The organism is Rhodanobacter glycinis (assembly GCF_900114325.1).
Lineage (GTDB): Bacteria > Pseudomonadota > Gammaproteobacteria > Xanthomonadales > Rhodanobacteraceae > Rhodanobacter_A > Rhodanobacter_A glycinis.
This window is the reverse complement of the sequence record NZ_FOSR01000006.1, coordinates 115,344-226,196: the sequence shown is the minus strand read 5'-3', so window position 1 is coordinate 226,196 and position 110,853 is coordinate 115,344. Positions and strand designations below refer to the sequence as shown.

The 110,853-nt window shown below is 65.8% G+C and carries 97 protein-coding genes (1 of these 97 cut by a window edge); 55 read left to right on the top strand and 42 right to left on the bottom strand.

Annotation, left to right across the window (positions count from 1 at the left end):
* Positions 1–499 precede the first annotated feature (499 nt).
* Entirely contained in the window at positions 500–2,362 is a 1,863-nt protein-coding gene (locus BMY90_RS08905; RefSeq protein ID WP_092703342.1) for a DEAD/DEAH box helicase, read from the bottom strand.
* Between the two features lie 245 nt (positions 2,363–2,607).
* Between BMY90_RS08905 and fghA the strand changes: the two genes are divergently transcribed.
* Together fghA and BMY90_RS08895 are read left to right on the top strand one after the other, a co-directional pair.
* Positions 2,608–3,456, top strand: coding sequence for an S-formylglutathione hydrolase (gene fghA, locus BMY90_RS08900; protein WP_092703372.1), 849 nt, complete (start codon positions 2,608–2,610; stop codon positions 3,454–3,456).
* Positions 3,453–4,007, top strand: a complete 555-nt coding sequence (locus tag BMY90_RS08895) for a GNAT family N-acetyltransferase (protein ID WP_092703340.1) — start codon at positions 3,453–3,455, stop codon at positions 4,005–4,007. Before fghA ends, BMY90_RS08895 begins: the two co-directional genes overlap by 4 nt.
* Positions 4,008–4,106: 99 nt before the next feature.
* Here the strand turns inward: BMY90_RS08895 and BMY90_RS08890 are convergent, their stop codons facing one another.
* The gene (locus BMY90_RS08890) at positions 4,107–5,432 is read right to left on the bottom strand and encodes a DEAD/DEAH box helicase (RefSeq protein ID WP_092703338.1); all 1,326 of its coding nucleotides are present in this window, start codon (positions 5,430–5,432) and stop codon (positions 4,107–4,109) included.
* 153 nt (positions 5,433–5,585) lie between these two features.
* Entirely contained in the window at positions 5,586–6,284 is a 699-nt protein-coding gene (locus BMY90_RS08885; RefSeq protein ID WP_175481542.1) for a class I SAM-dependent methyltransferase, read from the bottom strand.
* Between the two features lie 110 nt (positions 6,285–6,394).
* Here BMY90_RS08885 and BMY90_RS08880 point away from each other — a divergent pair, with 110 nt between their 5' ends.
* Positions 6,395–7,627 carry an MFS transporter gene (locus tag BMY90_RS08880; protein WP_008208767.1) on the top strand — a complete coding sequence of 411 codons (1,233 nt, stop codon included), beginning with the start codon at positions 6,395–6,397 and terminating at the stop codon, positions 7,625–7,627.
* A 37-nt stretch (positions 7,628–7,664) separates the two neighbouring features.
* Positions 7,665–8,150, top strand: a complete 486-nt coding sequence (locus tag BMY90_RS08875) for an FKBP-type peptidyl-prolyl cis-trans isomerase (protein WP_008208766.1) — start codon at positions 7,665–7,667, stop codon at positions 8,148–8,150.
* A gap of 222 nt (positions 8,151–8,372) precedes the next feature.
* Here BMY90_RS08875 and BMY90_RS08870 read toward each other — a convergent pair whose 3' ends face one another.
* From BMY90_RS08870 to BMY90_RS08850, 5 genes are all read right to left on the bottom strand, one after another.
* On the bottom strand, positions 8,373–8,948 hold the full coding sequence (locus BMY90_RS08870; protein ID WP_092703336.1) for a C40 family peptidase: 576 nt from the start codon (positions 8,946–8,948) through the stop codon (positions 8,373–8,375).
* Positions 8,949–9,004: 56 nt separating this feature from the next.
* Positions 9,005–10,261, bottom strand: a complete 1,257-nt coding sequence (locus tag BMY90_RS08865; RefSeq protein WP_008208761.1) for a M56 family metallopeptidase — start codon at positions 10,259–10,261, stop codon at positions 9,005–9,007.
* Between the two features lies 1 nt (position 10,262).
* On the bottom strand, positions 10,263–10,649 hold the full coding sequence (locus BMY90_RS08860; RefSeq protein WP_008208759.1) for a BlaI/MecI/CopY family transcriptional regulator: 387 nt from the start codon (positions 10,647–10,649) through the stop codon (positions 10,263–10,265).
* A 79-nt stretch (positions 10,650–10,728) separates the two neighbouring features.
* Entirely contained in the window at positions 10,729–11,937 is a 1,209-nt protein-coding gene (locus tag BMY90_RS08855; RefSeq protein ID WP_245734995.1) for a hypothetical protein, read from the bottom strand.
* A 165-nt stretch (positions 11,938–12,102) separates the two neighbouring features.
* Positions 12,103–13,326, bottom strand: coding sequence for a hypothetical protein (locus tag BMY90_RS08850; protein ID WP_245734994.1), 1,224 nt, complete (start codon positions 13,324–13,326; stop codon positions 12,103–12,105).
* Between the two features lie 260 nt (positions 13,327–13,586).
* Here BMY90_RS08850 and BMY90_RS08845 point away from each other — a divergent pair, with 260 nt between their 5' ends.
* The 4 genes from BMY90_RS08845 to BMY90_RS17040 all read left to right on the top strand — a co-directional run bounded on the left by BMY90_RS08845 (position 13,587) and on the right by BMY90_RS17040 (position 17,442).
* The gene (locus tag BMY90_RS08845; protein ID WP_092703330.1) at positions 13,587–14,846 is read left to right on the top strand and encodes an NAD(P)/FAD-dependent oxidoreductase; all 1,260 of its coding nucleotides are present in this window, start codon (positions 13,587–13,589) and stop codon (positions 14,844–14,846) included.
* 64 nt (positions 14,847–14,910) lie between these two features.
* Entirely contained in the window at positions 14,911–16,257 is a 1,347-nt protein-coding gene (gene gorA, locus BMY90_RS08840) for a glutathione-disulfide reductase (protein ID WP_092703328.1), read from the top strand.
* A gap of 25 nt (positions 16,258–16,282) precedes the next feature.
* Complete coding sequence (hutG, locus tag BMY90_RS08835; protein WP_092703326.1) at positions 16,283–17,065, top strand: N-formylglutamate deformylase; 783 nt, start codon at positions 16,283–16,285, stop codon at positions 17,063–17,065.
* 86 nt (positions 17,066–17,151) lie between these two features.
* On the top strand, positions 17,152–17,442 hold the full coding sequence (locus BMY90_RS17040; RefSeq protein WP_008208744.1) for a hypothetical protein: 291 nt from the start codon (positions 17,152–17,154) through the stop codon (positions 17,440–17,442).
* 75 nt (positions 17,443–17,517) lie between these two features.
* Here BMY90_RS17040 and BMY90_RS08830 read toward each other — a convergent pair whose 3' ends face one another.
* Both BMY90_RS08830 and BMY90_RS08825 read right to left on the bottom strand, forming a co-directional pair.
* The gene (locus tag BMY90_RS08830; protein WP_008208742.1) at positions 17,518–17,952 is read right to left on the bottom strand and encodes a RidA family protein; all 435 of its coding nucleotides are present in this window, start codon (positions 17,950–17,952) and stop codon (positions 17,518–17,520) included.
* A gap of 74 nt (positions 17,953–18,026) precedes the next feature.
* Positions 18,027–18,935, bottom strand: a complete 909-nt coding sequence (locus BMY90_RS08825; protein ID WP_008208740.1) for a LysR substrate-binding domain-containing protein — start codon at positions 18,933–18,935, stop codon at positions 18,027–18,029.
* A 94-nt stretch (positions 18,936–19,029) separates the two neighbouring features.
* Here BMY90_RS08825 and BMY90_RS08820 point away from each other — a divergent pair, with 94 nt between their 5' ends.
* Positions 19,030–20,598 carry an NADH-quinone oxidoreductase subunit L gene (locus tag BMY90_RS08820; protein WP_092703324.1) on the top strand — a complete coding sequence of 523 codons (1,569 nt, stop codon included), beginning with the start codon at positions 19,030–19,032 and terminating at the stop codon, positions 20,596–20,598.
* A gap of 7 nt (positions 20,599–20,605) precedes the next feature.
* Positions 20,606–23,080: a YbcC family protein gene (locus tag BMY90_RS08815; RefSeq protein WP_245734993.1), complete on the top strand. Its 2,475-nt coding sequence runs from the start codon at positions 20,606–20,608 to the stop codon at positions 23,078–23,080.
* A 38-nt stretch (positions 23,081–23,118) separates the two neighbouring features.
* On the opposite strand, the gene BMY90_RS08810 is transcribed toward BMY90_RS08815, so the two are convergent.
* The 5 genes from BMY90_RS08810 to asnS form a co-directional block, all read right to left on the bottom strand.
* Positions 23,119–24,576, bottom strand: a complete 1,458-nt coding sequence (locus tag BMY90_RS08810) for an aldehyde dehydrogenase (RefSeq protein ID WP_092703322.1) — start codon at positions 24,574–24,576, stop codon at positions 23,119–23,121.
* Positions 24,577–24,675: 99 nt separating this feature from the next.
* A complete protein-coding gene (locus BMY90_RS08805) occupies positions 24,676–25,467 on the bottom strand; it encodes an SDR family NAD(P)-dependent oxidoreductase (RefSeq protein WP_092703320.1) in 792 nt (263 codons plus the stop codon).
* 67 nt (positions 25,468–25,534) lie between these two features.
* The gene (locus BMY90_RS08800) at positions 25,535–25,852 is read right to left on the bottom strand and encodes a hypothetical protein (RefSeq protein ID WP_008213238.1); all 318 of its coding nucleotides are present in this window, start codon (positions 25,850–25,852) and stop codon (positions 25,535–25,537) included.
* Positions 25,849–26,640 carry a MalM family protein gene (locus BMY90_RS08795; RefSeq protein WP_092703318.1) on the bottom strand — a complete coding sequence of 264 codons (792 nt, stop codon included), beginning with the start codon at positions 26,638–26,640 and terminating at the stop codon, positions 25,849–25,851. The genes BMY90_RS08800 and BMY90_RS08795 overlap by 4 nt, the downstream gene beginning before the upstream one ends.
* 8 nt (positions 26,641–26,648) lie before the next feature.
* The gene (asnS, locus tag BMY90_RS08790; protein WP_092703316.1) at positions 26,649–28,064 is read right to left on the bottom strand and encodes an asparagine--tRNA ligase; all 1,416 of its coding nucleotides are present in this window, start codon (positions 28,062–28,064) and stop codon (positions 26,649–26,651) included.
* A 134-nt stretch (positions 28,065–28,198) separates the two neighbouring features.
* Between asnS and BMY90_RS08785 the strand changes: the two genes are divergently transcribed.
* The 7 genes from BMY90_RS08785 (at position 28,199) to radA (ending at position 34,608) form a co-directional block, all read left to right on the top strand.
* Complete coding sequence (locus BMY90_RS08785; protein WP_008213234.1) at positions 28,199–28,525, top strand: HesB/IscA family protein; 327 nt, start codon at positions 28,199–28,201, stop codon at positions 28,523–28,525.
* Between the two features lie 214 nt (positions 28,526–28,739).
* Positions 28,740–29,183 (top strand): 30S ribosomal protein S6, encoded by a 444-nt coding sequence (rpsF, locus tag BMY90_RS08780; RefSeq protein WP_008213233.1) that lies wholly within the window; start codon positions 28,740–28,742, stop codon positions 29,181–29,183.
* Between the two features lie 14 nt (positions 29,184–29,197).
* Complete coding sequence (rpsR, locus tag BMY90_RS08775; protein ID WP_008213232.1) at positions 29,198–29,428, top strand: 30S ribosomal protein S18; 231 nt, start codon at positions 29,198–29,200, stop codon at positions 29,426–29,428.
* Positions 29,429–29,640: 212 nt separating this feature from the next.
* Complete coding sequence (rplI, locus tag BMY90_RS08770; RefSeq protein ID WP_008213230.1) at positions 29,641–30,090, top strand: 50S ribosomal protein L9; 450 nt, start codon at positions 29,641–29,643, stop codon at positions 30,088–30,090.
* Between the two features lie 200 nt (positions 30,091–30,290).
* The gene (locus tag BMY90_RS08765; protein WP_008213229.1) at positions 30,291–31,688 is read left to right on the top strand and encodes a replicative DNA helicase; all 1,398 of its coding nucleotides are present in this window, start codon (positions 30,291–30,293) and stop codon (positions 31,686–31,688) included.
* A 364-nt stretch (positions 31,689–32,052) separates the two neighbouring features.
* Positions 32,053–33,141 carry an alanine racemase gene (gene alr / locus BMY90_RS08760; protein WP_092703314.1) on the top strand — a complete coding sequence of 363 codons (1,089 nt, stop codon included), beginning with the start codon at positions 32,053–32,055 and terminating at the stop codon, positions 33,139–33,141.
* Positions 33,142–33,225: 84 nt separating this feature from the next.
* Positions 33,226–34,608 carry a DNA repair protein RadA gene (gene radA / locus BMY90_RS08755; protein ID WP_008213227.1) on the top strand — a complete coding sequence of 461 codons (1,383 nt, stop codon included), beginning with the start codon at positions 33,226–33,228 and terminating at the stop codon, positions 34,606–34,608.
* Here the strand turns inward: radA and BMY90_RS08750 are convergent.
* On the bottom strand, positions 34,605–34,805 hold the full coding sequence (locus BMY90_RS08750) for a DUF1737 domain-containing protein (RefSeq protein ID WP_092703312.1): 201 nt from the start codon (positions 34,803–34,805) through the stop codon (positions 34,605–34,607). The two genes, radA and BMY90_RS08750, sit on opposite strands and share 4 nt — an antisense overlap.
* Positions 34,806–34,840: 35 nt before the next feature.
* Positions 34,841–35,638, bottom strand: coding sequence for a cytochrome C assembly family protein (locus BMY90_RS08745; RefSeq protein ID WP_092703310.1), 798 nt, complete (start codon positions 35,636–35,638; stop codon positions 34,841–34,843).
* A 120-nt stretch (positions 35,639–35,758) separates the two neighbouring features.
* On the opposite strand from BMY90_RS08745, the gene BMY90_RS08740 reads away from it, so the two are divergent.
* From BMY90_RS08740 to rplS, 8 genes are all read left to right on the top strand, one after another.
* Positions 35,759–36,046 (top strand): autorepressor SdpR family transcription factor, encoded by a 288-nt coding sequence (locus tag BMY90_RS08740; protein ID WP_092703366.1) that lies wholly within the window; start codon positions 35,759–35,761, stop codon positions 36,044–36,046.
* Positions 36,043–36,708, top strand: a complete 666-nt coding sequence (locus BMY90_RS08735) for an SdpI family protein (RefSeq protein ID WP_092703308.1) — start codon at positions 36,043–36,045, stop codon at positions 36,706–36,708. Before BMY90_RS08740 ends, BMY90_RS08735 begins: the two co-directional genes overlap by 4 nt.
* Positions 36,705–38,042 carry an alpha/beta hydrolase family protein gene (locus BMY90_RS08730; protein ID WP_092703306.1) on the top strand — a complete coding sequence of 446 codons (1,338 nt, stop codon included), beginning with the start codon at positions 36,705–36,707 and terminating at the stop codon, positions 38,040–38,042. The genes BMY90_RS08735 and BMY90_RS08730 overlap by 4 nt, the downstream gene beginning before the upstream one ends.
* Before the next feature lie 125 nt (positions 38,043–38,167).
* The gene (gene ffh, locus BMY90_RS08725; protein WP_092703304.1) at positions 38,168–39,553 is read left to right on the top strand and encodes a signal recognition particle protein; all 1,386 of its coding nucleotides are present in this window, start codon (positions 38,168–38,170) and stop codon (positions 39,551–39,553) included.
* 284 nt (positions 39,554–39,837) lie between these two features.
* Positions 39,838–40,095, top strand: coding sequence for a 30S ribosomal protein S16 (gene rpsP / locus BMY90_RS08720; RefSeq protein WP_008214775.1), 258 nt, complete (start codon positions 39,838–39,840; stop codon positions 40,093–40,095).
* A 10-nt stretch (positions 40,096–40,105) separates the two neighbouring features.
* Positions 40,106–40,627, top strand: a complete 522-nt coding sequence (gene rimM, locus BMY90_RS08715) for a ribosome maturation factor RimM (protein ID WP_175481540.1) — start codon at positions 40,106–40,108, stop codon at positions 40,625–40,627.
* A 20-nt stretch (positions 40,628–40,647) separates the two neighbouring features.
* A complete protein-coding gene (trmD, locus tag BMY90_RS08710) occupies positions 40,648–41,427 on the top strand; it encodes a tRNA (guanosine(37)-N1)-methyltransferase TrmD (RefSeq protein ID WP_092703300.1) in 780 nt (259 codons plus the stop codon).
* Between the two features lie 12 nt (positions 41,428–41,439).
* Positions 41,440–41,841, top strand: a complete 402-nt coding sequence (gene rplS, locus BMY90_RS08705; RefSeq protein ID WP_008214779.1) for a 50S ribosomal protein L19 — start codon at positions 41,440–41,442, stop codon at positions 41,839–41,841.
* A gap of 257 nt (positions 41,842–42,098) precedes the next feature.
* Here rplS and BMY90_RS08700 read toward each other — a convergent pair whose 3' ends face one another.
* Both BMY90_RS08700 and epmB read right to left on the bottom strand, forming a co-directional pair.
* Complete coding sequence (locus BMY90_RS08700; protein ID WP_092703298.1) at positions 42,099–44,150, bottom strand: EAL domain-containing response regulator; 2,052 nt, start codon at positions 44,148–44,150, stop codon at positions 42,099–42,101.
* 154 nt (positions 44,151–44,304) lie between these two features.
* Positions 44,305–45,315 (bottom strand): EF-P beta-lysylation protein EpmB, encoded by a 1,011-nt coding sequence (gene epmB, locus BMY90_RS08695; RefSeq protein WP_092703296.1) that lies wholly within the window; start codon positions 45,313–45,315, stop codon positions 44,305–44,307.
* Positions 45,316–45,403: 88 nt separating this feature from the next.
* Here epmB and efp point away from each other — a divergent pair, with 88 nt between their 5' ends.
* The 7 genes from efp (at position 45,404) to folE2 (ending at position 51,228) form a co-directional block, all read left to right on the top strand.
* Positions 45,404–45,973, top strand: coding sequence for an elongation factor P (gene efp, locus BMY90_RS08690; RefSeq protein WP_008207630.1), 570 nt, complete (start codon positions 45,404–45,406; stop codon positions 45,971–45,973).
* 215 nt (positions 45,974–46,188) lie between these two features.
* On the top strand, positions 46,189–47,520 hold the full coding sequence (locus tag BMY90_RS08685) for a TRZ/ATZ family hydrolase (RefSeq protein ID WP_008207629.1): 1,332 nt from the start codon (positions 46,189–46,191) through the stop codon (positions 47,518–47,520).
* A gap of 73 nt (positions 47,521–47,593) precedes the next feature.
* Complete coding sequence (locus BMY90_RS08680; protein WP_092703294.1) at positions 47,594–47,848, top strand: YciI family protein; 255 nt, start codon at positions 47,594–47,596, stop codon at positions 47,846–47,848.
* Positions 47,849–47,942: 94 nt separating this feature from the next.
* The gene (ubiG, locus tag BMY90_RS08675; protein ID WP_037097910.1) at positions 47,943–48,647 is read left to right on the top strand and encodes a bifunctional 2-polyprenyl-6-hydroxyphenol methylase/3-demethylubiquinol 3-O-methyltransferase UbiG; all 705 of its coding nucleotides are present in this window, start codon (positions 47,943–47,945) and stop codon (positions 48,645–48,647) included.
* The gene (locus BMY90_RS08670; RefSeq protein ID WP_008207626.1) at positions 48,644–49,318 is read left to right on the top strand and encodes an HAD-IA family hydrolase; all 675 of its coding nucleotides are present in this window, start codon (positions 48,644–48,646) and stop codon (positions 49,316–49,318) included. The genes ubiG and BMY90_RS08670 overlap by 4 nt, the downstream gene beginning before the upstream one ends.
* Positions 49,315–50,169, top strand: coding sequence for a squalene/phytoene synthase family protein (locus BMY90_RS08665; protein WP_092703292.1), 855 nt, complete (start codon positions 49,315–49,317; stop codon positions 50,167–50,169). The genes BMY90_RS08670 and BMY90_RS08665 overlap by 4 nt, the downstream gene beginning before the upstream one ends.
* A gap of 117 nt (positions 50,170–50,286) precedes the next feature.
* Positions 50,287–51,228 (top strand): GTP cyclohydrolase FolE2, encoded by a 942-nt coding sequence (folE2, locus tag BMY90_RS08660; protein ID WP_008207624.1) that lies wholly within the window; start codon positions 50,287–50,289, stop codon positions 51,226–51,228.
* Between the two features lie 15 nt (positions 51,229–51,243).
* On the opposite strand, the gene yidD is transcribed toward folE2, so the two are convergent.
* Entirely contained in the window at positions 51,244–51,507 is a 264-nt protein-coding gene (gene yidD / locus BMY90_RS08655) for a membrane protein insertion efficiency factor YidD (RefSeq protein ID WP_008207623.1), read from the bottom strand.
* 124 nt (positions 51,508–51,631) lie between these two features.
* Here yidD and dksA point away from each other — a divergent pair, with 124 nt between their 5' ends.
* Positions 51,632–52,741 carry an RNA polymerase-binding protein DksA gene (gene dksA / locus BMY90_RS17410; protein WP_245734992.1) on the top strand — a complete coding sequence of 370 codons (1,110 nt, stop codon included), beginning with the start codon at positions 51,632–51,634 and terminating at the stop codon, positions 52,739–52,741.
* 142 nt (positions 52,742–52,883) lie between these two features.
* Here the strand turns inward: dksA and BMY90_RS08645 are convergent, their stop codons facing one another.
* A complete protein-coding gene (locus tag BMY90_RS08645; protein WP_008207621.1) occupies positions 52,884–53,321 on the bottom strand; it encodes a SufE family protein in 438 nt (145 codons plus the stop codon).
* A 119-nt stretch (positions 53,322–53,440) separates the two neighbouring features.
* Positions 53,441–54,814, bottom strand: coding sequence for a cysteine--tRNA ligase (gene cysS / locus BMY90_RS08640; protein WP_092703290.1), 1,374 nt, complete (start codon positions 54,812–54,814; stop codon positions 53,441–53,443).
* A 192-nt stretch (positions 54,815–55,006) separates the two neighbouring features.
* Between cysS and BMY90_RS08635 the strand changes: the two genes are divergently transcribed.
* The 14 genes from BMY90_RS08635 to BMY90_RS08570 all read left to right on the top strand — a co-directional run bounded on the left by BMY90_RS08635 (position 55,007) and on the right by BMY90_RS08570 (position 69,640).
* Positions 55,007–55,540, top strand: coding sequence for a glycine zipper 2TM domain-containing protein (locus BMY90_RS08635; RefSeq protein WP_008207619.1), 534 nt, complete (start codon positions 55,007–55,009; stop codon positions 55,538–55,540).
* 360 nt (positions 55,541–55,900) lie between these two features.
* A complete protein-coding gene (locus BMY90_RS08630; RefSeq protein ID WP_092703364.1) occupies positions 55,901–56,908 on the top strand; it encodes an N-acetylornithine carbamoyltransferase in 1,008 nt (335 codons plus the stop codon).
* A gap of 10 nt (positions 56,909–56,918) precedes the next feature.
* A complete protein-coding gene (locus tag BMY90_RS08625; RefSeq protein ID WP_092703288.1) occupies positions 56,919–57,542 on the top strand; it encodes an FMN-binding negative transcriptional regulator in 624 nt (207 codons plus the stop codon).
* On the top strand, positions 57,539–58,012 hold the full coding sequence (locus BMY90_RS08620; protein WP_092703286.1) for an OsmC family protein: 474 nt from the start codon (positions 57,539–57,541) through the stop codon (positions 58,010–58,012). The genes BMY90_RS08625 and BMY90_RS08620 overlap by 4 nt, the downstream gene beginning before the upstream one ends.
* Positions 58,013–58,044: 32 nt before the next feature.
* The gene (locus BMY90_RS08615) at positions 58,045–59,235 is read left to right on the top strand and encodes an argininosuccinate synthase (protein ID WP_092703284.1); all 1,191 of its coding nucleotides are present in this window, start codon (positions 58,045–58,047) and stop codon (positions 59,233–59,235) included.
* Complete coding sequence (locus BMY90_RS08610; RefSeq protein WP_092703282.1) at positions 59,235–60,356, top strand: acetylornithine deacetylase; 1,122 nt, start codon at positions 59,235–59,237, stop codon at positions 60,354–60,356. The genes BMY90_RS08615 and BMY90_RS08610 overlap by 1 nt, the downstream gene beginning before the upstream one ends.
* A gap of 112 nt (positions 60,357–60,468) precedes the next feature.
* Positions 60,469–61,785, top strand: a complete 1,317-nt coding sequence (locus BMY90_RS08605; RefSeq protein WP_092703280.1) for an acetylglutamate kinase — start codon at positions 60,469–60,471, stop codon at positions 61,783–61,785.
* Positions 61,786–61,787: 2 nt separating this feature from the next.
* Positions 61,788–62,390, top strand: a complete 603-nt coding sequence (locus BMY90_RS08600) for a GNAT family N-acetyltransferase (protein ID WP_092703278.1) — start codon at positions 61,788–61,790, stop codon at positions 62,388–62,390.
* A complete protein-coding gene (argC, locus tag BMY90_RS08595; protein ID WP_092703276.1) occupies positions 62,387–63,358 on the top strand; it encodes an N-acetyl-gamma-glutamyl-phosphate reductase in 972 nt (323 codons plus the stop codon). The genes BMY90_RS08600 and argC overlap by 4 nt, the downstream gene beginning before the upstream one ends.
* Before the next feature lie 85 nt (positions 63,359–63,443).
* Positions 63,444–64,748, top strand: a complete 1,305-nt coding sequence (gene argH, locus BMY90_RS08590; protein ID WP_092703274.1) for an argininosuccinate lyase — start codon at positions 63,444–63,446, stop codon at positions 64,746–64,748.
* Between the two features lie 17 nt (positions 64,749–64,765).
* The gene (locus tag BMY90_RS08585; protein WP_175481539.1) at positions 64,766–65,908 is read left to right on the top strand and encodes an acyltransferase family protein; all 1,143 of its coding nucleotides are present in this window, start codon (positions 64,766–64,768) and stop codon (positions 65,906–65,908) included.
* Complete coding sequence (gene proB, locus BMY90_RS08580; protein ID WP_092703270.1) at positions 65,905–67,062, top strand: glutamate 5-kinase; 1,158 nt, start codon at positions 65,905–65,907, stop codon at positions 67,060–67,062. The genes BMY90_RS08585 and proB (BMY90_RS08580) overlap by 4 nt, the downstream gene beginning before the upstream one ends.
* Positions 67,063–67,205: 143 nt before the next feature.
* Complete coding sequence (proB, locus tag BMY90_RS08575; RefSeq protein WP_037100026.1) at positions 67,206–68,369, top strand: glutamate 5-kinase; 1,164 nt, start codon at positions 67,206–67,208, stop codon at positions 68,367–68,369.
* Positions 68,366–69,640 (top strand): glutamate-5-semialdehyde dehydrogenase, encoded by a 1,275-nt coding sequence (locus tag BMY90_RS08570; protein WP_092703268.1) that lies wholly within the window; start codon positions 68,366–68,368, stop codon positions 69,638–69,640. Before proB (BMY90_RS08575) ends, BMY90_RS08570 begins: the two co-directional genes overlap by 4 nt.
* Before the next feature lie 32 nt (positions 69,641–69,672).
* On the opposite strand, the gene BMY90_RS08565 is transcribed toward BMY90_RS08570, so the two are convergent.
* The 15 genes from BMY90_RS08565 to BMY90_RS08495 form a co-directional block, all read right to left on the bottom strand.
* The gene (locus BMY90_RS08565) at positions 69,673–71,844 is read right to left on the bottom strand and encodes an LTA synthase family protein (protein WP_092703266.1); all 2,172 of its coding nucleotides are present in this window, start codon (positions 71,842–71,844) and stop codon (positions 69,673–69,675) included.
* Between the two features lie 219 nt (positions 71,845–72,063).
* Positions 72,064–73,347 carry a kynureninase gene (kynU, locus tag BMY90_RS08560; protein WP_008211935.1) on the bottom strand — a complete coding sequence of 428 codons (1,284 nt, stop codon included), beginning with the start codon at positions 73,345–73,347 and terminating at the stop codon, positions 72,064–72,066.
* A gap of 250 nt (positions 73,348–73,597) precedes the next feature.
* On the bottom strand, positions 73,598–74,125 hold the full coding sequence (locus BMY90_RS08555) for a hypothetical protein (protein ID WP_092703264.1): 528 nt from the start codon (positions 74,123–74,125) through the stop codon (positions 73,598–73,600).
* Positions 74,122–75,156, bottom strand: a complete 1,035-nt coding sequence (locus tag BMY90_RS08550; protein WP_092703262.1) for an amidohydrolase family protein — start codon at positions 75,154–75,156, stop codon at positions 74,122–74,124. Before BMY90_RS08550 ends, BMY90_RS08555 begins: the two co-directional genes overlap by 4 nt.
* 139 nt (positions 75,157–75,295) lie before the next feature.
* The gene (locus BMY90_RS08545; protein WP_092703260.1) at positions 75,296–81,253 is read right to left on the bottom strand and encodes an autotransporter domain-containing protein; all 5,958 of its coding nucleotides are present in this window, start codon (positions 81,251–81,253) and stop codon (positions 75,296–75,298) included.
* Between the two features lie 342 nt (positions 81,254–81,595).
* Positions 81,596–82,540 carry an AraC family transcriptional regulator gene (locus BMY90_RS08540; RefSeq protein WP_092703258.1) on the bottom strand — a complete coding sequence of 315 codons (945 nt, stop codon included), beginning with the start codon at positions 82,538–82,540 and terminating at the stop codon, positions 81,596–81,598.
* A 228-nt stretch (positions 82,541–82,768) separates the two neighbouring features.
* Positions 82,769–84,883 (bottom strand): FUSC family protein, encoded by a 2,115-nt coding sequence (locus tag BMY90_RS08535; protein ID WP_092703362.1) that lies wholly within the window; start codon positions 84,881–84,883, stop codon positions 82,769–82,771.
* A gap of 182 nt (positions 84,884–85,065) precedes the next feature.
* The gene (gene efpL, locus BMY90_RS08530; protein WP_008215758.1) at positions 85,066–85,629 is read right to left on the bottom strand and encodes an elongation factor P-like protein EfpL; all 564 of its coding nucleotides are present in this window, start codon (positions 85,627–85,629) and stop codon (positions 85,066–85,068) included.
* A gap of 155 nt (positions 85,630–85,784) precedes the next feature.
* The gene (locus BMY90_RS08525; RefSeq protein WP_092703256.1) at positions 85,785–86,552 is read right to left on the bottom strand and encodes an SDR family NAD(P)-dependent oxidoreductase; all 768 of its coding nucleotides are present in this window, start codon (positions 86,550–86,552) and stop codon (positions 85,785–85,787) included.
* Positions 86,553–86,586: 34 nt separating this feature from the next.
* The gene (locus BMY90_RS08520) at positions 86,587–87,165 is read right to left on the bottom strand and encodes a GNAT family N-acetyltransferase (RefSeq protein WP_092703360.1); all 579 of its coding nucleotides are present in this window, start codon (positions 87,163–87,165) and stop codon (positions 86,587–86,589) included.
* An 11-nt stretch (positions 87,166–87,176) separates the two neighbouring features.
* Positions 87,177–87,665, bottom strand: a complete 489-nt coding sequence (locus tag BMY90_RS08515; RefSeq protein ID WP_092703254.1) for a GNAT family N-acetyltransferase — start codon at positions 87,663–87,665, stop codon at positions 87,177–87,179.
* Between the two features lie 136 nt (positions 87,666–87,801).
* Positions 87,802–88,701 (bottom strand): hydroxymethylglutaryl-CoA lyase, encoded by a 900-nt coding sequence (locus BMY90_RS08510; protein ID WP_092703252.1) that lies wholly within the window; start codon positions 88,699–88,701, stop codon positions 87,802–87,804.
* Between the two features lie 146 nt (positions 88,702–88,847).
* The gene (locus BMY90_RS08505) at positions 88,848–90,836 is read right to left on the bottom strand and encodes an acetyl/propionyl/methylcrotonyl-CoA carboxylase subunit alpha (protein WP_092703250.1); all 1,989 of its coding nucleotides are present in this window, start codon (positions 90,834–90,836) and stop codon (positions 88,848–88,850) included.
* Between the two features lie 97 nt (positions 90,837–90,933).
* Complete coding sequence (locus BMY90_RS08500; protein ID WP_245734991.1) at positions 90,934–91,446, bottom strand: cupin domain-containing protein; 513 nt, start codon at positions 91,444–91,446, stop codon at positions 90,934–90,936.
* A 71-nt stretch (positions 91,447–91,517) separates the two neighbouring features.
* Positions 91,518–92,309 carry an enoyl-CoA hydratase/isomerase family protein gene (locus BMY90_RS08495; RefSeq protein ID WP_092703246.1) on the bottom strand — a complete coding sequence of 264 codons (792 nt, stop codon included), beginning with the start codon at positions 92,307–92,309 and terminating at the stop codon, positions 91,518–91,520.
* Between the two features lie 121 nt (positions 92,310–92,430).
* Between BMY90_RS08495 and BMY90_RS08490 the strand changes: the two genes are divergently transcribed.
* From BMY90_RS08490 to BMY90_RS08480, 3 genes are read left to right on the top strand one after another with little or no spacing between them, the layout of a single operon-like run.
* The gene (locus BMY90_RS08490; RefSeq protein WP_008212175.1) at positions 92,431–92,676 is read left to right on the top strand and encodes a FeoA family protein; all 246 of its coding nucleotides are present in this window, start codon (positions 92,431–92,433) and stop codon (positions 92,674–92,676) included.
* Entirely contained in the window at positions 92,673–94,508 is a 1,836-nt protein-coding gene (gene feoB, locus BMY90_RS08485) for a ferrous iron transporter B (RefSeq protein WP_092703244.1), read from the top strand. The genes BMY90_RS08490 and feoB overlap by 4 nt, the downstream gene beginning before the upstream one ends.
* Complete coding sequence (locus tag BMY90_RS08480) at positions 94,505–94,816, top strand: DUF6587 family protein (RefSeq protein WP_092703242.1); 312 nt, start codon at positions 94,505–94,507, stop codon at positions 94,814–94,816. The genes feoB and BMY90_RS08480 overlap by 4 nt, the downstream gene beginning before the upstream one ends.
* A 233-nt stretch (positions 94,817–95,049) precedes the next feature.
* Here the strand turns inward: BMY90_RS08480 and BMY90_RS08475 are convergent, their stop codons facing one another.
* The gene (locus tag BMY90_RS08475; protein WP_245734990.1) at positions 95,050–95,700 is read right to left on the bottom strand and encodes a TetR/AcrR family transcriptional regulator; all 651 of its coding nucleotides are present in this window, start codon (positions 95,698–95,700) and stop codon (positions 95,050–95,052) included.
* Between the two features lie 46 nt (positions 95,701–95,746).
* On the opposite strand from BMY90_RS08475, the gene BMY90_RS08470 reads away from it, so the two are divergent.
* The gene (locus tag BMY90_RS08470; RefSeq protein WP_092703238.1) at positions 95,747–96,952 is read left to right on the top strand and encodes an FAD-dependent oxidoreductase; all 1,206 of its coding nucleotides are present in this window, start codon (positions 95,747–95,749) and stop codon (positions 96,950–96,952) included.
* On the opposite strand, the gene BMY90_RS08465 is transcribed toward BMY90_RS08470, so the two are convergent.
* A complete protein-coding gene (locus BMY90_RS08465) occupies positions 96,953–98,560 on the bottom strand; it encodes a carboxyl transferase domain-containing protein (RefSeq protein ID WP_092703236.1) in 1,608 nt (535 codons plus the stop codon). It lies immediately after the preceding gene.
* 29 nt (positions 98,561–98,589) lie between these two features.
* On the opposite strand from BMY90_RS08465, the gene BMY90_RS17220 reads away from it, so the two are divergent.
* Positions 98,590–98,736, top strand: a complete 147-nt coding sequence (locus BMY90_RS17220; RefSeq protein ID WP_175481538.1) for a hypothetical protein — start codon at positions 98,590–98,592, stop codon at positions 98,734–98,736.
* On the opposite strand, the gene BMY90_RS08460 is transcribed toward BMY90_RS17220, so the two are convergent.
* Entirely contained in the window at positions 98,730–99,143 is a 414-nt protein-coding gene (locus BMY90_RS08460) for a hypothetical protein (protein ID WP_092703234.1), read from the bottom strand. The genes BMY90_RS17220 and BMY90_RS08460 overlap by 7 nt on opposite strands.
* Positions 99,144–99,459: 316 nt before the next feature.
* A complete protein-coding gene (locus tag BMY90_RS08455) occupies positions 99,460–100,644 on the bottom strand; it encodes an acetyl-CoA C-acyltransferase (RefSeq protein WP_092703232.1) in 1,185 nt (394 codons plus the stop codon).
* A gap of 378 nt (positions 100,645–101,022) precedes the next feature.
* Here BMY90_RS08455 and BMY90_RS08450 point away from each other — a divergent pair, with 378 nt between their 5' ends.
* The 3 genes from BMY90_RS08450 to BMY90_RS08440 all read left to right on the top strand — a co-directional run bounded on the left by BMY90_RS08450 (position 101,023) and on the right by BMY90_RS08440 (position 109,273).
* On the top strand, positions 101,023–103,875 hold the full coding sequence (locus tag BMY90_RS08450) for an autotransporter serine protease (RefSeq protein ID WP_092703230.1): 2,853 nt from the start codon (positions 101,023–101,025) through the stop codon (positions 103,873–103,875).
* 302 nt (positions 103,876–104,177) lie between these two features.
* The gene (locus BMY90_RS08445; RefSeq protein ID WP_092703228.1) at positions 104,178–107,156 is read left to right on the top strand and encodes a hypothetical protein; all 2,979 of its coding nucleotides are present in this window, start codon (positions 104,178–104,180) and stop codon (positions 107,154–107,156) included.
* Between the two features lie 11 nt (positions 107,157–107,167).
* Positions 107,168–109,273: an RHS repeat domain-containing protein gene (locus BMY90_RS08440; protein WP_175481537.1), complete on the top strand. Its 2,106-nt coding sequence runs from the start codon at positions 107,168–107,170 to the stop codon at positions 109,271–109,273.
* 611 nt (positions 109,274–109,884) lie between these two features.
* Here the strand turns inward: BMY90_RS08440 and BMY90_RS08435 are convergent.
* Positions 109,885–110,853 carry the 3' portion of an isovaleryl-CoA dehydrogenase gene (locus tag BMY90_RS08435; RefSeq protein ID WP_092703224.1) on the bottom strand. The gene runs 189 nt beyond the window's last position, so only the last 969 of its 1,158 coding nucleotides appear in the window; the start codon falls outside the window, past its right edge — the gene reads right to left on this strand; the stop codon is at positions 109,885–109,887.

The following is a 110,853-nucleotide window of genomic DNA, read 5'->3' as shown; positions in this document are numbered from 1 at the left end:
GGCTTTTCGCACCCACGTCAATGCCCGCCGCGTTCGGATGGGCCAACTCAAACCCACGCTTGCCTGTCGCCATGGTCATCTCCAACATAGGTCATCGAAGCGTCGGGCGGGCAAGGGGACGTCGATATACTCACTCTCTTCATCGGGATGTGGCGTGAACCACTCACCAGTGTCGTCGTCGTAACCCAGGACCATGCTAATCAACGGGCAACCACGCACCATTGTGTCGTCGGTCTTGGCCCGCTCGGCGCTCCTTCAGCCTAGAGCGGCGGGCCTCAATGCTCCGAATCCCATGTTTCTTCCGCACGGATGGCCGCGCGCCGGCCTGGAAAGCTAATCAGGTGGCTTGAACAAGTGTGGTCGCCACTGGATCCCGGCCTTCGCCGGGATGACGAGCACGGGCGTGGCGTCTCGACTCCGCCCGCTGCGCGGGTTGCGCCCAACGCGAACGGTTGAGCGCAAGGTAACCCCTGGCGAGGGTCATTCGTTTACGGTCTGCCTATTTGCGTCGTGGCGGCTTGCCGCCACCGCTGTCGCGGGCATGCGGTTTGCGTGCGCCGGGCTTGAACCCGCCGGGCTTGCGGAAGCCGCCCGGCGCGCGCGCTGGCGCGCTGGTCCCCTCGTCGGTGTCCTTGCCGTCCCACGGGTGGATGCGCAACTGCTGGCGCGCCACCCAGACCTTCTTCAGGTGCTCGAACACTTCCGCGGGCATGCCTTCGGGCAGGTCGACCAGGCTGTAGTCGCCGCGGATGCTGAGGCGACCGATGAACTGGCTGTCGAGCCCGGCTTCGTTGGCGATGGCGCCGACGATGTTGCCCGGCTTCACGCCGTGATCGTGACCGACTTCGATGCGGTAGGTGGTCTTGCCTGCCTCGGTCGCGTGGGGGCGGTGCACATGCTCGTGCGCGGACGGACGCTCGCGCTGGGGCGGACGATCATGCGAGGGGCGCTTGTTGTCGTCACGCTGGCGCGGCGGACGGCTGTTGCCATCATTCGTGCGCGGTGCGTATTCGCGCGGCGGCGGCGCCGTGAGCAGCAGCGGGCGATCGCCCTGGGAGATGCGTGCCAGCGCGGCGGCGATCTCGATTGCCGGCACGTTGTGCTCCTGCTCGTACTGCTCGATCAGCTGCTGGAAAAACGCCAGGTCGCCGACCGCCAGCGTGTCGCTGATGTTCTGCTTGAAGCGGCTGATGCGCACGTTGTTCACTGCTTCGACGGTGGGCAGTTTCATCTCTTCGATGCGCTGGCGGGTGGCGCGTTCGATGGCGTGCAGCATGCCTTTCTCGCGCGGCGTGACGAACAGGATCGCTTCGCCGCTGCGGCCCGCACGGCCGGTACGGCCGATGCGGTGCACGTAGCTTTCGGTGTCGTACGGAATGTCGTAGTTCAGCACGTGGCTGATGCGCTCCACGTCGAGGCCGCGCGCGGCCACGTCGGTGGCGACGAGGATGTCGAGCTTGCCGTCCTTGAGCTGCTGGATCACCCGTTCGCGCTGCGGCTGGGCGATGTCGCCGTTGATCGCGGCAGCGGCCAGACCGCGCGCGGACAGCTTTTCGGCCAGTTCCTCGGTGGCTTGCTTGGTGCGCGCGAAGATGATCATCGCGTCGAACGGTTCGGCCTCCAGGATGCGCGTCATCGCGTCGAGCTTGTGCAGCCCGCTGACGAACCAGTAGCGCTGGCGGATGTTGGCGGCCGTGGTGGTGGCGGCCTTGATGGTGATCTCGACCGGGTCCTTCAGGTGTTTCTGCGCGATCTTGCGGATCACCGTCGGCATGGTGGCGGAGAACAGGGCCACCTGGCGCTCGGGCGGCGTCGCCTGCAGCACCTTCTCGACGTCGTCGATGAAGCCCATGCGCAGCATCTCGTCGGCCTCGTCGAGCACCAGGTACTTCAGCTCGGAGAGATCCAGCGTGCCCTTGTCCAGGTGATCGATCACCCGGCCCGGCGTACCCACCACGACCTGCACGCCACGGCGCAGCGCATGCAGCTGCGGGCCATAGCTCTGGCCACCGTAGATCGGCAGCACCTGCAACCCCGGCATGTGCGCGGCGTAACGCTGGAATGCCTCGGCTACCTGGATGGCCAGTTCGCGCGTGGGCGCCAGCACCAGCGCCTGCGGCTTGCCGGGCTTGAGGTCGATGCGTGACAGGATCGGTAGCGCGAACGCGGCGGTCTTGCCGGTGCCGGTCTGCGCCTGGCCCAGCACGTCGCGGCCTTCCAGCAGCGGCGGGATGGTGGCGGCCTGGATCGGCGATGGGGATTCGTAGCCGACGTCGGTCAGTGCGCGCATTACCTCCGGGGAAAGGGCAAGCGCGCCAAAGCCGGCGGAGGCCGGGGCGGAGTCGGAGGAAGGGGCAGACATGGGGGAACCTCGGCTGGCATGCGCGAGGGCATGCGAAAGAATGGTCACTATTGTAGCAGCCTGCGAGGACTTGCTCTCGCGCGGCCGGGCCATGGCGGCTCGTCATGCAAAAAACGCTTGCCGGGACGTCTGGACGTCCACCCGTGTCGAGGCGGGCTGGCGTGGGTCGCCGTTGGCGGGTCGCCGGCCAGCCGGTGGCGCGGGTCGGTCCACTATCATGGAACCTCCCCACGGCGAGGATGAGCATGAGCGCGATCGAGACGATCTCCGAACAACGCTGCTTTGGCGGTGTGCAGGGTTTCTACCGGCATGCATCGACGGCGTGCGGCGGCCCGATGCGCTTCGCGTTGTATCTGCCGCCACAGGCCGCACAGGGGCCGTGTCCGTTGCTGTATTTCCTGGCCGGACTCACCTGCACCGAGGAAACCGCCACGTTGAAGGCCGGCATGCAGCGACTGGCCGCCGAGCTGGGCATGGCACTGGTGATGCCCGACACCAGCCCGCGCGATACCGGTTTCGATGGTGCCACCGGCGACTGGGAATTCGGCGAGGGCGCGGGTTTCTACCTCGATGCGACGCAGGCGCCGTGGTCGACGCGTTTTCGCATGGAAAGCTACGTGGTGGACGAATTGCCCGCGTTGCTGGCGGAACACTTTCCGGTGGATGTGACGCGCAGCGGGCTGTGCGGTCACTCGATGGGAGGCCATGGCGCGCTGACCCTGGCGTTGAAACATCCGCAGTGCTATCGCTCGGTGTCGGCCTTCGCCCCGATCATGGCGCCCACGCAGGTACCGTGGGGGCGCAAGGCATTCCCGCGTTATCTCGGTGACGATGCGTCGACCTGGGCCGGGCACGATGCCTGCGAGCTGGTGCGGCAACACACCTTTCCCGGCACGATCCTGATCGACCAGGGCGAAGCCGATCCGTTCCTGCACACCCAGTTGCGGCCCGATTTGTTCGAACAGGCTTGTGCCGCGGCCGGGCAATCGCTGCAGTTGCGTCGTCACGCCGGCTATGACCATAGCTACTGGTTCATCGCCAGTTTCATCGAGGACCATGTGCGCCATCACGCTGATGCACTGGGACTCGCATGATCGTCTTGCCGGAACTCGAAACACCGCGTACCCGCATACGCCTGATGGCGGGCCCGGATACGCAAGCCCTGTTGCGCTATCGCAGTGAAAACCGCGAGCACCTGGCGCCATGGGAGCCGCTGCGAGACGCGACGTATTACACGCCGGAACATTGCGCCCGCACGATTGCCGACGGGCGCGAAGCGGCACGGCTCGATCGCGGTTATCCGCTGGCCGTGTTCGACACGGGCGAGACGGAGATCCTCGCCACGATCACCTTCGCCAACGTGATGCGCGGCCCGTTCCAGGCTTGCCTGCTCGGCTATGGCGCGGCGGCTCGGACGCAAGGGCAGGGACTGATGTACGAAGCCCTGCAAGCCGCGCTGGGCTGGGCCTTCGGCGAACTGGATTTGCACCGCGTGATGGCGAACCACTTGCCGATCAACGAACGCAGCGCACGCCTGCTGGCGCGGCTGGGCTTCGAGCGCGAGGGTTATGCGAAAAGCTATCTGCGCATCGCCGGCACGTGGCAGGATCACGTGCTGACGGCGAAAACGCGTCCCGGCGACTGAGGCGCAACACGTCCGCCAAGTGGAGCCAGGCTCGCTGCGATGCGCGTCAGCTGTGCGGGAACCCTGCCACGACATCGTCGTGGCAGGGCGACAGGATCGTCAGGCCTTGGCGGCGGGGCGGCCGCCCGGGCGGCGGCGCTTGCGGTTGCCGGCGGCGTGCGGGTTGTTGCCGTTCGACGGGCCACGGCCATGCGGACGCTGCGCCGACGCGCCATTGCCATTCTGTCGCAGCGGACGCGGCTGGCGCTGACCCTGCTTGGGACGCGGCGCACCGGCGTCGAGGCGCAGCGGCGTTGACGGTTCGAAACCGGGCACCTCGGTGATCGCGATGTCCTGGTCGAGCAGCTTGCGGATGTCGCGCAGCAGACCCGACTCGTCGTGGCTGACCAGCGACAGCGCCAGTCCCTCGGAGCCGGCGCGACCGGTGCGGCCGATGCGGTGCACGTAGTCTTCGGCCACCATCGGCAGGTCGTGGTTGATCACCACCGGCAACTGGTCGATGTCGATGCCGCGGGCGGCGATATCAGTGGCCACCAGCACGGTGACGCGGCCGCTCTTGAAGTCGCTGAGCGCGCGGGTACGTGCGTTCTGGCTCTTGTTGCCGTGGATCGCGGCGGCGCGCAGGCCGGACACCTCCAGGAACTTCACCAGCTTGTCGGCACCGTGCTTGGTGCGGCTGAACACCAGCGTCTGGCGGCGGCTGTCCTGGCTCAGCACGTGCAGCAGCAGGTCGCGCTTGCGCGAGGCATCCACCGGATGCACGTGGTGGGTGATCAGCTGCGTGACGGTATTCGGCGGGTTCACCGAGACTTCGCGCGGCTGGCGCATGAACTGCATCGCCAGCGCCTTGATCGGTGCGGCGAAGGTGGCCGAGAACAGCAGCGTCTGGCGCTGCTTCGGCACGGCCGTGAGGATGCGCTTGAGCGCGGGCAGGAAGCCCATGTCGAGCATGCGGTCGGCTTCGTCCAGCACCAGCACGTCGACGCCGGAGAGCTCGATGTTGCGCTGCTGCATGTGGTCGATCAGGCGGCCCGGGGTGGCGATCACCACGTCCACGCCGCGGCGCAAGGCGTTGATCTGCGGACCCATGCCGACGCCGCCGAAGATCACCGCGCTGCGCACGTGCAGGTACTTGGCATAGGCGCGCAGGTTGTCGTCGATCTGCGCGGCCAGCTCACGGGTCGGGGTGAGGATCAGCACGCGCGGGCGGCGCGGCGTGGCGGCGGGGGCATCGATCAGTCGCTGCAGCAGCGGCAGGGCGAACGCGGCGGTCTTGCCGGTGCCGGTCTGCGCGGCGGCCAGCAGGTCGTGGCCGGCCAGCACCTCGGGAATGGCGGCTGCCTGGATCGGGGTGGGTTCGGCGTAGCCCTGTTCGGCGAGCGCACGCAACAACGTGGGCACGAGGCCCAGTGATTCGAAAGACATGAATGACTCCTGTGCAACCCGGAGCGTTCATGCAGAACCGTGTTGCGGTGTTTGGGGGAAATGGGGCGACGCGAGTCGCAACGGTTGGGGAACCGCCGGCAGAGTATAGCGGAAACCGGGGCACGCCATCTGCCGGCCTCGCCAGGCGGCGGTTCAGTGGGGGCGACGGGCCACGATCAGGTAGCTGTTGAACGGGGTATGCCCCCGCAAGGGCCGGGTCTGTACCAGCAATCCGGCGCCTTCAAGCTCCGTGCGGATCTCGTCGGCCGAGGGGTAATGCTGCGGCGCCACACGCATCCAGCCGGTGGCATGCAGGAAGAATTCCTCGAGGCGGGTGGCGTGGTAGCGCCAGTTCGGTTCGCGCAACACGTTGCGGATGACCAGCCGGCCACCCGGGGCCAGGTGCCGGGCCGCCAGCGCCAGCACGGCTGCCTGCTGATTGGCGCGCAGGTAATGCAGCACGTCCAGCAGCGCGACATGGCCGTGGAAGTCGGGCAGTTCGGCGGCATCGGTGCAGCGCCATTGCAGGCCGTTGCCCAGCGCAGCGGCCGCGTGGCGGGCCGAGGCGATCTTGCGTTCGTCGTGGTCGATGCCGAGATAACCATGCAGGGCGCCATGGGCGTGCAGGTACTGGCCCAGCAGGCCCATGCCGCAGCCGATGTCCAGCAGGGGCAGCGGCTCGGCGCCGGCAAGCACGCCGGCCATCGCGGCATAGACCGGGTCGCCAGCCAGCTTGCCGCGGACGTAGCCTCGCCGGCCGTGCGTGTCGTAACGGCTGGCGATGGCGTGCCGGATGGTGCGATCGGACTGCGGCCGCGGGTTGCCGCCGGGTTGCGTCGTTGACGGAGCCATGCCCCGATGGTGGCCGCAAACCATGCGTCGACGCAAATGCTTGCGCTTCGATGCAGCGGCGGTGCGGGCGCATGCTAGCCTGCGCGCAGACCCTCTTCCGGAGCCGTGGCATGACGTTCCTGGCACCCTTGCGTGAGCTGAGCCACGAGCAGCGGCACACCGTGCTGGCCAGTTTCCTCGGCTGGACGCTGGATGCGTTCGACTACTTCCTGCTCACCTTCGTGGTGCTCGGTGTGGCGCACGAATTCCACGCCAGCAAGGAAGCGGTGACCTACGGCCTGTTCCTGACCCTGGCGGCGCGACCGATCGGTGCGCTGATCTTCGGTCGGTTGGCGGATCGCTTCGGACGTCGGCCGATCCTGATGCTGGACGTGATCCTGTTTTCGGTGTTCGAGCTGGCTACCGCGTTCTCGCCGTCGCTGACGGTGTTGCTGGTGCTGCGCTTTCTGTTCGGCATCGGCATGGGCGGCGAATGGGGCATCGGCGCTTCGCTGGCGATGGAGTCGATTCCGGCGAAGTCGCGTGGACTGGTGTCCGGCCTGCTGCAGAGCGGTTACCCCTGCGGGTTTTTCCTGGCGGCGCTGGCGAACTGGCTGCTGATCGACCATATCGGCTGGCGCGGCTTGTTCGTGGTGGGTGCGCTGCCGGCCCTGCTGGTGCTGTACATCCGCCGCAAGGTGCCGGAGTCGCCGGCATGGCAGGCGAACCGCGAGGCACATCGGCGCGTGAACGTGCTCGACGCCATGCGCGGGCACTGGAAGCTGGCCATCTACCTGATGCTGTTGATGACCGCATTCAACATGTTCAGCCACGGCTCGCAGGACATGTATCACACCTTCGAGGAAGTGAACCTGCACCTGGACACGAGCTCCGGCACGGCCTTCCTGCTGGTGGCGCTGCTCAACCTGGGCGCGCTGGTGGGCGGCCTGTGTTTCGGCGCATGGTCAGAGCGGGTGGGGCGGCGCAAGGCGATGATCGTGGCGGCGCTGCTGGCGATCCCGGTGATCCCGCTGTGGATGTACGGTGGCTCGCTGGTGTTGCTCGCCGCGGGCGCGTTCCTGATCCAGGTGATGGTGCAGGGCGCCTGGGGCGTGGTGCCGACCCATCTCAACGAATTGTCGCCGGACGAGGTGCGCGGCACCTTGCCGGGCTTTGCCTACCAGGTGGGCAACCTGCTGGCGGCGGGGACGGCCACCGCGCAGACCTGGATCGCCGATCACCACGGCGGCGACTTCGCCTTTGCCATGTCGGCGTGGATCGCCGTGGTGGCCATCGTGCTGGCGCTGTTGCTGTGGCTGGGGCCGGAAGCGCGCGGCATAGGCTTCGGCCGGGCCGCGTCCTGATAGAATCCGCGTTTTGCACCCATCCGAGAGACAGGCAATGAAGGCTGGCAAGGACAAAGTCGTCGCACTCCACTACACGCTCACCGTCGATGGCGAGAAGGTCGAGAGCTCGCATGACCGTGATGAACCGTTGTGGATCCTGCTCGGCCACGGCCAGCTGATCCCGGGCCTGGAAAAGGCGCTGGAAGAGCATGAAGCCGGCGACAACCTGCAGGTCGAGATCGCGCCGGCCGACGGCTACGGCGAGCGCCAGGACGGCCAGATCCAGCGCGTGCCGAAGAAGTACTTCCAGGATGCCAAGCACCTCAAGCCGGGCATGACCACCGTGCTGGCGCTGAAGGAAGGCGGCCACCGCGCGGTGACCGTGCACAAGGTCGGCATGAGTGCGGTCGACGTGGATCTCAACCATCCGATGGCCGGCAAGACGCTGAATTTCGACGTGGCCATCCAGGAAGTCCGGGATGGCACCGAAGAGGAAATCAAGCACGGCCACGCCCATGCACCGGGTGCCGAAGCCCACTGAAAAGTGCGCTTTCCACGGTAAAAGCAAAACGGCGCCCCATGGGCGCCGTTTTCCGTTAGCCCCTTCTCTCCGTCGGGGAGTACGCGGAGAGGCGCCATGGATGGCGCCAGACTTGAGGAGCGAGGAAGGTTGGGATGAGGGGCGGGTGCTTGCGAAGGCCTGAATCAGGCGTGTTTGTCGCAAGCGCGCCTCTCTCCGACGGTGAGAGGGAGAAAGCCTCGATCAATCCAGCAGCCGCTTCCCATAGGCGAAGTGGTCGCGCCAGTACGGCCCATCGATGTCGTCCAGGCGCACGGTGCCGCCGCTGTTCGGGGCATGCACGAAACGCCCCTTGCCCACGTAGACGCCGACGTGGCTGATGCTGCCGCCGATGTCGAAAAACACCAGGTCGCCGCTCATCAGATTGCGCATGCTTTTCACTTTGCGGCCATCCGTGCGGGCCATGTCGCGCGAGCTGTGCGGCAGCACGATGTCGGCGCCGTGGCGGTAGATGTAGTCCACCAGCCCACTGCAGTCGAAGCCACTTTCCGGCGTGTTGCCGCCCCAGTGGTAAGGCGTGCCGACCAGCGCCAGCGCCCGGAACAGTACGTCGTTGGCGGTGGCGACCTCACCTGTCGGCGCGCGGGCCGGCTCGTTGGCCAGCGCGGAATCCGAGGGCTTGAAGGTACGTTCGTGCCGGTGCGGACTGCTGGCGCAGGCGGCTAGCAGCAGAATCAGGGCCAGTAGCGTGGCCAGTCGCAGCCGCGTTGCTGCGTGCGGCGGCAGGACAGACAAACTGAGGGCACTGGCAAACCGCATGGGACAACCTCGGGTGAGACGTGCCGAGGTTATCAAGTCAACAAATTACATGCAAATCAAGATGATTGGTTCACTTTCGAAGAATTTTTCTCAACTTGCTTTGCCGGCGTTGCGCTGGGCTCGTCGAGGCTGAAGTCAATCGGTATCCGGGCATAGCCCTCGACTGCCTTGCCGTTCTTCATGCGTGGCTGGAAGTGCCACTGTTTCACCGCATCGCTGGCCGAGGTGATCAGATCGGTGGACGTGGTGGTGCTGCGCTTGGCGTCGTAGCTGATGCTGCCCACGCTGCCATCGGCGTGGATCAGCGCCCGAAGGACGACGGTGCCCTGTTCCTTGTTGTGCAGCGCGTCGACCGGGTACCTCGGACGGAATTGTGCGTTGTAGCTCATGGCCTGGGTGGCCGGTACGTCGGCCTGTTTGGATGTGGCGGCCTGGGCGAGCGAGATGCTGCCCGCCACCACCAGGGCGAGACACCCGTAACCGAGTCGACGGCGCGTGGCACTGCAATGATTTCGACGGATCATGGTGAGTCGCTCCTTCAGTTGGGGCTCGATGAGCCAGGGAATCAGGGCGGGTTGGGCGGCCACGCCGGCGCTGCGCAAAAGGGTGCGGGCGTACGGGGCATCGTCCCTGGGCGAGGCGCGCAGCACGTGTTCGTCACAGGCCAGCTCCTGGTCGAGACGGAAGCGCGGCAGTGACAGCCAGGCCAACGGATGGAACCACAGCAGCACGGCCACCAGTTCCGCCAGCAGGCTCCACAGCGGATCGCCCCGATGGACGTGGCCAAGTTCGTGGCGTAGCACGAGCTGGCGTTCGGCCATGTCGAAGCGCTCGTGGAAATCCTCCGGCAGCAGAACGTGTGCGCGCGGCGCCCACAGCACAGCCGGGCCGGATGGATGCAGGCGCAGCCGGCGGGCATCGCGTTCGGACAAGTCCGCGGGCAGATGGCGGCGCATGTCGGGCGGCAGGGGCCGGGTGTCGCGACACAGCCGCAGGTAGTGCACGATCAGGCGGAGCCCTCCGGCAGCAGCGCCCAGCAGCCACAAGGCGAGCAGCACGTTGTGCCAGGGGTGGTCGCCAGCGGTCGTCGTGATAACGGGTTGCGTGAACGCCAGCACATGGATCGGCGGCAAAATCGCCCAGCCGTGCGGCGATGCCGGCAGCCAAGGCATTGCCGCCAGCGCGATCGGCAGGCACCACAGCGTGAACGCGGGGCCGGCACCGAACAGGCGACGCGCGGGTTTGCGCAAGAGCAGCACGATGCCAAGTCCCACGGTGACGAACAGCAGCATGCGCAACAGTGCGGTATCCATGTCAGTGCTCCTTGCGTTCGATCGCATCGAGCAACTTGCGCAGCTCGTCGACGTCTTTCGCGCTCAGTTTCTCGTGCCGGCTGAAGTGCGCCAGCAGCGGTGCCACCCGGCCGCCGAACACGCGATCGAGCAGGTTGCGGCTTTCCTGCGATTGCCATTGCTCGCGGCTCAGTACCGGCGAGTAGAGATAGCGCCGGCCGTCCTTTTCCGCGCTCACCGCGCCCTTGCCGAGCAGGCGGTTGAGCAGGGTGCGGATGGTTTTCTCGTGCCAGTCGCTGTCCGCCTGCACGGCGGCGACGATCTGCTCGGAGGCCAGTGGCGATTCGCGCCATAGCGGCTCCATGACAAGGCTTTCGGCTTCGCTGATGGGGATCGGGGATGGCAGCATGGGTGGCGGTCCAATGAATTACACGCGTAGTCTCGACTTCAGATTACGTCAGTAATTCATCGACTGCAAGCAGCGCGCGTCAGTGCTCGTCCACCAACAAGGTGCGGCTGCCGAGCGTCTGGCCTTTTGCATCGACGGCGCGCACCCGATAGCGGCCGGGATACAGATACAGCATGTTCTGTTCGTCGTCGTGCAGGAAGGTGTAGCGATCGGCCGCGGTGGCTGTGTCGGGTTCGTCGGCGTAATGCGCCTCGACGATGCACGGAATGTGCGCGTGGCAGAGGTCGGTGTTGACCAGGCGTGGTTGACGCTTGCCGTCGAGCGAGAGCCAGTGTGGGCGAGAGTCGGTGCCGGCGGATGGCAGGATCACGCTGATGTCGTGCCGCGCCGGGTCCGAGCTCCAGAGCGCTCCGGACTGCCTGTTGCGCAAGACGGTGGGTTGCAAGGGATGGAAGCGTTCGACCAGCACGCCATAGGCGCCAGGGTCCGGCTTGCCGGGGGCGATATCGCGGAACTGGGTCTGGTTGATACTCAGCGGCTCGACGCCGGCCAGTCGGGCAAGTTGCACGGCCATCGGCTGTACGTTGTCACCGAGGTTGCCGGGGGCCTTGTCGATATGCGCGTAGCCGGCATGCACCAGCAATTTCGCGCGCGGATCTTTTGCGAATACCTGCCGGTAGATATTGCGGGCCTGCCCCGCTTCGCGTCCGGATGCGGTGGGCGCATCCGAGTCATAGGGGACGAGGATGTAGCCGATTCGAATGGCCTGGCGCACGATTTCGCCGTAGACGGGCTCGTGCAGGTATTCGCTGCCACTGCCGTTGATGGCGTAGCCGCGTTTCATCAGCCCCGGGTCGGTCGACCCCAGTGCCTCGATGGCCAGGTAGCGGAAGCCTTCGGCGTACAACTTTGGCAGCAGTAGCAGGGTGAGTTCGCGCGTGTGCGCATCGTGGTGCGCCTCGTTGATCATCACGATGCGATGACGATTGGCCTGCGCGGCGATCGCCGCGACGGCATTCTCCGCGCGCCAGTCAACCGGTGTCGGCAGTGGAATCTTCGGCGGCGGCACGATGCGGTTGTCGAACGGAAACGCGGTGATGGCGCCGTCGTACAGGCCAAGCTGGTCTTCCACCGAGGCGAGCAGTTGTCGGGCGGTGGTGTTCTCCCCGGTCGACGTGATCGTCAGCAGGTACTGGTAGCGCGCAAGGTCGTTCGGCAGTGGTTTCAGTTCGGCAAGCAGGTCGCGAGGCCGCGTGGTTGCGCTGGAAGCACGGCTTTGGGCAGGCACGCGGGCGGCTTGGCAAAGCATGAGTATGCCCAGCAGCAGAAGTGCCGCAGATCGCGTCGACATGCAGGAGTGCCCCAAGGTGAATGGCAGCCAGCGTGCAGTACGGATCGGCACGGGGCAAGACTTTCTCGCGCGAATCGTGAGGTTTGTCCGCATGCCGCAAGCTCACCGGCTCGTCGGAAGTGATTCCGTGCGTGGCCCGGTGACCGTGATGGTTTGCTGGCTCAGTGTCTTGCCACCAAGGCCTTTGACGGTCAATCGATAATGCCCGGGCCGCAGATACAGGTCGCTTGCGGTATCCGGGCGCACGAACGCATAGCGGTCGGCTGCGATGGCATCGGCCGGTTCGTCGGCATACGTCGCTTCGACGACACAGGGCAGGCGCATCCGGCATAACGATGAGTCGATGGCGACGTGGCGGCGCGTGCCTTCCAATGACAGCCAGGCCGGGCGCTGCATCCAGTCCATGGTGGTGAGCGAGCCAAGTGTCAGGCGCGACGCATCCGTCACGTTCTTGACGGCCTCGCCGTTGAGCATGCGATCGTTGCCAAAGGACCGGACGGTTACCGTCGGCGGAAGGATGACGTTGGCATCGTAGAGTGCGGGACTCGCACTCCACACCTTTCCGTCGCTGCGGTTGACCAGTACCGAAGCGGTCTCCGGGCGGAAGCGACCAATCAGTTGCCGGTAATCGCCCGAGTGGTTCTTGCCGGTCTCCAGGAACTGGGTCTGGTCGATGGACAACGGATCGAACCCGGTCAACGCCTGCAGCTGCGCGGCCATCGGCAGGACGTTGCCGAGTCGCCCCTTGGCCTTGTCGATATGGGCGTAGCCGGCAAGGACGAACAGACGGGCGTGGGCATCCCTGGCAAAGACTTCCCGGTAAAGGTTCTCGGCCTGCCCGATGTCGCGGGCTTGTGTCGACACATGGCCCTCGACGTCGTAGGGCACGACGGTGAAGCCCAACCGGATGGCTTCTCGCACGATCTCGCCATAGACCGGCTCCTGCAGGTACTCGGTACCGCTGGCCGCGGTCGGATAGCCGCGCTTTTCGAGGCCGGGATCCGTGTCAACCAGCGCTTCGGCGGCAAAGTAATCGAAGCCCAGTGCGCGCAAACGCGGCAACAGTTCCAGGGCAAGCACGCGGGTATGCGCGTCGTGGTGCGCCTCGTTGATCATCACGATGCGTCGATCGGCGGCGAGCCGGCTGATGACGTCGACGGCACTGGCTGCACGCCATTGCGAGGCCTGGGGCAGAACCAGCTCCGCCGGTGGCGTCATTTTGAGCGGAAAGCCGAGTATGGCCTGGTTGTAGAGGCCGAGTTCGCACTCGGCAGAGGACAGCAGTTGCATGGCCACGATGCGATCGGGCTTGGCAAGATCCGGCATCGTTTTCTGCAGATAGTCGTAGCGCGCCAGGGCGCCGGGTAGGCGATGCAGGGTCTTGAAGAGCCGGATCTGGGCCCTGTCGAAGGATTGCGCTGCGGCCGTGCATGGCGCCAGCAACGGGATCAGGCAAAGTGCGATGACGGCTCTGTTCCACATGCGGGGAGCTCATGCGTCCGGGGCAACATGATCGTGCGCCCGACCCGTGCCCCGTGCAAGTGTCCGCAACGAACGCGAGGCGTGCTCTCGCATACAATGACCGGATGGACCATTCCCATAGCGATGTACTGATTCTCGGCGGTGGCGTGGTCGGGTTGTCGTGTGCGTTGTACCTGCTGAAGGCCGGCGTCGGCGTGCGCGTGCTGGAGCAGGGCACGCCTGGCTGCGGCAGCTCGCATGGCAACTGCGGCACGATCACGCCCAGCCATGCGGCGCCCCTGGCGATGCCCGGCACGTTCGGGCTGGCGTTGCGTTCGATGCTGCGCGCCGATGCGCCGCTTTATCTCAACCCGCGCTTCGATGGCGCGCGCTTGCGCTGGCTGCTCGGCTTCGCGCGGCATTGCAACTGGAGCGATTTCCATCGCGCCGCGGCCGCGCGTTCGGCCATCCTGCAGCGTTCCAGACAGGTGCTCGGCGAGCTGATCCGTGCCGAAGGTATCGAGTGCGAATTCGTGGAAGGCGGCGAGTTGTATGTCTATCGCACCGCGAAGTTGCAGGCAGCCGACGAGCGTCATCATGCCGACGTGCTCGATCGGCTCGGCGTCGACGTGCAGCGGCTGGGCGGTGCCGAGGTGGAGGCGATGGAGCCGGCGCTGAAGCCGGGCGTCGTTGGCGGGCTGTTTCATCCGGACGATGCGCGCCTGCGTCCGGATCGCTACGTTGCCGAGCTGGCGCAACGCGTGCGTGATCTGGGCGGCGCCATCGTCAGTGGCGCAAAGATCGATCGGCTCGACACGAATGCACGCCGCCTCACCCACGTGCGCAGCACGCGTGGCGTGTTCAGCGGCGAACGCGTGGTAATGGCGCTGGGTGCGTGGTCGCCGTTGCTCGCTCGTCAGCTTGGCCTGCGCTTGCCGATGCAGCCGGGCAAGGGCTATTCGATCACCTACACGCGACCCGCGCAGGCGCCACGCTTTGCCCTGGTATTGCGTGAGGAAGCCGTCTGCGTCACCACCTGGGACAGCGGTTACCGGCTGGGCAGCACAATGGAGTTCTCCGGCTATGCCGAAGGACTCAATCGCACCCGCCTGGATGCATTGCGTCGTGGTGCGGCCCACGGCCTGCACGAGCCGGAAGGCCCGGAGTTGCTGGAGGAATGGTGGGGCTGGCGGCCGATGAGCGTGGATGAAGTGCCGATCATCGGCCCCAGTACGCGCTGGTCGAACCTGCACCTGGCCACCGCGCACGGCATGCTTGGCGTGAGCATGTCGGCGGCGACCGGCGAACTGGTCGCCGCGCAGATCGCCGGCGGCGCGCCGGCGATCGATCCGGCGCCTTACGCGCCCGCGCGCTTCGGCTTGTAAAGCAGGGCTTGACGTCGGTTTTCACCGAGTTGGTTATGCTCCGTGCTTTGCGCGGAGAACGACGATGAGCCACGCTTTCGACCTGATCGTGCTGGGTGCCGGCTCCGCCGGCCTGACCGTGGCGCGGCGTTCGGCGAAGCTGGGCGCACGGGTCGCCCTGTTCGATCCCGACGCGCTGGGCGGCACCTGCGTCAATCGTGGCTGCGTGCCGAAGAAGGCGATGTGGTTTGCCGCGCAATGGGCGCAGGCGCAGCGGTTGGCTGCCGATATCGGCTTCGCGGTGACGCCGGCGCCGCTGGACTGGGCGCGCTTTCGTCGCCAGCGCGATGACTACATCGCCGGTATCCGCCAGCGCTATACGCAACGGCTGGACGAAGAGGGCATCCATGTGCAGCCTTCGGCGGCGCGCTTCGTCGCGGCGAACACGCTGCTCGACGCTGACGGAGCACGCTACAGCGCGCCGCAGATCGTTATCGCCACCGGCGCTCGCCCGCGCCGACTGGATATCCCCGGATTCGAACTGGGCATGGTGTCCGACGACATCTTCATACTCGAAGCCGCGCCGCGACACATCGCCGTGGTGGGTGGTGGCTACGTGGCGACCGAGTTCGCCTGCGTGATGCATGGCCTGGGTTGCCAGGTGGACCTGCTGGTGCGTGGTGGCCTGCTGTCGAGTTTCGATGATGCGCTGGTCGAGGCGCTGGCGACCCAGATGCAGGCTCGCGGCATGCGCATCGTGCGCGATGTCGAGGTGGTCGCGGCGCAGGGCACTCCCGGCGACATTCGCTTGCGCGATGCCAGCGGTGCCAGCCATGGCCCGTATGACGCGGTGCTGTGGGCGGTGGGGCGTACGCCGAATACCGACGGACTCGGCCTCGATGCCGTGGAGGTCGCGCTCGATACCAAGGGTCATGTGCAGACGGACGCATTCCAGAACACCAGCGTGCCCGGCATCACCGCGATTGGCGACGTCACCGGTCGCCATGCGCTGACCCCGGTGGCGGTGGCTGCCGGTCATGCATTGGCGCAGCGCCTGTTCGGCGGCGAGCCGCAGGCGCATTTCGATTACGAGGCGATTCCCAGCGTGGTGTTCGCCGAACCGCCGCTGGGGGGCGTGGGTTTGACCGAGCGTGAGGCGCGTGAGCGCCACGGCGACGCGGTACGTATCCACGCGGGCAGCTATACGCCACTGCAGTTGATGGTGGCGGGCCACCACGAGCAGAGCATGGTGAAGCTGGTTTGCGTGGGCGAGGACGAACGCGTGCTCGGCATCCATGCACTTGGGCCTGGCTCGGAAGAACTGTTGCAGGGTTTCGCGGTGGCCTTGCGGATGGGCTTGCATCGACGTGACCTGAAGGCCTCGGTGGCGATCCATCCGACCGCAGCGGAAGAAGTGGTGTTGCTGCGCTGAGCAGGGGGCGCCAAACTGCACGGCCATGGATATCTTCACGCTCGAACGCGGCACGGCGCCGCTGCTGATCAGCCTGCCGCACGACGGCAGCCATATTCCCGACGCCATCGCTGCGCGCATGCAGCCGGCGGCGCGACGCTCGCCGGATACCGATTGGCATGTCGGCAAGCTCTACGAGCCGTTGGCCCGGGAGTTGGGTGCCAGCGTCTTGCGGCCGCAGGCTTCGCGTTACGTGGTCGACCTCAATCGACCGGCCGACGGCCATGCGCTGTATCCGGGGCGGCGCGAGACCGGGCTGGTCTCCACCATCGGATTCGATGGCCAGCCTTTGTATCTCGAAGGTCAGGAGCCGGGCGCCGACGAGATCGCGCAGCGCGTGTCCGACTGGTGGCAGCCTTACCACCGCGCGCTGGCCGAAGAGGTCGAGCGGCTACGCGTGCAGCATGGTCATGTGGTGCTGTGGGAAGGTCATTCCATCCGCAGTCATGTGCCGATGCTGTTCGAAGGCCGCTTGCCGGACTTCAATCTGGGCACCGCCGACGGCAGCAGTTGTGGCGCCGACCTGCAATGGCGACTCACCAACGTGCTGGAATCGCAGGAGGACTACGATTTCGTGGTCAACGGCCGCTTCAAGGGCGGCTTCATCACCCGGCGTTTCGGCCAGCCCGGCGAAGGCGTGCAGGCGATCCAGCTGGAGTTGTCCCAGCATCGCTACATGGACGAGGACAGCTTTGCCTGGGACGGGGCGAAGGCGGCGCCGGTGCAGGCGCTGATCGGCCAATTGCTGCGGGCCTGCCTGGGCGGGTGAGCCGGCCCGCCAGGGTGTGGGGAAGGGGACTTGCCGTCCCGGATTTTCGTTCAGTCACGGTATGCCAAGACGGATGCATTGTTGGCATGTCGCGCCGCCCGAGGCAGCCGGGTTCCGGCCGGGTCCGCGGCATCAATCTTCCGAGGCTCACGATCATGATTCGTAAACTTGCGATCGCTACCCTGCTGGTTGCGGGCGTGGCTCTTTCCGGTTCCGTGTTTGCCCAGTCGGCAGCCGCCGCTCCGCAGGCTGCGACCCATTCCATGACGGCCACCAAGACGACCGCCAAGCATCATCACGCCAAGAAGCACCACAAGCACCACCACAAGGCCCACGCGAAGAAGGCCGCCACGACGGCCGCCGCCGGCGGGAAGTAATCCGCCAGCAGGCCCGGGTCGCGTTTTCGCGACCTGTCGGAAAGCCCCGACCGGCATGGCCGCGTCGGGGCTTTTTCATGCGTGGGCGTTTATCACCGCCACGCACTTCAACTCGATTGCGATTGGCGTGGGCAACGCGGTGATGCCCAGCGTGGTGCGGCAGGCATCCACGCCGGCAAAGTGTTCCGCATAGAGCCGGTTGTAGGTGGTGAAATCGCGCTGCATGTCGGTGAGGAACACGGTGACGTCGACCAGGTCCTGCCAACGCGTGCCGCTGGCTTCCAGCACCGCGCGCACGTTGGCGAACACCTGCCGGCATTGGGCTTCGATGTCGTGACCGACCAGGGTGCCGAGCGGGTTGTATACGTTGCCGACTACCTCATCGGTACCCGGTACGCGCGGACCGACGCCGGAGAGGAACAGCAGGTTGCCGACCCGCCGGGCGTGCGGGTAGGCACCCACCGGTGCGGGTGCGGTATCGGTGCGGATGGGGCTATCGGGATCATGCATGGCTCGGTGCTCCTGGTCAGTGGGAAGGATGGCATGGCTGCGCAGTCGTGTTGCTCACCATGCCGTGAGGACATTCATGCGTTTGTGCGCATTTCCGCTGGGACGGCAGCCTCCAGGATCAGGTCGAGAGCGGCCGGGTGCTGGCTCGGCTGCGTGGTGATGGCGTAGAAGCGCTCGCGCAGCAGATCGGATTGTCCCACGCGTGTGAGTGCGCCCGATTCCAGCTCGTCCTGCACCACCACGGCGGGCAGGATCGTCAGCCAGCCACTGTCACGCGCCACCAGTCGCAGCATGGTCATGTCGTCGATTTCCGCACGCAACTGCGGGTTGACGTTGGCCGAGGAGCACAAGGCGTCGAACTCGGCGCGCAGCGCATGGCGCGCGCCGGGCAGCGCCACCGGCTGGCCGTCCAGGTCCTCGGGAATGCGCAGCTTGCGCCTGCCCCAGATGGCGGTCTGGCCCACCACCGAAATCTCCTGGCTGCCGAGGAATTTCGAGTGCAGGGGCTGGTCGGGCGACGACGATACGGGAGAGTTGGCCAAGACCAGGTCGAGCTTGTGCTGCAGCAGGCGCTGGACCAGTTCGTCCAGCGTGCCCGATTCGATGGTCAGCACCACCGTCGGGTCGCGCATCATTGGCCGGAACAGGTTTTCCTGGTAGTTGCGGCTCATGGTGGACACACCGCCGATGCGCACTCGCGCCATGCCTTCGTAATGGCCGTCCAGCCAGCCCAGCATCTCCTCGCCCAGGCCGAAGATGTTTTCCGCGTAGCGATACACCTGTCGCCCGGTGGCGGTCAGCAGCATCTGCCGGCCCCGGCGTTCGAACAGGGGATGGCCGAGGCGTTCCTCCAGGTGCTGGATTTGCGTGGAAAGCGTCGACTGGGAGACGTGCAGCGCGCGGGCGGCCTGCGTCAGGCGGCCCTCGGTCGTGACTTTCCAGAAGGCAAACAGGTGGCGGAAGTTGAGTTGCTGTAAGTCCATTGTTCTATTTTTCAGAACGAAAAGTCGTATTAAATATATTTTACACAAACTTTGTTTTCCCGGATCATGGCGCCTGTTTTGCTCCGGGAGGGACATGGACTTGCTGCTTGCCATCAATCATGCGGTCGCCTTGCTGCCGGCCCTGCTGATGCTCGGTGCCGCCTGGACGCCGCGCGTCTTTCGTACCTCGACAATCGCGCGCTGGCAGGGTTTCAACCGCTTGGCCGTGCTGGCGCTGGTGTTTGCGGCGATCTCGCTGGGCCTGGAGCTGATCGTTGCCCGGATGCCCGGTCACCCTGCTTTCGGCGGCGGGCATGCCTGGTTTGCGCCCAATCTGTTCGGCTGCTGGGTGAGCCTGCTGGTGCAGTTTCTGGGCACCGTGATCGGCGTGTACTCGATGCGCCATTTGCGAGGCGAACACCGCCAGGGCACCTACATCGCATCCTTGGCCGTGGTGCTGGCCAGCGTGCATTTCCTGCTGCTGGCCAACCACTGGGTGACCCTGATTGGCGCGTGGATGGCGATCGGTTTCGGCATGCAGCGGCTGCTCACGTTCTATCCCGAGCGCGGCTTCGCGCAGCTGGCCGCGCACAAGAAGCGCATTGCCGACCGGTTGGCCGACCTGCTGCTGATCGTGGCGGCAGTACTGGCCTGGCGCACCGTGGGCAGTGGTTCGCTGAGCGTGCTGATGGCGCAGGTGGCTGCCGGGGTGCGCGCGCCGGAGCTCAGCGCCAGCGCCACCTTGCTGGCGCTGGCGGTGATCCTGCGCACGGCCTTGTTGCCGGTACACGGCTGGCTGATCCAGGTGATGGAGGCGCCGACACCGGTGTCGGCTCTGCTGCATGCCGGCGTGGTCAACCTGGGTGGCTACGTGCTGGTGTTCTTCGCGCCGCTGCTGGGCGTGTCCGACGTCGCGCACTGGTGCCTGGTGGTGATCGGCCTGGTCAGCACGGTGCTGGGCGGGACGGTGATGATCACCCGGGTCAGCCTGAAGGTGCACCTGGCCTGGTCGACCTTGAGCCAGATGGGTTTCATGTTGATGGAATGCGGGCTGGGTCTGTATCAGCTGGCCGCGCTGCATCTGCTGGGGCACTCGCTGTACAAGGCACATTCGTTCCTGGCGGCATCGTCGGCGGTACGCAACACGCGCATCCTGCGGTTGCACGAAGACGGCCACAACGGGCGCCTGAGCCTGCTGTGGGCACCGCTGTTGGGGTACGCCGTGGTCTGGTGCGGGCAGCATCTGCTTGCCGACCTGGCTTGGCCGTGGTGGTGGAGCGCGATCCTGGCGCTGGCATGGGGGCCGTTGCTGTGGTTGCCGGGGCGTCAGCGGGGATGGCACGCCTTGACCGGCCTGGCGATGGTGGTGGGCTTCACTGTGGCGGCCTTCGTGGTGGAGTACCTGCCGCTGGGCGCGGGTTTCGCGCCGTTCGCGGCCGCCGGGCCGCTGGCGTTCGCCGGCATGGCCTTCATGTATGCCGGCTTCGTGGCGCTGCAGTGGTGGCCGCAGGGCTTCGTCGGCTTGCGCCAGTGGATCTACGCGGGCTTCTATCTGGACGAGTTGTACACCGTGCTGGTGCTGCGCTTGTGGCCGCAACACGAGGCGGGGTCGGCGGGCAGCCGGTTTCCCACCACGCAGTCCGTGCCGGCAAGGGATGAGTGAGATGAGCATGAGCGAGACAGTGCCGGAGGTGGCCGGTTCCGGCGTGGATGCCGAGGTGGTGCGCATGGCGTGCCAGCAGGCGGTACGGAGCATCGCCCCAAGCTGGCCGCTGGATGGTGCGGTGGCGATAAACCCGCACTGGCATCGCATTCACATGCCGGTGCGCCAGGTGGCGGCGCGGCTGGTGTTGCTGGGCGGCATCAACGTGCTGCCGCAGCAGGCCTACCTGCGTGATTGCTGGAACCAGGGCCGGATCACCCGTGCGGATCTGGAAGTTGCGCGGGCGCAATCGGCGATCGATGACCTGCCCGACGCGCAGGCATTGGTGGCGGCGTTGTACGAACCGCCGGTGACGGCGATGCCGCTGGTGGTCGACGAGCTGGACGATGGTGCCGGCGGCACGCGTCACCTGCCGTGGCGCGGCGAGATCATGTTCCAGCTCAGCCAGGTGTGCGCCGCGTATTTCGACAAGGACCAGTCGCACTGGCTGCCGCGTGCGCAGCACGGCTTGTACCGGTTCTGGACCGACACGCTGCGGCACGAGAAGGGTCTGGGCATGGTCATGGGCCTGCCCGGCTTGCGCGCCGTCCTGCGCGGCCTGCCGGATTCCGCCGAGGCCGCGATGCACTGGGCACTGGCTCGCTTGCAGCTGCCCGAGGCAGCGCTGGAGCCGTATTTCGAGGCGCTGTTGCTGTCGATCAACGGCTGGGCCTCGTGGTGTGCCTGGTTGAAGCACCAGGCCGAAGGACGCGGCGCGACGGATCGGCATCTGGACGAATTGCTGGCCATGCGCCTGGTGTGGGAAGCCTTGCTGCTTGAATGTCACCCGCGCCGGGTGAACCAGGCCGCGGCCCGCCTGCGCATGGCCTGGGAGGTATTCCCCCAGCGCCTGGCAACGGTCATCCATCGTGCGCGTGTGGACGAGCTGTGGCAGATGGCGCTGGAGCAGGGCTTCCAGCGCGAACTGGCGGACAAGTTGACCACGCCGGCTGGCGATGCGGTGGCGATCGCGACGACGGATGTACAGATGGTGTTCTGCATCGACATCCGCAGCGAGCCCATGCGCCGCGCGCTGGAGGCGCTGGATAGCGGCATCCAGACGCGTGCCTTCGCCGGCTTCTTCGGCTTGCCGATGAGCTATCGCCCGCTGGGCGCACAGGCGAGCCGGCCGCAGCTGCCGGGCCTGGCATTTCCCGAAGTGGAGGTGGAGGACCAGATCCTGCCTGCCCCCGGCGCGTCGCCGGAAGCGGCGCCGGGGCGTCGGCAGCGTCTCCGGCGACTGGCTGCCCACGGCCAGTGGCAGAACACCACCCGCTGGCCCAGCACAACGTTTTCCTATGTCGAGGCGGTGGGCTTCGGCTATCTGCGGCGCCTGTGGCAGTGGCTGCGGCCACCGACCACGCCGCGCCACAACGACGACCATTACGGTCTGCCACACGCCTACCGTGCGCTCGCGCGGCCGCGCTTGGTGGGCGTGCCACTGGACCGTCAGGTGGCACTGGCGGCCGGTGCCCTGCGCGTCATGGGCATCGACCGTCAGTTGGCCCCGCTGGTGGTGCTTGCGGGTCATGCCAGCCAGAGCTGCAACAACGCACATGCCTCGACCCTGGACTGCGGCGCCTGCGGCGGTCAGTCCGGCGAGGCCAACGTGCGCGCGCTGGCGGCCTTGCTGAACGATCCGGAAGTGCGCGCGGGGCTGGCGCGTGAGGAAGGCATCGATGTGCCCGAATCTACCTGGTTCGTGGCGGCGCTGCACAACACCACCACCGACGAGATCACCGGCTTCGAGCTGGATCTGTTGCCGGCGTCGAAACAGGCGCGCTGGCAGCAGCTGCAGCAGACGCTGGCGGCAGCCGGCGACCGTGTGCGCCGCGAACGCGCGCCGACCCTGTGGATGAGCGCGGATGGCGACGTCACGGAGGTGCTGGAGCGCTTCCGCCGGCGTGCCAATGATGGCTCGGAAACCCGGCCAGAGTGGGGGCTGACTACCAACGCCGGTTTCATCATCGGGCCGCGCGCACTGACCCGGCATGCGCTTTTCACGCGCTGTTACCTGCATGACTACGACGCGCAGGCGGACGCGGATTTTGCGGTGCTGGAAAAGCTGATGCTCGGGCCGCTGGTGGTGACCCATTGGCTGGGCTGGCAGTACCACGCCTCCACCACCGACCCGCTGCATTACGGTGCCGGCAACAAGGTGCTGCACAACGTGATCGGGGGACGCATCGGTGTATTCGAGGGCAATGGCGGCGACCTGCGCATCGGTATCCCGCGCCAGTCATTGTCCGATGGTCGCAGCTGGCGCCACGAGCCGCTGCGCCAGACCACGGTGATCGCCGCGCCGCGCCATGCCATCGACGCGATCATCGCCCGCCACGAGGTGTTGCAGCGGATCATCGACAATGGCTGGATGATCCTGTGGCAGTACGAGAACGGTCGGCTGATGCGCCGTGCGGCCAGCGGTTGGAAGGTGCTGGGCTGATCGTCGCGAACCGGCGGCAACACGTTGCCGGCACTCGCTTACCAGGCGATGCAGACGTTTTTCGGCTCGGTGAAGAAGCGCAGCGCTTCGCTACCGCCCTCGCGCCCGACGCCGGAATGTTTGCTGCCGCCGAAGGGCGTGCGCAGGTCGCGCAGCATCCAGCAGTTGATCCACACGATGCCGAAATCCAGCTGGGCGCCAAGCCGATGCGCGCGGGACAGGTCGCGCGTCCACAGCGACGCGGCCAGCCCGTAGCCGGTGCCGTTGGCGATGGCCAGGGCTTCGGCTTCATCCTCGAACGGAATCAGGCTTACCACCGGGCCGAAGATTTCCTGCTGGTTGGTGACGGCGTCGTTCGACAGGCCCTCGATCACCGTGGGCGCCACGAACCAGCCCTGCGCGCAGCGCCCGGGAACCTGCACCGGCTCGCCGCCGAGCACGATCCGGCCACCCTCGGCGCGCGCCTGTTCGATGCAGGCCATCACCTTGTCGAAATGCGGTTTGGACACCAGCGCGCCGAGATCGCTGGTGGCGTCGTTCGGATCACCGACGCGCAAGGCGCGTACACGTTCGAGGTAACGCGTGCGGAAGTCGTCGTAGATCGAACGTTGCACCAGCAGGCGTGAGCCGCACAGGCAGATCTCGCCCTGGTTGGCGAAACCCGAGCGCACGATGGTGTCGAGATGGGTGTCCGAAAGATCGGCGTCGGCGAACACGATGGCGGGGTTCTTGCCGCCCAGTTCCAGCGAAACCTTCTTGAACTGCGGTGCAGCCACGGCCGCAATGCGCGCACCGGTGGCGGTGCTGCCGGTGAACGAAACCGCCTTCACGCCGGTGTGCTCGACGATCGCCTGGCCCACCGTGGGGCCGCGACCCTGCACGATGTTCAGCACGCCGGGCGGCAGGCCGGCCTCGATGCTCAATTCGGCGAGCAGGGCGCAGGTGCAGGGCGTGATTTCCGAGGGCTTGGCCACCACCGTGTTGCCGCTGGCCAGGGCCGGCGCGATTTTCCAGGTGAACAGGTACAGCGGCAGGTTCCACGGACTGATGCAGCCCACCACGCCCAACGGCTGGCGCAAGGTGACGTTGATGGCCCCCTGGCCTGGGGTACCGGTGTCCGTGGCGTGCGATTCGCTGCTCCAGCCCATCACGGCGGCGGCGAAATAGCGCAAGTTGCTCACCGCGCGTGGAATATCCACGCTGCGGGCGAGTTTTACCGGCTTGCCGTTGTCGCGCGATTCCAGCGCGGCGAATTCGTCCAGCCGCGCCTCGACCAGGTCGGCCAGCCGCTGCAGCAGGCGGGCACGTTGTTCGATCGGCGTGGCGGCCCAGCCTGGCGCGGCACGGCGAGCGGCCTGCACGGCAGCGTCGACGTCGGCAGCATCGCCATCGGGGCAGTGGGCGAACACCGCGCCTGTGGCGGGTTCGAAGACGTCGAGGTAGCGGTCGTTGGCTGGCGCCTGCAGGCGACCGTCGATCAGGTTGGCAAGGCGCATGGGCATCCGCGCAAGCTTACGACTTGCTCGCGGCGATTGCACCGGACGTGGGCGTATGCGGCTGTTTGCCAGCCTGGTTGTCGTGACGCCCGAAGGTACTCAGCTCAGTGCGCGGGTTCGTCCGCCATCCACCGCAATGCTGACGCCGTTGACGTAGGCGGCTGCCGGCGTGCACAGGAAGGCGATCACTGCAGCCACTTCCTCTGCCTCGCCGAAGCGGCGGGCGGGGACGGTGGCCAGCATGTCGCGTGTGACGGCGTCCTCGTCGCGCCCGCTGGCCTTGATCCGGGTGGCGAGGATGTCGTCCAGCCGTGCGGTGCGGGTGTAGCCGGGCAACACGTTGTTGACGGTGATGCCGTCGGCGGCCAGCTCGCCGGACAGGGTCTTGGCCCAGCCGGCCACGGCGGCACGCACGGTATTGGAGACGCCCAGTCCGGCGATCGGTTCCTTCACCGAGGTGGAAATCACGTTGACGATGCGCCCGTAAGCGGCTTCGCGCATGCCTGGCAGCAGCGCCTGCACCAGCGTCTGCCCGGCCAGCAGGTGTTGGCGGAAAGCGGTCTCGAAGGCGGCGGCATCGGCCATGTGTGCGGGGCCACCAGGCGGGCCGCCGGTGTTGTTCACCAGGATCTGCACGGGCGCGTCGGCGACGAGTGCGGCAGCGGCGTCGCGCAGCGCCGCGGTGTCGTGCATGTCCACGCTGCGCCAGTCGTGATGCTGGTCGGCATGCGTGCGCGGCAGTTGGTCGGCCAGTGCCTGCAGCGCTTCGGCGGAACGGGCCAGCAAGGTGACGCTGGCGCCAAGCCCGGCCAGTTCCAGCGCGCTGGCGCGGCCGATGCCTTGCGAGGCGCCGCAGACCAGCGCGTGACGTCCACTCAGATCCAGTTGCATGGTGATGTCCTTGGCATGGGGTGCGACGGCATGGAGGCGGCGGCGTGCGGCACGGCGAAACGGGCTCTCAGCCGCGCAGCACCCATTGCAGTCCCAGCGCGATAAGCCAGCAGGCCCAGGCCAGCCACTGGCTGTATCGCCACACGCGCCACCAGCGGGTGACGATGGGGTCGGCAAGAGCGGGGATGGCGGGCGAGCGCAGCACATGCTGCATCCGCATCCACAGTCGCATGCCGCGCGCGCTGCCGCTGTCGTCGATGATCTGCCAGTGCTGCGGATGATCCTCGCGGATGCGTCGCGCCACGCGAAACGGTGCAACGTAGTGCAGTACCAGGCAGACGAGTCCGGCCAGCAGCAGGGCGATGTAAACGATGAAATGGCTCAACTGCCGCTCCCGCTCCAGTGCACCGGCAGCGCCGTGCGCAAGGTATGCAGCACGCCCTGGCCTTGCGGGGGCTTGCCGCAGACGCCGTGATCCACGGCCTGGGCGTAAGTCTTGGTCATCAGTCCGATCCAGACCGTGCCGTTGGGCCCGTGCGGCACCTTGAAGCTGCCGTTGGAGACCATGTTGTTGGGGGTGTCCACGGAGAACGCGGCCGGCGACTGTTCCCAGTAGGTGTTGCTGGATTGCTGCTGGGCGGAGCTGTAGAGCACCAGGTAACGCGCCTTCGGGTTGGATACGGTGACGCTGCCGAAGGCGCCACTGCTGGCGCTGCTCCAGCCCATGTACTCGCACAGGTTGACGTCATGCGTGTCGATCGGCTGGAAGGCATCGTCCAGCAGCACGACGGTGGGCGCGAACAGGTAGCTGTCCTTCAGCCAGCTGCCGTGGAGCTCGGACTTCAGCCCGACCCGGTAGGGCAGCTTGACGTCGGGCGGCAGGCTGAAGGCCAGGAAATAGCTGCGCGTGCCGTTGAGATCGGCCACCAGGCTGCCGCTGCCCAGCTTGAACTTCTTCGGGCGCCACGGCAGCAGGGTCTGGTAGGAGAAATCGGCAAAGCTGCTGCAACAGGGCGTGGCATCCTTCAATGCCTGTTGCGCCTTGGCGATGGTGACGCCGGTACTCTGCGCCGGGCGCAGGTTCGGGGGCAGCAGCGCCTTGGCACTGTGGCACGCGCCCAGCACGGTGCAGGCGGCAACGAGGATGGCGATGGCAAACGGTCGATAACGCATCAGGATCGTCAGAATTCAGCGGTCCCTGCCGCACGTGGATAGGGGATGGCGTCGCGGATGTTGGACAGGCCGCACACGTAGACCAACAGGCGCTCGAAGCCGAGACCGAAGCCGGCATGCGGTACGGTGCCGTAGCGGCGCAGGTCACGATACCAGCCATAGGTCGCAGTATCGAGGCCGAACTGGGCCATGCGGCGGTCGAGATAGTCCAGCCGTTCCTCGCGCTGCGCGCCGCCGATGATCTCGCCGATGCCCGGTGCCAGCACGTCCATTGCCGCCACGGTTTTGCCGTCGTCGTTCAGGCGCATGTAGAACGCCTTGATCGCCTCGGGGTAATTCATCACGACCACGGGACGGCCGATATGTTTCTCGGCGAGGTAGCGTTCGTGCTCGGTCTGAAGATCGATGCCCCAGGCCACCGGATACTCGAACTTTTCGCCCGACTTCTTCAGGATCTCGATCGCGTCGGTGTAGTCGATGCGCTCGAACGGCTTGGTGATGAACGCCTCCATCCGGCTGATCGCGTCGCTCTGCACGCGCTCGGCGAAGAACGCCATGTCGTCCGCGCGCTCGTCCAGCACCGCCTTGAAGATCGCCTTGAGGAAACCTTCGGCGCAATCGGCATTCGCTGTGAGGTCGGCGAACGCGATCTCCGGCTCCACCATCCAGAACTCGGCCAGATGGCGTGCGGTGTTGGAATTCTCGGCGCGGAAAGAGGGGCCGAACGTGTACACCTTGCTCATCGCCAGGCAGTACGCCTCGACGTTGAGCTGGCCGGACACGGTGAGGAACGCTTCGCGGCCGAAGAAATCCTTGCGGAAGTCGATCTTGCCGTCCGGCGTGCGCGGCAGGTTGGCCAGGTCCAGCGTGGACAACCGGAACATCTCGCCGGCGCCCTCGGCGTCGGAAGTGGTGATGATCGGCGTGTTGATCCAGAAGAAGCCCTGTTCGGTGAGATGGCGATGGATCGCCGTCATCATGGTGTGGCGCACGCGGGTCACCGCGCCGAACAGGTTGGTGCGCGGGCGCAGGTGGGCGACCTCGCGCAGGAACTCCATCGAGTGCTGCTTGGGCTGGATCGGGTAGGTTTCCGGATCGTCGACCAGACCGGTGACCTCGACGCTGTCGGCCTGGATCTCGAACGCCTGGCCCTTGCCCTGCGACGGCACCAGGGTGCCGGTGACGATCACGCCCGCACCGGCGGTGAGGTGCTTCACTTCGCTTTCGTAATTGGCCAGGGTGGCCGGTGCCACCGCCTGGATCGGATCGAAGCAGGAGCCGTCGGTGACATTGACGAAAGACAGCCCGGCCTTGGAGTCGCGCCGGGTGCGAACCCAGCCGCGCACGGTGACCTTGCTGCCGGCTTCCATTTGGCCGGAGAGCGCGTGCTTGACGCTGCATACCGTCGGGCTGACCGCCGTCATGAATTGAAACTCCTGATTGGGCGCCGCATATCGACGCGTGTGGGCAAACCGGCATGATAATGTAGTACACGTCGGACCCGCGACCTTTCGCCCGATTTTGTCCGGCTTGTTCCGTTCGTTCCACCGAGTTGCCCATGACCATCACGATCACCCCTGCCGCCAACCAGCGCATGCGCCAGTTCCTCGACCAGTCTCCTGCTGCCGCGGGCATTCGCTTCGGCGTGAAGCGCACCGGCTGCTCGGGTTTCGGTTATGTGGTGGATCTGGCCGAGGCCGTCGGTGCGGAGGACCAACTGGTCGAAGTCGATGGCGTGCCGGTAGTGGTGGACAGCAAGAGCCTGCCACTGGTCGACGGCACGGTGATCGATTTCCAGCGTCAGGGCCTCAACGCCAGCTTCGTGTTCCACAACCCCAACGCCACCGGGGCGTGCGGCTGCGGGGAAAGCTTCACCGTGAGCTGAGCCGGGCAGGGCGCCGACCCGTGGCGCCATCGGAGGAGTCCGCACTCTTCGGGTTCCCGTTCGCCCGCGCGCCGAGACTTGCGCTCAAGTCACTGTCACGCTTACACTTCCGCTTCTGTCCGCGCTGCAAAGGGCCGACAGGACACTTGCCTCACCGCACCTGCGGGAGGCTGCGAGGCCGTTTTTGGCCGCATCCACAAGGAGTTCCTCCAAGATGACCCTGCGTCATTACGAAGTCGTGTTTCTGGTCCACCCTGACCAGAGCGAGCAGGTCCCGGCGATGATCGAGCGCTACAAGGCGCTGATCGAGACCGACGGCGGCAAGATCCACCGTCTGGAAGATTGGGGCCGCCGTCAGCTGGCTTACCCGATCGTCAACCTGGCCAAGGCACATTACGTGCTGCTCAACATCGAAGTCAGCCAGAGTGCGCTGAACGAGCTGGAGTCGGGTTTCCGCTTCAACGACGCCGTGCTGCGCCACTTGGTGATCCGTCGCGACGAGGCCGATCTCGAGCCGTCCTTCATCCTGAAGTCGAAGGAAAAGGACGATGCCAAGACCTCGCGTCGCCGTGACGACGACAGCGATGGTGACGAGCGCCCGGCCCGCCGCGAGCGCAACGACAGCGATAGCGACAACGATCGCGACAGCGACGACTGATCAGGAGCCACGACATGTCCAAGTTCTTCCGCCGCCGCAAGTTCTGCCGCTTCACTGCCGAGAAGGTGAAGGAGATCGATTACAAGGATCTCAACACCCTGCGTCAGTACATCACCGAAAACGGCAAGATCGTGCCGAGCCGCATCACCGGCACCAAGGCGCGTTACCAGCGTCAGCTGGCCACGGCCATCAAGCGCGCGCGCTTCCTGTCGCTGTTGCCGTACACCGACAACCACGACGTCTGATCCCGGAACCCTTCTCCCCGCCGGGGAGAAGGTGCCCGCAGGGCGGATGAGGGGGGGGGCTCGCGACAGCGTTGATTCGAAGCGTGCTTCGATCGATGCCAGCGCAAATCCGCCCCTCGCTCCATCCGCCCTCTGATGGGAAACACCAGCAACATTCGGACAACCGTCCACGGCTGCGCCGGCCATTCCGGTGCTAACGAAAAGGAATCATCATGGAACTCATTCTTCTCGAGAAGGTGCGCAACCTCGGCAACCTCGGCGACAAGGTCGTCGTGAAGCCGGGTTACGGCCGCAACTACCTGCTGCCCCAGGGCAAGGCCGTGCGTGTGAACGCCGAGAACCTGGCCGCGTTCGAGCAGCGCCGCGCCGAGTACGAGGCAAAGGCCGACAAGCAGTTGTCGGATGCCCAGTCGCGCATGGCCAAGCTGGCCGACGTGTCGGTGACCATCGAAGCGCACGCCAGTGCCGAGGGCAAGCTGTACGGCTCGGTCGGTCCGCGCGATATCGCCGAGGCGCTGCAGGCCGTCGGTCATGACGTCAACAAGGGTGAAGTGATCCAGGGCGAAGGCCCGATCCGTCACACTGGCGAGTTCGACGTGGTGATCAGCCTCCACGCCGACGTCGAGACCAAGGTCAAGGTGATCGTGGTCGGCGAGAAGTAAGCCGCCGCGATACCGTACCCGGGACGGGCGCCTCAGGGCGCCCGTCTGCTTTTGGGCGCGGCCGGGGTTTTATCCCCAGCAACACACAGCTTATCCACAGAGTTGTTGTCTCGCCCCGTGCGACGTCGCCGCGTATGCTCACAGGCAGCACCGGCCAGCGCGTCCGCGGGGCGTGTGCACGCCCTTCGCGAGGTAGATCCATGTCCTTTGTTCCCGAGCGCCATTCCGAGCGGGCCCCGTCGTTCGAGTCGCTGCGCGTGCCGCCGCACTCGATCGATGCCGAGCAGGCCGTGCTCGGTGGCCTGATGCTGGCGCCCGATGCGCTGGACAAGGTGGCCGATCGCCTCGGCGAGGGCGATTTCTACCGCAAGGACCATCGCCTGATCTGGCGGGCCATCACCGAGCTGGCGAACAAGGGCATGCCGTGCGATGCGGTGACCCTGGGCGACTGGTTCGATGCCAACGGCCTGGCCGAGATGGTTGGTGGCGCCAGCTATCTGGTCGAGCTGGCCAATGCCACGCCCAGTGCGGCGAACATTGCCGCCTATGCCGAGATCGTGCGCGAGAAGTCGGTGCTGCGGCAGCTGATCGACGCCGGCACCTCGATCACCGAGGACGGTTATCGCCCGGAAGGCAAGAGCGTGCAGGAGGTGATGGAAAGCGCCGAGCAGCGCGTGTTCCACATCGCCGAATCCGGCGCGCGCGGCAAGAAGGATTCGGTCTCGATGCGCGAGGCGGTGAAGGATGCCTTCCGCCTGCTGCACGAGCGTTACCAGAACCGGGGCCAGCTCACCGGCGTCTCCAGCGGCTTCACCGACCTGGACGAACTGACCTCGGGCCTGCAGCCGTCCGACCTGATCATCGTCGCGGCGCGTCCGTCGATGGGCAAGACCGCGTTCTCGGTGAACATCGCCGAGGCGGTGGCCTTGCGCGCGAAGAAGGCGGTGGCGGTGTTCTCGATGGAAATGTCCGCCTCGCAGCTGGCTTTCCGCCTGATCTCCTCGGTCGGCCGCATCCACCAGCAGCACCTGCGCAATGGCGACCTGGCCGAGGAAGACTGGCCGCGCGTCACCAACGCCATCGCACTGTTGTCCGAGGCGAAGATCTACATCGACGATACCCCCGGCCTGTCGCCGGTGGAGTTGCGTTCGCGCGCGCGCCGCCTGCATCGCGAACACGGCGGGCTGGGCCTGATCGTGATCGACTACCTGCAGCTGATGCAGGTGCCCGGAAGCAAGGAGAATCGCGCCACCGAAATTTCAGAAATTTCGCGTTCACTGAAGGGGCTCGCCAAGGAACTGAACGTGCCCGTGATCGCCCTTTCGCAGTTGAACCGCTCGCTGGAACAGCGCGCCGACAAGCGTCCGATGATGTCCGACCTGCGCGAATCCGGCGCCATCGAGCAGGACGCCGACGTGATCATGTTCATCTACCGCGACGACTACTACAACAAGGAATCGCCGGACAAGGGACTGGCCGAGATCATCATCGGCAAGCAGCGTAACGGCCCCACCGACACGGTGAAGCTCACCTTCCTCGGCCACTACACCAAGTTCGAGAACTACGCGCCGGATTCCTTCGTGGGGGCGTTTGATTGAGAACCGCGGTGCAGAGCGTGTCGTTTGCAGCGTCGTCGAGCCGGTGTTTCGGCAATGGCCGATCACGTATCCGGCGTTTTCCATGCGCGCTTGGCCAGGCCGTGCTTCAAGCCTTGCAGCGGCGTCATCCCAGCGAACGCTGGGATCCAGTGACTTTAGTTCCAGGAATGCGCAAGGCGCTGGATTCCAGCGTTCGCTGGAATGACGAGCTTTCGGAGCCTGTAAAAAATTCATCCGTTCGCCGCAATGGCCGTTCAAGCCCGTTGGTAGGAGCCCGCTCGCGGGCGATGCTGTTATCCGGGATTCGAGAGAGCATCGCCCGCGAGCGGGCTCCTACGCGACCACTTCGGATCTTTCGCCGTCCATGAGCCGCACCACGGTCGCCACCATCCATCTCGGCGCCTTGCGCCATAACCTGGCGCGAATCAAGGCGCTGGCCGCGCCGGCGAAAGTGATGGCGGTGGTCAAGGCTGATGCCTACGGCCACGGACTGGAACGGGTGGCGCGCGCGCTGAATGGCGATGCCGAAGCCTTTGCCGTGGCCGCATTGGGCGATGGCCTGCGCCTGCGTGCGGCCGGGCATCGGCAGCGCATCGTGGTGCTGTCCGGCCCTGATCAGTCCGGTGATATTGCCGAGATGCAGCGGCTGGGTCTGGATGCGGCGATCCACCATTCGGCGCAACTGGCGTGGCTGGCCGAAGCCAGCGCGTCGCGCGGGCGCCTGCGGGTGTGGCTGAAGATCGACAGCGGCATGCATCGGCTCGGTTTCGCTCCCGCGGACGTGGCCGACGTGCACGCGCGATTGGCGGCGATGCCGGGGATCGATCCGGATATCGGCCTGCTCACCCATTTCTCCGATTCGGAAGTGTTCGATGGCGCGCAGACGCCGGCACAGATCGCCCGTTTCAATGCCGTGACAGCCTCGTTCAGCGGGCCGCGTTCGCTGTCCAATTCTGCCGCCGTGCTCGGCTGGCCCGACGCACGCGGCGACTGGGTACGCACCGGTGGCTTGCTGTACGGGTTGTCGGTGGTCGAGGGCAAGAGCGGTGCCGATTTCGGTTTTCGTCCCGCGATGACACTGAGCACCCGGCTGATCGCGGTCAATCGCGTCGGCAAGGGCGAGCGCATCGGTTACAACGGCACCTGGACCTGCCCGGAGGACATGCCGATCGGCGTGGCCGCGGTTGGTTACGGCGATGGCTACCCGCGCAGTGCCAAGGCCGGTACGCCGGTGCTGGTGGGTGATCGATGCGTGCCGTTGGTCGGGCGCGTGTCGATGGATTTGATCACGCTTGATCTGCGCGAAGCGCCACAGGCGAAGGTCGGTGATCGCGTGACCTTGTGGGGCCCTGAGTTGCCAGCGGAAACCGTCGCCGCGCAGTCCGCCACGATCTCCTACGACCTCACCTGTGGCATGACGCGGCGGGTATTGTTCATCGAGGACGAGGGCTGACACGCGCTGTGGGTCTAAGCGTCTCGTCGCATGCGATCGGTGCGGGCTAAGCTTTCTCCATTCCTTTTCTGACCGGATCCACGCATGGCCAAGGCCAAGACCGCCTACGTTTGCACCGACTGTGGTGCCGAACACCCGAAGTGGCAGGGCTCGTGCGCCGAGTGCGGCGCCTGGAACACGCTCAGCGAATTCGTGGTGCAGCCGGCGAAGGTCGCCGCTGCAGGCGGGGCTCGCAACAGTGGCTACGCCGGCAAGGCGGCCGGTGCGGCGAAGGTGACCGCGTTGACCGAGGTGGCGACGGCCACCGAATCGCGCACACTGACCGGCATTGGCGAGCTGGACCGCGTGCTCGGTGGTGGCCTGGTCGACGGCTCGGTGGTGCTGATCGGCGGCGATCCGGGCATCGGCAAGTCCACACTGCTGCTGCAGATGCTGGGGCGGATTGGCGCGCACCTGCCGGGCGTGTACGTCACCGGCGAGGAATCGCTGGCCCAGGTGGCTTCGCGCGCACAGCGCCTGGATCTGCCGCTGGAGCCGTTGCAGGCGCTGGCGGAAACCTGCATCGAACGCATTCTCGAACAGGCCATGGCGACGCGGCCACGCGTGCTCATCATCGATTCGATCCAGACCATCTGGACCGAGTTGCTCACGGCTGCGCCCGGTTCGGTATCGCAGGTGCGCGAGTCGGCAGCCAAGCTGACGCGCTTCGCCAAGGAGAGTGGTACCAGCGTGCTGCTGGTCGGCCATGTCACCAAGGAAGGCGGCATCGCGGGACCGCGCGTGCTTGAGCACATGGTCGATGCGGTGCTGTATTTCGAGGGCGAATCCGGTTCGCGTTTCCGCGTGCTGCGCGCGTTCAAGAATCGCTTTGGCGCGGTCAACGAGCTGGGCGTGTTCGCGATGTCCGACAAGGGTTTGCGCGAAGTGCCCAATCCGTCGGCGATCTTCCTTTCCGCGCATAGCGAGCCGACCGCCGGCAGCGCGGTGATGGTGACGCGTGAAGGCACGCGGCCGTTGCTGGTGGAGGTGCAGGCGCTGGTCGACCAGAGCTCGCTGGGTAATCCGCGCCGCGTGGCGCTGGGCCTGGAGCAGAATCGCCTGGCGATGCTGCTGGCGGTATTGCACCGCCATGGCGGCGTAGCGGCTTACGATCAGGACGTGTTCGTCAACGTGGTCGGCGGCATCCGCGTGCAGGAAACCGCGGCGGATTTGCCGGTGCTGCTGGCGATCCGTTCATCGCTGCGCGATCGTCCGCTGCCGGACAAGACCGTGGCCTTCGGTGAAGTCGGTTTGTCCGGTGAAATCCGCCCGGTACCCAACGGCGAGGAACGCCTGAAGGAGGCGTCCACGCATGGCTTCAAGCGCGCCATCGTGCCCAAGGCGAATGCGCCGAAGAAAGGCCGCGTGGGCGAGATGGAAGTGATCGGCGTCGAGCGCCTGGTGCAGGCCCTCGACGCGGCAGGCTAGTCCGACGAGCTATTGGTCTCTGGAGGCCAAACGATGGCTTGTGCCGCAATGATTCGCTGGCCATCGAAAGCAAGTGCCGGTGAGCCGTGCAGCACGTAGCCGAGAGCAAGCGCGGCACTGACGCGGTGGCAGAAAGCAGTGTCGTCCGGTCCGGTCAGCAGGCGGTAGACCGGCAGGTTGTCAGGTGGTTGCGACATGCTCGTTCCGATGATGGCGGGGCTGCGCGAGGTGCTCAGGGCGAACGCTGCAGGATCACTTCCAGCACGAACTTCGAACCGAAGAAGGCCAGCGCCAGCACGGCCATGCCGATCAGGGTGAGATTGACCGCGCGGGTGCCGCGCCAACCGTGACGCCAGCGGCCCCACAGCAGCGCGCCGAAGATCAGCCAGGCCACCACGCTGAGCACGATGGTATGCGCCAGGTGCTGGCTGCGGATGTTCTGCACGAACAGCGCGCCGGTGAGCAGGGTCAGGGTGAGTCCGCCGAAGCCGGCACCGATCAGGCGGAACAGCAGCGCTTCGGTCTGGGTCAGCGGTGGCAGGGCGCGGATCAGCCGGCCGGGACGATGCGAGCGCAGCGCGCGTTCCTGGATGGCGAGCAGAATCGCCAGCACCGCGGCAATCGACAGCAGGCTGTAGGCGAGCAGGGCGATGGTGACGTGCAGGGTGATCTGCCAGTCCATCGGCAGCGGTCGCGTCGGCGGCGCCACGAAAATATCCAGCGCCAGCAACAGCGCAGCCAACGGAAACACGATCACGCCCAGCCCGGCCACCGGTCGCGACAGGTTCACCAGCAGAGTCAGCGCCGCCACCACGCAGGCGACCAGCGACAACGCGGCGAAAAAGTGCAGGTCCAGACGCCCACCATGGGCACCCAGCAGTACGCCCGCATGCAGCAGCACGGCCAGCGTGGCGGCACCGAGTCCCAGGCGCTGCGGCGTGCGCGGACAGCCGGTCAGCGGCGCCGCCAGCAGCGTGGCGCCGCCCGCATACAGCACGATGGCGAGAATGGATGGCAGTACGAGTGACATGACGTGGAAGTGTGGCACAGGCTCTTGGTGGACGTGAATGCTTCTCATCGCATGATCGGCACTTGCAATATTTAGATATTTGTCTAAATATCTAGCTATACCTGATTGACGATGCGGATCATGAAGCAGCAGGAAGTGTTCAAGGCCATGGCCGACCCGACCCGGCGCGCGATCCTCAAGCGCCTGCAGGGTGGCTCGTTGACGGCCGGCGAGATCGGCGCGGCGTTCGACATCACGCCGGCCTCGCTGTCGCATCACTTCGCCGTGCTCAAGCGCGCCGACCTGGTGCGCACCGAGCGGCGCGGCCAATACATCGTCTATTCGCTCAACAGCACCGTATTCGAGGATCTCGCCCGCATGGTGCTGGATCTGTTTCCGTCAAAAGGAAACACCGGAGGAAAGAAATGAAACCCGCACGCACACTGATTGTGTCAGCCATCTTCGCGGTGATTGCCGTGGGTGTGGCGATCTGGCTGTATCCGCACCTGCCTGCGCGGGTGCCCATCCATTGGGATGGCCAGGGGCACGCCAATGGTTATGCGTCGCGCTTCTGGGGCGTGGCGATATGGCCGCTGATGATCATCGTCTTGGCCGCGCTGACGGTGCTGCTTCCGTGCATCTCGCCGCGCAGGTTTGCCATTACGCCGTTCGCCGACGTTTACGGCGGCCTGATGCTGGCCATCCAGGGCGCGATGCTGGTGATCGGCGTGACAGCGCAATTGGGCTCTGCCGGTTACCCGGTGCCGATATCCACCGTGGTGCCACTGGTTGCCGGCGTGCTGCTGGTGGTCGTGGGCAACTACATGGGCAAGCTGCGCCGCAATTTCTTCGTGGGCATCAAGACGCCGTGGACACTGGCCAGTGAGGCGGTGTGGGAGCGCACCCATCGCCTAGGCGGCTGGCTGTTCGTGCTGGCTGGCGTGGCGATGGTGGTGGATGCGCTCGCTGGAGGCGCAGGCTGGTGGATGCTGGTGGCGGTGGCGGTCGCCTGCCTGGTTCCCGCGGCTTATTCGTATGTGGTCTATCGGCGCCTGGAGGGGCGCCATCCTTCCATGGGAGGTCGCTCATGAACACACGTTTGTCGATCCGTGCCGTGCTGGGTGTTGCCTTGCTGGCCACCGCACCGGGGCACGCGAAGGCCGCCGTGCCGGCAACAAGTTGCGCGGCACACGCCAGTGCCGTGCTCGACGCGCTGGTGCGCGGCGACGACGTTGCCGCGGGCAAGGACTTCGCGCCAAGCCTGGCGGCGCAGCTGGACGCTGCAACGCTGGCGAAGGTGTGGAGCACGTTGCAGGCGCAGGCGGGGCGCTACGTATCGCATGGCGCTGCGCAAGGCGCATACATCCGAGATCAACCGGTGACGGTCACCCCGGTGCATTTCGCCAAAGTGCCACTGGGCATGGTGGTCCAGTGCGATGGCAGCAGCCGGATCACCACGCTGCGCTTCGCGCCACAGGAGCAACTGGCGCTGGCAATCCAGAAAAGTGCGCCGGTGCCGGTGCGGGCGCATGTCGAGGCCGATGGCGTGCGTGTGCAGCCGATGGCGGTCGTCTCGCCGTTGGGCCCGCTGAAAGGCGTGTTGACCTTGCCGCCCGGCAAGGGGCCGTTTCCGGCCGTGGTGATGGTGGCAGGCTCCGGAGCCCACGACTTCGACGAGACGGTGGGTCCGAACAAGCCGTTTCGCGACCTTGCCGAGGGGCTGGCCAGAGCGGGCGTCGCCTCGCTGCGGTACGACAAGCGTCCTTACGATTACAGCGACTGGGGGACGAAAGGCGGCTACAACGTCGACGCCGAGGTAACCGATGACGCCGTGACCGCAGCGCATGCGCTCTCCGCGCTGAAGGCGATCGATCCGCGCCGTGTCTACGTGCTGGGCCATAGCCTGGGCGCGATGATGGCGCCGCGCATCGGCCAGCGTGATCCGCAGCTGGCAGGCCTGATCTTGCTGGCGGCGCCGGCCAGGAGCTTGCTGGATGTGCTGATTCAGCAGTTCCATGAGCAGGATCCGCCCAAGGTGGCGACCCGGAAGATCGAAGCCCTTCGCCATGAGCAGAAGCTGCTGGCGCAGGCCACGCCGGGGCAGCCACCGCGTGGCACGTTCTTCGGTCAGCCGCAAAGCTACTGGCAGAGCCTGAACGACTACCACCAGGTGGCCGTGGCCCAATCGCTGGGCATGCCGATGCTGTTCCTGCAGGGCGATGCCGATTTCCAGGTCTCGCCAACACTCGACTTCGCGGTATGGAAGCGGGACATGGCCGGCACGCCGACCGCCACCTTCCACCTCTACCCCGGGCTGGGCCACCTGTTCATGCCGGCCGCGCAGACCGGCAGTGATTATTCGAAGCCCAGTCACGTCGATCCCCGTGTCATCCGCGATATCGCTGCCTGGATCGGGCGCCGATAGACGGCCATTACAGCCGGGCCGGGCCATCGCGCAGCGGACCGGCGGGTGGACAGCGTGGTCCCGGCGCGCCCATGCCATGGTCGCGTCCCGTATACTGGAAGCTTTCCGCATCCTCGTTGCCCGCCATGTTCGAATCGCTCAGCCAACGCCTCTCCACCACCGTCAACCGCCTGCGTGGCCGCGGTCGGTTGACCGAGGAAAACATTCGCGAGTCCCTGCGCGAGGTGCGCATTGCCCTGCTGGAAGCCGATGTGGCGTTGCCGGTGGTGCAGGCGCTGATCGAGCGCGTGAAGGTGCGCGCGGTTGGTCAGGAAGTCATCAAGAGCCTGTCGCCGGGCCAGGCGCTGGTGAAGGTGGTCAGCGACGAGCTGACCAAGGTGATGGGCACGGTCAACACCGAGTTGAACCTGGCCCAGCAGCCGCCGGCGGTGGTGCTGATGGCCGGCCTGCAGGGCGCCGGCAAGACCACCACCGTGGCCAAGCTGGCCCGCTTCCTGACCGAGCGCAAGAAGAAAAAGGTGATGGTGGTGAGCTGCGACGTCTATCGTCCGGCCGCCATCGAGCAGTTGCGCACGCTGGCCGAGCAGGTCGGCGTGAAGTTCTTCCCGTCCGAGGCGGGCCAGAACCCGGTGGACATCGCCAAGGGCGCCATCGCGGCGGCCCGGCGCGAGGTGGTCGACGTGCTGCTGGTGGATACCGCCGGCCGCCTGCACGTGGACGAGGCGATGATGGCCGAGATCAAGGCGCTGCATGCCGCGATCACCCCGGTCGAGACCCTGTTCGTGGTCGATTCGATGACCGGCCAGGACGCCGCCACTACCGCCAAGGCGTTCAGCGAGGCGCTGCCGCTCACCGGCGTGGTGCTGACCAAGACCGACGGTGATGCGCGCGGCGGCGCGGCCCTGTCGGTGCGCTATGTCACCGGTCGGCCGATCAAGTTCCTCGGTGCCGGCGAGAAGACCGATGCGCTGGAGCCGTTCCATCCCGATCGCGTGGCGCAGCGCATCCTCGGCATGGGCGACGTGCTCTCGCTGGTCGAGGAAGTCGAGCGCAAGGTCGACCAGGAAAAGGCGCAGAAGCTCGCCACCAAGGTGATGAAGGGCAAGCGCTTCGATCTCAACGACATGCGCGACCAGCTCGAACAGATGAACAACATGGGCGGCCTGGCGGGCCTGATGGACAAGCTGCCCGGCGTGTCCGGGTTGCCCGACAGCGTGAAATCCAAGGTCAACGACGGCGAGATCAAGCGCATGGTCGCGATCATCCAGTCGATGACCAAGAAGGAACGGCGCCATCCCGATCTGCTGAACGGTTCGCGCCGCGCCCGTGTCGCCAAGGGCTCGGGGAACCAGCCGGCCGACGTGAACCGCCTGCTGAAGCAGTACATGCAGATGGAAAAGATGATGTCCAAGCTCTCCCGCGGCGGCAGCAAGGGCCTGCTGCGCCAGATGCGTGGCGCGATGAAGGGCATGGGCGGCATGGGCGGGATGGGCGGGTTGCCGCCGCGCTGACATGGCGCCACGCGGGCCAGGGATGGCCCGCTCGTCACCCATCGCGCAGCGGTGGGTGACGGAGCCAAGGCCGGCAAGCCGGCCTTGGCGGGTCCGGGAAGGGCAGGATGCCCTTCCCGGGCATCAGGCAAGGCTCTGGCTTTTCTAGCTGACCGGCTGCCGCCGCAACGCTACAACCCGCATAACCTCTTCCTTTTTCAATCACATCCCTCTAAAATGCCGCGTTTACCGCGCACGGCCTCGTGCGTGCGGCCGGCGATTCCGGCAACTCTGGAGCTTTTACTATGGTCAAGATTCGTCTTTCGCGCGGTGGCGCCAAGGGCCGCCCGTTCTACCACGTCGTGGTCACCGATCAGCGCAACAAGCGCGACGGTCGCAACATCGAGAACGTCGGTTATTACAACCCGGTTGCCTCCGGCAAGGACAAGCGCCTCGAGCTGAACGTCGAGCGCGTCAAGGAATGGGTGGGCAAGGGCGCCCAGCTGACCGACAAGGTCGCCGCCCTGGTCAAGGAAGCCGGCAAGTTGCAGCAGGCTGCCTGAGTCCGTCTCGGTGACTGAGGTGACAGCCGGTCGGCGCGTCCTGGTCGGACGCATCGTCGGGCTGTATGGCGTGCAGGGCTGGCTCAAGATCGAATCCTGGACCGAGCCACGCACGCGCATCTTCGACTACCAGCCCTGGCTGCTTGCTACTGCGCCGGGTACGGAAACGGAGATGACCGGCGTCAAGGGACGCCCGCAGGGCAAGGGGCTGATCTGCCAATTGCCCGGCGTGGATGACCGTGACACGGCAGCTGCGCTGGTGGGAGTGGATATCCATGTCGCCCGCGAGCTGCTGCCGCCGCCCGGCAAGGACGAGTATTACTGGGTCGATCTTGAAGGACTCGAGGTCGTCACCACGGAAGGCGTGGCGCTGGGACGGGTGACTCATCTGTTCGCCACCGGTGCCAACGATGTCGTGGTGGTGAGGGACGGCGAGCGCGAGCGGCTGATTCCCTTCGTCCAGGGTGTTTATGTGCGTTCGGTGGATTTGTCCGGCGGGCGCATGGTGGTGGACTGGGACCCTGAATTCTGAACGTGCGGAGTTGAGGGTTCATGCGCATTGATGTCGTTACGCTGTTTCCCGACTTCGTGCGTCAGTGCGCTGCGGTAGGTGTGGTGGGACGCGCGCAGCAACGTCAGTTGTTGCAGGTGGAAACCTGGAATCCGCGCGACCATGCCACCGATCATTACCGTACCGTGGACGGCCGCACCTGTGGCGGCGGACCCGGGATGGTGATGCTGATCGAGCCTTTGCGGGCGGCCTTGCAGGCCATGCGCGAGGCGGCGCCGGAACCGGTGCATGTGATTTACCTCAGTCCGCAGGGAGCGCGGCTGACGCAGGGCAGGGTGGAAGCGCTGGCCAGACGGCCGCGAATCGCCTTGGTCTGCGGACGTTACGAAGGTGTGGATGAGCGCCTGCTGGCGCACGAGATCGACGAGGAGCTTTCCATCGGCGATTATGTGCTGTCCGGTGGCGAGCTGGGCGCTGCGGTGGTGATCGATGCCGTGGGGCGCTTGCAGGATGGCGCGTTGAACGACGCGCAATCGGCCGAGCAGGACTCGTTCTCGAACGGCTTGCTGGACTGCCCGCACTACACGAAGCCGGTGCATGACGCACTGGGCGACGTGCCGGAGGTGTTGCTCTCCGGCGACCACGCGGCGATTCGCCGCTGGCGCCTGAAGCAATCGCTGGGGCGAACCTGGCTGCGCCGTCCGGATCTGTTGGCGCAAGTTGTGCTGGATGATGAATCCCGCAGCTTGCTGGACGAATTCCGCCGCGAATACATGCGGCATGACCAAAGCGGCCCGAATGGCCGTGGTACCGAAATCTAATCAGGTGTTGCCATGAACAAGATCATCGAACAGTTCGAATCCGAGCAGATCACCCGCCAGCTGCCGGAATTCGGCCCCGGCGATACCGTGGTGGTCAACGTCAAGGTGAAGGAAGGCAATCGCGAGCGCGTGCAGGCTTTCGAGGGCGTGGTCATCGCCAAGCGCAGCCGCGGTCTGCATTCGGCCTTCACCGTGCGCAAGATCTCGCACGGCACCGGCGTGGAGCGTGTGTTCCAGGCGCACAGCCCGGCCATCGACTCGGTGTCGGTCAAGCGCAAGGGCAAGGTGCGTGGCGCCAAGCTGTATTACCTGCGTGGCCTGGAAGGCAAGGCTGCCCGCATCAAGGAAGACATCGCCGCCGTTTCTGCCGCCAAGGCTGCCGCCAAGGCCGCTGCTGCTGCCGCTGCGAAGTAATTCCTGTAACCGCCGGGCCAGTCATGGCCTGGCGGCAACAAAAAACCCGCGGATCACTCCGCGGGTTTTTTGTTGCCTGAAAGGAACGGCGCAGGCCCTGATTTTTCTTCCTCTCCCCTTCGGGGAGAGGATCGAGGTGAGGGGCGGGGCAGGCAGAGGCGTTGGGAAGGGCGAAACATCGCTCCGGTGGAATGCCGTCGCGAGGTTGTCCCCTCACCCCAATCCTCTCCCCAAAGGGGAGAGGGAGTCATTGGCCGTCAGGGCTTGATCGTCAGCAGCTGCGGTTCCTGCAGGAAGTTGCCCTGCACGAAGTCCACGCCGCAGGCGAACAGCAGCGAGGTGCTCGCGGCATCCTCCACCCATTCGGCGATCACCTGCTTCTTCAGTTCGTGCGCCTGCTGGCAGATCTCCGCGATCTTCTGCTGGTTCTCCGCCTGTTGCGGCAGGCCGGACATGTAGCTGCGGTCGATTTTCAGGTAGTCGGCCTCGACATGGCTGAGCAACTGGAATGAATTCAGGCCCGAACCGAATTGCTCCAGGGCAAAACGGCCGCCCAGTTTTTTCCAGCCCGCCACGAATTCCTGGGCGGGTCGAAGCAGGGTGACCACCTTGCTTTCGGTCATTTCCAGCACGATGCGGCCACGTTTCAATGCTGCCTGCTGCAGGCGCTTGGCCAGCCATGGCAGCAGCTCGGGGCGCTGCAGCGAGTCGGTGGTGAGCTTGACGAAGAAGGTGGTGGCGACGCCCTGGGTGTCGCGCGCCTGCAGGGCGGAGATCGCCTTGTCCAGCACCCAGCGGTCGATCTCGGCGGAGAGGCCGTGCTTCTCGGCGATCGGCATGAAGAAGCCCGGTTGCACTTCGCCTTGCGGGCCGTTCATGCGCAGCAGGATCTCCGAATAGTCGCCGTCGGCATCCTGCAGGCTGATGACGTGCTGGTGATGCAGCACGAACTCGTCCTGCACCAGAGCCTGGCGCAGTTGGGTCAGCCAGTTGCGCTCGCGTTCCTCGTCGGCCTTCTCGCGCGCGGTGGGATCGTGCAGGTCGCTGCGGTTGCCGCCCTGGCCCTGGGCGTTGCGCAAGGCTGTGCTGGCCTGGTTGAGCAACAATTCGGCGTTGGCGTTCTTCTCCGCCAGCAGGCTGCCGCCGATGCTGACGGTGAGCGTGATCGAGCGTTGCCCGGCATCGAAGATGCGTTCGGCGATCTGCTGCTGCAGGCCGGTGATCCAGGTCTTGATGGCCTCGTCGCTGCTGGAATGCAGCAATACGCCAAAGGTGTGCTCGGCGAGCAGGCCGGCCACGTCGTCGGGTCCGAGCAGGGCGCTGATCCGGGCCGCAATCCCGGCCAGCAACTCGTCGGCCTTGCCCAGGCCGATGCCGGCCACGGTGGCGTTCCAGTTGTCCGGCTCGATCAGCAACAGGGTCTGCCCCTTGCGGCCGCTTGCCGCCGCTGCCACGGCCTCGTCGATGAACTCCAGGGTGCGGGCGCGCAGGTAGAGCCCAGTGACCGGGTCGCGCTGCAACTGCTCCACCATCGCCGGGTCGATCAACTGGCGGCGGAACACGACCTGCAGGCAAGTCTCGCCCTCGAACGTGGCATGCGCGAACTCGATGGTGGCCGGGAAGGTGCTGCCATCCGCGCGCCGCGCGATCAGGTCCGTGTTCGGTGGTGCCTTCTCGTCGCGCGAATGGTTCTTCAGCAGGGTTTTCAGCGCGTCGGCGTATTCGTGGTTGATCAGGTCGAGGATGGGCAGGCCAAGCAGCTCGTCGAAATCCTCGTAACCGAAGGTGTCGAGGTAGGAGCGGTTGGCGCGCACGTGCATGCCTTCGTGCACGTAGGCGATGGCGTCGTTGGACGAGTCCAGCAGCGCATCGCAGCGACGCTCGGATTCGCGCAGCGCGCTTTCCAGCTTGCGTACCTGGCGGCGCGTGTTCAGCGAATCGAATTCGCGCTGCACCACGGTGATGAACTGGCGCGGCTGGCCGTGCGAGGCCACGCCGTGCACGCCGGCGGCGAACAGGTCGGAGACCGACTGCGCATCCATCTGCGCCACATTGGCGATCAAGGCCATGTCGCGGCCGCTGGCGTCGATCGCCTGGGCCACTTCACGCAATGGCAACGAGCCCACGCCGGGGTTGAACAGCACCAGGTCCGGGCCGAGCTCGTCCAGCGACTTTTTCAGCTGCTCGCTGTCCGTGGCCCGGGCGGGGCGCACGGCAATGCCGGCATTGCGGATGAGGCTGATGATCTGTTCCGCATCCTCGACCGAGTTTTCGATGAAGAGGATCTTGATGACGGCGTTGTTCTTCATGGGTGCATTGCGCTTCCGTGGAATGGGCTGAAACGGCGCATGTCAGGGTCACCATTCATTGCAGTATGCATGCGTTGTAACGGATTCCATGCGAGGAGGCCAGCGTGGAACCCTGCAACGGTGACGAATCTCATGGATGGGATGCCGTATCGCCTCACAGCGGACGTTTGGACGGATCGCCGCCCACTTCGCGCACCAGTTTCGGCACCAGGTAGCCGGGCAGGCGGCCGCGCAATTGCTCCATCAGCGCCAGGGCGCGGGCGTCGTCCACCTCGAAGTGGGCAGCACCCTGCACCCGGTCCAGTTGGTGCAGGTAATAGGGCAGCACGCCGGCGGCGAACATGCGTTCGGACAAGGCGGCCAGCGCGCCGGCTTCGTCGTTGACGCCACGCAGCAGCACCGACTGGTTGAGCAGCGTGGCACCGGCTTCGCGCAGGCGGGCGCAGGCGGCGTCGACCGAGACATCGAATTCGTTGGTGTGGTTGGCGTGCAGCACCACCACCTTCTGCAGTGGCAGGGCGGCGAGCCAGTCGGTGAAAGCCGCATCGATGCGCTCAGGCAGCACCACCGGCAGGCGGCTGTGGATGCGCAAACGGGTGACGTGCGGGATATCGGCCAGGCCCCGGCCCAGTTCCTCCAGCTTGCCGGTGGATAGCGCCAGCGGGTCGCCGCCGGAAAGGATCAGCTCGTTGATGCTGGGGTCCTGGCGCACATGCGCCAGCGCCTGGCGCCACTGGCCGGCCGCGGCCATCTCGTCGCCGTAGGGAAAGTGGCGGCGAAAGCAGTAGCGGCAGTTGATCGCGCAGCTGCCGCTGGCGATCAGCAAGGCGCGGCCCTGGTACTTGTGCAGCACGCCCCGGGCTTCGCGCGAGGCCATGTCGCCCACCGCGTCGGCGACGAAGCCGGGAACCTCGTCCAGTTCGGCCAGTTGCGGCAACACCTGCAGCAGCAGCGGGTCACGCGGGTCGCCGTGGCGCATGCGCGCCACGAAGCCGCGCGGCACGCGCAGGGCGAAGCCGGCGTCGGCAGGTGGCAGGCGGTCGGCCAGGTCGTCCAGCCCGAGCATTTCCAGCAGCTCGGTGGCGTTGGTGATGGCATGGCGCCAGAGCTCGCGCCAGTCCGTGGACGGCGACGATAGGCGAGTGACGGGGCTTGCGGTTATCATGATGGACCTTGGGCAGGCCAGCGGGCCTGTTGCAACCCCTTAATTCTAGCCGCCTCGTGCGGCAGTTTTGACTCTGGAGCACACACGCATGGCCACCGCCGGACTCAACGACGTCAAGAAGGGCATGAAAATCCTTCACAACAACGACCCGTGGGTCATCACCGAAGCCGAGTTCATCAAGCCTGGCAAGGGCCAGGCGTTCACCCGCATCTTCATCCGCAACCTGAAGACCGGCCGCACCTCCGAGCAGACGATGAAGTCCAGCGACTCGTACGAAGTCGCCGACGTCACCGATACCGACATGCAGTACCTGTACTCGGATGGCGAATACTGGCACTTCATGCAGCCGGATACCTTCGAGCAGCACCAGGCCGGCAAGGCCGGCATGGGTGAAACCTCGAAGTGGCTGAAGGGCGAGGAAGAGTGCGTGGTGACCCTGTTCAACGGCGAGATCATCGCGGTGCAGGCGCCGAACTTCGTCGAGCTGAAGATCACCGAGACCGACCCCGGCGTGCGCGGCGACACCTCCGGCGGCGGCGGCAAGCCGGCCACGCTGGAAACCGGTGCCGTCGTGCGTGTGCCGCTGTTCGTGAACCAGGAAGAACTCATCAAGGTCGACACCCGTACTGGCGAATACGTCGGTCGCGTCGGCAAGTGACGCAACGGCCCGCGCGCTTGCGCGCGGCTTGCCGCTGCGTCACCCCGGCGCAGGCCGGGGTCCAGTGAGGTACTCGTGCGAAGCACGCATTTCCAATTCGTGTGCTTTGCACGAGTATCAGACTGGATTCCAGCTTCTGCTGGAATGACAGCCAAAGGGGCGGCGCCGCAAGGTCAGCCGCCCTTTGCGTATTCGAACCACGGAGCTTCAAAGCCATGACTGAAACCCAGCCCAAGTCCGTCGACCTGTTGATCGAAGCCCGCTGGGTGGTACCGGTGGAACCCCATGGCGTGGTCCTGGAAAATCACGCGGTGGCGGTTGATGGCGACCATATCGTCGCGCTGTTGCCCATCGACGAAGCCCGTCGCGCCTATGTGCCGCGCGAAACGATCAGCCTGGGCGAGCACGCCCTGATCCCTGGCCTGGTCAACAGTCATACGCACAACCCGATGACCTTGTTGCGCGGTCTGGCCGACGATCTGCCGCTGATGGTGTGGCTGCAGCAACACATCTGGCCGGCCGAGGCCAAGGTGATGGGGCCGGAGTTCGTGCGCGACGGCGTGGAGCTGGCGGTGGCCGAAATGTTGCGCGGCGGTACCACCTGCGCCAACGAGAACTACTTCTTCCCGGATGCCATCGGTGCCACCTATCGCAAGCTCGGTTTCCGTGCCGTGGTCGGTCTGCCGGTGATCGAATTTCCCACCGCCTGGGCCAAGACGCAGGACGAATACTTCGAGCGCGCCTGCGAAGTGCACGACAGCTTCCGCGGCGACGCGCTGCTCGGCACGGCGTTTGTCCCGCATGCGCCGTACACGGTGTCCGACGAAAGCTTCGAGCGCATCCGCGTGCTGGCCGACCAGCTCGACATCCCCGTGCATCTGCATACGCACGAGACCGCGCAGGAAGTCGAGGACGAAAAGAAAAAGAGCGGCCTGCGCCCGTTCCAGCGCCTGCAGAAGCTGGGCGTGGTCAACGATCGCCTGATTGCCGTGCACATGACCCAGCTGACCGACGGCGAGATCGCCGCCTGCGTCGAGGCGGGCGTGTCGGTGGTGCATTGCCCGGAGTCCAATCTCAAGCTGGCTTCCGGCTTCTGCCAGGCGGAGAAATTGCGCAAGGCCGGCGTCAACCTGGCACTGGGTACCGATGGCTGCGCGTCCAACAACGACCTGGACATGTTCGGCGAAATGCGCACCGCCGCGCTGCTGGCCAAGGCCGTAGCGGGCGATGCCGCTGCCTTCGATGCCCCCTTCGCCTTGCGCGCAGCGACGCTCAACGGTGCGAAGGCGATGGGCCTGGATGCGAAGATCGGCTCGATCGAGCCGGGCAAGCAGGCCGATCTCGCCGCCGTGCGGCTGGACGATCTGGAGACGCAACCGCTGTTCAACGTACCCTCGCAGCTGGTTTATGCCACCGGCCGCCACCAGGTCACCGACGTGTGGATTGCCGGCCGCCGCAAGCTCGCCGGTCGCGTGCTGGTCGACATGGACGTCGATGGCATGCTGGCCCGTACCCGCGCCTGGCGCGAGCGTATCGCCGCGCATTGAACGTTCACCCAGCCATCAGCGCGAAAATCAGGAAGCGGCCATCCGTGGCCGAACTTTTCAAGTGAGCCCTTCGATGAATCGTTATCTGGTAATCCTCATCCGCCGGCCGCAGTGCGATCCCGCCGTGGTTCCGCTGCACCAGCAGTTCCTGGCCGAGCTGCGCGAGCAGGGGCGCAACGAGATGTCCGGCCCGTTCGGCGACAAGACCGGCGGCGCCTATCTGCTGCGCGCCGAATCGCTGGACGATGCCCTGGCCATTGCCCATCGCGATCCCGCCCATGTCAGTGGCGGCTGGGACATCATGGTACGCGAATGGTTGGCGGTTTAGCTTTTGCATGCCTCGCATGAATGCGAGGATCGAAAAGCGGCCATGCATGGCCGTGCCTCTCGAACAGTCACATGTACTCATCGTGGACTCGAACATGATCACCGACAACGTCAGCCATGACGAGATCGCCCGCTTCGGCAAACTGGCCTCGCGCTGGTGGGATCCGGATGGCGAGTCGCGTCCGTTGCACGACCTCAATCCCGTGCGTGCCGGCTACGTGGCCGGTCGCGTCGACCTGCGTGGCGCGAAGGTGGCCGATGTCGGCTGCGGCGGCGGCTTGCTCAGCGAATCGCTGGCGCGTGCCGGCGCCCAGGTGACCGGCATCGACCTTGGCGACAAGGTGATCGCCACCGCGAAACTGCATCTGCACGAGTCGGAACTGGTCGTGGATTACCGCGTGCAGTCTTCGGCGCAGCTTGCCGCCGCCGAGCCGGCGGCCTTCGACGCGGTGTGCTGCATGGAAATGATCGAGCACGTACCCGATCCGGCCGCGCTGGTGAATGATCTCGCCGCGATGCTCAAGCCCGGCGGCCGGCTGTTCATGTCCACGCTCAACCGCACGCCGGCGGCGTTTGGCGCCGCCATCCTCGGTGCCGAATACATCACTCGCATGCTGCCGCGCGGCACGCATCACTACGCGCAATTCCTCAAGCCGTCCGAACTGGGTCGCCTGCTTCGCCATGCGGGGCTGGAGCTGGAGGACGTCTCCGGCCTCGGCTACAACCCGCTTACCCGCAAGGCCTGGCTGAGCCGCATCACCGCGGTGAATTACCTGTTGTGTGCAAGGAAGCCTGCATGAAGTCGTTGCCCGCCGATGTGCAGGCCGTGCTGTTCGATCTCGACGGCACCTTGCTCGACAGTGCCGCCGATCTCTATGCCGCACTGCAGATTTATTGCGACGAGGTGGGGGCGGCTGCGCCACCCTACGATGTCGTGCGCGAAGTGGTCTCGCGCGGCGGTCGCGCGATCCTGCGCTGCGCGTTTGCCGAAGATGACGAGGCCTTGCTGGTGCGCATGCCGCGCTACCTGGATATCTATGCGGGCATCATGGCGCAGCACACGCGCCCGTTCGACGGCATCGAGCCGCTGCTGGCGGCGATCGAGGCACGCGATCTGCGCTGGGGCATCGTCACCAACAAGCCCGGCTTCCTCACCGAGGAACTGATCAAGCGGATGGATTGGGACCTGCGCGCCAGCGCCGTGGTCTGCGGCGACACGCTGCCGGTGAAGAAGCCCGATCCGGCCCCGGTGCTGCTGGCGTGCGAGCGTGCCGGCGTCGAGCCCGCGCGCTGCCTGTTCGTCGGCGATGATCGTCGTGACGTGCAGGCCGGCCGCGACGCCGGGTTGTACACCGTGGCGGTCCGTTGGGGCTACCTGGACGGCGGCAATCCGGACGAGTGGGGTGCCGATGCCGTGTTCGACCACCCGCGCCAGCTTGCCGAGCTGCTCGGCCTCGAGGTCACGGCGTGAGCGATCTGCCGGCATCCCAGGGGGCGTTGCGCAGTTACGTCGACAAGTGGCTGGCAGTGCAGCCGCAGCAGCGCATCGCGCTGGCGTTCGTCGATCCGGTGAAATATCCGGGACATATCGCCCTGGCCGCGCTGGAGCAGGAGTTGCTGGCCGCCGCCTACGGCATTCGCGAACCGCAAGTGGCGATGGGCAAACTCAACTGGTGGGCCGAGGAGTTGTCCGGTGCCGCGGCCAGCGGTGGCCGCCATCCGCTGACCCAGGCCTTGTTTGCGGACGAGCGTGCGGCGGCGCTGCCGGGCGAACTCTGGTTGGCCCCCGTGCTTGCCGCGATGGCGCAGTTGGAAGAGGGCACGGCGGCGGATTTTTCCGCGCAACTGGCCGCCGCCGAATCCCTGCATGGCGCGTTGGCGTCGCTGGAGACGGCCTGGTGGTTCGGCATCGAGGCGGCGCCGGCTCGCGCTTCGCGGGTGGCCGTGCTGGCCCATCTGCTGCACGCCTTGCGCCGCCTGCAGGACGATGCCGGGCGCGATCGCCTGCCATTGCCGATGGCGTGCCTGGCACGTTTCGGGCTCAGTCGCAGCCAGTTGGGCCAGCGCAGCAAGGCGCGCGATCAGGCGATTCAGTCGCAGCTGGCCGATTTGCGCGCGGCGTGGCGCGAGGCGTCGCGCCTGCCGGGGCCGCTCAGTGTCTTCCGCGGGCTGGAGTCGGCGGGCGGGGAAAAGCTGGCGCGGCGTGCGGCGCGAGCGGACGATCCGTTGGCCGTATTGCAGCAAGGCGCCTCGACCAAGGGCTTTGGCGTGGCGCTGGCTTCCTGGCGCCTGGCGCGCCAATGGCATCGTCTTGCCGGTTGAATGGCGTTTCCCGCCGCCGATAACGCAGCGTTTCCGTTTTGCTTCTATTGAGCGCGGCCGATCTGCCCCAAAATGAAAGGTCTCGCAGCGGCTTGTCCGCCGATTACAGGAAAGATCATGCACAGCCACGAAAACACCACCCGCCTGATGCCCGATGTCGCCGCCCAGGCGCAGCCGCATCTGACCGGTGCGCTGGATTGGGTGGGCATGGACAACATCGAGGTGCCGGTGCATTTCGATGCAGGCGATGGCGAGGTGCAGCGCACGAATGCCCAGGTCGGTGCCTTCGTCAACCTGGTGCAGGCAGACAAGCGCGGCATCCACATGTCGCGGCTGTACCTGCTGGTCGATCGTCACCTCGGCACGCAGCCGCTGAGCGTGGCCGCGCTGCGGGACTTGCTGGATGCGTTCCTCGAATCGCACAAGGGTCTTTCCGACCGCGCCCGCCTCAGCATCCGTTTCGACGTGCTGGTGCGGCGCGCGGCCCTGCGCAGCGCCAACAGCGGCTGGCGCAGCTACCCGGTGTCGATCGAAGCCAGCCTTGGCCCGGACGGTTTCCGGCTGGAGCTGGGTACCGAAGCGGTTTACTCCTCCACCTGCCCGGCCTCGGCGGCGTTGGCGCGGCAGTTGATCCAGGAACAGTTCGCCAGGGATTTCCAGGCCGGCCAGGCGCTCGACCACGCCGCGGTGCAGGCGTGGCTGGGCACGGAGCAGGGCATCGTCGCCACCCCGCATGCGCAGCGCAGCGTGGCCCGGTTGCTGGTGCGCCTGGTCGATGGCGCCTCCTTCAACCTGCTCGATACGCTCGATCGCGTCGAACAGGCGCTGGGCACCGCGGTGCAGACGGCAGTGAAACGCGAGGACGAACAGGCCTTCGCGCTGGCCAACGGCTGCAATCTGATGTTCTGCGAGGATGCTGCACGGCGCATCCAGAAAGCGCTCGACGTCGACGAGCGCCTTGCCGACTTCCATGTCCGCGTCGAGCATCAGGAAAGCCTGCACCCGCACGACGCCGTGGCCTATGCCAGCAAGGGCGTGCCGGGCGGTTTCGGTTCCTGATGGCGGTGGCGTCAATCAGTGGACGTGGTCCGAGTCTTCCGGATGGCGGCAGCGGACGAAGTGGAAATGTTCGGGTACCGGGTCGTTGCCGCCGTCGCACAACGGCTGGCAGCGCAGCAGGCGCCAACCGGCCAGCAAGCCTCCACGCCATGGACCGAAGCGCACGACCGCGATCCGTGCATAATCGGAGCAGCTGGGGTGGAATCGGCAGCGCGGCCCCAGCAGCGGACTCAGCCAGCGCTTGTAGAAAGCCAGCAGGAGCAGTATCAATCGAGTCATGGCATTCACGCTGCCGGCACCGCTTGTGGCATGTAGTGTTGCAAGTATTCCAGACGCGTGGTTGCCGGTGGGGGATACATAGGCTATAACACCGGGCCGCCACGGCCAAAATTGGTGAAGGGATATGGCGAAAACGACACGTAGTTCGACCGCCGCCAAACCGCAGAAAGCGAAGGCTGCGGGCAAGGCGAAAGACGTACGAAAGAGCAAGCCCAAGGCTGCCGTCAAGCCTGCACGAGCCAGCGCCGCGCCGAAGAAGGCTGCAGCGAGTCGCAAGGCCGTGCCGAAGACGGCCGTCGCCAAGAAGTCCGTTGCCGGCAAGCCGGCGACAAAAAAGGCCACGGCACCCGCCAAGGGCAAGCCGGCGGCCAAGACGGCCAGGAAGCCGGCGCCCGTGAAGAAGCCGGTGGCAAAAAAGGCGGCACCGAAGAAGGTGGCGCCGAAGAAAGCCCCGGTCAGCAAGACCTCCGCGACGAAGGTCGCCAAGAAGGCCACGGCCGCGGCCCACAAGCCTGCTGCCAAGCCAGCGAAATCTGCCGTCAAGGCTTCCCGGCCGACCAAGCCGGTGGCCAAGGCGGCGCCGGTTCACAAGGCTGCCCATCCGGCAGCGGCGAAGCCGGCACCATCGAAGCCCGCTGCAGCCCCCGCCAAGGGTCATGCGACGGGTCACGCCGTGGCGTCCCCGCGCGTGGCATCCGCCACCGCACGCCACGACACTTCCACGACAAAGAAGCCAACGCAGTCATCGATGAATAAAAGCGCAACCGTTCTAGACAATGGCGTGACCAAGGAAGACGGGCGTTACGCCCTGCCTTCCACGATCACGATCGATTTGCCCAAAGGGTATCGCCCGACTCCCGACGAGGAGTACATGGGTCCCCGCCAGCTTGCCTATTTCCGCAACAAGTTGCGCGACTGGCGCGACCAGCTGGTGGAAGAGTCCCGCCAGACCATGGAAAACCTGCGCGACGAAGTGCGGGACGTGGGCGATGAAGCCGAGCGCGCCACCCGCGAGACCGAAAACTCGCTGGAACTGCGCACGCGCGACCGTTACCGCAAGCTGATCTCCAAGATCGACAAGGCCTTGCGCCGGATCGAGGAAGGGCGTTACGGCTATTGCGAGGAGACCGACGAGGAAATCGGCGTCGATCGCCTGGATGCCCGCCCGATCGCCACGCTGTCGCTGGATGCGCAGGAGCGTCGCGAGCACCTGCAGAAGCAGATGGGCGACTGAGTACGTCGTTCTTCGCGTCGCCCAGCAAAAAGCCCCGCTCGAAGCGGGGCTTTTTGCTGGAGAAGTGAGTGAAGAGGAGTGAGAAGTGAGAGCGAGCAGTCCACGCTGCCGCGGCTTTCTCTCACTCCTCACTTCTCTCCACTCACTCCTGATTCGCCACGGCCGCGGCATATTCCTTCAGTTTCGCCAGCGTCGAGGCGAGCCCGTTCGAGCGGGTGGGCGACAGGTGCCTGGCCAGGCCGATGGACTGGATGAACTCCGGTTCGGTGGCCAGGATCTCGGCCGCCGAGCGATCGGAGTAGACGCGCAGCACCAGCATCAGCAGGCCGGAAACGATGGCCGAATCGCTGACGGCGTCGAAGTGCATGCAATCGGCGTTGCCGCTGGGTACCAGCCAGACCATCGACTGGCAACCGAGCACGCGATGCTCTTCGGATTTGTATTCGTCGGGAAACGGCGGCAATTGCCGGCCGAGGTCGATCAGGTACTGGTAGCGTTCGCTCCAGTCGCCGAAGAAGGCGAATTCGTCGGCGATATCCTGCTGTACCTGCGCGGCGCTGGTGGTGATGGTGTCGTTCATGTGCGCATTATCGCGCATGCCGCGAGCCGGGTCAGGCGAAGTGTCGTCGCGGGTCTTGCTCCACGCCGTGACGTGCGGCTCCTCCCCTGCAAGCAGGGGAGGGTGTCTGGTGCGGGCGCTCAGCTTTTCTGCACGCTCCAGCGGGTGCCTTGCGCGCCGTCCTCGATGACGACGCCCATGCCCGCCAGTTCGCCACGGATCGCATCGGCCCGGGCAAAGTCACGTGCGGCGCGGGCGGCCTGGCGTTGCTCGATCAGGGCTTCCACGCGTGCGGGATCGATGTCGCTGCCGCCGGCTTGCCGGAACCACGCTTCGGCATCCTGCTGCAGCAGGCCAAGCAAGGCGCCGCCGCCGAGCAGGGCGGCCTTGGCTTCAGGCGTGCGTTGCTGGCGCGCGGCATCGGCCAGCACGGCCAGTTCGGCCAGCGCCTGTGGCGTGTTCAGGTCGTCACACAGGGCGGCTTCCATGCGTTCGGGCACGGGCAGGCGGGTGGCGTCGATGGCGACGTCGGCCAGATCGCGCAACACGCGATACCAGCCGTCCAGCGTGCTCGCGGTCTGGGCGAGGGCGTTGTCGGACCAGTCCAGCGGCTGCCGGTAGTGGCCGCGCAGCAGCAGCAGGCGCAGTGCTTCCGGGCGATGCTGCTTCAGCAGCTGGTGCAGGACCAGCACGTTGCCCAGCGACTTGGACATCTTGCGACCGTCGAAGGTCAGCATGCCGTTGTGCATCCACCAGCGGGCGAAGGTCTTGCCGCCGTGGGCGCAGGTGGACTGGGCGATCTCGTTCTCGTGGTGCGGAAACAGCAGGTCTACGCCACCGGCATGGATGTCGATGGTCTCGCCCAGCTGCGCGGCGCACATCGCCGAGCACTCGATGTGCCAGCCGGGGCGGCCGCGGCCCCACGGGCTGTCCCAGCCGGGTTGCTCGGGCGTGGACGGTTTCCACAGCACGAAGTCGCCCGGTGACTTCTTGTACGGTGCCACCTCGACGCGGGCGCCGGCGATCAATTCGTCGGTATCGCGGCCGGACAGCGCGCCATAGGCGGCATACGAACCCACGTCGAACAGCACGTGGCCTTCGGCGGCATAAGCGTGGCCGCTGGCGATCAGCGACTCGCTCATCGCGATGATCTCGCCGATATGCGCGGTGGCGTGGGGTTCGAGATCCGGCGGGGCAATGCCGAGCCGGGCCATGTCCTCGCGATAGGCGCCGGCATAGCGGTCGGTGATGGTGCTGATCGGCACGCCTTCAGCCTGGGCCGCGGCGTTGATCTTGTCTTCCACGTCGGTGATGTTGCGGGCGTAGACCACGTTCGGGTAGTGCCGCCGCAGCAAGCGCACCAGCACGTCGAACACCACCGGGCCGCGCGCGTTGCCGATATGCACGTAGTTGTAGACCGTTGGGCCGCACAGGTACACGGTCACCCGATCGGGATCGAGCGGGGTGAACGGTTCGGTGTGGCGGGTCAGGCTGTTGTAGAGCGAAATGGGCATCGGCGGAATTCGTGGCGGTGATCGGCGGGCGGCGTCGGTGGACGGAGCTGGTTCGGGCCAGCCCCGCATCTTAACAAGCTGTAAGCGCAACTGCCGCGGGCGTCCGGTTCTAAGCCGCGATTCAGCGAAGGTTTGTTGCAATCGGGTCAGAAGCGCGAAGAAGCGTCCAGATATCCCCGATTGGAGGTCGAAATGACCCGCATATGGCTTTCCGCACTGGTCCTGGCTCTTGTGGCCACCACTGCATTTGCGCAGGACGCGCGCTACCCGAACCAGGACGCCGGCGACAATTCCCATTACGGCTGGGCCAACGTGCTGCGCGTCGATCCGGTCTACGGCATCACTCGCACCAATGTCCCCAGCCAGCAGTGCTACAACCAGCCGGTGGTGCGGGAGGATCGTGGCAACAGCACGGCCGGTACGCTGCTCGGTGCGGTGGTGGGTGGCGTGCTCGGCCACACCATCGGCAAGGGCGACGGCCGCACTGCCGCCACCGTGGTTGGGGCGGTGGCGGGTGGCGCGGTGGGCAATCGCGCGTCCGACCATGGTGGTACCTACGAAGGCAGCGAGACGCGTTGCCAGCAGGTCAATACGGTGAGCGAACAGCGCCGGATCGTGGGCTACAACGTGGAATATCGCTATCGCGGCGAGGTCTACATGTCGCAACTGAGCTACGACCCGGGCGATCGCCTGCGCGTGCGGGTCAGCGTGACGCCGGCCGACTGATGCCGATGGCGCCGCCTCCGGGCGGCGTCCAGCCCTTGGCTGGCGGGCCTTGCCGATTATTGTTGCAAGGCAGCGAAATTCCCGTCATGATGCAGCCTCGCCTGTCCGGAACCACCATGTCTTCAGCCGTCTATACCGCTACCGTACTCACCAGCGCCCGCATGGCCGCTGGCATGACGTCGCGTGCGCGCCGACCGCTGGACCGACAACGGGCCGGGTAGGCTGTCGCACGCGTTACATGTGCATTGACGACAAAAACCCGGCCCCTGCGCCGGGTTTTTTTGTGGATTTTTTCGTGCGGATCCGTCCGCTAGTCTCCCGATTCCCATGCCGGAAACAGTGAAGAAGGCCAACGACACCATGACCCTCCGCCATTTCATCACCACCCAGGATTACAGCCGCGCCGAGATCGATGCGCTGCTGGAGCAGGCTGTGGCGTTCAAGCGTTCGCCCGCCGGCGCGCAGCTGGCCGGCAAGTCCGTCGCGTTGCTGTTCTTCAATCCGTCGATGCGCACCCGCACCAGCTTCGAACTGGGCACGTTCCAGCTTGGCGGTCATGCCGTGGTGCTGTCGCCCGGCAAGGATGCATGGCCGATCGAGTTCGAGGTGGGCACCGTGATGGATGGCGACACCGAGGAGCACGTCGCGGAGGTGGCGCGGGTGTTGTCGCGCTATGTCGACCTGATCGCGGTGCGCGCATTTCCGAAATTCCAGGACTGGGCGGTGGATCGGCAGGACACGGTCATCAAGTCGTTCGCGAAATATGCCACGGTGCCGGTGATCAACATGGAGACGATCACCCATCCCTGCCAGGAGCTGGCCCACGCGCTGGCGATGAAGGAACACCTGGGCAGCCTGCAGAACAAGAAATACGTGCTGACCTGGACCTACCATCCCAAGCCGCTGAACACGGCGGTGGCCAACTCGGCCCTGCTGATCGCCACCAAGATGGGCATGGACGTGACCCTGCTGTGCCCCACGCCGGATTATGTGCTGGATGAGCGCTACATGGCGTTTGGCCGTCTGAATGCCGAGCAGAACGGCGGCTCGCTGAAGGTCAGTCACGACATCGAGGAAGCCTACTCGGGTGCCCATGTGGTGTACGCCAAGAGCTGGGGCGCGTTGCCGTACTTCGGCAAATGGGAGCAGGAAAAGCCGATCCGCGATGCGCACAAGCACTTCATCGTGGACGAGGCGAAGATGGCGCTGACCGACCACGGCCTGTTCAGCCACTGCCTGCCGTTGCGCCGGAACATCAAGGCGACCGATGCGGTGATGGACTCGCCCGCCTGCATCGCCATCGACGAAGCCGAGAACCGCCTGCACGTGCAGAAGGCGGTGATGGCGTTGCTGGCCGGACAGGGCTGAGCGCCACGCCATGTACATGCCCAGGCACTACCAGGAGACGCGGAGCGAGGCCTTGCACGGGCTGGTTGACGCCTATCCGTTTGCCACCGTGGTAACGCATGCCGACGGAGAACTGACGGCCAACCACCTGCCGTTCGAGCGGGTGGGCGCGGTGCTGCATGGCCACGTGGCCCGCGGCAACGAGATGGCGGCGCTGGATGGCGCGCCGGTGCTGGTGATCTTTCGCGGGCCGCACGGCTATGTCAGTCCGAACTGGTACCTGACCAAGCACGAGACCGGACGTGAAGTGCCCACCTGGAACTACGCGGTGGTGCACGTGCATGGCCGGCTCAAGGTGATCGAGGATGCGACGTGGCTGCGTGCCTTGCTGGAGCGGCTCACCGATCGTCATGAAGCCAGCGAGCCCGCGCCATGGCATGTCAGTGATGCGCCGGAAGACCACATCGAGAAGTCGCTGCGTGCCATCGTCGGCATCGAGATCGCCATCGAGCGCATCGAGGGCAAGTTCAAGCTGAGCCAGAACCACCCCGAACGCAATCGCCTCGGCGTGATCGCCGGGTTGCGCCGCCGCGATGGCGACGGTGATGCGGAACTCGCGGACTGGATGGCCACGCAGGAGACATCGAAGCCATGAACCATGCGCACCACTATCGCGTCGACGTGGAGTGGACCGGCAACCAGGGCAGCGGCACGTCCGGTTACCGTGCCTACCGCCGCGACCACGATATCCGCATTGCCGGCAAACCGGCGCTGGCCGGCTCGTCCGACCCCAGCTTCCATGGCGATGCCTCGCGGCACAATCCCGAGGACATGCTGCTGGCCGCGCTGTCGAGTTGCCACATGCTGTCCTATCTGCACATGGCCACCGTGGCGGGCGTGGTGGTCACGGCCTACGTCGACACCGCCGAAGGCACGATGCAGACCGAGGGCGATGCCGGTCGGTTCACCGAAGTCGTGTTGCGCCCGGTGGTCACCATCAGCGCCGCCAGCGATCCGGCCAAGGCCGAGGTCGCCCACGAAACCGCGCACCACGCCTGCTTCATCGCCAACTCCGTGAGTTTCCCGGTGCGCTGCGAACCGCGCATCGTTGTTGAATCCCCCTGATCACCGCCACTTTTCCAGGACCCAAGCAAGCCATGAGCAAAGATATCGTTCTCGCCTTTTCCGGCGGCCTCGACACCAGTTTCTGCGTGCCCTACCTGAAGGAGCGCGGTTGGGCCGTGCATACCGTGTTCGCCGACACCGGCGGCGTGGACGCGGAGGAGCGCGCTTTCATCGAAAACCGCGCGAAGGAACTGGGCGTGGCCAGTCACGTCACCGTGGACGGCGGCCCGGCGATCTGGAGCGGCTTCGTCAAGCCGTTCGTGTGGGCGGGCGAGGGTTACCAGGGCCAGTATCCGCTGCTGGTGTCCGACCGCTACCTGATCGTCGAAGCCGCGCTCAAGCGCGCTGCCGAACTGGGCACCAAGGCGATCGCACACGGCTGCACCGGCATGGGCAACGACCAGGTGCGCTTCGACCTGACGGTGAAATCGCTGGGCGATTACCAGATCGTGGCGCCGATCCGCGAGATCCAGAAGGAGCACACGCAGACGCGTGCCTACGAGCAGGCCTTCCTGGAAGAACGCGGCTTCGGTGTGCGTGCCAAGCAGCAGGCCTACACCATCAACGAGAATCTGCTTGGCCTGACCATGTCCGGCGGCGAGATCGACAAGTGGCAGGCGCCGGGCGAAGGCGCGGTGGGCTGGTGCAAACCGCGTGCCGAATGGCCGTCCAAACCGTTGCGGGTGAAGATCGGTTTCGTCAACGGCGAGGCGGTCACGCTGGATGGCGAGAAGCTCGCGGGCCACACCATGCTGGCTCGGTTGAACGGCCTGTTCGCGCCGTACGGCGTGGGTCGTGGCGTCTACACCGGCGATACCACCATCGGCCTGAAGGGTCGCATCATCTATGAAGCCCCGGGCCTGATCAGCCTGCTCACCGCACACCGTGCGCTGGAAGAGGCCGTGCTCAGCAAGCAGCAGAACCGCTTCAAGCCCGAGGTGGCGCGCAAGTGGGTGGAAATCGTCTACGAAGGCTTCTTCCACGACCCGCTGAAGACCGACCTGGAAGCGTTCCTCGCGTCCAGCCAGTCCACCGTCAACGGCGAAGTCACGCTGGAGACGCAGGGTGGCGTGGTCAACGCCGTGGCGGTCGAGTCGAAGCACATCCTCAACGCCAAGGGCGCCACCTACGCGCAATCGGCGGACTGGGGCGTGGAGGAAGCCGAGGGCTTCATCAAGCTGTTCGGCATGAGCAGCACGTTGTGGGCAGAGGTCAACCGCTGATGAGCGCGTTGCTCGACGCCACGCTGGATCACTTGCGTGCGCTGGTTGGTTTCGACACGCGCAATCCACCGCGCGCGATCGATACCGGCGGCATCTTCGACTATCTGCGTGCGCAGTTGCCCGGCTTCGCGGTGACGGTGACCGACTTCGGCGCCGGCGCCGTGTCGCTGCACGCGGTGCGCGGCACGCCGCGTTACCTGTTCAACGTGCATCTGGACACGGTGCCGGATTCGCCGGCGTGGACGGCCGATCCACACACGTTGCGGGTGACGGACAAGCATGCGATCGGCCTGGGCGCCTGCGACATCAAGGGCGCGGCTGCGGCCTTGCTGGCGGTGGCGAACGCCAGTGACGGCGACATGGCGCTGCTGTTTTCCACCGACGAAGAAGCCAACGATCCGCGTTGCATCGCTGGCTTTTTGCATGCTTTTCCCCATCTCCCGAAGAGAGACGGGTGCTATCAAGCGGTGATCGTGGCCGAGCCGACCAAGGGCGAAGTGGTGCTGGCGCATCGCGGCATCCAGTCGGTGCTGATGCGCTTTGCCGGCCACGCCGGCCATGCCTCGGGCGAGCAGAAAGCCGGCGACAGCGCGTTGCACCAGGCGGTGCGCTGGGGCGATGCCGCGCTGGATTTCGTGGCGGCGCAATCGCACGAACGCTTCGGTGGGCTGACCGGGCTGCGCTTCAATATTGGCCGCATCGAAGGCGGCATCAAGGCGAACATGATCGCGCCCACCGCCGAAGTGCGTTTCGGCATGCGGCCGTTGCCGACGATGCATCCGGATACCTTGCTGCAGCAACTGCGCGCTCTGGCCGAACCGGAGCCGGCGCACTTCGAGGAAACCTTCCGTGGCCCGTCGTTGCCCGCCGGAGATACGGCGCGCGCCGAAGAGCGTCGCCTGGCCGCGCGCGACATTGCCGATGAACTGGAACTCCCGGTGGGCAACGCCGTGGATTTCTGGACCGAGGCCGCGCTGTTCTCGGCGGCGGGTCATCTCGCTTTCGTCTACGGTCCCGGCGATATCGCGCAGGCGCATTCCGCCGACGAATGGGTCGAACTCGACCAGTTGCAGCGCTATGCCGAATCCATCCAGCGGATCGTCGACCGTGGCCTCGCCTGAGTTTTTCCCACCCGGCACGCGGGCGCATCGTGATGCGATGGCGCCGTGGCGTGCCGCTTTCAACCTTGCCCACTTTGCCCTCAACCGGCTTGCGGCGCAGATCGCCTGAATCATGACGAACGAAACCAACACCCGAAAAACCATCGTGCGCCTGCTGTCGAGCATGGGCAGTGCGAAGGAGATCCAGCAGTACCTCAAGCGGTTCTCGCAACTCGACGCCAAACGCTTTGCGGTGGTGAAGGTGGGCGGTGCCGTCTTGCGCGACGAACTGGCCGATCTGACATCGTCGCTGACCTTCCTGCAACAGGTGGGGCTGACTCCCATCGTGCTGCACGGCGCCGGTCCACAGCTGGACGAGGAACTGGCCGCCGCCGGCATCGAGAAGGAGACCGTGAACGGCCTCCGCGTCACCTCGCCGAAGGCGCTGGGCATCGTGCGGCGCGTGTTCCAGCAGCAGAACCTGAAGCTGGTCGAGGCGCTGCAGGCGATGGATACACGCGCCACCGCGGTGCCCTCGGGCGTGTTCATGGCCAGCTATCTGGATCGCGATACGTTCGGCATGGTCGGCAAGGTGGAGAGCATCAACCTGGCCGCCATCGACGCCAGCCTGCGCGCCAATTCGATCCCGGTGATCGCCAGCCTCGGCGAGACGGACGAGGGCCAGATCCTCAACATCAACGCCGACTTCGCCGCCAACGAGCTCGTGCGCATGTTGCAGCCGTACAAGATCGTGTTCCTGACCGGTACCGGTGGTCTGCTCGACGACAAGGGCGAGGTGATCGATTCGATCAACCTCAGTACCGAGTTCGAGCATTTGATGGCACAGCCGTGGATCAATGGCGGCATGCGCCTGAAGATCGAGCAGATCGCGGATTTGCTGAGCGGTCTGCCGCTGACCTCGTCGGTCTCGATCACGCGGCCGTCCGAGCTGGCCAAGGAGCTGTTCACCCACAAGGGCTCGGGCACGCTGGTGCGACGGGGTGAGAAGGTATTGCGCTTCGAGTCGTGGGCGGGCGTGGACAAGGCGCGCATGCGCGAGCTGATCGAGTCCAGCTTCGGCCGGCGGCTGGTGGACGATTATTTCGAACGCACGCGGGCCTTCCGCATCTATGTCAGCGAAAACTACCGTGCCGCGATGATCCTGACGATGGAAGGCAAGTTGCCGTACCTGGACAAGTTCGCCGTGCTCGACGACGCGCAGGGCGAAGGCCTGGGGCGCGCGGTGTGGCAGGTGATGCGAGAGGAGAACCCGTCGCTGTTCTGGCGCTCGCGCAATGGCAACCCGGTCAATCATTTCTATTACGCCGAGTCCGACGGCTGCATGAAGCAGCCGCGCTGGAAGGTGTTCTGGTACGGGCTGGAGGATATGGAAACCATCGCCCGTTGCGTGGACCATTGCGCACAACGGCAAGCAACCCTGGTGGATTGACGATGAGCCAATTCCTTTCCCCGATCGTGCTCGAAGGTCGCCATGTGCGGCTGGAATCGCTGGCGCACGAACATATCGAATCGCTGCAACGTGCGACGGCCGACGGCGAACTGTGGAAGCTCTGGTACACCGCCGTGCCGACGCCGGACGGCGTGGCCGCCTATGTCGAAGAGGCGCTGGCGATGCAGGCCGAAGGCAGTGCACTGCCGTTCGCCGTGCGTTCGCTGGCATCGGGCGATATCGTGGGTTGCACCCGGCTGTGTCACGCCGATGCGGTGAACCGCCACGTGGAAATCGGTTACACCTGGTATGCGGCCAGCGTGCAGCGCTCGGGTGTGAACACCGAATGCAAATGGCTGCTGTTGCGCCATGCCTTCGAAACGTTGCACTGCATCCGCGTGGAATTGCGCACGCATTGGCACAACCAGACCAGTCGCGCCGCGATTGCACGACTGGGTGCGAAGCAGGATGGCGTGCTGCGCAACGATCGCATCCTGTCTGACGGCAGTTACCGCGATACCGTGGTGTTTTCCATCATCGAATCGGAATGGCCGGCCGTGAAGCGGCATCTGGCCTTCAAGCTGGAACGGGGCAACAACGCATGAGCAACAAGAAAACCATCGGTATCGTCGGGGCTCGTGGCCATACCGGCACCGAGCTGATCCGCATGATTGCGGCGCACCCCGCGCTGGAATTGACCTTCGTCTCCTCGCGCGAGCTGGATGGCCAGCGCGTGGCCGAACACAACGACGTTTACGTGGGCGAGCTGTGCTTCGAGGCGCTTGATCCCGCCGCAGTGGCGGCCAAGCGTGCCGACGTGGTGATCCTGGCGTTGCCCAACGGCAAGGCGGCTCCGTACGTCGAAGCGATTGACGCCGCTGCGCCCGAGACCCTGATCCTCGATCTTTCCGCGGATTACCGCTTCGACAAGAGCTGGTATTACGGCCTGCCCGAACTGACCCGAGACAAGTGGCGCGGCAACGGTACCGATAGAATCAGGCACATCAGCAACCCCGGCTGCTACGCCACTGCGATGCAGCTTTCCATCGCGCCCTTGAAGGATCTGCTGGCCGCGCCGCCAGTGTGTTTCGGCGTCTCCGGTTATTCCGGTGCGGGCACCACGCCTTCGGACAAGAATGATCCGGAGAAGCTGCGCGACAATTTGATGCCGTATGCGCTCACCGGCCACGGGCACGAAAAGGAGGCCAGCTTCCAGCTTGGCCTGCCGGTGGAATTCATGCCACACGTGGCGCCGCATTTCCGTGGCCTTACCGTCACCACCAATCTTTATCTCGTGCGCCAGGTGAAGCGCGAGGACGTGCTCGCGCGTTTCCGCCAGGCCTACGGCGCCGAGCCATTGGTGAAAGTACTCGACGAAGCACCGTGGGTCAGTCGAATTGCCGATCGCCACCATGCCGAAATCGGCGGTTTCGCGGTGTCGGCCGATGGCAAACGCGTGGTGATCGTGGCCACGCTGGACAACCTGCTGAAGGGCGCGGCCACCCAGGCGATGCAGAACATCAATCGGGCGATTGGCGTGGACGAGCTCACCGCCATTCCCGTGAACTCGTAGGAGCGCACCCTGTGCGCGACTTGCATTCCCGAAATCCATATCAAAGCCATCGCGCACAGGGTGCGCTCCTACAGGATTTCTCACGATGACTCAGCCTTTGTGGCAAAAATCCGGTATCCAGATTGATGCGAAGATCATGCGCTTCCTTGCCGGTGACGACGTGCTGCTCGATCGCGAGTTCTTCCTGCACGACATCACCGCTAGCAAGGCGCACGTGGAAGGGCTGGCCCACATCGATGTAGTCAGCATCGATGAGGCGGCGGCATTGAAGCGTGAGCTGGATGCGCTGGCGGACGATTTCCGCAGCGGCGCGTTCGTGCTGGATGATCGCTACGAGGATGGTCATTCCGCCATCGAGGCACGGCTGACCGAACGGCTGGGTGACGCCGGTCGTCGCGTGCACACCGGGCGCAGCCGCAACGACCAGGTGCTGGTCGCCACGCGCCTGTGGCTGAAGGACAAGCTGGTTGCACTGGAAACGCATTGCCGCGCGATCGCCGAGGTCTGCCTGGAGCGCGCCGCGCAGCCGGCCGTGCCGCTGCCGGGCTATACCCATTTGCAGCGCGCGGTGGTGTCGTCCACCGCGATGTGGTTTGCCGGCTTCGCCGAGGGTTTCATCGACAACGCCCTGCGTGCGCGCCAGACGCTGGCCCTGATCGATGCCAATCCGCTCGGCACCGCAGCCGGCTATGGCGTGAACCTGAAGCTGGATCGCGAGCACACGACCAAGGCACTGGGTTTCTCGCGCATGCAGGTGTCGCCGATCTACGCCCAGCTTTCGCGCGGCAAGTTCGAGATGGCCGTGCTGGAAGCCATTGCCAGCGCGATGCTCGACCTGCGCCGGCTGGCCTGGGATCTGTCGCTGTTCACCACCGCCGAATTCAACTTCGTGAAGCTGCCGGCCGAATACACCACCGGCAGCTCGATCATGCCGAACAAGCGCAACCCCGACGTGGTGGAACTGCTGCGTGCCAGCTACGCCAGCGTGGCCGCGGCGCGCACCGAGATCGAACAATTGCTGTCGCTTCCCACCGGCTACCAGCGCGACCTGCAGTTCTCCAAAGGCTCGATTTTCCATGGTGTGCGTCATGGCCTGATGGCTTTGGAACTGGTGCCCGATCTGCTGGCACGGCTGCAGTGGAACGACGAGGTGATGCGCGCGGCGATCGAGCCGACGATGTACGCCACCGACGTGGCGATCGAACAGGCCGCCGCTGGCGTGCCGTTCCGCGACGCCTACCGGGCCGCCGCGGAAGCAGCTGCATCGGCAGGTGCCGGACGCACGCCCGAGGCCAGTCTGGCAGCGCGCACGTCGCCGGGGGCGGGTGACGATCTCAGGCTGGACGAGCTTGCGGCACGTTTGGCTGCGATCGAGCCTCCCGTCAACTAGGCAAGGACACCATGCCGATGTCGCGTGTGCATTCATCCAACAATTTCGATGCCGTGCGCTTGCTTGCCGCAGGCATGGTGTTGTGCTCACACCAGTTCGCGCTTACTGCCAGGTCGCAGACCTTCATGTTCGGCAGGATGACGCTCGGTACCGTTGGCGTACTGGTGTTCTTCTCGGTCAGTGGTTACCTGGTCGCGCTGAGTTGGGACCGTGACCCGCATGTGCTGCGCTTCGCGGCCAAGCGCTTGTTGCGAATCTGGCCCGGCCTGGCCGTGGTCACGCTTGTCGCAGCCTGCTTGCTCGGCCCGCTGGTGACTACCTGGAATCTGGCTGACTATGTCCGCTCGCCGCTGACCCGGGATTATTTCTCACAGTTGTACTTCTCCATCCAGCAATACCTGCCAGGGGTGTTCGAACACAGCCCGTTCCCCATCGTGAATGGTTCGCTATGGACGATTCCCATCGAAGTGCGCTGGTATGGCGTGTTGCTTCTGGTCGGAGCTTGCGGTTTGCTTCGACATTCCCTGCGCGGTGCGTTGCTGGGGCTGGTGTGTGCCTATGCGGTATACATCTACCTGGTGTATGACGTGCAACACAATCCTGATGCGGGACTCTTCCACCCGGGCTTCGGGTGCGAATACGGATCCTTCTTTTGCTATGGGGCGGCCCTGTTCCGCTTCCGCGAAACATGGCAGCGCCATCCGTGGCGACTGCTTGCAGCGCTGGTCGTGCTGGGCACGATCCTGGCTGCGTGTGGGTACGGCTACGCAGCTCTCTACGTGTTACTCCCCTTCGTGGTGATTCGCGTGGGTACGTGGTCGACACCGGTATTGCGGCGCTGTGGCCGGTTCGGGGATTTTTCCTACGGAATCTACATTTACGCTTTCATGGTGCAAAAGACGTTGGTGCAATGGCTGGGGACCCACCAGCCATATGCGGTCGGTCTGTTCTTGGCAGTGGTATTCACCCTGCCGTTTGCGGTGCTGTCGTGGTACCTGGTGGAGCGTCCGGCCCTGGGGCTCAAACGCCATTTGCCGGGCACCGGAGCCTCGGCCACGAACGTTTCCAGTCCGAGCGCAGCCGGGGCTGCGTTGGTCAATGCGGCACCGGCCACTCATGCCGGTGGCGTTGCGGTCATGTCGACGGAGCCTGACGCATGAGCATGCAAAGCACGCTACCGGAACAGCCGCTGCCTCCTTGGCGGCGCGCGGTACTCAAGGTCGGCAGCAACCTGCTGGCGGCGGACGGTGGCGGTTTGACGCCGCGCTTCGCGGAGGCGCTGGCCAGCTTCATGGCAAGCAGCCATGCCGGCGGCAGACAGGTGGTGCTGGTGTCCTCGGGGGCGGTGGCGGCGGGTCGGGCGCTGTTGCACGCGCGCGCATCCGCGGGCCGCGACCTGGCGGCGCGCCAGGCGATGGCGTCGCTGGGGCAGGCGCCGATGATCGGGTTGTGGCAATCGCTGTCGGCGCGGCCGGTGGCGCAGGTATTGCTGACCCATGACGACCTGCGCAACCGCCGCCGCTACCTCAATGCGCGGGCCACCTTGCTGGGCCTGCTGGCGCTGGATGCGGTGCCGGTGGTCAACGAGAACGACACTGTGGCGGTGGATGAGCTCAAGCTCGGCGACAATGACAATCTTGCCGCGATCGTGGCGGCCCTGGTCGATGCCGACCTGTTGCTGATTGCCTCCGACGTGGACGCCTTGTACACCGCCGATCCACGACGCGACCCGGCCGCTACGCCGATTGCGCAGGCCGATGCGGTGACGCCGGCGTTGATGGCGATGGCCGGCGGCAGCGGCAGTATCGTGGGAACCGGCGGCATGCGTACCAAGCTGGAGGCGGCAGAGAAGGCCGGTGCAGCGGGCATTCCCACCGCGTTGTTCGACGGGCGCAATACGGCCACCGTGCAAGCCCTCGCGCAAGGACAGCTTCGCGGCACGCTGATCCATGCGCCGCACACACGCATGCAGGCGCGCAAATACTGGTTGCTGCACGCACCGGCAAGCAGCGGTCGGATTCGCATCGATGCCGGCGCGGCACGCGCACTCAGCCATGGCCATGCCTCGCTGCTGCCGGGCGGCATCCTCGCTGCCGAGGGTGAATTCCAGCGCGGCGACCTGGTGGAAATCATCGATGCCAGCGAACGAAGAATCGCGCGCGGCCTGAGTCAGTACGCGGCGGTCGAAGTGCGTCGCCTGGCCGGACGACACAGCCGGGAGATCGAAACATTGCTTGGCTACAGTCACGGCACCGAAGTGGTGCATCGCGATGACCTGGCAAACATGCCTGATCGATTGGAGCCGGCAGCTTGACGCGATGACAGCACGGCGATGCGGGAAAAAGCCTGTCGCAATGAGGCGTTGTCAGCCCCGGATCGAGGCGTCGCGTTGCAATCGCGCTTGAAGGCCCCATGTTCATGGGAATAAGTTTTTCACACCAACCCTGTTTGAGGACGATGACCCAGCTAAGAAAATTTCGCCAACAAACCGTGCCGCCATGGCGCAGAGCCGTACTCAAGGTGGGCAGCAGCCTGCTCGCCGCCGACAGCGGAGGGCTCAGTACACGCCATGCGCTCGGTCTGGCGCAATTCATTGCTTCGTGTCATGCCTCGGGTCGCGAGGTGGTACTCGTATCGTCCGGTGCCGTGGCGGCGGGACGCCTGCTGATGCAGCACCTGCCGGAAGATGCCAGCAACGCCGCGCGCCAGGCCATGGCCGCGCTGGGACAGACCCAGACAGTGGCCTTGTGGCAACGTCTGTTTGATCGTCCCTTGGCACAAGTGCTGCTGACTCATGACGATCTGCGCAACCGGCGTCGTTACCTCAACGCGCGTGCCACGCTGAGCGAATTGCTCGCGCTCAACGTGATGCCGGTGGTCAACGAGAACGACACCGTGGCGGTGGACGAACTCACCCTGGGTGACAACGACAACCTGGCCGCGATCGTGGCGGCGCTCATCGATGCCGACATGCTGTTGATCGCCACGGATATCGACGGCTTGTACACGGCCGATCCGCGCAGCAATCCCGATGCGCAGCCCATCGACGAAGTGCACGAGCTCACCGCGGAAATCATGGGCATGGCCGGTGCCGCCGGCAGTCGTGTCGGCACGGGCGGCATGCGCACCAAGCTGGAAGCCGCCGAGAAGGCGGCTGCCGCCGGCATCCAGACCATTCTTTTCAATGGTCGCGACAACGAAGTGGTCAACCTGCTGTCGCGCGACCTGCTCCATGGCACCTTGCTGCGAACCAGTGCCACCCGGATGCAGGCGCGCAAGTACTGGCTGCTGCATGTTCCCGCCGTGCCGGGCTGCATCCACGTGGATGCCGGTGCGGCACGCGCGCTCAGCGAGGGCGGTGCGTCCTTGCTGCCGAAGGGCGTCATCGATGCCGTCGGCGAGTTCCAGCGTGGCGACATGGTCGAGATCGTGGGCGACAGTCCCGATGGCGAGCCGTATGTCGTCGCGCGTGGCATCACCCAGTACGGCGCCGCCGAGATCAACCAGCTGGCCCGCAGCCATACACGCGACATCCGGCAAAAGCTCGGCTACAGCTACGGCGAGAGCGTCATGCATCGCGATGACATGGTCATCACCACCGATTCGGGAGTCATTTCATGAAGGGTTCCGTTCGCGATTCCGCGATTCTCTGCAAGCAGGCGGCCGTGCAAATTGCCGAGCTGTCCACCGATGCCAAGAACGCCTTGCTGCGTGCGATGGCCGACGCGCTGGAGGCGCAGGCCACGACGATCCTGGCCGCCAATGCCGAGGACATGACGGCGGCGCGCGAGAAGGGCATCGGCGAAGCCATGCTCGATCGACTGGCGCTGGATGAAGGCCGCGTGCGCGGCATCGCCGAGGCCTTGCGCCAGGTCGCCGCGTTGCCCGACCCGGTGGGGCAGGTGACGCGCAGCGAGCGCTCGGCCAAGGGCTTCACCATCGAGCGCGTACGCGTGCCGCTCGGCGTGATCGCGATGATCTACGAGGCACGGCCCAACGTCACCGCCGATGCCGCGGCGCTATGCCTCAAGGCCGGCAACGGCGTGATCCTGCGCGGCGGTTCGGAGGCGGTGCGTTCCAACCGTGCGATCGCCGCTTGCCTGTGCGGCGTATTGCGCGAAGCGGGCCTGTCCGAACACGCGTTGATGTTGCTGGACGACCTCAGCCGCGAGGCGATGCTCGAGTTGATGCAGCTGTCCGAGATCGTCGACCTGATCATCCCGCGCGGCGGCGAGGGGTTGATCCGCTTCGTCACCGAGAACGCGCGCGTGCCGGTGATCAAGCACTACAAGGGCGTGTGCCATCTGTACGTCGACGCCAAGGCCAACCTGGACAAGGCGCTGGACATCCTGATCGATGGCAAGACCTCGCGGCCGTCCGCCTGCAATGCGCTGGAGACGCTGCTGGTGCATGCCGACGTGGCGGCGGCCTTCCTGCCGCGCGCGGCCAGGGCCCTGCGAGAGCGCCGGGTGGAACTGCTGGGCGACGAACGCGCACGCGCGCTATGCCCGAACATGGGGCCGGCCAGTGACGACGATTTCGCCACCGAATTCTTGAGCCTCAAGCTGACCGTCGGCATCGTGGACAGCAAGGACGCGGCGATCGCGCACATCCGTCGCCATGGCTCCGATCACACCGAAGTGATCGCGACCGAGGATCAGGCCGCAGCCGAGTGCTTCGTGCATGCGATGCGTTCGGCGGTGGTGATGGTCAACGCCTCGTCGCGCTTCAGCGATGGTGGCGAGCTGGGCCTGGGCGCCGAGATCGGCATCTCCACCACCCGCCTGCACGCCTACGGCCCGATGGGCGCCGAGTCACTGACGGTGGAGCGGTTCGTGGTGCGCGGGGATGGCCAGGTAAGGCATCCGCAGTCGAGGCTTCCGACGCCCTGAGTCGACTCGGGACGTCGGAAACCCGGTGCCGGTCAGTTCACCGGCACCGGCGCGGCTGCCGGCGCGGTTGAACTGGCCGGTGCAGGCAACGGCTGCACCGGCGTGGCGTCGCTGGGACGCCAGCGCATGCGGCCGGTGTCGAACTCGTCATAGGCCACCTGGTAGGAGGCAATCGCCTGGTCGAGCTGGGTCTGGTCGAGCTGCGGGTAAGGCGTGGCGTCGCCGGTCAGCACGTTGGGCTTGACCTGCTCGACCTTGCGGCCCGGCGACAGGATGGTCAGGCGATCGCCCTTCAGGTAACCGAGGTTCTGGTAGGTCGACGGGAAGGCACGTTCGTCACCGGCCGGCAGCTTCATGATGTCGTAGCCGAAGAAGCGGCTGCGGTAGCTGAAGTTCAGCAGGCCAAGCACGGTCGGTGCGATGTCGATCTGCGACATCATCCGGTCGACGCGTTGCGGCTTGATCTGGTCCGGCGCATAGATGATCAGCGGAATGTGGTACTGGTTGACCGGGATGCGCGTGCGGCCGGCGCTGGAGGCGCAGTGGTCGGCGGTGATCACGAACACCGTGTCCTTGAAGTACGGCTTGGCGCGCATGCGCTTGATGAAGTCGCCGATCGCCCAGTCGGTGTATTTCACTGCGCCGTCGCGGCTGCCCTGCGGCAGGTCCACGCGGTCCTTCGGCCAGCTGTAGGGCCGGTGGTTGGAGGTGGTCATGATGTGCAGGAAGAACGGCTTGTTCTCGCCATGGATGGTGTCCATCTGCTGCATGGCCAGAGTGAACAGATCCTCGTCGGCCACGCCCCACACGTTCTCCGAATGGATGGTCGCGCCGGCCGGGATGTCGCGGCGGTCGATGTCCTTGTAGCCGTTGTGTCCGAAGAAGTAGTTCATGTTGTCGAAGTAGCCGTAGCCACCGTAGACGAACTCCGACACGTAGCCGCGCTGGTTGAAGATGTCCGCCAGCGAGAACAGGCCCTCGTTGTGCTTCTGCTTGACCAGCGAGTCGCCGGGCGTCGGCGGCACCGACAGCGACAGCGCTTCCAGGCCGCGCACGGTACGCGTGCCGTTGGCGTACATGTGCTCGAAGAACAGGCTCTGGTCGGCCAGCTTGTTCAGGTTGGGCGTCAGGTCCTTCTTGTCGCCGAAGGCGGCAAGGTATTTCCCGGACAGGCTTTCCACGCTGATCAGCACCACGTTGAGATGCTTCTCCGGGCCCGCGTTGCGGATGATGCGGGTGAGGTCGTGGGGATCGTTGCTGACGAAGGTGGCATCCGGCGTCTGCAACATCTTGCGCACGATGGCATAAGCCTCGCCGTCCGGCAGCGTGCGGTAGAAGCGATGGAAGTTCAGCTTGGAATTGCGGAAGGCGGCGAAGAATTCGTAGATGCCGTTACCGGCCAGCGAATCGACGTAGACGTTCTGCAGGCGGTTCTTGGTTTCCGAATTGACGGCCATGGCGCTGACCACGGTCAGCCCCAGCCAGACCGCGACGACGATGCTGCGCTGGCCGAAGCGGCTGGTGTCGTCGCGGGTGCGCAGGCGGCGCCGGGTGGCCACGAAAATGATGATCGCGGCCACCGCCAGCATGGTTATCCAGCGTGCGATCGGGTACGACTCTTCGATGTTGCCGATCACTTCGCGGGTGTAGACGAGGTAATCCACCGCGATAAAATTGAAGCGCGTGCTGAATTCGTTCCAGAAAGTCAGCTCCGAGGCGCCGACGAACAACAGCCCGAACAGCAGCAGCAGGCAGAAGATGTAGAGCACCCACTGGCCGACCCTGGACGTGTAGGTGAAGGCGGTCAGTGGCAGCGCGAACAGGAATGGAATCACCGCGGGCCACGCCGTTTTCCAGCTGGCGTCGAACGACAGCCGGAGCGCACCCAGGCAGATCGCGCACAGCAGCACCACCGTCAGCGCATACAGCGACCAGTGCTTCCAGCCGGACATGCGCCCGCGCCGGGTCGGCACCAGCCACAGCAGCAGCACCATCGGCCACGCAAAATAGATGAAGGTGATCAGGTCATAGCCCAGGCCCACCCCAAAGGCGTACAGCCAATACAGCGGGTTCGCCGGCACGCCGGAGCCCGTCATCAGCAGCAGGATCAGCCGGGTGACGAACGAGATGGCGATGAAACACACGCCAAGCCAGATCAGCGGCCGGAAACGTGTTGCGAGAGGCGAAGCAGGGCGGGAGAACATGCGTGGTCTGGCCTTGGAAAAGGGATCGTCTGGAGTCGGGCTCCGGCATGGCGCGTAATGCCATGCCGTCGAGGGTATCCGCATCCCGCCCGGAGTGCGACAACCCGCGGGCGGGAGCGGCCGCCCGATGGTATCGACGGTGGTGCCGGGATGCCTTGTCGCTTCGGTTGCTGGCCATCGGCGAGACGCGCCGGGTGGCGTGCCAGCGAGCCGTCCGGGTCAGTGCCCGGGCGCGGCCCAGGCCCGCACCGCCTCGGCGAAGGCCAGGCAATCGGCGAAGCGGTTGTATAACGGCACAGGAGAGATTCGGATGACGTCCGGCTCGCGCCAGTCGCCGACGATGCCATGAGCCATCAAATAATCGAACAACGCGCGCCCGCGTTCGCGACCACCCAAGACGCGGATGGAAAGTTGCACGCCACGGCGTTCGGGTTCGGCCGGGGTGACGATCTCCAGCACGTCGCCGAGCTGGCTGCGCACCAGCCATTCCAGGTAACCGGTGAGCTGTTCCGACTTCGCGCGCAGGCGGGCCATGCCGGCGCGGTGGAAGATTTCCAGCGACACCCGCAGCGGGGCCAGCGCGAGGATCGGCGGGTTGGACAACTGCCAGCCGTCGGCGCCGGGCGTGGGCACGAATTCGGGGCCCATCTGGAAGCGGGTGGTCTTGTCGTGGCCCCACCAGCCGGCGAAGCGCGGCAGCACGGCCGTGGCGTGGCGCTCGTGCACGAAGGCGCCACCTACCGCACCCGGGCCCGAGTTCAGGTATTTGTAGCTGCACCAGATGGCGAAGTCGGCACCGCTGTCGTGCAATTGCAGTGGCAGGTTGCCGACGGCATGGGCCAGGTCGAAACCGACCATGCAGCCGTGGCGGTGGCCAAGCGCCGTGATGGCCTTGAGGTCGAACGCCTGGCCGGTGCGGTATTGCACGCCGGGCAGCATCACCAGTGCGATGCGTGAACCGTGTTCGGCCAGCGCGCGTTCGATGGCGGCCATCGACAGGGTGCCGTTCGGTTCGTCGCCTTGCAGCTCGATCAGCGCGTCGGCGGGGTCGAAGCCGTGGAAGCGGACCTGCGATTCAAGCGCGTAGCGATCGGTAGGGAAGGCACCGGCTTCCATCAGGATCGCCGGGCGCTCGGCCGTGGGGCGGTAGAAGCTCACCATCATCAGGTGCAGGTTCACGCCCAGCGTGTTCATCGTCACCACTTCGGACGGCCGTGCACCGACCACTTCGGCGAGATGGTCGCGCACGAATTCGTGGTAGTTCATCCACGGCAGCTTGCCGGTGAAGTGCCCCTCGACGCCGAGTTCGCCCCAGCGGCCCAGTTCCGCGTTCACCGCCTCGTGCACGGCGCGTGGCTGCAGGCCCAGCGAATTGCCGCAGAAGTACACGCCGTCCTTGCCGTCATGCGGCGGGATCAGGAATTCGTCGCGAAATGCGCGCAGCGGATCGGCAGCATCGGCGGCTTGCGCCCAGGCGTGGGTGGCTTCGTAGGCAAGTGGCATGGGTACGTCTCTGATTCGTGCGGAATGACATGGGGCGGTGCGGCGACAAAAAAGGGTGTCCACGAGCTTTGGGAAAGGTCCGATTTTGCCCGTCATTCCTGCAAAAGCAGGAATCCAGCGCCTTTGCTTTCAATGGCCTATAGACGCTGGATCTCGGCTTGACCGGCCCTTCGGCCGTTGAGAGCCGCTGGGATGACGCTGCTGCAAAGTTTTGGTGCGAAGTGCCAGGCGCCCCGCGGAACAACAGCAGTCAGCCACCGAGCTGGGCGGCGAGGGCGTGACAGCCTTTGTCGAAGGCCGCTGTCCAGGCGGCACCGGCCTGGGTCTGCTGCGGGCGCACGCAGCGCAGCTGGATGGCGCGGTCGCCCTTGAACCAGTAGTACTCGAGGTAGTCGAACTGCGCGCCATTCTCGCGTGCGCTATAGGCGTTGCCGTTGATGTCGTCGGCGGGCCGCACGCCGGGCTGATAGCCGGTGAGGCCACGGGCCTTCGCGTCGGCACCGCTGCGGTAGGTGTTGAAGCCGTCCAGGTCGGCCACCTTCTTCACCGTGACCGTGATGCGCGCCAGGCTGGTGCTGGCGGTGGGTGACGGATCGGGCACCTGGAACACGTGCACTTCCGGGTCACCCGTGGTCTGCATGATGTCGACCCAGTTGGCCGGCGTGGTGAAGTGCACGCTGCCATCGGCCATGCTGACGTCATCGGCGTGGGCAACGGTGGCGGTGCCGGCCAGCAGCAGTGCGGCGGCAAGAATCGTCGTGTGGCGCAACAAGCTCATGCCTGCTCCTGTGGATGGGCGTCATTGATGAAGCGCTGGCGCGGCAGGCCCAGCCATTCCAGTGCGGTACCGTGGAACAGCCGTGCGCGGGTGGCGTCGTCGAGCTTGAGTGCCTCGATGCCGCTGCCGGGCTGTTGTTCCCCCAGCGGGAAAGGATAGTCGGTACCGAGCATCACGCGGTCGACGCCGGTCACATCCAGCAGATAGCGCAGGGCGTGGTCGTCGTGCACGCAGGAGTCGAAATACAGCTGCTTGAGGTACTCGCGCGGATTGCGCGGGTTGTCGGTGGCCACCAGGTCCGGGCGCATCTTGAAGCCGTGCTCGATGCGGCCGATGGTGTACGGGAAACTGCCGCCGCCGTGGGCCAGCATCACGCGCAGCTTCGGCAGCCGTTCCAGCACGCCACCGAAGGCCAGGCAACAACCGGCGCGGGATTGCTCGGCCGGCATGCCGACCAGCCATGGCATCCAGTACTTGGGCATGGACGCCGCGCCCATCATGTCCCACGGATGCACCATCACCGCGGCGCCCAGATCGGCGGCGGCCTCGAAGAACGGGAACAGTTCCGGTGCGTCCAGGTTCCAGTCGTTGCAGTGCGAGCCGACCTGCACGCCGGCCAGCCCCAGCTCGTCGATGCAGCGTTCCAGCTCGCGCACGGCCAGCTCCGGCGATTGCAGCGGTACCGTGCCCAGCCCGGCGTAATGACGAGGGTGGTCGCGGCACATGCCGGCCATGTGGTCGTTCAAATGACGATGCAGTTCCAGCGCCTGGTGGCCCGGAGCCCAGTACGAGAACAGTACCGGCACGGTGGAAATCACCTGCACGTCCACGTCGAAGCGGGCGTAGTCGTCGATGCGCGTCTGCGGATCGAAGGCCGAATCCCACACCTCGCGGAAGAACTTGCCATCCTTGTAGATGCGGTGGCGCCCATCGGTGTGTGTCATCACCGGAAAGCGGTTGTTGCCGTACTTGGTCGCCAGATTCGGCCAGTCACGGGGCAGGATGTGCGCGTGGGTATCGATCTTGAGCATCCTGCGAGTTTAGAACCTCGTGGCATAGGCGTCCCGCCGCGGTCGCACATCGGCAGGCCCGTCACGCAGCGGGGCGCGCAAGCTTGCTGTAGGAGCGGCTGAAGCCGCTCCTACACCGGGAAAGATCTTGAGCCGGTTCCTAGAACGCCACCGACAGGCTGAGCCGCGCGCCCTGGTCGCGATAGCGCGTGGCGAACTGGCCGAGGTAGCTGACATCCAGCGTGACGTTGCGCGCCAGCGGGAAGTCCGTGCCCAGGTTGGCGAACAGCGCATGGCGCGCGAGCGGCACGCCGGCAGCGGCGAAGCTGTCGCCGCCGGTGGCGAAGCGCATCGTGGCCACCGGCGTGATGTCGCCCCAGCCCTGCTGCCAGGCGAGGCTGGCGTGGAGGTGCAGGCCGGCCTTCGAGGTGAAGGTATCGCGCAGGCCCAGCGTGGCGCTGCTCACCGACGGGTCGGCGGCGGCCACCGCCAGCGCGGCCTGGCCGTTGCTTTCCCGCACCGCGCCGGCATGCAGTTGCGCGTGCGCCAGGTTCACGAACGGCTCCAGTTGCTGGCCGTGCGACAGCGTGAGGCGGTAGCCGGCTTCCACGTAGGCCTGGTCGCTGCGGACGTGGCGGCGGCTGGCGAGGCGTTCGTCGAAACCGGGGAAGTCCGTGGTGCGTTGCGTGTCCACGTCCTGCCAGGCGTGGATGGCGGCGGCGCGCAGCTGCAGTGCGCCGAATGAAGTGTCGCCATACACGCCCAGTTGGCGGCTGCGCACGTGCGCCGACGAGGCGCGCTGATCCACATCCAGCGAGTTCTGGCCGTGGCCGAGCAACAGGCCCAGGCGGCTGTCCATGCCCACGGTGCGATCCACGCCCAACAGCAGGCCGCTGCCGTTGGCGCGCAGCGAGGCCGCATTGCCGTCGCCATCGTCGCGGCCCCAGTGGCCCCAGCCGCTCAGCCACGCGTCGGTACCATCGGCCGTACGGGCTTCGGTGCCTTCGCCGAGGCCGAGCAGGTGGCGGTTGACCGCGTCGCGCACGTAGCGGTCGTCCTCGGCCAGCGCAGCGAGCGTGCCGGGGTAGATCTCACCACTCAACTGGTCGAACGCGTGCCGTGCCTGCGGCGCGTCCAGTTTCACCAGCGCGTCGTACACCGGCGTGCCCTGGCCCAGGCTCTCGGCGCCGTGCGCGGCGGCCTTTTCGTTGGGTGTGGCGCCCACGTCGGCGAAGCCGACGTCGTTGCGCTGCAGCGACAGGTTCACCGCATCGGCGGTGTAACTCAGCACCGGCACGAGGAAGGCGAGGCTGGACGTGGCCGAGGCGAATTGGCCGCTCACCCCGTTCGTCGCCGTCACAATGGTGTAGTCGGTGCGTGGCGCCCAGTTGCCCGATTGCGCCAGCACCAGCGCGCTGCCGCCCAGGATGTCGACCTTGCCGCCCGCCGCGAGCTGGTCGGCATGGCCGTCCGGCGTGGCGTCGATGCGCATGCTCGCGCCTTGTTCGATGGTGGCGTTGCCGCTCACGTGCAGCGTGCCGACGGAGTTGCCGGGGCTGAGCGTGCCGGCGAGGTCGAGGCCGCCGAGGGTGCCGATGCCGCCCAGCGTGGCGCCGGCGGCCACCGTCACCATGCCGCCGAGCGTGGCAGCCGCGTGGCTGTCGTCGCCCACCACCAGGCTGCCGGCCTGCACGGTGGTGGTGCCGGCGAACGGGTTGGTGCCGTTGACCGTGAGCGTGCCGGCGCCGGATTTCAGCAGCGTGCCGTGGCCGGACAGCGTGCCGTCGAAGCTGCCGTCGCTGGCCTGCGCGATGGACAGCGTGGCGTTGTCGGCGATCGCGCCGCGCAGGCTGGCGGTATCGCCGGCGAGCGTGCCCGCTTCGACCACGGTGCCGCCGGTATAGGTGTTGGCGCCGGTGAGCAGCAGGGTGCCGGTGCCGCGCTTGGTCAGGCTGCCGCTGCCGGACAACGCCTGGTCGACGGTGAAGGTGTTGCCCGCGTCGGCGATGTCGAAGCCGCCGCCGGCGCTACCCAGGGTGAGCGTGCGTGCGGTGCTCCGGAACGCGGTGCCGGTCACGCGCAGCGTGCCGCCGTCGAGGGTGAGGCCGCCGCTGGCCGCGCCGAGGTTGCCATCGCCGGACACGGACAGCGTGCCGCCATCGACGAAGGTGCCACCGGTGTAGGTGTTGGCGCCACCCAGCACCAGGGTGCCGAGGTCGGTCTTGGTCAGGCCGGCGCTGCCGGCGAGCACGTTGCCGATTGTCGCGGTCATGCCCGTGCCCGCGCCGGAACCGTCGCCCACGCGAATCACCGGCGCGCTGCCGCCCGCGCCCACCAAGGTCAGCGTGTCGCCGGTGAGCGTGTAGCCGTCGCTGGCGAATTGCAGGCCGGTAGCGCTGACCGTGCCGGCACCGTTGTCCACCGTGACCGTGCCCGCCGTGCCGCCGAAGATGGCGAAGCCCGGTTGTGGCTGCATCGCCGAGGTGACGTCGGCCTGTGCGTCGGTCCACACCGGCGCGGTGGTCGTCCAGGTGCCGCTGCCGCCGCCCATGTGGCTGGCGCTGGCTTGGCCGTTGGCATTCCAGATGTTCAGCGTGAGGCCGGTGGTGGCGATCAGGTTGATCTGCCCGTCGGCGCTGAGCGTCTGTAGTTGCAGGATGCTGCCGGTCGGCGTGCTGCCGAGGGCCACGCCGCCGTTGGTTTCGGTGAGCGAGCCGCCCCAGCGGAATACGTTGTAGAGGCCAGGCCCCATGCCACCGGCATCGGCGACGTTGAGCACGGCGCCGTCCAGTTCGAGGTTGCCGTCGACCTTCACGTTGTCGCCGGTGCCGAAGGTATGGAGATCCGCGCCGGGGGCGCCGAATTCGTAGTCGAGCACGCTGCCCGATGCGGCGACGAGATTGCCGCCGACGGTGAGCGTGCCGATCGACGCACCGGGTGCAAGATGGCCGCCGGACTGCACGGTGACGTCGCCGCCGATGCGGCCGTGGCCGCCCAGGGTGGCACCGTTTTCCACCTGCGCGCTGCCAGCGATGGCGGCGCTGGCGTGGGCGTCGTCGCCCACGATCAGCGTGCCGCCATGCACGTCGGTGAGACCGGTGTAGGTGTTGGCGCCGTTCAGGACCTGGCGGCCACCATCGAGCAGCAGGCCGCCGCTGCCGGCGATGACGCCGTCGAAGCTGTCGTGGGCGCGGCTCAGGGTCAGGGCCTGGCTGCCCAGTGTCACGGCACCGCTGCCGCCCAGGCTGGTGACACTGGCGCCACCACGGGTACCGGCGATATCGAACGTGCCGTTGTCGATCAGCCCGCTGGACGCGGCGATGCGGCCGGTGCCGGTCAGTGCCAGCGTGCCGGCCGCGATGGTGGTGCTGCCGGTGTAGCCGTTCACCCCGGCGAAGGTCGCGATGCCGAGGTCGTCGTCGAGCACCATGCTGCCGCCGGTGCCGCCGCCGATGCCGCCGTCGTCCAGCGTGCCATCGAAGCTCCAGTTAGACGCGCCGAGGTTGACGGTGAGCGTCTGCCCGCCCAGCGCCACGGTGCCACTGCCGCCGAGAGTGCCGATGCTGGCGCCGGCGCGGGTCTGCGAAATGTCGAAGCTGGCTCCGCCCTGGATGTCCAGGGTGCCGCTGATGGCGCCGTCGCCGGACAAGGCCAGCGTGCCGCCGTCGATGATCGTGCCCTGGTACGCATTGGCGTGACCGGTGACGGTGAGCGTGCCCGCGCCGTCCTTGAAGAGGATGCCGTAACCGCTCGTCGTGATCGGGCCCGACAGGGTGAGGTCGAAACCCTGGGTGTCGATGTGGGCGTAGTTGGTGAGGCTGAAAGCGCGCGCCGAAGCGAACGAGGCGCCGGCCTGCAGGGTGGCGTTGTCGATGTCGACCGCGCCGGCGCTGTCGCCGAGGTTGCCGTCGCTGGACACCGACAGCGTGCCTGCGTCGATCGTGGTGCCGCCGCCGTAGGTGTTCGCGCCGGTGAGCACGAGCGTGCCGGTGCCGGTCTTGGCAAGACTGCCGGCGCCGCTGACGATGCCGCCGAAGCTGCCGTCGGCAGCCTGGTTGAATACCAGCGCCGCGGCGTCGTCGATGTTGCCGGCCAGGCTGGTGCTGTCGCCGACCAGGGTGCCGGCGGCAATCGACCAGTCCTGCGCAGTGGAGCCGATGCCGGTCAGCGTCCAGGTGCTGGCGCCGCTCTTCTGGTAGCTGGCGAAGCCGGTCGCGGTGCCGGTGTCGAACGTGTTGCCGCCGATGGCGTTGTCGTCGCCGCCGAGGATGAAGCTGTCGCCGCCGACACCGCTGCCGCTGTTGCTGACCACGTTGCCGGTGATGCTCGAACCCGCACGCAGCAGCAGGGTGTTGCCGCCGCCGGAAAGCACCACCGCGTCGGCCTGGACGCCGCCGACGGACGACTGTCCACCGATCAGGCTGCCGCTGTTGTCGATCGACGTCTGCCCGCTGGCGACGATGGCTGCCGCGCCGGCGTTGGCATCCTGGCCGTTGCCGCCCTGGATGGTGCCGCCCGCGCGATTGACGATGACGGTCGCGCCCGCGCTGTCGTCGGGGGCGGCGATGTCGAGCACACGGATGGCGGTTCCGGCGATGATGCCACCCGTACCTGCGATGGTGCCGCTGTTGTCGATGCTGGCGCCGCTGGTGGCGGCGATCGCGGTACCACCGCTGGTGCTGATGTCGCTGAGGCCGCCGTCGTCGCCGAGGATGGCGGCGCCCGACTGGTTGACGATGCTTACGTTGCCGCTGGCGTCGATGCCGGTGCCGCCGAGGTTGCCGCTGCCGACCACGCCACCATAGCCGCCGCGGATGACGCCCCCGCTGCGATTGGTGACGGTGGCCTGCTCGCCGCTGGCGACGGCGATCGCGATGCCGGTGCCGCCGTGGCCGCCGCCGTTGTTGGAGCCGCCGTGGCCGCCTTCGATCAGCCCGCTGTTGCCGATGGTCACGTTGCCCGTGGCCTGGATGCCGTCGCCGCCCGTGCCGTTGCCGTTGAATCCGCCGGTGGCGTTGGCACCGATGCCGCCACGGAGGGTGCCGGCGTTGTCGATGATGAAAGTCTGCGCGCCGCTGGTGACGGCCGCGATACCGCTGCCGCCGATGGTGTAGTTGTCCAGGGTGTCGCCGCCGGCGATGCTGCCACCGGCCAGGTTGGTGACGTGGCTGCCGTTGCCGCCCGTGATGCCGGCGCCGGCGGCGGTGTGTGCGTCGCCGCCGGCGATGCTGCCGCTGTTGGTGACGAGGGTGCCGTCGCCGGCCAGGTCGATACCGGCCCCGCCTTCGCCGGCCAGGCCGCTGAAGCTGGTGATGCCGCCCGAGGCGCCGCCCGCGCCACCGGCGATGCTGCCGCTGTTGGTCAGGTTGCCGCTCGCGCCCGACACCAGGATGCCGTCGCCGCCGCCACCGCCGCCGCCGCTCCATTGGCCGCTGCCGCCATTGCCGCCCTGGCCGCCGGTGATGTTGCCGGCGTTGGTCAGCACGGTGGCGTCGGTCAGCGTCGCCAGCCCGGCACCGCCGGCGCCGCCGCCGCCGCCGATGCGGTCGCCGTTGCCCGCGTTGCCGCCGTGGCCGCCGGTGATAGCCAGGCCCGCGCCGACGGTGATACCCGTATCTGCGGTGTACACGCCGTCGCCGCCGCCACCGCCGCCACCGCTCATGAAGCTGGTGCCGGGGTCGGTTTGGCCGTCCGTGCCGTTGCCGCCGGTGACCGGTGTATTGCCCATGGTGGTGGCCCCCACGCTGCCGCCGTTGCCGCCGGCACTGATGGCCGAACCGCCATGGCCGCCGGCACCGCCGTTGCCGTTGCTGCCGGCGACGCCCGCCCAGCCGCTGCCGCCCTGGCCACCGCCGCCGTTGCCGTTGCCGCCGCTGCCGCCGTAGGCGCCACTGCCGGCACCGCCAGCACCGCCCTGGCTGCCGCCCACGGTGGCCCATACCGGCAGCGGAGCCAGGCTGGCCGACAGCGCCACGGCGCAGGCCACGGCGAGCAGGCGCCGGGATAGGCGCGAGGTCGTTGCGGCGGCAGTGCCGTGACGCGGCGGCATGGCCAGTTCCGAAGCCACCTGCATGACGCGCAGGGCGCGGTTCCAGACCAATCGGTAGGTGCGGTTCATTGCGGGAATTCCTCGAACAGGGAAGTGATGTAATGGGGGGGCACGCGTGCGCGGCCGGGGCGGATGCGTCGTGGAAACGGTTGCGGCGCACGCCCGTGGCAGGAGGTTCGGTCGGGACTGCGGTCTACCAGGGCGGCCAGTCGGGCGCAGGGCATGCGTGCACGGACGAATCGCGACGCACGCGGGCTTGCATGCTGCGATTACCGGCAGGCTTGTCCATCGCACGAGATCCCCTGTAGCCACGCTTGTGCCGCAGGGCTTCGTGCCGCCGGGCAAGTCGTGGATTGTGGCAACGTACCGATGCCTGCGTTTGATCGGGATTGCTGTCGCCGTGTTATCCCGTCAGAGCAGCTTGATCATCACCGTGACGGATTGCTCGCCGCCGACGTTACGCCATGGCGGTGCCTCGTAGCGTTCCATCGCCGGTGCCATGCCGAAGCGTTCGCCGTGCTTGTTGAGCCACACCGGGCTGATCGCGAAGTACACGGGGAAGATGCCGGCATACGGGCCGTCGTGGCGCAGGCAGGCATAGCGGCCGGGCTGTACGGCGAAGCGTTCCAGCGGCGCCGGCAGTGGGTCCGGGATGCCGGGGTCGGCCACCATGCAGAAGTAGCGGATCAGGCCGTTCGGGGTGATCTCCGGGTTGTCGCGGATCAGCGCATAGGCGGCCAGGCCATCGGGCTCGATGCCGTGGTTGTGCAGCAAGGCGGCGAAACGCAGCCAGTAGTCCTCGGCTTGGTCGTAGCTGCCGTGGAAGCGGGCGCCGACCAGCGACAACGGGAGTTGTGTCTCCACCCGGACGCGGCGCGCACGCTGCAAGTCGTCCGGCGTGATGTCGATGACCGCCGCGCGCGCCAGTTCGCGGTAGCGGGTGGGTGGCAGGCCGAACTGGCGCCGGAAAGCGTGGTTGAACGCGGCGAGGCTGCCGTACCCCACCGCGGCGGCGACGTCCTGTGCGGCGAGCGGCGAGGCCAGCAGCAGGATCGCTGCGGTATCCATGCGGATGCGCCGCACATAGCCATTCACCGTCTCGCCCATCACGTCGGCGAACAGGCGGTGGAAGTGGAACGGGCTGAGCCTGGTTTGCGCCGCCAGCCTGGCCAGCGTCGGTTCGTCGGGAAAGCCGGCTTCGATCACGCGGATTGCCGCCAGCACGCGCGGATCTTCGATCAGCATGGGCGGCAGGTGCCGACGCACGTGATGCACGTGTGGGCCGGCGGGCGGAGCGTCGAAACGCAGCGGATTGACGTCATCCTGCTCTTGCGGGTCGATGGCGGCGGTCTCCAAGGGGGAACGTCGATGATAAGTGCAGCGTCGCGGATGTCGGCATGCGGCAGTGCGAACGGGCTCACGTCACGGGTTGGCGGGCATCGACCGCGCGCATGGCTTTTCTGCCGGGTGCGTGGCCATCGTTTGTCGTGAGGGCGGCCTCGGCGCCGGAGCATCCCAGACCGGCCCGCGGCTACCGGGACTGCCCTCTGGAGGGCTTCGGGACGCCGTGTCGAGACGACGCTTTCAGGCCACGTGCCCCGCGGGACTGTGGCGATCGTCCAGCGCCGTCAGTTGCGGGCTGCGGCCGGTGACGTGGGCCAGCGTGTTCACGTTGTCGGCAAGGCGGTCGCTGATGCGTGCCAGCAGGTCGGCGTTACCGTGCGCGTCGCTGGCGGCAAGGCGCAGGGCGAGTTCGCGCTGCATGGTACGCAGGTCCGGCAGCGCATCCGGTGCGCGTCGCTCGCGCAGGGCATCGGCAATCGCGTGGGTGGCATCTGCGGCGGACCCGATGAAGCGGCAGGTCGCCTCATGCTCAGGCAGGGTGTCGCGTTCGTCCAGCAGCGCCTCGAATGACATGGCCGTCCGTGCCAGCCGGTTGCCGTTGGCGAACAGGGCGCTGGCCAGGTCGAACAGTGCCGGTGGGGTGGCAGGCTCCACGCGCATGCGCTCCAGCGAGGCCTGGGCGTTGGTGCGCGCGGTGCGCGCGGCGGTGCGCGTTTCACGGTGCACGTCGCGTTGCCCGGGCAGGGCCAGCGCAGCGAGGTAATCGGCATAGGCGGACAGCATCGCCGACAGCGCGGCGCGTGCGCGGCTGCGCTCCCAGGTGGGCCACACCACGTAGGCCAACAGTGCCATGCCCGAGCCGAGCACGGTGTTGATCACGCGGTCCATCACCGCTGCGCCGGAGCCCACGCCCTCGAACGACAGCAGGATCACCACCGTGCCGGTCAGGGTGGCTACCGCGATGCCGTAATGCGCGCTGGCCAGATAACGGAACGCCACGCACAGCAGCCCCATCAGTGTGAGATGGGCCCAGGGTGCATCGGGCGTCACGTACAGCAGCACGGTGGTGAGCAGCAGGCCGAGCACGGTGCCGACCACGCGCAGCAGGCCGAAATTGAAGGTGGCGGCGAAGTCCGGACGCAGCACGATGGCGGCGGTCATCGGCAGCCAGTAACCGTGCGGGAGCTGCCACAGGCGCGAGACGAGCAGGGTGAGGCTCAAGCAGGCGGCGCAGCGCAGCGCATGGCGAAAGGCGACCGAACGCATGGTGAAGTTGGCGCGCAGCGTGGCCCATGTCGCGCTGCCGCGCAGCGCCCGCGGCAGGCGTGTTTCGGCGGCGGCGGCGCGTTCTTCGCCGCGGCTGCCGGCCCAGTTGGCGTTGCGCACCGCGGCCGCGAGCTGGCCGGACAGTGCATGGAAGTGTGCAGCCATGCTGCGATGGGTGGTTTCGTCGCCCAGCAATGCTTCCTGGCTGGCCTGCAAGGTTTGCAGCGCGTGCATCGCACGGCTCGGACTTTCGCCCGCATCCAGGGCCTCGGCCACGCCTTGCAGTACGCGGGCGACATCGGCGCGCAGCAAGGCGTTGGCGCCTGGGGCGGCATGGGCCTCGGACATCGCCACCAGTTCGAGCCGGATCCGTTCGGCCAGTTCCAGCAATACGCCGAACGCCTCCATCGCGCGACCGTGGGCGCGATGGCGGCCGAGCAGGGTCTGCTGCAGCGTGGTCATGGCGTCGGTAAGCGCAGGGGCATCGGCGTCGTCATGCGAGGCCTGCCGCGCCAGCGCGGCGAGGCCGCGATACACCTCGGCCAGTGCATTGCGTTCCGGCCAGTAGCGTTGCAACGGCCATGCGGCCACCGAAAACAGTGCCAGCAACAAGCCACCGGCGAAGATCAGTGCGGAAGCGGCGATGGCCTCGACAGGCGAGGGGATCGGCTCGGCCGCGGTGATCACCAGCAGGATCATGCTGGTCATGCCCACGCGCGCAATGTCGGTACCGAACACCACCAGCAAGCCGCCGAGGAAGCCGGTCGCTAGCGTGGCCAGCAGCATCGGCAGCAACTGATCGCCGATCAGGAAGCCGCACAACGAGGCTAGCCCGGCCGCCAGCGAGGCCAGCAACAGGCGCGCGATGCGCTGGCGGTAAGGTCCGGGCTGGTCGGAAAACATCGTGTCCAGCGCACCCGCGCCAATGCCCAGTCCGATCGCCGTATGCCCGGTGGCCATGCCGATACCCAGCGGCAGTACCACCGCCGCCGTGTTGCGTATCGCCACCCGCAACGGCACGTCCGGCCGCTTGATGCGGGTCAGGCTTTCGACGAGGTGGTTGCGGAAGGAGTAGCTGCTGGGGGGCATGGAGCGAGCATCCGGGGTGCGGTCATTCTGCACCATGCGGGAGCGTGGAATGCCATTCAAGGCATTCCACAAGCGCGATGAGGAATGAGGCAAGCATGCATCCATGCGCCGCTGCCCGCTCGGCGTCCTGCCTCGCCCTCGCCTGACGCGTGGAATGCCATTCAAGGCATTCCACAAGCGCGTCAAGCTCGACCAGCGAACTCGCCCGTCAAGGTGTTCACCCACACCTTCTCGTCGTTGCTGATGTACTCGGGCACCTGGATCTCCACGCCGGTGTTGAGCTTGGCCGGCTTGTTGCGCTTGGTGGCGCTGGAGCCCTTCATTTCCGGGGCGGTATCGACCACGGTCAGGACCACGCTGCTCGGCACCTGCAGAGCCACCGGGGCGTCGTCGATCAGTTGGACGTAATAGCCCTCCAGGTCCTCGACGATGTAACCGGCGTTGTCGCCCACCAGTTCGGGACCCAGCAGGTACTGGGTGTAATCCTCGGCATCCATGAAGATGAAGGCGTCGCCGTCCATGTAGGAGAAATTGGCAGCGCGGCGCACCAGTTCCATTTCCTTCATGTCGTCATCGGCACGCAGGCTGAGATCGAATTTGCGGCCGCCGGGGATCGAATACAGGGTGAAGCGGAACGTGACGTTGCCGCCACGCGCACTCGGCGAACTGCGTTCGATGTCGCGCACCTGGTAGACGGTGCCGTCGTGTTCGACCACGTTGCCTTTCTTGACGTCGGAAGCTTTCATAAGTGTGGGATCAGGAGTGAAGGTTTCATGATCGTCATTCCGGCGCAGGCCGGAATCCAGTGAAGCGCTCGCGCATAGCGCACAAAATCAATCGCGTGCTGCGCACGAGTTGTCGGACTGGATTCCGGCCTGCGCCGGAATGACGGCGAAGGAGGTTACTTGGGTTGCAAACGCACCGCGCCATCCAGGCGGATGGTTTCGCCGTTGATATAGCGGTTGCCGAGGATAAACGCCACGGTCTGCGCGAATTCCTCCGGCTTGCCCAGGCGCGAGGGAAACGGGATCGAGGCGGACAGCGACTGCTGCACGGATTCGGGCATGCCGTCGACCATCGGGGTCCAGAAGATACCCGGCGCGATGGTGGCCACGCGGATGCCAAAGCGGGCCAGCTCGCGCGCCATCGGCAAGGTCATGCCGACCACACCGCCCTTTGAGGCGGAGTAGGCGGCCTGGCCGATCTGGCCCTCGTAGGCGGCCACGGAGGCGGTGTTGATGATCACGCCGCGCTCGCCATCTTCGCCGGCCTCGTTGCCCTGCATCAGCGCCGCGCCGGCCTTGGCCACGTTGAAGCTGCCGACCAGATTCACCATCACCGTGCTGGCGAAGGTGTTCAACGGCATCGGGCCTTCCTTGCCCAGCACGCGACCGGCGCCGAGGATGCCGGCGCAGTTCATCACCATGTTCAGACCGCCCATCGCCTCGCGCGCAGCGGCCACGTTGGCGGTCACGCCATCCTCGCTGGTCACGTCGGTGCGGAAGAAGCGGGCGGCAGCACCCAGTTCCTTTGCCGCAGCCTGGCCTTTTTCCTCGTTCACGTCGAACAGCGACACCTGGCCGCCATGGGCGACGAGATGCTGTGCCACCGCGTGACCGAGACCGGAGGCGCCACCAGTGATGATTGCCTTGATTTGATCGAGTTGCATGGGAGTCCGCCGAAAGGAAAGTCAGTGGACAAGTTTAGCCGAGCCCGAGCAGGTGCCGCAGTGCCGGATCATCGGCCAGCGCGGCGAAGGAGCGTACGGGGGCGGGCGGGGGCGTCGGCGCCTGCAAGGTCAGCTGCCACACGCCCACGTCCCACCATTGCCCCAGCTTCCAGCCGCATTGCCGCCACACGCCGGCCGGCGCGAAGCCCAGCGATTCGTGGAAAGTCACGCTGACCGGGTTGGGCACGGTGATGACACCCACCGCCTGGGTCAGGCCCTGCAGGCGCATGGTTTCCAGCAAGGTGGTGTAGAGCCGCCGTGCGATGCCTCGTCGCTGCGCATCGGCGTGCACGTAGATCGAGGTTTCGGCGATCCAGTCGTAGGCGGCACGTTCGCGGAAGCGGCCGGCATAGGCGTAGGCCAGCACCTCGCCGTCTTCGTCCCAGACCAGCCACGGATAGTTCGGCAGGCGCGCGCGGATGCGCTCGCGCATGGCGTCCACGCCGGGCAGTTCGGTTTCGAATGTGGCGACGCCGTCGGTGATATGGGGAGCGTAGATCGCGTGGATGGCGGCCGCGTCTTCGTCGCGGGCAATGCGGATGGTGGCGGTCATGGCGCGGGTGTTCACAGTTCGCGGAGGTAGTAGCGGTCGCAACCGTGGTGGCCGGTGCCGCCCATGGCGTTGCAGATCATCTGGAAACCATTGCGCTTGTACAGGGCCTGCGCTGCGTCCATGCCGGTCAGTGTTTCGAGGTAGCACCGGCGGAAACCGAAACCGCGTGCCGCATCGAGACAGCGCTGCATCATCGCCTGGCCCGCGCCGATGCCGCGTGCTTGCGGCAGGAAGTACATCTTGCGCAGTTCGCACACATCCGGTTCACCGTCGACCAACGGCGCCACGCCACCGCCACCCATGACGATGCCTTCGCGTTCGATCACGAAGTAGGCGCTGCGTGGCTGCGCGTAGGCAGCGGACATACCGTCCACCTCCGGATCGTGGATTGCGAAACCGGGACCATCGGCCCCGAACTCGGGCATCACGCTGCGGATCACCGCCGCCATTGCGGCATCGTCGCGCGGCTCGATGGGGCGGATCAGGAACGACGATGGCATGGCGGTTCCGTAGCAGGGGACGGCCGATTATTCCATGCCTGTGCGCGGATGCCAGTGGCGTTTGTAACGGCGCTGGCGGAGCGGTTTCCAGCTCCGCCCCCTGCTTGCAGGGGACGGCTGGGAGGGGACAGATGCTTTACGCCGCCGTGCGCGCTCGCGTGACGCGGCTGGCGGTGTCCTTGTGCAACTGCGCGGCCAGCCAGGCGCCGGTGGCGATCAGCAGGTCGAGGTCGATGCCGGTTTCCATGCCCATGCCGTGCAGCATGTAGGCCACGTCTTCGCTGGCGACGTTGCCGGTGGCACCTTTCGCGTAGGGGCAGCCGCCGGTGCCGGAGACGGAACTGTCGACCACGCGCACGCCTTCTTCCAGGCAGGCGAGGATGTTGGCCAGGGCCTGGCCGTAGGTGTCGTGGAAATGCACGGCCAGCGCGGCCATCGGTACGTCCTGCGCTACGGCGTGCAGCATGGCGCGGGCCTTGGCCGGGGTGCCGACGCCGATGGTGTCGCCCAGCGAGATTTCGTAGCAGCCCAGCGCGTGCAGGCGCTTGGCCACACGCACCACGTCGCTGATCGGCACCTCGCCCTGGTAGGGGCAGCCGAGCACGGTGGAGACGTAGCCGCGCACTGCCACGCCATCGGCCTTGGCCTGTTCCAGCACGGGCACGAAGCGCTCGATGGATTCGTCGATGGAGGCGTTGATGTTCTTGCGGTTGAACGCCTCGCTGGCGGCACTGAACACGGCGATTTCGGTGGCGCCGACCTCGCGCGCACGCTCGTAGCCCTGCAGGTTCGGCACCAGCACCGGATAGCTCACACCCGGCACCTTGCGGATACCGGTGAACACTTCGGCGGCATCGGCCAGTTGCGGCACCCATTTCGGGCTGACGAAGCTGGTGGCTTCGATGGTCTTCAGGCCGGTGGACGAGAGCCGATCGATCAGCGCGATCTTCACCTCGGCCGGCAGCAGGGTCTTCTCGTTCTGCAAGCCGTCGCGGGCGCCGACTTCGACGATGCGGACGTGGTTGGATGTGGTCATGGGCGGCTCCGGACGACGTGTTCTTCTCCCCCCGGGAGAAGGTGCCCCGCACAGGGGCGGATGAGGGTGCGGGGCTTGCGTGAATGTTCGGGCGAAGCCGAACCCTCACCCCAACCCCTCTCCTACGGGGAGAGGGGCTCAAAATCTCAGTCGGCGAAGTGGACCAGCACGGCATCGGCTTCGACGAATTCGCCTTGCGTGGCACTCACGCTCTCGATGGTGCCGGCGCGCGGCGCCTTCAATGCCAGTTCCATTTTCATTGCCTCCATCACCAGCAATTCCTGGCCTTCTTCCACCGCGTCGCCGGGCTTGGCTTTCACCAGCACGATACGGCCGGGCATGGGGGCGACGACCTGGTTGCCGCCGGCGGCGTCCTTCGATTCCCAGGCGTAGGCCGCGGCGCGGTCGAAGCGCCAGCGGCGGCCCTCAGCGTCGTGCAGCAGCACGCGGTGGCCATCAGCGCGCATCGGCAGGCGCAGTGCTTCGCCGTCGAAGCGCGCATTGAGCTGGTTGCCGTCGAGACGGGCGCCGGTCACCTCGCCATCCCGTTCGCCATGGCGCAAACGGTAGTGGCCGGCGTGGCCGTGGGCTTCGATCTCGAAGCGTTCATCGCCGTGGGTCAGCGCGATGAGGCGCTTGCCGGGATGGCCGATGCGCCAGCCATCGGCGCGAGCCCATGGCGAATGCGGATCGGTCGCGGTGCCCTGGACGGCGGCTTCGTCATGCAGCAGCGCGGCCGTGGCAGCCGCGAACAGCGTGCGTCCGGCGGGAGTGGCATGGCCGGTGACGAACTGGTCGAGATGGCGGTCGAGGTAGCCGGTGTCGATGGTTCCTTCGACCACGCTCGGATGGCGCACCAGTCGTTCGAGGAAGGCGATGTTGGATTTCGGTCCGGCGATCTCGCATTGCGCCAGCGCTTCGCGCATGCGCTGCAGCGCGCGTGGGCGATCTTCGTCCCACACGATCAGCTTGGCGATCATCGGATCGTAGAAGATCGTCACCGTGTCGCCCTCGATCACGCCGCCATCGAGGCGCACGTGCGCGGACGGCGCGGGCAGGCGCAGCATCTGCAGCTTGCCGGAGCCGGGCAGGAAGTTCTGCTCGGGGTCTTCGGCGTACAGGCGTACTTCGATGGCGTGGCCGTGTGAAACGACCTGGTCCTGGGTCAGCGGCAACGGCTCGCCGTCGGCAATGCGCAACTGCCACTCCACCAGATCCACGCCGTGGGTCAGTTCGGTGACCGGATGCTCGACCTGCAGGCGGGTGTTCATTTCCATGAAGTGGAAATCGCCGGCGGGCCCGACGATGAATTCCACCGTGCCGGCGCCCACGTAGTTCACAGCCTTCGCGGCGGCCACGGCAGCTTCGCCCATGGCCTTGCGGCGCTCGGGCGTCAGGAACGGCGAGGGCGTTTCCTCCAGCACTTTCTGGTAGCGACGCTGCGCCGAGCATTCGCGTTCATCCAGGTGGATGACGTTGCCGTGGCGGTCGCCGAAGATCTGGAACTCGATGTGGCGCGGCTGCTCGATGTAGCGCTCCAGCAGCATCGACGCATCGCCGAACGCGGCCTTGGCCACGCGCTGTGCGGTTTCCAGCGCCTCGGGGAATTCCGCGTCCGAGCGCACGATCTGCATGCCCTTGCCGCCACCGCCGGCCGAGGGCTTGATGATCAGCGGATAGCCGGTCTTGTGCGCCTGCTCGGCCAGGTATGCGTTGTCCTGGTTGTCGCCGTCGTAGCCGGGCACCAGCGGCACGTCATGCTTCGCCATCAGGTGCTTGGCGGCGGCCTTGGAACCCATCGCCTCGATGCTGGCCGGATCAGGACCGATGAAGACGATGCCGGCCTCCTGGCAGGCGCGCGAGAAGGCGGTGTTCTCGGAAAGAAAGCCATACCCGGGATGAACCGCCTGCGCGCCACTCTTTTTGGCGGCGTCGAGAATCGCGTCGATGCGCAGGTAGGAGTCAGCCGGCAGCGAGCCGCCGATCGGCCAGGCCTCGTCGGCCAGGCGCACGTGCTGCGCATCGCGGTCGGCCTCGGAGTACACCGCGATGGTGCGAATGCCGAGTCGGCGGCAGGTGCGGATCACGCGGCAGGCGATCTCGCCGCGGTTGGCGATCAGGACGCGTTCGAACATGCAGGTTCCTTGGGGGGAAGTCCGAGGGAGGCAAAGCCCCGGAACGGTAGCAGATCACCGCCGGCACGCCGATGCGCAGCGCAGCAAACGGGCACGACTATTCGCCACGCCAGTAGTCGCAGGCGTCCTCCATGCGGCACAGGTGGCGCAGTGCCTGCGCGTTCTCGCCGGGCTGCGTTTCGGCGTAGGCGCCGAGCTTGCCGGAGTCGGGGTATTCGCAGATCTCCACCGGTTCCATCGTGCTCACACCCAGGTAGCGCAGCTCGGTGTCGCCGGTGTTGATGATCTGGTGCGCGGTCTCCGGCCCGCCGCAGGGGCAGGCCACCACGTCGCCGGCGCGCAGCGCGTGACGGGTATCACCCAGGCGCAGTTCGCCGCGGCCTTCCAGGATGAAGAACATCTCCTCTTCGCCACGGTGGCTGTGGAACGGGCAGGCGCGTTTGCCTGGCGCCACCACGGTGAGCCGGTAGCCCAGCTTGCGCGCGCCGATGCGAGTGCTGATCTCGCCGCGGCGCAGGTCGTAGCGTTCGGCCGTGGCGCCCGGCAATGATTGCGCGGACGTGGGCGACTGGATGGCGACGTCGTCGAGGTTGAGCACGGGATGAGTCATGGCGGCGTCCGGTTACGTGGTTTTTCCAGTCTGGTGTCGGCTTCCTGCCGACGTGGTGTCAGCAGCCTTGCTCAGCCGCCGCCGACCCATGCCGGCGCGCGTTTGTCGAGGAAGGCGCTGAGCCCTTCCTGGCCTTCGGAGGACACGCGCAGCCGGGCAATCAGCGCGGCGTTGTCGTGGTCGATGCGCTCGGCGCCGCCTTCCTCGTGACCGGCCATGCGCAGCGCCAGTTGCTTGGCCTCGCGCTGCGCCTCGGGGCCGGCCTTGGCCAGCAGCTTCAGGGTGAAAGTCACCGCGTCGTCCAGTGCCTCGGCAGGCACGACCCGGTGCAGCAGGCCAATGCGTTGTGCCTCGTGGGCATCGAACACTTCGCCGGTAAGGAACAGCTTGCGCGCCTGGCGCAGTCCGATCGCATGCAGCACGTAAGGGGAAATCACCGCCGGCACCAGGCCCAGCTTCACCTCGGTGAGGCCGAACTTGGCCGTGTCGGCGCCGATGGCGATGTCGCAGCAGGCGACCAGGCCCACGCCGCCACCGTAGGCTGCGCCGTTGACGCGGGCGATGGTCGGCTTGGGGCAGAACTGCAGGGTGCGCATCAGCTCGGCCAGACGCAGCGAGTCGTCGCGGTTTTCCTGTTCGCTGGCGCTGGCCATGCCACGCATCCAGTTCAGGTCGGCGCCGGCAGAAAAGCTGGCGCCGGCGCCGGTCAGTACCACGGCCCGCACGGCCGGGTCGCTGGCGGCGGTCTGCACGGCGACCGTCAGTTCGGCAATCAGCGCGTCGTCGAAGGCGTTGTGCACCTCGGGGCGGTTCAGGGTGAGTTCGCGCACGCCGGCGCGGTCGGCAATCTGGGTGGCAGTCATCGGCGGGTTCCGCTGGACAAAGGGAACATCTTAAACGCTGGTGGCGGCCTTCCAGGGCATGGCTGCAGGAAGACGAAGAAAGCATTACAATGCGAACAATTCTTATTTAAGCGTGGTGCCTGTGCGCCTGTCCGAATTGCAGAAGGGTGCGCCCGCCGTGGTCGAACGTGTCGATGACGTCCAAGCTGCCGATCCCATTGCGCAGCGCCTGCGTGACCTTGGTTTCGTCCAGGGCGAGCCGGTGCGCGTGGTGGCGCGCGGCCCGATGGGCGGCGATCCGCTGCTGATCCAGATCGGTTCCACGCGATTCGCGTTGCGGCGCAACGAAGCCGCGCGCGTCGAGGTTTGCGTGGAGGTGGCGGCATGAGTGCGGGTACGTTGCGCATTGCCCTGGTGGGTAACCCCAACTGCGGCAAGACGGCGCTGTTCAACCAGCTCACCGGTGGTCGGCAGAAGGTGGCCAACTACGCCGGCGTCACCATCGAGCGCAAGGAAGGGCGCTTCGTGGCGCCGTCCGGGCGGATGCTGCAGATCCTCGACCTGCCCGGGGCCTACAGCTTCGACACGGTCAGTCCGGACGAGAAGATCACCCGCGATGTGCTCGAGGGCAATTACCCGGGCGAGGCGCCGCCGGACCTGATCGTCTGCGTGGCCGATGCCACCAACCTGCGTCTGCACCTGCGTTTCCTGCTGGAAGTGAAGCGGCTGGGGCGCCCGGTGGTGCTGGCGCTGAACATGATGGATGCCGCGCGCCGCCGCGGCATCGTCATCGACGTGCCCGAACTGCAGCGTCGGCTTGGCCTGCCGGTGGTGGAAACCATCGCGGTGAAGCGGAATGGTGCGAAGGGCCTGGTCGAGCGGGTGGACGGTGAAGTGCCGATCGCCGCGCCGAAGCAGCCTGACGATGCAGCCAGCCGTGCCGACCTGCATGCCGAGGTGCGCGCCTTGCTGGCCGCCACCGTGACCATGCCGCGCGCCACGGCGAAGCTGGACGACACGCTGGACCGCTGGGCGCTGCACCCGGTGTTCGGGCTGGCGATTCTTGCGCTGGTGATGTTCCTGGTGTTCCAGGCGGTGTATGCCGCCGGCAAGCCGATGAGCGACCTGATCGGCGACGGTTTCGGCTGGCTGGGTGGACACCTGGCCGTGTGGTTGCCGGCCGGGCCGCTGCAGGGACTGGTCACGGATGGCATCTTCGGCGGCCTGGGCACCGTGCTCGGCTTCCTGCCCGAAATCCTGGTGCTGTTCTTCTTCATCCTCACCCTGGAAGAATCGGGTTATCTGCCGCGTGCCGCGTTCCTGCTCGATCGCATGATGCTGTCGGTGGGGTTGACCGGGCGCTCGTTCATCCCGCTGCTGTCCAGCTTTGCCTGCGCCATTCCCGGCATCATGGGCACGCGCAGCATCACCGACCAGCGCGATCGCCTCACCACCATCCTGGTGGCGCCGTTGATGACGTGTTCGGCACGCCTGCCGGTGTATGCGCTGCTGATCGCCGCGTTCATTCCCTCGCATCGTGTCCTCGGCATGTTCAACCTGCAGGGGTTGGTGCTGTTCGTCCTGTACGTGGCGGGTATTGCCGGTGCGATGCTGGTGGGCTGGGTGATGAAGCGCATCCATCGCGACAAGAGCGAGCACGCACTGCTGATGGAACTGCCGTCATACCGCATGCCGAAGGTGCGCGACGTGGGCATCGGCCTGTACGAACGCAGCATGATCTTCATGAAGCGGCTGACCGGCGTGATCCTGGCGCTCACCATCCTGATGTGGGCGTTGTCCAGCTTCCCGGCGCCGCCCGCCGGCGCCACCGGCCCGGCGATCGACTACAGCTTTGCCGGCTATATCGGCCGCGGTTTCGCGCACATCTTCGCGCCGATCGGCTTCAACTGGGAAATGAGCCTGGCGCTGATTCCCGCCTTTGCCGCACGCGAGACGGCGGTCGCTGCGCTGGCCACGGTCTACGCGGTGGGCGGTGATAGTGGCGCGCTGGGGCCGGCGCTGGCTGCGCACATTCCGCTGGCCAGCGCGCTGTCGCTGCTGGTGTGGTTTGCCTATGCGCCGCAATGCATGTCCACGCTGGCAGTGATCAAGCGCGAAACCGATTCCTGGCGCAATGTGGCGATCTCGTTCGGCTACATGTTCGTGATGGCCTACGTGGCGTCGCTGCTGACCTTCCAGATCGCGAGTGCACTGACATGAGTACCGGACTGCTGATCCAATACATCGTGGTCGGGCTCATCGTGTTGGTGAGCGTGCTGGTGGCGTTCCGCAAGCTGGCGCCGCAGCTCACCAACCGCTGGTTCGCGGCGGCATCGATCAGGTTGGCGCAACCCGGCCGCTCGCGCCTTGCGCATGCACTCAGCCGCCGCCTGCAGCCGAAGCAGGCCACCGGCAACTGCGCCGACGGCTGCTCCACCTGCGGCGCTTGCGGGCCGAAGAAGCCGGCGGTGGCGAAGCCCGCTGCCGATACGATCATGCCGCTGAATTTCCGCAGTCGGCAGCACTGACCTCATCCGTGTTCCTGATTCGCGACAAGGTTCTGTCGATACCCCACCGTTCGCCCTGAGCGCAGGCCCGTAGTCGAAGGGCGCGCCTGTATGCGCTTCGCAAGCCACGTTCCGCGCGAACGGTCTTCTTGGCTGAGCTTCGCCGCTGATCAGGTCTGCGTCACAAGCTGCGCCGGTGGTGCTGGCAAGCGCTGGCCGCGTTCCTCGCGCGAGTCAGTCCGCGAGTATCCCGCCTATGGCGCCAGCAGTCGGCGCAAGGTGCCAAGTTGCGCCGAAGCCATGCGGCGGCGTTGAGCCGGCTTCATGTCATCCATGTGTGCCACCGACCAGCGATCCATGGCCTGCAGCATGGCAAAGGCCAGTTCGGCTTGCAGGCTGGCGGGCAGGTCGTCGCGCACGGCGCCGCAGCTGCGGCCGGCCTTCAGTACGGCTTGCACCCAGCCGTCGACCCCGGCCAGCAAGCGCCGCATCGCCGCGCTGCGCTCGGCCGAGACGTCAGGCAGGTAAAACAGCTTGCCGAGGTCGGCGTACCACGCCGGTTTCGCCAGCGCCGCCACCGCGTGCGTCACGAAGGCTTCCAGTCGAGGCCAGAAATTCGGGCCCGCGAGTTCCGCCGGATCGGGCGCAGCCAGTTCGTGCGCCAATGCGGCGGCGGCTTCGTCCACCACGCGATCGAACAGCGCCTGCTTGGAATCGAAGCGGTGGTAGAACGAGCTCTTGCTCATGCCACAGGCGCGGATCACGGCGTTCAGCGAGGCATGCTCGAAGCCGGCCGTGGCGAATTCCCGCGCGGCGGTGGCCAGTAGCTCGTGTTCGCGTGGTGTGGGGGCTGTCAGGGTGGTCACGGTGCCATCGTAGCGGCACTGGACCAGGTGGTCCAGCATGTGCAAGGATGAAGCCTCTGGACCGGGTGGTCCACAGGAGCCGCGCATGTTCACCGCCACGTCGTTGAATGCTCAACTTGCCCGCGCACAGGCCGACCATTTGCGGGTGCTGGTCGTCGGAGCCGGTGTGGCGGGCCTCACCCTGGCGCAGGCGCTGCGTGCCGGCGGACTGCATCCGGTGCTGGTGGAACGCGCCGCCGATCATGCCGACGACGGCTACATGCTGGCGCTGATGCCGCTGGTCGAACCGGTACTGCGCCAGGCGGGCGCACGCGATGCCTACCGCGCGCGCAGCGTGCGCTTTCATCGCTACGTATTGCACGGACGACATGGCCAGCGCCTGCGCGAATACGCCATCGACAGCCTGCTGAGCCGCTACGGCGAGTACCGCGGCATTGCCCGTGGCGAACTGATGCAGGCCTTGGCCGACGAGGGCGCTGCAGTGAGTTACGCAACCACCTTGCAGGCATTGCGACAGACGCCGGAAGCGGCGCATGTCGTCTTGCGCGAGGGCGACAGCACGCACGAAGCCGTGTTCGATGCCGTGGTGCTGGCCGATGGCCTGCATTCGAGCAGCCGCGAACTGTTGTTGCCGGCGCAGCAGGTGTCCACCTTCGACTGCGGCTGGGGCGGATGGGTGGCCTGGATGGACAGCGATGCCGCGCATGCCGACCGCGGCGACGAAATCTGGGGCAGCGACTTCTTCGTGGGCGTGTATCCGGTCAAGGGTCGTGCCGGCGTGTTCGTGGGCGGCCACCGCGATGACACCCGTGCCGGGCCGCAGGCCTTCGTGGCGCATATCCGGAGTCAATTGCGGCACGTCGACGACTGGCTTTTGCGCGCGTTGGAATCGGTGGCGGAAAGCGGCGACACGTCGTATTACTGGAAGCTCACCGATATCCGCAGCGCGACCTGGGCAGTGCAACGCACCGTATTGCTGGGCGACGCGGCCGCCGGTTTCGTGCCCACCGCGGGCATCGGCGCCGGCATGGCGATGGAATCGGCCGGCGTGCTTGCACGGCAATTGCTGGCCGCCGACCGCGCCGGCGTGCCGGTGGCGCTGCACGACTACGAACGGGTGCAGCGCCCGCGCGTGGAGTCCGCGCAAGACAACTCGCGGGCGCTGACGAAACTGATGTGCCGCCGCAGTCCGACGCTGGCCGCCGTGCGCGACGTGGTCGCGCGCTTCGTTACCTTGAAGGCCGCCCTGGGCCCGATCCGCAAGCTGCTGGACAGCGCATCAGAGGTGTAGCTACATCCGGAACACACCGTAGCGCTGCGGTTCGATCGGTGCATTCATCGAGGCGGAGATGGCCATGCCGAGTACGCGGCGGGTATCGGCGGGATCGATGATGCCGTCGTCCCAGAGTCGGGCGCTGGCGTAGTAGGGGTGGCCCTGGCGTTCGTACTGTTCGCGGATCGGCGCCTTGAACGCGGCTTCCTCGTCGGCCGACCATGCGCCACCGCGCGCCTCGATGCCGTCGCGCTTGACCGTGGCCAGCACGGAGGCGGCCTGCTCGCCACCCATCACGCTGATGCGTGCGTTCGGCCAGGTCCACATGAAACGGGCGCCGTAGGCGCGGCCGCACATGGCGTAGTTGCCGGCGCCGAAGCTGCCGCCGATCACCACGGTGAACTTCGGCACGTGGCTGCAGGCCACGGCGGTGACCATCTTGGCCCCATCCTTGGCGATGCCGGCCTGTTCGTACTTCTTGCCAACCATGAAGCCGGTGATGTTCTGCAGGAACACCAGCGGCACGTTGCGCTGGTTGCACAGCTCGATGAAGTGCGCGCCCTTGAGTGCGCTTTCGGCGAACAGGATGCCGTTGTTGGCGACGATGCCCACCGGGTAGCCGTGGATGTGGGCGAAGCCGGTGACCAGGGTCTTGCCGTAGCGCGCCTTGAATTCGTGGAACTCCGAACCGTCGACGATGCGCGCGATCACTTCGCGGATGTCGAACGGGCGGCGGGTGTCCTGCGGGATCACGCCGTACAGTTCCTCGGCCGGGTACTTCGGCTCGATCGATTCGCGCAGCGCCAGCGGCATGGACTTCTTGCGGTTGAGACTGGCGACGATGTCGCGGGCGATCGACAGCGCGTGGGCGTCGTTCTCGGCGAAGTGGTCGGCCACGCCAGAGATGGACGTATGGACGTCCGCACCGCCTAGCGTTTCGGCATCCACTACCTCGCCGGTGGCAGCCTTCACCAGCGGCGGGCCGCCGAGGAAGATGGTGCCCTGTTCGCGCACGATGATGGTCTCGTCGCTCATCGCCGGCACATAGGCGCCGCCGGCGGTGCAACTGCCCATCACCACCGCGATTTGCGGAATGCCCAGCCCGGACATGCGCGCCTGGTTGTAGAAGATCCGGCCGAAGTGCTCCTTGTCCGGGAAAACCTCGTCCTGCAGCGGCAGGAAGGCGCCGCCGGAGTCCACCAGGTAGACGCAGGGCAGGCGATTTTCCAGCGCCACTTCCTGCGCGCGCAGGTGCTTCTTCACCGTCATCGGGAAGTAGGTGCCGCCTTTCACTGTGGCGTCGTTGGCCACCACCATCACTTCGGTGCCATGCACGCGGCCGATGCCGGTGATGATGCCCGCGGCGGGTGCGGCATCGTCATACATGCCATGCGCGGCCAACGGCGAGAGTTCCAGGAACGGCGAGCCGGGATCAAGCAGTGCGCGGATGCGCTCGCGCGGCAGCAGCTTGCCGCGGGCCACGTGCTTTTCGCGGGCCTTGGCGCCGCCGCCTTCGGCCGTGCGTGCGAGCTCGTGGCGCAGCTCGTCGGTCAGTGCGCGCAACTGCGTGCTGCTGGCCTGGAATTCGGGAGAACGGGGATCGATCTGCGAGGTGACGATACTCATGGTTTCGATAACTGGCGCAGGGGCAAACCATGGATGATAACGGCCAGCGTCCACGATGCGGAAATATCGCCGCTTTCGCCGGGTTCGCCGGGCTGGAAAATCCTTCGCCGGGGCGAAAAAAAAACCGGCCGCACGAGGCGGCCGGTTTTCAGGCGAATGCCGGAAGGGATCAATGACCCTTCATGGCATCCTTGGCCTTGTCGGCAGCGTCCTTGGCCTTGCCCGCGGCGTCCTTCGCAGCGCTGGCGGCGTTGGAGGCAGCGTCGGCGGCGTTGGAGGCAGCAGCCTTCATCGAGTCGGTCGCCGAGGTGGAAGCATTGGCCGGAGCCGAAGCAGCGGCAGCAGCCTGCTTGGCCTGGTCAGCGGCCTGGCCGGCAGCCGCAGCAGCGGTCTGGGCCTGGTCGGCAGCCTGCTTGGTGGCGGCGTCAGGAGCCTGAGCCGCAGCGTTCTGAGCCTGGTCGGCAGCCTGCTGGGCCTGATCAGCGGACTTCTGGGCGTCCTGCGCGGAATCTTGCGCGCCGTTGCTGCAAGCCGCCAGCAGCGCGACGAGCGCAGAGGCGAGAAGGATACGCGTGAACTTCATGGTGAATCTCCTTAGCCGTGGAATGCCGGATGGCTCAACCATTAAAGCGCGTTCCCCGTTAACACGCCACTTGTTTCGCAGTGTGTTTCAGGAGGCATTAAAGCGACGGTTAAGCGGCTTTCACAAATCGTGCGCCGGGTGTTCACATGGCTTGGACATTTCAGTGCACTTTGGAACGGCACGAAGCACTCGTGCGAATGGCGAGGGCTTTGTCGCGGCAGGCATAAGCACCTCTTCCAGACAGGAACGGGCCGGGCATTCGCATGCCCGACCCGTCAGTTCGAAAAGCCCGCGAGGGTGATGCTGCGAAGCGACCTCAGTCCAGGCATTCCACCGCGATGGCGGTGGCTTCGCCGCCGCCAATGCACAGCGAGGCGATGCCGCGCTTCAGTCCGCGCGTCTTCAGTGCGTTGACCAGGGTGACGATAAGCCGGGCACCGCTGGCACCGATCGGATGGCCCAGCGCGCAGGCGCCGCCGTTGACGTTGAGCTTGTCGTGCGGAATGCCGAGTTCCTTGATCGGCGCCATCGCCACCACGGCGAACGCTTCGTTGACCTCGAACAGATCTACGTCGGCGACCTTCCAGCCGGCCTTGTCCAGCACTTTCTGGATGGCCGCCACCGGGGCGGTGGTGAACCATTCCGGTTCCTGCGAATGGGTGGCGTGCGCCACGATGCGGGCCAGCGGGGCAACGCCACGAGCCTTGGCATCGTCGGCCGACAGCAGCACCAGCGCGGCGGCGCCATCGGAGATGGACGACGAGCTGGCAGCGGTGATGGTGCCGTTTTCCTTGCGGAAGGCCGGCTTCAGTGTGGGGATCTTGGCCACGTCGGAGCGGCCCGGCTGCTCGTCGGTATCCACCACCACGTCGCCCTTGCGACCCTTCACCGTGACCGGCACGATCTCGCCGGCAAAGCCGCCGTTCTGCTGCGCGGCCTTGGCGCGGTTCACCGATTCGATGGCGAACGCGTCCTGCTCCTCGCGGCTGAAGTGGTACTTGTCGGCGCACAGCTCGCCGAACACACCCATCGCCTTGCCGTCATAGGGGTTGGTCAGGCCGTCCCACGCCATGTGGTCGACCAGCTCGCCACTGCCGTAACGGATGCCGCCACGGGCCTGCACCATGTGCGGCGCATTGGTCATCGACTCCATGCCGCCGGCGACCACGATGGCAGCCGAACCGGCCTTGATCAGGTCGTGGCCAAGCATCACCGCCTTCATGCCCGAGCCGCAGACCTTGTTGATGGTGGTGCAGCCGGTGCTGACCGGCAGGCCGGCTTCCAGCGAGGCTTGGCGCGCGGGGGCCTGGCCGAGGTTGGCGGGCAGCACGCAGCCCATGATGACCTCGCTGACGTCGCCGGCAGCCACGGCGGCTTGCTCCAGCGCGGCGCGGATGGCGGTGGCGCCCAGCTTCGGCGTGGGGACGCCGGTGAACTGACCGAGGAAGGAGCCGATGGCGGTGCGCTTGGCACCGGCGATGACAACGCTGACGTCCGACATGGGGATCTCCGCAGGAACGTGGAGGCGCGATGCGCCCGGGAGTAGGAGCCTGTCGTACTTTGGTCGGCCGGGCTGCAAATCCGTCTGCACGGTCCATATTTCCGTCGATTCTTGACCCATAGAACCACTATGGGTCAAGAATCGCCGAAAATCTGTCCTCGCGCAGCCGAGTTTTCGCCTCGACCACCAAAGTACGACAGGCTCCTAGCCTTCGGATTATCGCAGCCCATGATGCGGCGCGGCAAACCGGACCGCTCGACGTCTGCCAGGGAGCGTTCCGGTGCATGGCGGTTATGCCAAACTGTGCCGCGTAGCCGACCGCAGGATGGGGTCTTGCCGCGTCGGTCGTGACACGGAATGTGTAGCGGGGACAATCAGATGAAAGCAGACGTGCGTGGTCCGGGTTGCCGCGAGGCGGCGTTGTTCATGGCGATTGCACTGGCGCTGAGCGCCTGTGGCGGCGGTGGTGGCGGCGTCAAGCCATCACCTGCGAGCGACAATCCGCCTCCGGCCAGCACGGCGCCTCCGCCGCCCCCGCAACCGCCGCTGGATGCCCAGCTTTCGCTTACCAACACTTACGCAGCACACGATGCCGGCTATACGGGTGTCGGCGTCACCATCGGCGTGGTCGACAGCGGCATCATGCAAAGCAACCCCACGGTGGCTGGCAGGGTGACCAAGGAGTTGATCTACGTCGACCCGACGCAGAACAACACCAAGATCGACGACGTGGTCGGTCACGGCACCTGGGTGTCCGGGATTGCCGCCGGCACGCCGTTCGCCCAGTTTCCCGGCGGCATTGCACCGGGGGCCAACCTGGTGTCGGCGCGCATCATCAGTGACAACGCGCCGGACGACAACGGTTCCACACCGCCATCGCAGGTCACCGTCAGCGATGCGCAGTTCTTCGGTTCCGTGAACCAGGACCTGATCAGCGCCGGCGTCAACGTGATGAACAACTCCTGGGGCGGCATTACCTGGAGCAGCACTGATACCGCGGTAACCCAGGCTTTCCACGACGCCTACAGCAACTTCGTGCTCAATCACGACGGGCTGGTGGTATTCGCCGCCGGCAACGATTCGAATGCCAACCCCAGCACCATCGCCGCACTGCCCAGCCTGGCGCCGGACCTGGAGAAGGGCTGGCTGGTGGCCGTGGCGATAAACAGCAATGACCCGACCCAGCTCGAGGGCTATTCGAACAAGTGCGGCGTGGCGATGAATTACTGCCTGGCCGCGCCGGGCGACGTGATCGTGCTGGACAAGGACACCACCGCCACCACCGCCAAGCCGTCGTATTTCATCGTGGAAGGCACCTCGTTCGCGGCGCCGCAGGTGTCCGGCGCGGCGGCGCTGGTGTGGCAGGCGTACCCGTATTTCAGCAACGATCTGGTGCGGCAGACCCTGCTCGGCACGGCCGACCCGCTGGGCGGCTCGCAACCCAATCCCACCTTCGGTTATGGCGAACTGGATGTGGGCAAGGCGGTGAATGGCCCGGCGCAATTCAACTGGGGTGACGTCACGGTCGACTTCAGCGGCGTGTCCAGTTGGAACAATCCGATCTCGGGTGCCGGCGGCCTGATCAAGCAGGGCACCGGCACCCTCAATCTCACCCAGCCTTCCAGCTATGCCGGCCTCACCACGGTGACCGGCGGCAGCCTGGATGCCGTTTCGCTGGGAGCGGGCGGCGCCAGCATCGGCACGGCCGGCACGCTGGCGATCACCGGAACAGCCAGCGCCTCGGTGCCTTCAATCGCGGGCAATGTCGCCAACGCGGGCGCACTGGTGGTGGGCAGCAGCAACCTCACCGTCAGCGGCAATTACACGCAAACCGGACGGCTGGCGGTACCGCTGGGCTCCTCGCTGCAGGTGTCCGGCAGCGCCAGCCTCACCGCCAACGCCGGGCTTTACGTCTACGGCGCCGACCAAGGTTATGTGATGAGTTCGCATACCACGGTGCTGACCGCCCATGGTGGTTTGAGCGGCACGTTCGCCAGCCTCAGTACGCCGTCGACCGTGACCTTGAAGGCCACGATGGGCTACGACGCCAACAACGCCTGGCTCGACGTGACCCAGGTGAATCTCACGGCGATCCAGGGATTGCCGTATTCGGCGGCCAGCTATGCCGCCGCGGCGCGCGTGCAGAGCGCATTCGCGGCGATCGACGGACAGTTGCAGGGCACCAGCAGCGGCGGTTCCGCGCCGGTGTCGACCGACTTCATTGCCGGCGCCGCGCATCTGCAGTACGAGGCCACCACGGCGCAGGCCGCGCGCTCGTTCGAAAGCCTGTCTGGCCAGTTGCATGCGGCCAGTGCAGCGATGGCTTTCGAGGCGCTGGACGCGGGTACGCAAGCACTCTCCAGTCGCTTCGAACAGTTGCTGGATGCACCGCAGCTGGCCGGTCACGTCGGTGGCTGGACGCAAAGCCTGGGCGATCACGGCAGCATGTCACGCAGCGGTTACGGCAATGTCGGTTTCGACCTTAACGGCCACATGGTCGGTGCGGACAGCCGGCTCGGTCGCGATGGTGTGATCGGCTACGCGATCAGCCAGAGCCAGGGGCTGGGCCGACTTTCCGAAAGCGCCGACCAGGGCAGCAGCCACGCGCTGGAAGGCATGTTCTACGGTGGCGTGATCCGCGGCTCGTGGTATGCGATGGGGCGCGTGGGCATGGGCAGCTATCGCGAAGACATGCGACGCCAGCTCACCCTCGGTGACGCATCCGCCAACGTGGCCAGCTACAGCAATGGCCAATACGGCGTGGCCTATGGCGAGAGCGGCTATCGTCTCGCCCTTGGTGGCCTGCAGCTGACGCCCTACGTGAACCTGCAATACGCACAACTGAGCCTCGACGGCTTCAACGAAAGCGGCGCAAACGGCTTCGGTCTGATGTCCGGTGCGCAAAACGTGACCCGCTGGCAGGCCGGCGCAGGCATGCGCGGCGCCCACCAATGGCTGTTCGCCAACGGCAGCACGCTGAGCTTGCAGGCGCGCTTGCTGTGGCAGCAGGCCTTCGCGATGAGCGGCGAACAGCTCGATGCCAGCTTCACGGGCCTGCAGCAGTGGCTGCCGGTGGGCGGCATCGGCCTGTCGCGTTACGGTGGCCTGGCCGGCGTCACGCTCGACTGGAACGTCTCGCCGCGCAGCAGTCTGGCCTTGGACTATCAACAGCAAGTAGCCCAGCACGTCGCGGCAAAACAGGCCACGCTCAGCTATCGCTGGCGTTTCTGAAATCCTTGCTGCGCGTGCTGGTCGAGCATGATCGGGAGAGCGGCAGCACGTGATTACACCGCGGCTGCTGATCCTTGAGGGGCAACGTATCGCGAGATCGCCAGCGACTCGGTTCGCATGCTCGGCGTCTCATGAGGTTTCGGCTTGGCGATGTGGCGCTAAAGAGGTAGGTAGCCGAGCAACGTCGCTAATGAGACTGACTTTTGTAGTCCTTCACTTTCAAAAAGTGTCGGGCAGCCCTGATTGTTAATGCAGTTCAAAGAAGCAAATTATGAGACGGCTTGCAATGCGCAAGTTCTTGGATGTCACAGGGGAATTTCACCCTGTACTACAACACGGCGCGCAAAATACCCCAAGCTCTTTCAAACACCTATTGGTCAACCAATCTTGATTATACGCTTACCGACGGCAAGTGCTTTGTCAACAAAAACACCGGCGAACTGATATGCAGCGCCAAGATCTATCAGAGGCCCGATGGATCGACGTTGACATTCGATTCCCAGTCGGGTGGTTACGTGGAGAGCGGTGGCGGTGGCTTGGCCACGCTGACTTACGACAGCGCGTCATCAACGTATATCTTGCATGACGAGGACGCCACAACCAAAGTCTTCGACACCTACGAAAACATCAAGTCCATCACGGATTCGTCAGGTATCGGCTGGACCATTGCAGGGTCGGGACCTGCCAGCGCCTCCACTTACACGGTCACGCATAGCAGCGGAAAATCCTACTCCGTCACCCGAAACAGTAGTGACACGATAACGGTTACAGATCCATCGGGTAATGCCTATGTGCTCCATCTGACGAACGATGGCAATTACACGTCAATCACTTATCCCGGATCGCCAGCGACCACTGTGTCTTTCAAATACGGGCTATCCGCTCTACCCGGCCTCCTGACCGAAGTGGATTACAACGGCGCGCCGTACGACTACACGTCATACAACACCAATTCGTCCAGCCCATATTACGGATGGGCTACCGCGAATTACCTGGCCGATAATTCGGAAAGCGCCACGATTCTCTACGCCAAGGATGCTGCAGGAAATCTGCAAGCCACGATTACCAATGCGCTTGGGCATCATCGGGTACAAACCTATGACGGTACCAATGGCCCTGGCGGAACTTACAACGGGCAACTGTCGGCGATAAGCGACGATGCCGTGGCCGATTGTGGCGCGACGATCCGGGGCCGCTCCTATGATGCCAACGGCAATCTGTCCAAGGAAGTGGACAACAACGGCAACGTGCACACCTACACCTACGCCGCCACGGGTCAGCTTCAGTCCGAGACGGAAGCCGCAGGCACATCGTTGGCTCGGACCACGGACTATACGTGGGACTCCGATCTGCGGCTCAATCGCTTGACAAGCGTTACGGTCGAAGGGTGGTCCAAGACGACCTACACCTACAACGCTCAAAACAGGCTAGCCTCGGTATCGGTTACCAATCTGTCCGGCAACGGCTCGGCCAACCAGACGCTGACCACGACCTACGGCTATACGCTGTACGCCAGCGGCATGGTGCATGTCATGACGGTGACCCACCCGTCACCCGGCAACAGCGATGTCGATACGTACACGTTCGACGCTCTTGGCAACCTGACCTCTCGTGCGAACGGCTTGGGGCAGGCAACCACCTTCAGCAACTACAATGGATTGGGTGAACCGCAACATGTGGTCGGCCCCAACGGCGATGTGACCGACTACAGCTACGATGCACGCGGCCGCGTGGCCACCAAGACGACCCATCCCAATGGTGTGGCGGCCACCTGGACCTATGGTTACGACGGCTACGGTCAGCTTGCCAGCCTGGCGGTGCCGGATGGCGAAACCACGGCGTGGAACCACGATGCGGAAATGCGCGTCACCAGCATCGTGCGCAACGACAAAGATGGAGCCTCCACCGAGAGCTTTGGCTACGACGCCAACGGTGACGTCACTAGCCACACGGTCTCCCGCAACGGCACCCCGAGCCTGTCCGAGACCCTGAGCTACGATGCCCTGGGACGCCTCTATAAGCGTCAGGGCAACCACGGCCAGTTGTTGACCTACGGTTATGACGGCAACGGCAACGTACTCACGGTCACCGATGCCACAGGCCATACGGTCAGTAACCAATACGACGCCCTCAATCGAGTGACCAAAACAATCTCGAGCGGCGGCGCCAGTCCGGCGTTACCTAGCGGCGTACCTAACCTCAGCGTGCCAGCCAACAATGCCAACGGCAACTATAGCGTGAGCTGGAGTGGGGTCACAGGCGCCGCCAGCTATGTCCTGCAGCAGCGAGACAATGGCGGGGCATGGACAACGGTTCAGGACGGTACGGCCACCAGTTGGGCTGCCACGGGCAAAAGCGATGGCACCTATAGTTACCGCGTGCGAGCCTGTAACGTCACTGGTTGCGGTGCGTGGAGCGGCGTGGCCAGTGTCATCGTGCAACGGCTGACGCCGCCACCGGCACCGGCTAGCGTGTCGGTGCCAGCCACCAGTTCGGGAAACGTGGCCGTAAGCTGGCCATCCAGCAGTACGGCGACCAGTTATACGTTGCAGCACCGCTTGGGCACCGGCAGCTGGAACACGGTCTACAGTGGTGGCAACACCAGTACAACGGTGACGGAGAGCGCCACCGGCAGCTACACCTACCAGGTGCAAGCCTGCGGTGCGGGTGGTTGTAGTGGTTGGACGGGCAGCGGCACTGTAGCGGTAACGGTTCCTCCGGCAAGCGCGCCCAACCTGAGCGTTCCATCCAGCAACTCCACCGGCAGTTACACGGTGAGTTGGACGGGCATTGGCGGAGCCACCAGCTACACCCTGCAGGGGCAGGTCAATGGCGGCAGTTGGGGCACGATACAAGCCAGCAGCAGCACCAGTCGGGGCGAAAGCGGCAAAGGCAATGGCACGTACGGCTATCGGGTGCAAGCCTGCAATGCTGGCGGCTGCGGGCCGTGGAGTGGAGCCGGCAGTGTCACCGTCCTGCGGGTACCTGCGACGCCTGCGGGCCTCTCGGCCACGGTGTACAAAGAGTTTCTTTCGGATACACGTCCACCCAAAACGACCTACACATTGACCGCGACGTGGTCGAGTGTCGCTGGTGCGTCCAGTTACAACTTCAACTATTGCCAGCCAAGCGGCTCTTGCCCCACGCAGTCGGTGGCAACGCCGTCTGTCCCGGACTTCTATGTGCAGGGAGGAGCTGTTTCAGCGAAGGTGCAAGCGTGTAATGCCAGTGGCTGCTCGGCATGGAGCGCGGTGGTGACACCGACCGTGGTAAACGAGTGAGGGCGCGGACGATGAAAAAGGAACTCCACGTGGCAACTGTTTCCAGGCAATCGTCGGCTCTGCCAATTGAACAGGGGTGTCGTTCGATCCGTTCGTGCGAGTCCGGTTTGTCAAACCTGCGGCGTCGGATGTACGCCAAGGCGGGTGCCAACAGCCGGGAAGCACCGTCAAGAAGCCTGGGGCGGAAAACGGCGCTGGCCTTGCTGTGTGCCGGAAGCCTTGGCGTGACCGCATCCGCAATAGCCTCGACCACGGTGACCCAGTACACCTACGACGCCGGGAATCACGTCACTACGGTGACTGATCCGCGGGGGCTGGTCACGGCTTACAACTATGATGGGCTGGGCCTGCTGTGGGGGGTGTCCAGCCCCGATACGGGCACCAGTACTGCTAACTACGATGCTTATGGACGGCGCATCAGCCTGACCCGTGCCAATGGTGTGACCACGACCTACGGCTACGACACTATCAATCGCCCCACTAGCGTCAGCGCCGGAAGTCAGGTTCAGACCTACGCCTACGACAACTGCACGAACGGTGTGGGTCGTCTGTGCTCCGCCAGCGATGCTATTGGCTCCACGACCTATACCTATACCCCCGAGGGTCGGGTTGCGGGACGTGGTTTCTCGATCAATGGCACCAGCTACTCACTGGGCTACGGTTACGACGCCGTGGGCCATCTGGCTGCTGTGACCTATCCGGACGGTCATCAGGCGCTTTATAGCTATAGTCGGGGCGTGGTGTCCGACATCACGTTCGCGATGGGCGGTACCCAGCTCACCGCCGCGAGCAATATCGCGTGGCAGCCGATGGATGCCGCAGTGACAGGCTGGACGTCGAGCAATGGGTTGACCAACACATTGGCGTACGACACCGATGGTCGCCTTACAGGCATCAGCGTACCGGGCGTGGAAAGCCTGGGGTTCAGCTATGACAAGGCCAATCGTCTCACCGGTATCGACAATGCGCTCGACGGCACGATGAGCCAGGACTTCGGTTATGACGACCAATCGCGGTTGGTGTCGATGTATTCACTCAACCAGGGCGCCAGCTACAGTTACGACGCGGATGGCAACCGCATCGCCAGCGTGAACGGTGCCGGCACGAGCAGCGCCAGCTACAGCGCCACCAACAACCACCTCACGCAAACGACGGGAGCGAACGCGCAAACCTACGGTTACGATGCGCTGGGCAACATCACCACGTTGGGTGGCACAGTTGCCTATCAGTATGATGCGTTCAACCGGATGAAAGCGACAGGCGGCATGAGCTACTACGTCAACCCGGAAGGGCAACGGCTCCTCAAGACGGGCAGTGCAGGGACGACCTACTTTGCGCCGGGCCCCAGCGGTTCCTTGCTAGCAGAGAGCGACAACGGTCAGTGGATCGATTACGTGTGGCTGGGCGGGCGTTTGATTGGACGCGATGTGAGCGGACAACTGGAAGCGATCCACGACGATCAACTAGGTCGCCCTCAAGTGGTGACGAATGCGTCGCAGGCTGTGGTGTGGAGTGCACAGAACTGGCCGTTCACGCGGGACGTGGCGGTGTCGAGTTCGGCGCCGCTGAATGTTGGATTCCCAGGGCAGTACTACGACCAAGAGACGGGGCTGTGGAACAACGGGTTCCGGGACTACGACCCAGCATTGGGAAGGTATGTGGAGAGTGATCCGCTGGGGTTGAAGGCCGGGCCGAATACTTATGCCTATGTGGGAAGCAATCCATTAAATAGTATCGATCTCCTCGGCTTAGAAGGAGTTGGATCGTGGAATAATGGTGGAAATCCAACTGTTTTCGAAACGGGGAATGTTCCAAGTTGTAATATGGATCCGCACTTTTATAGAAACGGTCTTGCTGGCATGGGAATGCTGGCTGGGTTTGCTATTGGAACTACCGCAGTAGTGGCTTTAATGACTACACCTGAAACAGGAGGTGCGTCCGATTTGGCTGCTGAAAACGTTATCAAATGGTTAATAACTGAGGCGCCTGAACCCTACGCTACCGCCTCCATTGTAGGCGGTAGCCGTGGTGCCGCAATAGGTGGAATACTCGGCGGAGTTGGTGGCGCCATGTTAGACAGCCCCAATGTTGGCGGCAAATCGTGTGAGTGTAAATGATAAATAATGGCGAGCATAGACATGAAACTTTTCGGACAGAATTCCTATAAAACCAGATCGTCAGCCTTGATCAGGATTCTTGTGGTTTCACAATTATTTATGGCCACTCCAATGTTTTTATTTTTTATAGTCACTCAAGTATTTCGCCAACAACTAACTACTACATCAGCAATTTACGCAGCCTTCACCTGTGCTTCGATTGGGGTTGTTTTTGCATCATTATTCTGGCTCATCTTTCTATTGCCATTAATGGGGGTTGCGGCAACGAAAAAAAGGTGGCGTCATAGCCTAAAGAAGTAATTATATTATTTTCTAATTGGTGGCATTAAAGAGCGCAAAAAACGGTTCCAGGTTCACTTGCGGTCGTTTGAATCGTGTTCGGTCAACCGGTCTTCTGTGCGGAACGGGGGGCTCAGCTCAAAGCGAGTGACCGTTTCTGGCTGATTCCTACCCGTGACGGACGGACAGTAAGCCATCAATCGTGATCGCGGCAGCATGCTGACCGCAGTTTGCTCGAACGGTGATGATGTTCGACGGAATGTGCACTTGCTGCGCTTCCTGTGAAAACGGCCCGCATGGCGGGCCGTTTTCAATTCAGTGGTGCGTATCGCTTACGCCTTGCCGTGGAACAGCTCGCGGCCGATCAGCATGCGGCGGATCTCGTTGGTGCCGGCGCCGATCTCGTACAGCTTCGCATCGCGCAGCAGGCGGCCGGCGGGGAATTCGTTGATGTAGCCGTTGCCGCCCAGCGACTGGATCGCTTCCAGCGCCACCTTCACCGCATTGGTGGAGGCGTTGAGCAGGCAGGCGGCCGGGTCCACGCGCGACTTCACGCCGTTGTCGAACTGCTGCGCCACCATGTAGGCGAAGCCGCGCGAGCTCTGCAGTGCGGTATACATGTCGGCCACCTTGGCCTGCATGATCTCGAAGGTGCCGATCGGTGCGTTGAACTGCTTGCGCTCGCGCACGTAGGGCAGGGTGAGGTCCATCGCCGACTGCATCAGGCCAATCGGTCCGCCGGAGAGCACCAGGCGCTCGGTGTCCAGGCCGCTCATCAGCACGCGCACGCCTTCGTTCACTTCGCCGACGATGTTCTCGGCAGGGATCTCGCAATCCTCGAACACCAGCTCGCAGGTGTTTGAGCCACGCATGCCCAGCTTGTCCAGTTTCTGCGCGGTGCTGAAACCCTTCATGCCCTTTTCGACGATGAAGGCGGTCATGCAGCGGCTGCCGGCGGCACGCGGCGCGGTGCGCATGTAGACCAGCAGCACGTCGGCGTCGGGGCCGTTGGTGATCCACATCTTGGTGCCGTTGGCGACCCACACGTCGCCCTTCTTTTCGGCCTTGCAGCTCATCGATCCGACCACGTCGGAACCGGCGCCCGGCTCGCTCATGGCCAGCGCGCCGATGTATTCGCCCGAGCACAGCTGGGGGATGTATTTCTTGCGCTGGGCTTCGTTGCCGTTGTGGAAGATGTTGTTGACGCACAGGTTGGAATGCGCGCCGTAGGACAGGCCCACCGAACCGGAGGCGCGGGAGATTTCCTCCATCGCCACCATGTGCGCGAGATAGCCCATGCC

Bases quoted from the DNA above. Each gene is read 5' to 3' on its own strand.
- BMY90_RS08905 (WP_092703342.1), bottom strand. From the start codon at position 2,362: ATGTCTGCCCCTTCCTCCGACTCCGCCCCGGCCTCCGCCGGCTTTGGC.
- fghA (WP_092703372.1), top strand. From the start codon at position 2,608: ATGAGCGCGATCGAGACGATCTCCGAACAACGCTGCTTTGGCGGTGTG.
- BMY90_RS08895 (WP_092703340.1), top strand. From the start codon at position 3,453: ATGATCGTCTTGCCGGAACTCGAAACACCGCGTACCCGCATACGCCTG.
- BMY90_RS08890 (WP_092703338.1), bottom strand. From the start codon at position 5,432: ATGTCTTTCGAATCACTGGGCCTCGTGCCCACGTTGTTGCGTGCGCTC.
- BMY90_RS08885 (WP_175481542.1), bottom strand. From the start codon at position 6,284: ATGGCTCCGTCAACGACGCAACCCGGCGGCAACCCGCGGCCGCAGTCC.
- BMY90_RS08880 (WP_008208767.1), top strand. From the start codon at position 6,395: ATGACGTTCCTGGCACCCTTGCGTGAGCTGAGCCACGAGCAGCGGCAC.
- BMY90_RS08875 (WP_008208766.1), top strand. From the start codon at position 7,665: ATGAAGGCTGGCAAGGACAAAGTCGTCGCACTCCACTACACGCTCACC.
- BMY90_RS08870 (WP_092703336.1), bottom strand. From the start codon at position 8,948: ATGCGGTTTGCCAGTGCCCTCAGTTTGTCTGTCCTGCCGCCGCACGCA.
- BMY90_RS08865 (WP_008208761.1), bottom strand. From the start codon at position 10,261: ATGGATACCGCACTGTTGCGCATGCTGCTGTTCGTCACCGTGGGACTT.
- BMY90_RS08860 (WP_008208759.1), bottom strand. From the start codon at position 10,649: ATGCTGCCATCCCCGATCCCCATCAGCGAAGCCGAAAGCCTTGTCATG.
- BMY90_RS08850 (WP_245734994.1), bottom strand. From the start codon at position 13,326: ATGCCGGATCTTGCCAAGCCCGATCGCATCGTGGCCATGCAACTGCTG.
- BMY90_RS08845 (WP_092703330.1), top strand. From the start codon at position 13,587: ATGGACCATTCCCATAGCGATGTACTGATTCTCGGCGGTGGCGTGGTC.
- gorA (WP_092703328.1), top strand. From the start codon at position 14,911: ATGAGCCACGCTTTCGACCTGATCGTGCTGGGTGCCGGCTCCGCCGGC.
- hutG (WP_092703326.1), top strand. From the start codon at position 16,283: ATGGATATCTTCACGCTCGAACGCGGCACGGCGCCGCTGCTGATCAGC.
- BMY90_RS17040 (WP_008208744.1), top strand. From the start codon at position 17,152: ATGTCGCGCCGCCCGAGGCAGCCGGGTTCCGGCCGGGTCCGCGGCATC.
- BMY90_RS08830 (WP_008208742.1), bottom strand. From the start codon at position 17,952: ATGCATGATCCCGATAGCCCCATCCGCACCGATACCGCACCCGCACCG.
- BMY90_RS08825 (WP_008208740.1), bottom strand. From the start codon at position 18,935: ATGGACTTACAGCAACTCAACTTCCGCCACCTGTTTGCCTTCTGGAAA.
- BMY90_RS08820 (WP_092703324.1), top strand. From the start codon at position 19,030: ATGGACTTGCTGCTTGCCATCAATCATGCGGTCGCCTTGCTGCCGGCC.
- BMY90_RS08815 (WP_245734993.1), top strand. From the start codon at position 20,606: ATGAGCGAGACAGTGCCGGAGGTGGCCGGTTCCGGCGTGGATGCCGAG.
- BMY90_RS08810 (WP_092703322.1), bottom strand. From the start codon at position 24,576: ATGCGCCTTGCCAACCTGATCGACGGTCGCCTGCAGGCGCCAGCCAAC.
- BMY90_RS08805 (WP_092703320.1), bottom strand. From the start codon at position 25,467: ATGCAACTGGATCTGAGTGGACGTCACGCGCTGGTCTGCGGCGCCTCG.
- BMY90_RS08795 (WP_092703318.1), bottom strand. From the start codon at position 26,640: ATGCGTTATCGACCGTTTGCCATCGCCATCCTCGTTGCCGCCTGCACC.
- asnS (WP_092703316.1), bottom strand. From the start codon at position 28,064: ATGACGGCGGTCAGCCCGACGGTATGCAGCGTCAAGCACGCGCTCTCC.
- BMY90_RS08785 (WP_008213234.1), top strand. From the start codon at position 28,199: ATGACCATCACGATCACCCCTGCCGCCAACCAGCGCATGCGCCAGTTC.
- rpsF (WP_008213233.1), top strand. From the start codon at position 28,740: ATGACCCTGCGTCATTACGAAGTCGTGTTTCTGGTCCACCCTGACCAG.
- rpsR (WP_008213232.1), top strand. From the start codon at position 29,198: ATGTCCAAGTTCTTCCGCCGCCGCAAGTTCTGCCGCTTCACTGCCGAG.
- rplI (WP_008213230.1), top strand. From the start codon at position 29,641: ATGGAACTCATTCTTCTCGAGAAGGTGCGCAACCTCGGCAACCTCGGC.
- BMY90_RS08765 (WP_008213229.1), top strand. From the start codon at position 30,291: ATGTCCTTTGTTCCCGAGCGCCATTCCGAGCGGGCCCCGTCGTTCGAG.
- alr (WP_092703314.1), top strand. From the start codon at position 32,053: ATGAGCCGCACCACGGTCGCCACCATCCATCTCGGCGCCTTGCGCCAT.
- radA (WP_008213227.1), top strand. From the start codon at position 33,226: ATGGCCAAGGCCAAGACCGCCTACGTTTGCACCGACTGTGGTGCCGAA.
- BMY90_RS08750 (WP_092703312.1), bottom strand. From the start codon at position 34,805: ATGTCGCAACCACCTGACAACCTGCCGGTCTACCGCCTGCTGACCGGA.
- BMY90_RS08745 (WP_092703310.1), bottom strand. From the start codon at position 35,638: ATGTCACTCGTACTGCCATCCATTCTCGCCATCGTGCTGTATGCGGGC.
- BMY90_RS08740 (WP_092703366.1), top strand. From the start codon at position 35,759: ATGAAGCAGCAGGAAGTGTTCAAGGCCATGGCCGACCCGACCCGGCGC.
- BMY90_RS08735 (WP_092703308.1), top strand. From the start codon at position 36,043: ATGAAACCCGCACGCACACTGATTGTGTCAGCCATCTTCGCGGTGATT.
- BMY90_RS08730 (WP_092703306.1), top strand. From the start codon at position 36,705: ATGAACACACGTTTGTCGATCCGTGCCGTGCTGGGTGTTGCCTTGCTG.
- ffh (WP_092703304.1), top strand. From the start codon at position 38,168: ATGTTCGAATCGCTCAGCCAACGCCTCTCCACCACCGTCAACCGCCTG.
- rpsP (WP_008214775.1), top strand. From the start codon at position 39,838: ATGGTCAAGATTCGTCTTTCGCGCGGTGGCGCCAAGGGCCGCCCGTTC.
- trmD (WP_092703300.1), top strand. From the start codon at position 40,648: ATGCGCATTGATGTCGTTACGCTGTTTCCCGACTTCGTGCGTCAGTGC.
- rplS (WP_008214779.1), top strand. From the start codon at position 41,440: ATGAACAAGATCATCGAACAGTTCGAATCCGAGCAGATCACCCGCCAG.
- BMY90_RS08700 (WP_092703298.1), bottom strand. From the start codon at position 44,150: ATGAAGAACAACGCCGTCATCAAGATCCTCTTCATCGAAAACTCGGTC.
- epmB (WP_092703296.1), bottom strand. From the start codon at position 45,315: ATGATAACCGCAAGCCCCGTCACTCGCCTATCGTCGCCGTCCACGGAC.
- efp (WP_008207630.1), top strand. From the start codon at position 45,404: ATGGCCACCGCCGGACTCAACGACGTCAAGAAGGGCATGAAAATCCTT.
- BMY90_RS08685 (WP_008207629.1), top strand. From the start codon at position 46,189: ATGACTGAAACCCAGCCCAAGTCCGTCGACCTGTTGATCGAAGCCCGC.
- BMY90_RS08680 (WP_092703294.1), top strand. From the start codon at position 47,594: ATGAATCGTTATCTGGTAATCCTCATCCGCCGGCCGCAGTGCGATCCC.
- ubiG (WP_037097910.1), top strand. From the start codon at position 47,943: ATGATCACCGACAACGTCAGCCATGACGAGATCGCCCGCTTCGGCAAA.
- BMY90_RS08670 (WP_008207626.1), top strand. From the start codon at position 48,644: ATGAAGTCGTTGCCCGCCGATGTGCAGGCCGTGCTGTTCGATCTCGAC.
- folE2 (WP_008207624.1), top strand. From the start codon at position 50,287: ATGCACAGCCACGAAAACACCACCCGCCTGATGCCCGATGTCGCCGCC.
- yidD (WP_008207623.1), bottom strand. From the start codon at position 51,507: ATGACTCGATTGATACTGCTCCTGCTGGCTTTCTACAAGCGCTGGCTG.
- dksA (WP_245734992.1), top strand. From the start codon at position 51,632: ATGGCGAAAACGACACGTAGTTCGACCGCCGCCAAACCGCAGAAAGCG.
- BMY90_RS08645 (WP_008207621.1), bottom strand. From the start codon at position 53,321: ATGAACGACACCATCACCACCAGCGCCGCGCAGGTACAGCAGGATATC.
- cysS (WP_092703290.1), bottom strand. From the start codon at position 54,814: ATGCCCATTTCGCTCTACAACAGCCTGACCCGCCACACCGAACCGTTC.
- BMY90_RS08635 (WP_008207619.1), top strand. From the start codon at position 55,007: ATGACCCGCATATGGCTTTCCGCACTGGTCCTGGCTCTTGTGGCCACC.
- BMY90_RS08630 (WP_092703364.1), top strand. From the start codon at position 55,901: ATGACCCTCCGCCATTTCATCACCACCCAGGATTACAGCCGCGCCGAG.
- BMY90_RS08625 (WP_092703288.1), top strand. From the start codon at position 56,919: ATGTACATGCCCAGGCACTACCAGGAGACGCGGAGCGAGGCCTTGCAC.
- BMY90_RS08620 (WP_092703286.1), top strand. From the start codon at position 57,539: ATGAACCATGCGCACCACTATCGCGTCGACGTGGAGTGGACCGGCAAC.
- BMY90_RS08615 (WP_092703284.1), top strand. From the start codon at position 58,045: ATGAGCAAAGATATCGTTCTCGCCTTTTCCGGCGGCCTCGACACCAGT.
- BMY90_RS08610 (WP_092703282.1), top strand. From the start codon at position 59,235: ATGAGCGCGTTGCTCGACGCCACGCTGGATCACTTGCGTGCGCTGGTT.
- BMY90_RS08605 (WP_092703280.1), top strand. From the start codon at position 60,469: ATGACGAACGAAACCAACACCCGAAAAACCATCGTGCGCCTGCTGTCG.
- BMY90_RS08600 (WP_092703278.1), top strand. From the start codon at position 61,788: ATGAGCCAATTCCTTTCCCCGATCGTGCTCGAAGGTCGCCATGTGCGG.
- argC (WP_092703276.1), top strand. From the start codon at position 62,387: ATGAGCAACAAGAAAACCATCGGTATCGTCGGGGCTCGTGGCCATACC.
- argH (WP_092703274.1), top strand. From the start codon at position 63,444: ATGACTCAGCCTTTGTGGCAAAAATCCGGTATCCAGATTGATGCGAAG.
- BMY90_RS08585 (WP_175481539.1), top strand. From the start codon at position 64,766: ATGTCGCGTGTGCATTCATCCAACAATTTCGATGCCGTGCGCTTGCTT.
- proB (WP_092703270.1), top strand. From the start codon at position 65,905: ATGAGCATGCAAAGCACGCTACCGGAACAGCCGCTGCCTCCTTGGCGG.
- proB (WP_037100026.1), top strand. From the start codon at position 67,206: ATGACCCAGCTAAGAAAATTTCGCCAACAAACCGTGCCGCCATGGCGC.
- BMY90_RS08570 (WP_092703268.1), top strand. From the start codon at position 68,366: ATGAAGGGTTCCGTTCGCGATTCCGCGATTCTCTGCAAGCAGGCGGCC.
- BMY90_RS08565 (WP_092703266.1), bottom strand. From the start codon at position 71,844: ATGTTCTCCCGCCCTGCTTCGCCTCTCGCAACACGTTTCCGGCCGCTG.
- kynU (WP_008211935.1), bottom strand. From the start codon at position 73,347: ATGCCACTTGCCTACGAAGCCACCCACGCCTGGGCGCAAGCCGCCGAT.
- BMY90_RS08555 (WP_092703264.1), bottom strand. From the start codon at position 74,125: ATGAGCTTGTTGCGCCACACGACGATTCTTGCCGCCGCACTGCTGCTG.
- BMY90_RS08550 (WP_092703262.1), bottom strand. From the start codon at position 75,156: ATGCTCAAGATCGATACCCACGCGCACATCCTGCCCCGTGACTGGCCG.
- BMY90_RS08545 (WP_092703260.1), bottom strand. From the start codon at position 81,253: ATGAACCGCACCTACCGATTGGTCTGGAACCGCGCCCTGCGCGTCATG.
- BMY90_RS08535 (WP_092703362.1), bottom strand. From the start codon at position 84,883: ATGCCCCCCAGCAGCTACTCCTTCCGCAACCACCTCGTCGAAAGCCTG.
- efpL (WP_008215758.1), bottom strand. From the start codon at position 85,629: ATGAAAGCTTCCGACGTCAAGAAAGGCAACGTGGTCGAACACGACGGC.
- BMY90_RS08525 (WP_092703256.1), bottom strand. From the start codon at position 86,552: ATGCAACTCGATCAAATCAAGGCAATCATCACTGGTGGCGCCTCCGGT.
- BMY90_RS08520 (WP_092703360.1), bottom strand. From the start codon at position 87,165: ATGACCGCCACCATCCGCATTGCCCGCGACGAAGACGCGGCCGCCATC.
- BMY90_RS08515 (WP_092703254.1), bottom strand. From the start codon at position 87,665: ATGCCATCGTCGTTCCTGATCCGCCCCATCGAGCCGCGCGACGATGCC.
- BMY90_RS08510 (WP_092703252.1), bottom strand. From the start codon at position 88,701: ATGACCACATCCAACCACGTCCGCATCGTCGAAGTCGGCGCCCGCGAC.
- BMY90_RS08505 (WP_092703250.1), bottom strand. From the start codon at position 90,836: ATGTTCGAACGCGTCCTGATCGCCAACCGCGGCGAGATCGCCTGCCGC.
- BMY90_RS08500 (WP_245734991.1), bottom strand. From the start codon at position 91,446: ATGACTCATCCCGTGCTCAACCTCGACGACGTCGCCATCCAGTCGCCC.
- BMY90_RS08495 (WP_092703246.1), bottom strand. From the start codon at position 92,309: ATGACTGCCACCCAGATTGCCGACCGCGCCGGCGTGCGCGAACTCACC.
- feoB (WP_092703244.1), top strand. From the start codon at position 92,673: ATGAGTGCGGGTACGTTGCGCATTGCCCTGGTGGGTAACCCCAACTGC.
- BMY90_RS08480 (WP_092703242.1), top strand. From the start codon at position 94,505: ATGAGTACCGGACTGCTGATCCAATACATCGTGGTCGGGCTCATCGTG.
- BMY90_RS08475 (WP_245734990.1), bottom strand. From the start codon at position 95,700: ATGCTGGACCACCTGGTCCAGTGCCGCTACGATGGCACCGTGACCACC.
- BMY90_RS08470 (WP_092703238.1), top strand. From the start codon at position 95,747: ATGTTCACCGCCACGTCGTTGAATGCTCAACTTGCCCGCGCACAGGCC.
- BMY90_RS08465 (WP_092703236.1), bottom strand. From the start codon at position 98,560: ATGAGTATCGTCACCTCGCAGATCGATCCCCGTTCTCCCGAATTCCAG.
- BMY90_RS17220 (WP_175481538.1), top strand. From the start codon at position 98,590: ATGGATGATAACGGCCAGCGTCCACGATGCGGAAATATCGCCGCTTTC.
- BMY90_RS08460 (WP_092703234.1), bottom strand. From the start codon at position 99,143: ATGAAGTTCACGCGTATCCTTCTCGCCTCTGCGCTCGTCGCGCTGCTG.
- BMY90_RS08455 (WP_092703232.1), bottom strand. From the start codon at position 100,644: ATGTCGGACGTCAGCGTTGTCATCGCCGGTGCCAAGCGCACCGCCATC.
- BMY90_RS08450 (WP_092703230.1), top strand. From the start codon at position 101,023: ATGAAAGCAGACGTGCGTGGTCCGGGTTGCCGCGAGGCGGCGTTGTTC.
- BMY90_RS08445 (WP_092703228.1), top strand. From the start codon at position 104,178: ATGTCACAGGGGAATTTCACCCTGTACTACAACACGGCGCGCAAAATA.
- BMY90_RS08440 (WP_175481537.1), top strand. From the start codon at position 107,168: ATGAAAAAGGAACTCCACGTGGCAACTGTTTCCAGGCAATCGTCGGCT.